This window comes from Aliiroseovarius crassostreae, from assembly GCF_025137635.1.
GTDB classification, from domain to species: Bacteria; Pseudomonadota; Alphaproteobacteria; order Rhodobacterales; family Rhodobacteraceae; genus Aliiroseovarius; species Aliiroseovarius crassostreae.
This window is the reverse complement of sequence record NZ_CP080772.1, coordinates 1307923-1423265: the sequence shown is the minus strand read 5'-3', so window position 1 is coordinate 1423265 and position 115343 is coordinate 1307923. Positions and strand designations below refer to the sequence as shown.

General features: G+C 57.5%; 96 protein-coding genes (2 of these 96 only partly in view). 47 read left to right on the top strand and 49 right to left on the bottom strand.

Annotation, left to right across the window (positions count from 1 at the left end; genetic code table 11):
* The 3 genes from trmFO to gyrA all read right to left on the bottom strand — a co-directional run.
* Nucleotides 1–261, bottom strand: partial view of a methylenetetrahydrofolate--tRNA-(uracil(54)-C(5))-methyltransferase (FADH(2)-oxidizing) TrmFO gene (trmFO, locus tag K3J57_RS06770; protein ID WP_259797625.1) — the beginning only. Its footprint begins 1086 nt before the window's first position; only the first 261 of its 1347 coding nucleotides appear in the window; it begins with the start codon at nucleotides 259–261; its stop codon lies off the left edge, out of view.
* A gap of 118 nt (nucleotides 262–379) precedes the next feature.
* On the bottom strand, nucleotides 380–1336 hold the full coding sequence (locus K3J57_RS06765; RefSeq protein ID WP_259797624.1) for a hypothetical protein: 957 nt from the start codon (nucleotides 1334–1336) through the stop codon (nucleotides 380–382).
* Nucleotides 1337–1644: 308 nt separating this feature from the next.
* Entirely contained in the window at nucleotides 1645–4416 is a 2772-nt protein-coding gene (gene gyrA, locus K3J57_RS06760) for a DNA gyrase subunit A (protein ID WP_259794615.1), read from the bottom strand.
* 242 nt (nucleotides 4417–4658) lie between these two features.
* Between gyrA and ctaA the strand changes: the two genes are divergently transcribed.
* From ctaA to K3J57_RS06745, 3 genes are all read left to right on the top strand, one after another.
* Entirely contained in the window at nucleotides 4659–5801 is a 1143-nt protein-coding gene (gene ctaA / locus K3J57_RS06755) for a heme A synthase (protein ID WP_259797623.1), read from the top strand.
* A gap of 1 nt (nucleotide 5802) precedes the next feature.
* On the top strand, nucleotides 5803–7281 hold the full coding sequence (locus K3J57_RS06750; protein WP_259797622.1) for a carboxypeptidase M32: 1479 nt from the start codon (nucleotides 5803–5805) through the stop codon (nucleotides 7279–7281).
* 231 nt (nucleotides 7282–7512) lie between these two features.
* Nucleotides 7513–8127 (top strand): transglutaminase-like cysteine peptidase, encoded by a 615-nt coding sequence (locus tag K3J57_RS06745; protein WP_259786835.1) that lies wholly within the window; start codon nucleotides 7513–7515, stop codon nucleotides 8125–8127.
* A 6-nt stretch (nucleotides 8128–8133) separates the two neighbouring features.
* Here the strand turns inward: K3J57_RS06745 and K3J57_RS06740 are convergent, their stop codons facing one another.
* The 3 genes from K3J57_RS06740 to K3J57_RS06730 form a co-directional block, all read right to left on the bottom strand.
* Entirely contained in the window at nucleotides 8134–8967 is an 834-nt protein-coding gene (locus K3J57_RS06740; protein WP_259797621.1) for a hypothetical protein, read from the bottom strand.
* 692 nt (nucleotides 8968–9659) lie between these two features.
* Nucleotides 9660–9902 carry a hypothetical protein gene (locus K3J57_RS06735; protein ID WP_055192117.1) on the bottom strand — a complete coding sequence of 81 codons (243 nt, stop codon included), beginning with the start codon at nucleotides 9900–9902 and terminating at the stop codon, nucleotides 9660–9662.
* A gap of 35 nt (nucleotides 9903–9937) precedes the next feature.
* Nucleotides 9938–10591 carry an alpha/beta hydrolase gene (locus tag K3J57_RS06730; RefSeq protein WP_055192119.1) on the bottom strand — a complete coding sequence of 218 codons (654 nt, stop codon included), beginning with the start codon at nucleotides 10589–10591 and terminating at the stop codon, nucleotides 9938–9940.
* A 188-nt stretch (nucleotides 10592–10779) separates the two neighbouring features.
* Here K3J57_RS06730 and iscR point away from each other — a divergent pair, with 188 nt between their 5' ends.
* The 12 genes from iscR to K3J57_RS06670 all read left to right on the top strand — a co-directional run bounded on the left by iscR (nucleotide 10780) and on the right by K3J57_RS06670 (nucleotide 20094).
* Nucleotides 10780–11241, top strand: a complete 462-nt coding sequence (gene iscR, locus K3J57_RS06725) for a Fe-S cluster assembly transcriptional regulator IscR (protein WP_173487124.1) — start codon at nucleotides 10780–10782, stop codon at nucleotides 11239–11241.
* Nucleotides 11238–11687, top strand: a complete 450-nt coding sequence (locus K3J57_RS06720; protein ID WP_259794603.1) for a hypothetical protein — start codon at nucleotides 11238–11240, stop codon at nucleotides 11685–11687. Before iscR ends, K3J57_RS06720 begins: the two co-directional genes overlap by 4 nt.
* Nucleotides 11684–12745, top strand: a complete 1062-nt coding sequence (locus tag K3J57_RS06715; RefSeq protein ID WP_055192123.1) for a cysteine desulfurase family protein — start codon at nucleotides 11684–11686, stop codon at nucleotides 12743–12745. The genes K3J57_RS06720 and K3J57_RS06715 overlap by 4 nt, the downstream gene beginning before the upstream one ends.
* Before the next feature lies 1 nt (nucleotide 12746).
* Complete coding sequence (sufB, locus tag K3J57_RS06710) at nucleotides 12747–14270, top strand: Fe-S cluster assembly protein SufB (protein ID WP_259797620.1); 1524 nt, start codon at nucleotides 12747–12749, stop codon at nucleotides 14268–14270.
* Entirely contained in the window at nucleotides 14271–14621 is a 351-nt protein-coding gene (locus tag K3J57_RS06705; protein WP_259797618.1) for a hypothetical protein, read from the top strand.
* The gene (locus K3J57_RS06700; RefSeq protein ID WP_259794596.1) at nucleotides 14618–14812 is read left to right on the top strand and encodes a hypothetical protein; all 195 of its coding nucleotides are present in this window, start codon (nucleotides 14618–14620) and stop codon (nucleotides 14810–14812) included. Before K3J57_RS06705 ends, K3J57_RS06700 begins: the two co-directional genes overlap by 4 nt.
* Nucleotides 14813–14822: 10 nt before the next feature.
* Nucleotides 14823–15641, top strand: coding sequence for a polysaccharide pyruvyl transferase family protein (locus tag K3J57_RS06695; RefSeq protein WP_259797616.1), 819 nt, complete (start codon nucleotides 14823–14825; stop codon nucleotides 15639–15641).
* A gap of 10 nt (nucleotides 15642–15651) precedes the next feature.
* The gene (sufC, locus tag K3J57_RS06690; protein ID WP_173487130.1) at nucleotides 15652–16410 is read left to right on the top strand and encodes a Fe-S cluster assembly ATPase SufC; all 759 of its coding nucleotides are present in this window, start codon (nucleotides 15652–15654) and stop codon (nucleotides 16408–16410) included.
* Nucleotides 16407–17696 carry a SufB/SufD family protein gene (locus K3J57_RS06685; RefSeq protein WP_055192133.1) on the top strand — a complete coding sequence of 430 codons (1290 nt, stop codon included), beginning with the start codon at nucleotides 16407–16409 and terminating at the stop codon, nucleotides 17694–17696. The genes sufC and K3J57_RS06685 overlap by 4 nt, the downstream gene beginning before the upstream one ends.
* An 88-nt stretch (nucleotides 17697–17784) precedes the next feature.
* Nucleotides 17785–18270 (top strand): YIP1 family protein, encoded by a 486-nt coding sequence (locus tag K3J57_RS06680; protein WP_173487132.1) that lies wholly within the window; start codon nucleotides 17785–17787, stop codon nucleotides 18268–18270.
* A 7-nt stretch (nucleotides 18271–18277) separates the two neighbouring features.
* Nucleotides 18278–18871 carry a Yip1 family protein gene (locus tag K3J57_RS06675; RefSeq protein ID WP_055192137.1) on the top strand — a complete coding sequence of 198 codons (594 nt, stop codon included), beginning with the start codon at nucleotides 18278–18280 and terminating at the stop codon, nucleotides 18869–18871.
* Between the two features lie 2 nt (nucleotides 18872–18873).
* Entirely contained in the window at nucleotides 18874–20094 is a 1221-nt protein-coding gene (locus K3J57_RS06670; RefSeq protein ID WP_259797613.1) for a cysteine desulfurase, read from the top strand.
* Nucleotides 20095–20379: 285 nt separating this feature from the next.
* On the opposite strand, the gene K3J57_RS06665 is transcribed toward K3J57_RS06670, so the two are convergent.
* From K3J57_RS06665 to guaA, 8 genes are all read right to left on the bottom strand, one after another.
* Nucleotides 20380–20997, bottom strand: coding sequence for a TetR/AcrR family transcriptional regulator (locus K3J57_RS06665; RefSeq protein ID WP_259777292.1), 618 nt, complete (start codon nucleotides 20995–20997; stop codon nucleotides 20380–20382).
* The gene (gene ppk2 / locus K3J57_RS06660) at nucleotides 20990–21874 is read right to left on the bottom strand and encodes a polyphosphate kinase 2 (RefSeq protein ID WP_259794587.1); all 885 of its coding nucleotides are present in this window, start codon (nucleotides 21872–21874) and stop codon (nucleotides 20990–20992) included. The genes K3J57_RS06665 and ppk2 overlap by 8 nt, the downstream gene beginning before the upstream one ends.
* A 173-nt stretch (nucleotides 21875–22047) precedes the next feature.
* The gene (metA, locus tag K3J57_RS06655; RefSeq protein ID WP_173487137.1) at nucleotides 22048–22986 is read right to left on the bottom strand and encodes a homoserine O-acetyltransferase MetA; all 939 of its coding nucleotides are present in this window, start codon (nucleotides 22984–22986) and stop codon (nucleotides 22048–22050) included.
* Nucleotides 22987–23053: 67 nt separating this feature from the next.
* On the bottom strand, nucleotides 23054–23914 hold the full coding sequence (locus K3J57_RS06650; protein WP_259797611.1) for an ATPase: 861 nt from the start codon (nucleotides 23912–23914) through the stop codon (nucleotides 23054–23056).
* A gap of 187 nt (nucleotides 23915–24101) precedes the next feature.
* A complete protein-coding gene (locus K3J57_RS06645) occupies nucleotides 24102–25226 on the bottom strand; it encodes an OmpP1/FadL family transporter (RefSeq protein WP_259797609.1) in 1125 nt (374 codons plus the stop codon).
* Between the two features lie 207 nt (nucleotides 25227–25433).
* Nucleotides 25434–26300, bottom strand: a complete 867-nt coding sequence (locus tag K3J57_RS06640) for a DMT family transporter (protein ID WP_259786822.1) — start codon at nucleotides 26298–26300, stop codon at nucleotides 25434–25436.
* Nucleotides 26297–26590: a putative quinol monooxygenase gene (locus K3J57_RS06635; RefSeq protein ID WP_259794583.1), complete on the bottom strand. Its 294-nt coding sequence runs from the start codon at nucleotides 26588–26590 to the stop codon at nucleotides 26297–26299. Before K3J57_RS06635 ends, K3J57_RS06640 begins: the two co-directional genes overlap by 4 nt.
* Before the next feature lie 164 nt (nucleotides 26591–26754).
* A complete protein-coding gene (gene guaA / locus K3J57_RS06630) occupies nucleotides 26755–28314 on the bottom strand; it encodes a glutamine-hydrolyzing GMP synthase (protein ID WP_259779076.1) in 1560 nt (519 codons plus the stop codon).
* 211 nt (nucleotides 28315–28525) lie between these two features.
* On the opposite strand from guaA, the gene K3J57_RS06625 reads away from it, so the two are divergent.
* Complete coding sequence (locus K3J57_RS06625) at nucleotides 28526–30070, top strand: trimethylamine methyltransferase family protein (RefSeq protein ID WP_259777285.1); 1545 nt, start codon at nucleotides 28526–28528, stop codon at nucleotides 30068–30070.
* Between the two features lie 264 nt (nucleotides 30071–30334).
* Here K3J57_RS06625 and K3J57_RS06620 read toward each other — a convergent pair whose 3' ends face one another.
* Complete coding sequence (locus K3J57_RS06620) at nucleotides 30335–30628, bottom strand: DUF6477 family protein (protein WP_055192159.1); 294 nt, start codon at nucleotides 30626–30628, stop codon at nucleotides 30335–30337.
* 244 nt (nucleotides 30629–30872) lie between these two features.
* Between K3J57_RS06620 and K3J57_RS06615 the strand changes: the two genes are divergently transcribed.
* Entirely contained in the window at nucleotides 30873–31976 is a 1104-nt protein-coding gene (locus tag K3J57_RS06615; RefSeq protein WP_259786820.1) for a DUF6456 domain-containing protein, read from the top strand.
* A gap of 98 nt (nucleotides 31977–32074) precedes the next feature.
* Here the strand turns inward: K3J57_RS06615 and K3J57_RS06610 are convergent, their stop codons facing one another.
* Nucleotides 32075–32422 carry a hypothetical protein gene (locus K3J57_RS06610; RefSeq protein WP_259794581.1) on the bottom strand — a complete coding sequence of 116 codons (348 nt, stop codon included), beginning with the start codon at nucleotides 32420–32422 and terminating at the stop codon, nucleotides 32075–32077.
* 220 nt (nucleotides 32423–32642) lie between these two features.
* On the opposite strand from K3J57_RS06610, the gene K3J57_RS06605 reads away from it, so the two are divergent.
* The 8 genes from K3J57_RS06605 (at nucleotide 32643) to phoB (ending at nucleotide 41226) form a co-directional block, all read left to right on the top strand.
* Nucleotides 32643–33671, top strand: a complete 1029-nt coding sequence (locus K3J57_RS06605; RefSeq protein ID WP_259797606.1) for an ATP-binding protein — start codon at nucleotides 32643–32645, stop codon at nucleotides 33669–33671.
* Nucleotides 33672–33824: 153 nt separating this feature from the next.
* Entirely contained in the window at nucleotides 33825–34856 is a 1032-nt protein-coding gene (locus tag K3J57_RS06600; RefSeq protein ID WP_259797604.1) for a GGDEF domain-containing protein, read from the top strand.
* A 139-nt stretch (nucleotides 34857–34995) separates the two neighbouring features.
* A complete protein-coding gene (locus K3J57_RS06595; RefSeq protein ID WP_259794575.1) occupies nucleotides 34996–36048 on the top strand; it encodes a substrate-binding domain-containing protein in 1053 nt (350 codons plus the stop codon).
* An 89-nt stretch (nucleotides 36049–36137) separates the two neighbouring features.
* On the top strand, nucleotides 36138–37604 hold the full coding sequence (gene pstC / locus K3J57_RS06590; RefSeq protein WP_259797603.1) for a phosphate ABC transporter permease subunit PstC: 1467 nt from the start codon (nucleotides 36138–36140) through the stop codon (nucleotides 37602–37604).
* On the top strand, nucleotides 37601–38977 hold the full coding sequence (gene pstA / locus K3J57_RS06585) for a phosphate ABC transporter permease PstA (RefSeq protein WP_259794572.1): 1377 nt from the start codon (nucleotides 37601–37603) through the stop codon (nucleotides 38975–38977). The genes pstC and pstA overlap by 4 nt, the downstream gene beginning before the upstream one ends.
* Before the next feature lie 16 nt (nucleotides 38978–38993).
* Nucleotides 38994–39791: a phosphate ABC transporter ATP-binding protein PstB gene (gene pstB / locus K3J57_RS06580; RefSeq protein WP_055192175.1), complete on the top strand. Its 798-nt coding sequence runs from the start codon at nucleotides 38994–38996 to the stop codon at nucleotides 39789–39791.
* Nucleotides 39792–39808: 17 nt separating this feature from the next.
* Nucleotides 39809–40540: a phosphate signaling complex protein PhoU gene (phoU, locus tag K3J57_RS06575; RefSeq protein WP_055192177.1), complete on the top strand. Its 732-nt coding sequence runs from the start codon at nucleotides 39809–39811 to the stop codon at nucleotides 40538–40540.
* The gene (phoB, locus tag K3J57_RS06570) at nucleotides 40537–41226 is read left to right on the top strand and encodes a phosphate regulon transcriptional regulator PhoB (protein WP_173487152.1); all 690 of its coding nucleotides are present in this window, start codon (nucleotides 40537–40539) and stop codon (nucleotides 41224–41226) included. The genes phoU and phoB overlap by 4 nt, the downstream gene beginning before the upstream one ends.
* Before the next feature lie 128 nt (nucleotides 41227–41354).
* Here phoB and K3J57_RS06565 read toward each other — a convergent pair whose 3' ends face one another.
* From K3J57_RS06565 to K3J57_RS06535, 7 genes are all read right to left on the bottom strand, one after another.
* Nucleotides 41355–43328, bottom strand: a complete 1974-nt coding sequence (locus K3J57_RS06565; RefSeq protein WP_259797600.1) for a hypothetical protein — start codon at nucleotides 43326–43328, stop codon at nucleotides 41355–41357.
* The gene (locus tag K3J57_RS06560) at nucleotides 43325–44452 is read right to left on the bottom strand and encodes a VWA domain-containing protein (RefSeq protein WP_259797598.1); all 1128 of its coding nucleotides are present in this window, start codon (nucleotides 44450–44452) and stop codon (nucleotides 43325–43327) included. The genes K3J57_RS06565 and K3J57_RS06560 overlap by 4 nt, the downstream gene beginning before the upstream one ends.
* Nucleotides 44449–46890 carry a DUF5682 family protein gene (locus K3J57_RS06555; RefSeq protein ID WP_259797597.1) on the bottom strand — a complete coding sequence of 814 codons (2442 nt, stop codon included), beginning with the start codon at nucleotides 46888–46890 and terminating at the stop codon, nucleotides 44449–44451. The genes K3J57_RS06560 and K3J57_RS06555 overlap by 4 nt, the downstream gene beginning before the upstream one ends.
* Nucleotides 46887–47981, bottom strand: coding sequence for an ATP-binding protein (locus K3J57_RS06550; RefSeq protein WP_259794561.1), 1095 nt, complete (start codon nucleotides 47979–47981; stop codon nucleotides 46887–46889). The genes K3J57_RS06555 and K3J57_RS06550 overlap by 4 nt, the downstream gene beginning before the upstream one ends.
* Nucleotides 47972–51685: a DUF4132 domain-containing protein gene (locus tag K3J57_RS06545; RefSeq protein ID WP_259797596.1), complete on the bottom strand. Its 3714-nt coding sequence runs from the start codon at nucleotides 51683–51685 to the stop codon at nucleotides 47972–47974. Before K3J57_RS06545 ends, K3J57_RS06550 begins: the two co-directional genes overlap by 10 nt.
* Nucleotides 51686–52084: 399 nt before the next feature.
* On the bottom strand, nucleotides 52085–52393 hold the full coding sequence (locus K3J57_RS06540; RefSeq protein ID WP_259794557.1) for a RidA family protein: 309 nt from the start codon (nucleotides 52391–52393) through the stop codon (nucleotides 52085–52087).
* Between the two features lie 474 nt (nucleotides 52394–52867).
* On the bottom strand, nucleotides 52868–53821 hold the full coding sequence (locus K3J57_RS06535) for a GlxA family transcriptional regulator (RefSeq protein ID WP_259797595.1): 954 nt from the start codon (nucleotides 53819–53821) through the stop codon (nucleotides 52868–52870).
* 178 nt (nucleotides 53822–53999) lie between these two features.
* On the opposite strand from K3J57_RS06535, the gene K3J57_RS06530 reads away from it, so the two are divergent.
* The 5 genes from K3J57_RS06530 to K3J57_RS06510 all read left to right on the top strand — a co-directional run bounded on the left by K3J57_RS06530 (nucleotide 54000) and on the right by K3J57_RS06510 (nucleotide 60894).
* Nucleotides 54000–55889, top strand: a complete 1890-nt coding sequence (locus tag K3J57_RS06530) for an acetoacetate--CoA ligase (RefSeq protein WP_259797594.1) — start codon at nucleotides 54000–54002, stop codon at nucleotides 55887–55889.
* A gap of 15 nt (nucleotides 55890–55904) precedes the next feature.
* Nucleotides 55905–56822 carry a 3-dehydrocarnitine:acetyl-CoA trimethylamine transferase BcoG gene (bcoG, locus tag K3J57_RS06525; RefSeq protein WP_259790660.1) on the top strand — a complete coding sequence of 306 codons (918 nt, stop codon included), beginning with the start codon at nucleotides 55905–55907 and terminating at the stop codon, nucleotides 56820–56822.
* Nucleotides 56819–57583, top strand: coding sequence for an SDR family oxidoreductase (locus K3J57_RS06520; RefSeq protein ID WP_259797593.1), 765 nt, complete (start codon nucleotides 56819–56821; stop codon nucleotides 57581–57583). Before bcoG ends, K3J57_RS06520 begins: the two co-directional genes overlap by 4 nt.
* Nucleotides 57580–59004 carry a carnitine 3-dehydrogenase gene (locus K3J57_RS06515; RefSeq protein ID WP_259797592.1) on the top strand — a complete coding sequence of 475 codons (1425 nt, stop codon included), beginning with the start codon at nucleotides 57580–57582 and terminating at the stop codon, nucleotides 59002–59004. The genes K3J57_RS06520 and K3J57_RS06515 overlap by 4 nt, the downstream gene beginning before the upstream one ends.
* Before the next feature lie 198 nt (nucleotides 59005–59202).
* Nucleotides 59203–60894 carry a BCCT family transporter gene (locus K3J57_RS06510; RefSeq protein ID WP_259794546.1) on the top strand — a complete coding sequence of 564 codons (1692 nt, stop codon included), beginning with the start codon at nucleotides 59203–59205 and terminating at the stop codon, nucleotides 60892–60894.
* Nucleotides 60895–61612: 718 nt separating this feature from the next.
* Here K3J57_RS06510 and K3J57_RS06505 read toward each other — a convergent pair.
* The 6 genes from K3J57_RS06505 to K3J57_RS06480 all read right to left on the bottom strand — a co-directional run bounded on the left by K3J57_RS06505 (nucleotide 61613) and on the right by K3J57_RS06480 (nucleotide 69291).
* Nucleotides 61613–63451: a BCCT family transporter gene (locus K3J57_RS06505; protein WP_259794544.1), complete on the bottom strand. Its 1839-nt coding sequence runs from the start codon at nucleotides 63449–63451 to the stop codon at nucleotides 61613–61615.
* An 83-nt stretch (nucleotides 63452–63534) separates the two neighbouring features.
* On the bottom strand, nucleotides 63535–64545 hold the full coding sequence (locus K3J57_RS06500) for an Ldh family oxidoreductase (protein WP_259794542.1): 1011 nt from the start codon (nucleotides 64543–64545) through the stop codon (nucleotides 63535–63537).
* A gap of 12 nt (nucleotides 64546–64557) precedes the next feature.
* Complete coding sequence (locus K3J57_RS06495) at nucleotides 64558–65187, bottom strand: DUF3726 domain-containing protein (protein ID WP_259794541.1); 630 nt, start codon at nucleotides 65185–65187, stop codon at nucleotides 64558–64560.
* Nucleotides 65184–66869: a hypothetical protein gene (locus K3J57_RS06490; RefSeq protein WP_259797591.1), complete on the bottom strand. Its 1686-nt coding sequence runs from the start codon at nucleotides 66867–66869 to the stop codon at nucleotides 65184–65186. The genes K3J57_RS06495 and K3J57_RS06490 overlap by 4 nt, the downstream gene beginning before the upstream one ends.
* Nucleotides 66866–67843 carry a membrane dipeptidase gene (locus K3J57_RS06485; RefSeq protein ID WP_259794535.1) on the bottom strand — a complete coding sequence of 326 codons (978 nt, stop codon included), beginning with the start codon at nucleotides 67841–67843 and terminating at the stop codon, nucleotides 66866–66868. The genes K3J57_RS06490 and K3J57_RS06485 overlap by 4 nt, the downstream gene beginning before the upstream one ends.
* Nucleotides 67843–69291 (bottom strand): aldehyde dehydrogenase family protein, encoded by a 1449-nt coding sequence (locus K3J57_RS06480; protein WP_259786794.1) that lies wholly within the window; start codon nucleotides 69289–69291, stop codon nucleotides 67843–67845. The genes K3J57_RS06485 and K3J57_RS06480 overlap by 1 nt, the downstream gene beginning before the upstream one ends.
* A 101-nt stretch (nucleotides 69292–69392) precedes the next feature.
* Here K3J57_RS06480 and K3J57_RS06475 point away from each other — a divergent pair, with 101 nt between their 5' ends.
* The gene (locus tag K3J57_RS06475; protein ID WP_259786793.1) at nucleotides 69393–70289 is read left to right on the top strand and encodes a LysR family transcriptional regulator; all 897 of its coding nucleotides are present in this window, start codon (nucleotides 69393–69395) and stop codon (nucleotides 70287–70289) included.
* Entirely contained in the window at nucleotides 70286–71302 is a 1017-nt protein-coding gene (locus tag K3J57_RS06470) for a GlxA family transcriptional regulator (protein ID WP_259786791.1), read from the top strand. The genes K3J57_RS06475 and K3J57_RS06470 overlap by 4 nt, the downstream gene beginning before the upstream one ends.
* Nucleotides 71303–71314: 12 nt before the next feature.
* Here K3J57_RS06470 and K3J57_RS06465 read toward each other — a convergent pair whose 3' ends face one another.
* From K3J57_RS06465 to K3J57_RS06450, 4 genes are read right to left on the bottom strand one after another with little or no spacing between them, the layout of a single operon-like run.
* A complete protein-coding gene (locus K3J57_RS06465; RefSeq protein ID WP_259797590.1) occupies nucleotides 71315–71881 on the bottom strand; it encodes a sarcosine oxidase subunit gamma in 567 nt (188 codons plus the stop codon).
* Entirely contained in the window at nucleotides 71874–74828 is a 2955-nt protein-coding gene (locus K3J57_RS06460; RefSeq protein WP_259797589.1) for a sarcosine oxidase subunit alpha family protein, read from the bottom strand. The genes K3J57_RS06465 and K3J57_RS06460 overlap by 8 nt, the downstream gene beginning before the upstream one ends.
* A complete protein-coding gene (locus K3J57_RS06455) occupies nucleotides 74825–75133 on the bottom strand; it encodes a sarcosine oxidase subunit delta (RefSeq protein ID WP_259797587.1) in 309 nt (102 codons plus the stop codon). Before K3J57_RS06455 ends, K3J57_RS06460 begins: the two co-directional genes overlap by 4 nt.
* Before the next feature lie 28 nt (nucleotides 75134–75161).
* Complete coding sequence (locus K3J57_RS06450; protein WP_259797585.1) at nucleotides 75162–76412, bottom strand: sarcosine oxidase subunit beta family protein; 1251 nt, start codon at nucleotides 76410–76412, stop codon at nucleotides 75162–75164.
* 1159 nt (nucleotides 76413–77571) lie between these two features.
* Here K3J57_RS06450 and aroQ point away from each other — a divergent pair.
* Together aroQ and K3J57_RS06440 are read left to right on the top strand one after the other, a co-directional pair.
* The gene (gene aroQ / locus K3J57_RS06445; RefSeq protein ID WP_259794507.1) at nucleotides 77572–78012 is read left to right on the top strand and encodes a type II 3-dehydroquinate dehydratase; all 441 of its coding nucleotides are present in this window, start codon (nucleotides 77572–77574) and stop codon (nucleotides 78010–78012) included.
* Nucleotides 78013–78015: 3 nt separating this feature from the next.
* On the top strand, nucleotides 78016–78783 hold the full coding sequence (locus K3J57_RS06440) for a helix-turn-helix transcriptional regulator (protein WP_259777237.1): 768 nt from the start codon (nucleotides 78016–78018) through the stop codon (nucleotides 78781–78783).
* Between the two features lie 551 nt (nucleotides 78784–79334).
* Here K3J57_RS06440 and tsf read toward each other — a convergent pair.
* Nucleotides 79335–80210, bottom strand: a complete 876-nt coding sequence (gene tsf / locus K3J57_RS06435) for a translation elongation factor Ts (RefSeq protein ID WP_173487496.1) — start codon at nucleotides 80208–80210, stop codon at nucleotides 79335–79337.
* Between the two features lie 124 nt (nucleotides 80211–80334).
* Nucleotides 80335–81117 carry a 30S ribosomal protein S2 gene (rpsB, locus tag K3J57_RS06430; RefSeq protein WP_259774622.1) on the bottom strand — a complete coding sequence of 261 codons (783 nt, stop codon included), beginning with the start codon at nucleotides 81115–81117 and terminating at the stop codon, nucleotides 80335–80337.
* Nucleotides 81118–81453: 336 nt separating this feature from the next.
* Here rpsB and K3J57_RS06425 point away from each other — a divergent pair, with 336 nt between their 5' ends.
* The 4 genes from K3J57_RS06425 (at nucleotide 81454) to K3J57_RS06410 (ending at nucleotide 84710) form a co-directional block, all read left to right on the top strand.
* Nucleotides 81454–82341 (top strand): PfkB family carbohydrate kinase, encoded by an 888-nt coding sequence (locus K3J57_RS06425; RefSeq protein WP_259794506.1) that lies wholly within the window; start codon nucleotides 81454–81456, stop codon nucleotides 82339–82341.
* The gene (locus K3J57_RS06420; RefSeq protein WP_259794505.1) at nucleotides 82341–83252 is read left to right on the top strand and encodes a pseudouridine-5'-phosphate glycosidase; all 912 of its coding nucleotides are present in this window, start codon (nucleotides 82341–82343) and stop codon (nucleotides 83250–83252) included. The genes K3J57_RS06425 and K3J57_RS06420 overlap by 1 nt, the downstream gene beginning before the upstream one ends.
* 100 nt (nucleotides 83253–83352) lie before the next feature.
* Nucleotides 83353–84090, top strand: a complete 738-nt coding sequence (locus K3J57_RS06415; protein WP_055192236.1) for a DUF502 domain-containing protein — start codon at nucleotides 83353–83355, stop codon at nucleotides 84088–84090.
* Nucleotides 84087–84710: a LysE/ArgO family amino acid transporter gene (locus K3J57_RS06410; protein ID WP_259797584.1), complete on the top strand. Its 624-nt coding sequence runs from the start codon at nucleotides 84087–84089 to the stop codon at nucleotides 84708–84710. The genes K3J57_RS06415 and K3J57_RS06410 overlap by 4 nt, the downstream gene beginning before the upstream one ends.
* A 38-nt stretch (nucleotides 84711–84748) precedes the next feature.
* Here K3J57_RS06410 and K3J57_RS06405 read toward each other — a convergent pair whose 3' ends face one another.
* Nucleotides 84749–85534 carry a 3-hydroxybutyrate dehydrogenase gene (locus tag K3J57_RS06405; protein WP_259797583.1) on the bottom strand — a complete coding sequence of 262 codons (786 nt, stop codon included), beginning with the start codon at nucleotides 85532–85534 and terminating at the stop codon, nucleotides 84749–84751.
* 375 nt (nucleotides 85535–85909) lie between these two features.
* Here K3J57_RS06405 and K3J57_RS06400 point away from each other — a divergent pair, with 375 nt between their 5' ends.
* Nucleotides 85910–87727 (top strand): extracellular solute-binding protein, encoded by a 1818-nt coding sequence (locus K3J57_RS06400; protein WP_259794502.1) that lies wholly within the window; start codon nucleotides 85910–85912, stop codon nucleotides 87725–87727.
* A 226-nt stretch (nucleotides 87728–87953) separates the two neighbouring features.
* Here K3J57_RS06400 and K3J57_RS06395 read toward each other — a convergent pair whose 3' ends face one another.
* On the bottom strand, nucleotides 87954–88580 hold the full coding sequence (locus K3J57_RS06395) for a helix-turn-helix domain-containing protein (protein ID WP_055192243.1): 627 nt from the start codon (nucleotides 88578–88580) through the stop codon (nucleotides 87954–87956).
* A gap of 64 nt (nucleotides 88581–88644) precedes the next feature.
* On the opposite strand from K3J57_RS06395, the gene K3J57_RS06390 reads away from it, so the two are divergent.
* From K3J57_RS06390 to K3J57_RS06380, 3 genes are all read left to right on the top strand, one after another.
* On the top strand, nucleotides 88645–90192 hold the full coding sequence (locus K3J57_RS06390) for a class I adenylate-forming enzyme family protein (RefSeq protein ID WP_259797582.1): 1548 nt from the start codon (nucleotides 88645–88647) through the stop codon (nucleotides 90190–90192).
* Between the two features lie 90 nt (nucleotides 90193–90282).
* Nucleotides 90283–90939 carry a DsbA family oxidoreductase gene (locus K3J57_RS06385; RefSeq protein ID WP_259797581.1) on the top strand — a complete coding sequence of 219 codons (657 nt, stop codon included), beginning with the start codon at nucleotides 90283–90285 and terminating at the stop codon, nucleotides 90937–90939.
* Nucleotides 90936–92153: a multidrug effflux MFS transporter gene (locus K3J57_RS06380; RefSeq protein WP_173487485.1), complete on the top strand. Its 1218-nt coding sequence runs from the start codon at nucleotides 90936–90938 to the stop codon at nucleotides 92151–92153. Before K3J57_RS06385 ends, K3J57_RS06380 begins: the two co-directional genes overlap by 4 nt.
* Before the next feature lie 367 nt (nucleotides 92154–92520).
* On the opposite strand, the gene mfd is transcribed toward K3J57_RS06380, so the two are convergent.
* Nucleotides 92521–95967 carry a transcription-repair coupling factor gene (gene mfd, locus K3J57_RS06375; protein ID WP_259794495.1) on the bottom strand — a complete coding sequence of 1149 codons (3447 nt, stop codon included), beginning with the start codon at nucleotides 95965–95967 and terminating at the stop codon, nucleotides 92521–92523.
* Nucleotides 95968–96025: 58 nt separating this feature from the next.
* Nucleotides 96026–96550 (bottom strand): component of SufBCD complex, encoded by a 525-nt coding sequence (locus K3J57_RS06370; RefSeq protein WP_259777224.1) that lies wholly within the window; start codon nucleotides 96548–96550, stop codon nucleotides 96026–96028.
* Between the two features lie 266 nt (nucleotides 96551–96816).
* Here K3J57_RS06370 and hemB point away from each other — a divergent pair, with 266 nt between their 5' ends.
* Nucleotides 96817–97833, top strand: a complete 1017-nt coding sequence (hemB, locus tag K3J57_RS06365; RefSeq protein WP_259794494.1) for a porphobilinogen synthase — start codon at nucleotides 96817–96819, stop codon at nucleotides 97831–97833.
* A gap of 237 nt (nucleotides 97834–98070) precedes the next feature.
* Nucleotides 98071–98649 carry a lipid-binding SYLF domain-containing protein gene (locus tag K3J57_RS06360; protein ID WP_259797580.1) on the top strand — a complete coding sequence of 193 codons (579 nt, stop codon included), beginning with the start codon at nucleotides 98071–98073 and terminating at the stop codon, nucleotides 98647–98649.
* A gap of 136 nt (nucleotides 98650–98785) precedes the next feature.
* Here K3J57_RS06360 and K3J57_RS06355 read toward each other — a convergent pair whose 3' ends face one another.
* Nucleotides 98786–99658, bottom strand: a complete 873-nt coding sequence (locus K3J57_RS06355) for an NAD(P)-dependent oxidoreductase (RefSeq protein ID WP_055192259.1) — start codon at nucleotides 99656–99658, stop codon at nucleotides 98786–98788.
* 79 nt (nucleotides 99659–99737) lie between these two features.
* On the opposite strand from K3J57_RS06355, the gene K3J57_RS06350 reads away from it, so the two are divergent.
* The gene (locus K3J57_RS06350) at nucleotides 99738–102206 is read left to right on the top strand and encodes a penicillin acylase family protein (protein WP_259797579.1); all 2469 of its coding nucleotides are present in this window, start codon (nucleotides 99738–99740) and stop codon (nucleotides 102204–102206) included.
* Between the two features lie 69 nt (nucleotides 102207–102275).
* Here the strand turns inward: K3J57_RS06350 and hflX are convergent, their stop codons facing one another.
* From hflX to dusB, 9 genes are all read right to left on the bottom strand, one after another.
* Nucleotides 102276–103562 (bottom strand): GTPase HflX, encoded by a 1287-nt coding sequence (hflX, locus tag K3J57_RS06345; protein WP_259797742.1) that lies wholly within the window; start codon nucleotides 103560–103562, stop codon nucleotides 102276–102278.
* A complete protein-coding gene (gene hfq / locus K3J57_RS06340; protein WP_055192264.1) occupies nucleotides 103559–103795 on the bottom strand; it encodes an RNA chaperone Hfq in 237 nt (78 codons plus the stop codon). The genes hflX and hfq overlap by 4 nt, the downstream gene beginning before the upstream one ends.
* A 141-nt stretch (nucleotides 103796–103936) precedes the next feature.
* Nucleotides 103937–105493, bottom strand: coding sequence for a TrkH family potassium uptake protein (locus K3J57_RS06335; protein ID WP_259797578.1), 1557 nt, complete (start codon nucleotides 105491–105493; stop codon nucleotides 103937–103939).
* Entirely contained in the window at nucleotides 105493–106869 is a 1377-nt protein-coding gene (gene trkA, locus K3J57_RS06330; protein ID WP_173487477.1) for a Trk system potassium transporter TrkA, read from the bottom strand. The genes K3J57_RS06335 and trkA overlap by 1 nt, the downstream gene beginning before the upstream one ends.
* A 192-nt stretch (nucleotides 106870–107061) precedes the next feature.
* Nucleotides 107062–108501 carry a nitrogen assimilation response regulator NtrX gene (ntrX, locus tag K3J57_RS06325; protein WP_259774639.1) on the bottom strand — a complete coding sequence of 480 codons (1440 nt, stop codon included), beginning with the start codon at nucleotides 108499–108501 and terminating at the stop codon, nucleotides 107062–107064.
* A gap of 14 nt (nucleotides 108502–108515) precedes the next feature.
* Complete coding sequence (locus K3J57_RS06320; RefSeq protein WP_259797576.1) at nucleotides 108516–110762, bottom strand: sensor histidine kinase NtrY-like; 2247 nt, start codon at nucleotides 110760–110762, stop codon at nucleotides 108516–108518.
* Between the two features lie 169 nt (nucleotides 110763–110931).
* On the bottom strand, nucleotides 110932–112308 hold the full coding sequence (locus K3J57_RS06315; protein ID WP_259797574.1) for a response regulator: 1377 nt from the start codon (nucleotides 112306–112308) through the stop codon (nucleotides 110932–110934).
* A 12-nt stretch (nucleotides 112309–112320) separates the two neighbouring features.
* Nucleotides 112321–113373: a two-component system sensor histidine kinase NtrB gene (locus tag K3J57_RS06310; RefSeq protein WP_259786768.1), complete on the bottom strand. Its 1053-nt coding sequence runs from the start codon at nucleotides 113371–113373 to the stop codon at nucleotides 112321–112323.
* Nucleotides 113370–114347: a tRNA dihydrouridine synthase DusB gene (gene dusB, locus K3J57_RS06305; RefSeq protein ID WP_259797571.1), complete on the bottom strand. Its 978-nt coding sequence runs from the start codon at nucleotides 114345–114347 to the stop codon at nucleotides 113370–113372. Before dusB ends, K3J57_RS06310 begins: the two co-directional genes overlap by 4 nt.
* Before the next feature lie 250 nt (nucleotides 114348–114597).
* Between dusB and ispD the strand changes: the two genes are divergently transcribed.
* Complete coding sequence (ispD, locus tag K3J57_RS06300) at nucleotides 114598–115314, top strand: 2-C-methyl-D-erythritol 4-phosphate cytidylyltransferase (RefSeq protein ID WP_259797569.1); 717 nt, start codon at nucleotides 114598–114600, stop codon at nucleotides 115312–115314.
* Between the two features lie 11 nt (nucleotides 115315–115325).
* Nucleotides 115326–115343, top strand: partial view of a 2-C-methyl-D-erythritol 2,4-cyclodiphosphate synthase gene (ispF, locus tag K3J57_RS06295; protein ID WP_259797567.1) — the start only. The gene runs 462 nt beyond the window's last position; only the first 18 of its 480 coding nucleotides appear in the window; its start codon is at nucleotides 115326–115328; its stop codon lies off the right edge, out of view.

The window sequence follows — 115343 nt, the reverse complement described above, 5'->3', positions numbered from 1 at the left end:
TTTGTCGGCCGTGGACATGATCAGCCCGTCGGCCTGGCGCATTTCCCAATGCAGAAGACCAACAGCGTTTTGTTCATCATCGTCGGAACGGAACGAGTTGGAGCAAACCATTTCGGCAAAATCGCCCGTGCGATGGGCGAAGGTTTCCACCTTTGGGCGCATTTCGTGGATCACCACATCCACGCCCATTTGGGCTGCTTGCCAGGCGGCTTCGGACCCGGCCATGCCGCCACCCACGATATGAAGTGTTTTGTCAGTCATGTGGGGGGATATAGAGGCGTGATGGGGGGCGGGCAAGCCTTGCATCTTGTCCTGATGTAAAAACACCCGCCGAAGGACGCGGCGGGTGTTTGGAGTTTCGTTTTTCGTGTGGGGCCGATCAGACCGGGCCGAACAGAAACAGGCTGCCAAGAGCCGGACCTTCGATCTGGCTGATACCATTTGTTCCGAAATCCACACCGGATACGCCAAGGGCGCTTTTGTTCAGCTCAATCACCTGGTCGATCACGCGTTTGCGGGTGTCACCGGTCTGAACGACAAGCGCAAAGCCGAAGCTGTCTTCTTGAAACTCCGACAGGCCCTTGGCGTAATGGGCTTCCATGGCGACATGTTCGTTCAGGTCGAGAGCGGCGCCGAGATTAAAGAAACCGTAGTCAAACCAGTTGTCATTGGTGGTTTGAACCGAGGCAACCAGACCAATATTCGGACGGATCTGATAGGTGGCTGCAAGCGAGCTGAACCCGTATTCAAACTCTTCCCCCCAAGCGGTTGCGGCCGCAATCCCAAAGGAACCGTTGTCGAAACGGCCACCAACGGACTGGAAGTTGAAATCCTCAACCGATGTGACGGATCCAAAAACAGTTGTGTTGTCGTTGATATTGAAAAGGCCCGAGAAAATGTTCAGGTCGGTTTCGTTGATCGTGTTTTGCTGAAAGCTGATGCCAAAGCGATCATTCTGGTAATCCGCACCAAAACCTTTGACGGTTTCTCCGGCAAATTTGCTGCCATGAACATAGAGAGCGGCCCCCTCTACAACTTCGAAGGCCAGTTTGCCGGTCAGGATGGTTTCGCTGCCAAAACCGAAATTGAGCGTGCTGCCATCAATCGACGCCTCGATGCGACCGAAATCAAGATCCATTGCTCCCGTCAGTGAGGTCAGAGATCCTTCGTCGAAGATCGTTGTTTCGAATTTGAACTGGCCGTAGGTCAGCAGAGCTGTCTCTTCAAGCATAACGTCTACGGTCGGCTCGACTTCGACAGTCCCAAGGCTGCCCGCATGAGCAGCCCCCAATGTCCCGAAGGTGGCAAGGGCGGTGATTGCGATTGTGTGTTTCATATTATCCCCAATGTTTTCCAGCTTCCCTTAGGGAAGATTGGCGATGTGGAGAACCATCCAATTGGAAATGAACCATAAATCCTGCCCCGCGTGTGCGAAACGCAACAGGTTTCGTGCGTTACGCGCCGAACTCTTGTGGCAGGTTTTTCGCGAAACGCTTTGGAATAGGCGTGTCGCTCGGGAGACCGCGTGGAAAGGGCGGTGCTCCATAAGAAAAACCGGCATCAGGTGAAAACCTGTGCCGGTCTTGTTTTTGGGGCGAAACGGCTGCGTTTGGCGTGAAGGGCCGGGGCAACCCGGCCGGCTTCTTACGACAGATCGCTGGATTGTGCCTCATCAGGCTGCGTTTCGTGGGGCGCAGGCGCATCCACCTGGACCTCCTCGTCGTCGCTTTCCACAACCCGTGCCACTGATACGACGCTTTCGCCCTTGCCGGTGTTGAACACTTTCACGCCACCAGCGGCCCGCGAACGGAAGGAAATCCCGTTGACCGGGCAGCGGATGGACTGGCCTTTCGACGTGGCGAGCATGATCTGATCGCTGATCTCGACCGGGAAGCAGGCAACGATATTGCCACCTTTCATCGCGCCGACACCCTGGCCACCACGGCCGCTGACGCGGTAATCATGGGACGAGGTCAAATTGCCAGCCCCGCCTTCATTCAGCGTGACCAAAAGGTCATTGGCAGCCAGCATTTCCTGATACCGCTCTTCCGACAGGTCCCCCGAAAGCTCTTCTCCCGCATCGCTTTCATCTGCCCCCAGTTCAGTCCGGAACCGTTTGATAAAGGCGTTGCGCTCGTCCGGGGTGGCGTCAAAGTGACGGATCACCGACATCGAAACCACTTCGTCCCCTTCATTGACCAGCTTGATCCCCCGCACACCGGTTGAGCTGCGCGAATTGAAAACGCGCACATCCGTGACCGGGAACCGAATGGCGCGACTGGATGAGGTAACGAGCATAACGTCGTCATTCTCATCACAAATTCGCGCGTTGATCAGGCGGGTGCCTTCGTCGTCGCCTTCAAACTTCATCGCAATTTTGCCATTTGCTTTCACATTGGTGAAATCAGACAGGCGGTTGCGACGCACGGATCCTTTGGACGTGGCAAAGATCACCTGCAGGTCGTTCCATTCCTTTTCATCCCGATCCACCGGCATGATTGCGGCGATCGACACTCCGGTTGGGATTGGCAGGATGTTGACCAGCGGTTTGCCTTTCGCCGTGCGGCCGCCTTGCGGCAAACGCCAGGTCTTCAGCTTGTAGGCCATGCCATCATCGGTGAAAAACAGAAGCTGCGTATGGGTGTTGGCAACGAAGAGGTTGGTGATCACGTCCTCGTCTTTGGTCTGCATGCCGGACAGACCTTTGCCGCCCCGCTTTTGAGCGCGGAAGTCGGCAAGAGGGGTGCGTTTGGCCCAGCCGGAAGCGGTGATCGTGACCACCATGTCTTCGCGTTCAATCAGGTCCTCGTCGTCCATATCGCCCGACCAGTCGACAATCTCGGTGCGGCGCGGCACCGCAAACTGGTTGCGCACCTCGGTCAATTCACCGGAAATAATCGACATGATCCGTTCACGAGACCGCAGAATATCCAAATAATCCCGGATCTTTGCAGCAAGTTCCTGAAGTTCGTCCGTCACCTCTTTCACACCCATGGCCGTCAGGCGTTGCAGGCGCAGCTCCAGAATGGCGCGGGCCTGCGTTTCCGACAGGTTATAGGTGCCGTCCTCGTTCATCTTGTGGGTTGGATCGTCGATCAGCTGGATATATTCCGCGATGTCATGGGCGGGCCAGCGGCGGGTCATCAGTTTTTCGCGGGCATCTGCGGGATCCTGCGAGGCGCGGATAGTGGCGACAACTTCGTCCACATTGGAAACTGCAACGGCCAGACCGCAGAGGATATGGCTGCGCTCGCGCGCTTTGCGCAGTTCAAAAGCGGTGCGTCGGGTGACAACTTCCTCGCGGAAAGTAATGAAATGGCTCAAGAAATCGCGCAGGGTGAGCTGTTCCGGGCGCCCCCCGTTCAGCGCGAGCATATTGCACCCGAACGAGGTTTGCATCTGCGTGTAACGGAATAGCTGATTCAGCACCACTTCGGGGGTCGCGTCGCGTTTCAGCTCTACCACAACGCGCACACCAATCCGGTCTGACTCATCCTGGACCGAGGAAATGCCTTCAAGCCGCTTGTCGCGCACGCCTTCGGCAATTTTCTCAATCAGTGTCGCCTTGTTCACCTGATATGGAATCTCATCCAGAACAATGGCGTAGCGATCTTTCCTGATCTCCTCGATGCGCGATTTCGCCCGGACAATCACGCTCCCGCGCCCTTCGGTATAGGCTTTGCGGGCGCCGGAACGGCCCAGCATGATGCCGCCGGTTGGGAAATCCGGTCCGGGGATATATTCCATCAACCCTTCGGAAGAAAGATCGGGGTTCTCGATCAGCGCCAGAGTGCCGTCGATCACTTCGCCCAGGTTATGTGGGGGGATATTGGTGGCCATACCGACCGCAATCCCGCCAGCACCATTGACCAGCATGTTTGGAAAACGTGCAGGTAAAACAGTGGGTTCCAGGTCTTTGCCGTCATAGTTATCGGTGAAATCCACCGTATCTTTTTCAATATCGGCCAGCAGTGAAGCCGAGGGCTTGTCCATCCGCACTTCGGTATAGCGCATTGCCGCCGGGTTATCGCCGTCCATCGACCCGAAGTTGCCCTGACCATCCAGAAGCGGCAGAGACATGGAGAACGGCTGCGCCATTCGCACCAATGCGTCATAGATGGCTGAATCCCCATGCGGGTGGTATTTCCCCATCGTATCGCCAACCGGGCGGGCCGATTTGCGATATGGCTTGTCATGGCTGTTGCCGGTTTCATGCATTGCATAAAGAATGCGCCGATGAACCGGCTTCAACCCATCGCGCAGATCCGGGATCGCCCGGCTGACAATGACCGACATCGCATAGTCGAGATAGGAGGTTTTCATCTCCTCTTCGATTGAGATTTGCGGCCCGTCATAGATGGGGCGTTCAGGGGGCATTTCGCCTGTGTTTTCAGGATTTTCGGGAGTATCGCTCACGTTGTCCGCCGTTCTGGTGCGTTTCACACAATATCTTGATCGTCCCTCTATATCATCGGCGAGGTGCGGGGGGCAACCAAAAGCCCGGCTGTTGGCGGTGAAATGGGTGGAATTTCGAACAGGGCCAGATGACAGGGCCAGAGAACGCCGCCGTGCTTTCGCTCTTCACTTTCCGGTTTACATAAAGGAGTATCGCGCAAACTCGCGACCGGCCCCAATCGCCAGATCAAGGAGAGCTCAACATGCCCAAGCCCCGCAGCATATTCGAAGACGTGAGCGAACAGGGCGCCAAGCCCGAAGCCCGAACCGGCGGCATTGATCGTGGCGGTGCTTCGGGCGGAAATCGTCGTCTGGTTCGGATCTGGTTGGCGATGCTGTTTGTCCTGGTGGCGGCAATGGTTGTGGTCGGCGGGCTGACCCGGCTGACGGATTCGGGGCTTTCGATCACCGAATGGGCGCCGATCACCGGCGCCTTCCCCCCGATGTCCGAGGCCGCATGGAGTGCGGAGTTCGAGAAATACCAGAAGATCCCGGAGTTCAAACTACAAAACAGCCATATGGATCTGGCCGCATTCAAAGAGATCTACTGGTGGGAATGGGGGCACCGTCAGCTGGGCCGTTTTATTGGTCTGGTCTGGGCTGTCGGTTTCCTGCTTTTGCTGGTTACGAAATCCATTCCCACCGGCTGGGGGCCCCGTTTCCTTGGGCTTGGTGCCCTTGGCGGGCTGCAGGGGGCAATCGGCTGGTGGATGGTGTCCTCGGGGCTGACAGGGGAGCGGGTGGATGTGGCGGCTTACCGTCTGGCGATCCATCTCGGGCTTGCCTTTCTGATCCTTGGGCTGATTTCATGGTATCTTCTTTCCCTTGGGCGCGATGCTGCCAAGCTGATGACGGCGCGTCGTGCGCGTGAGGGGAAGCTCTGGGGCCTGTCCACCGGGCTGTTACACCTCGCGTTCCTGCAAATCCTGCTGGGCGCGCTGGTGGCGGGTATTGATGCTGGCCGCAGCTTTGTGGACTGGCCCTGGATGGCGGGACAGATTTTTCCGCCTGATGCGTTTGAAATCTCTCCGATCTGGCGAAATTTCTTTGAAAATGCCGGGTTGGTTCAGTTCATGCACCGGATGGTGGGCTATCTGGTGGTGGTGTTTGTCCTGATCGTCTGGCGCGCATCACGCCGGTCCCCCAATGCGGATACGCGACTGGCGTTTTCTCTGGTCGCAGTCATGGTGCTGGCACAGGCCGTTCTTGGCATTACCACCGTGTTGCAGGCAGCCCAGCTTCATGTGGCCATCACCCATCAGATTGGTGCCATCCTGTCCTTTGTTCTGATCCTGAATGCCCGGTTCATGTCCGGCTATCCCAACGAGCAATCCGTAAGAGGTTGATATGAAAAACTACAATGATTTGATGAGCTTTCAGCGAGATACAAATGCGCTGGGTGAGGTCGCGGGGCGCCAGGGCTGGGATCAGGAAACGATGATGCCTGATGGTGCGGGCAATCAGCGGGCCGAGGAAATGGCCGTGCTTGAGAAGATCCTGCATCAACGCCGAACGGATCCGCGAATTGGCGAATGGTTGGCGGCCATTGATGAAGAGGAATTGAATGAAACTCAGCGCGCGAACCTGCGCCATATCCGCCGGGATTTTACCCGCAGATCCCGCGTGCCCGAGGCGCTCGCAACCGAAATTGCCCGCGTGACGTCCGGGGCTCAACGGCATTGGGCAGACGCTCGAGCGTCAAATGATTTCAAAGCCTTCCGTCCTGTTCTTGAACAAGTTGTCAAGCTGGAGAGAGAGCGCGCCGCGGCTCTTGCGGATGGCGGAGATCTCTATGACGCGCTTCTGGAGGGCTATGAACCGGGCACGTCAGGGACAGAGATCCAGGCCCTGTTTGATGCCATGCGTCCGCGCCTCGTGGCGTTGCGCGATGCCGCCCTTGGCGCCGATCGGCAGCCGGAAGCCCTCATCGGCACTTACGCGGCCAAGAAGCAAATGAAACTGGCGCGCAAACTGGCCAGGAAGTTTGGGTATGACTTCGATCACGGCCGGTTGGACAAGGCGGTTCATCCGTTTTCGTCCGGCTCGGGGCAAGATGTTCGCATTACCACCCGCACGGCAGAAGAAGATCCGTTCAACTGTTTCTATTCGACCATACACGAGGTGGGCCACGCCTGTTACGAACTGGGCATCGACAAAACGCATCTCTTCACGCCTCTGGGCACAGGCGTGTCAATGGGGGTGCATGAAAGCCAGTCGAGGATTTACGAAAACCAGATCGGCCGGTCGCGTGCGTTTACGGGCTACCTGTTTGGGCAGATGGAAAAGGCATTTGGTAAGGCCCCTGCGTCATCCGCTGAGGCGTTTTACGGAACCGTCAACCGGATCAACAAAGGCTTTATCCGAACCGAGGCGGATGAGGTTCAGTATAACCTGCATGTGATGTTGCGCTTTGATCTTGAGCGCCGGTTGATCACCGGGCATCTCGATGTTGCCGATCTGGAAGATGCCTGGAATGCGCGCTTTGCAACGGACTTCGGATACGAGGTCGACAAAGCTTCAAATGGAGTGTTGCAGGACGTGCATTGGGCCGTCGGGTTGTTTGGCTATTTTCCAACTTATGCCTTGGGCAATATTTACGCGGGATGTCTTTACCAGGCCCTGTGTGCGGATCTGCCCGATCTGGAGGCCCAGCTAGCAAAAGGTCATGCCACATATGCGACAGGGTGGTTGAGGGAAAAGCTTCAGAAATACGGCGGCCTTCGTGAACCGGTTGCGACCATCACGCATGCAACCGGATCTTCCATAACGGTTGAGCCGTTGTTGAGCTATCTGGAAAGCAAGTTTTATGAGATCTACCAGCTGTGAGCCATTCCGATTGCATGTGTGATTGCATGTTTAAATCGGCAACAATCCGCGCTTAGGAAAAAGTATTGTAGCCAGAAACGCACAAATGCAGCTATCTGGCCGCATACAGGCCCATTTTTGGACAAATTTACACTCTATCTTAACTCCTGACAGGGGAACTTGTCATGAAATGAACCCTTTGACGCCAAGCCATTTAAGTATGAGGTGCAAGGCAAGGAGCGGGATAGAGACATGAAGCAGTATGTAATGCCGGGGGGCAGATTGCGCGTGGCAAGCGCTGTTAAATCCATGATTTTCGTGGCCGTTGGTGCGGTTATGCTCGGCGGGGCCGAGGTCGCAACCGCAGCTGGTGGCTATTTTGTCCCGAACAAGGGGCAGGTTGCGGCCCCTCCGGGCGCCAGAACTCTGTGTCAAACATATCGATGGGCCTGCTCCACCGGCTCGGCGGATCGCGCCGTTAGCCCTGGTGAGATGAAGGTGGTCCGACAGATCAATTCGCATGTCAATCGGACCATCCGCCCAGTGGATGATCAGAAGCAATATGGTGTTGCGGAGCGCTGGACCATGCCTTCCCGGCTTGGTGGCGACTGTGAGGATTATGCGCTTGCAAAGAAACACGCGCTGATCGGGCAGGGGATTTCGCCGCAACGCCTTTTGATCGCAACGGTTCTTGACCGAAAACGCAATTCTCATGCGGTTCTTGTGTATCGTTCGGCCAAAGGGGATCTGATCCTGGACAATGTGACGAATAAGATTCGAAGCTGGCAGGATACCCGTTATGTGTTTTTGCGGATGCAGGATCCGAACAATCCTGCTCGCTGGGTCAATGTCTTCGCAGGTGGTTAAGACCTTTCAATAGTCTTCACACCCAAAAAACGGTTCAGACAGAAAACGGGCGTAGCATTTGCTACGCCCGTTTTGTTTGTTTGACTTAGCAGTTGTTTTTGCCTTGGTTTCCACCGCTCGTGCAGCCACCGTTCCCGCTGGAATTGCCTGAGTTCCCGTTTGTGGAATCCGAGTTGCCGTTGCCGCCGCCGCCGTTGCCGCCGCCGCCGCCGCCGTTGCCGCCGCCATTGCCGCCGCCATTGCCGCCGCCGTTGCCGCCGCCATTGCCGCCGCCATTGCCGCCGCCGTTGCCGCCGCCATTGCCGCCGCCATCACCGCCGCCATCACCGCCGCCGTCACCGCCGCCGTCACCGCCGCCGTCACCGCCGCCATCACCGCCGCCGTCACCGCCGCCGTCACCGCCGCCATCACCGCCGCCGTCACCGCCGCCGTCACCGCCGCCGTCACCGCCGCCGTCACCGCCGCCGTCACCGCCGCCATCACCGCCGCCGTCACCGCCGCCGTCACCGCCGCCGTCACCGCCGCCATCACCGCCGCCGTCACCGCCGCCATCACCGCCGCCATCACCGCCGCCGTCACCGCCGCCATCACCGCCGCCATCACCGCCGCCGTCACCGCCGCCATCACCGCCGCCATCACCGCCGCCGTCACCGCCGCCATCACCGCCGCCATCACCGCCGCCATCACCGCCGCCGTCACCGCCGCCGTCACCGCCGCCATCACCGCCGCCGTCACCGCCGCCATCACCGCCGCCATCACCGCCGCCGTCACCGCCGCCGTCACCGCCGCCGTCACCGCCGCCGCTACCGCCGCCGCCAGGCTTTTGGTTGGGTTCATCATCGTAGTCGGGCAATGCAGATGGAATCGTTGCCGTTGGCAATGCGTTCAACGCATTCGCAAAGGCGGGACATTGCGCGCTTGTTTTTTCAAGAATAGTGAGAAAGTCGTCACTTCTCTGAATGTGCCGCAGCAGCTTTGTCGTCACACTTGTGCAGCCGCACAAGATATCTGCATCAAGGGATGCCCGATGCGTTTTAAACGTACATTCAGTTGCAAAGCTGCTTTGTGCAGATCCAATAAGCATGATGCCAGCAGCGAGCATGCTTAGCGTGGATGTTCTGGTTCTAAACATTCTACCCCCCGTAAAAAGAAAGTTATTTCAAAAAAACTTCGGAGCTCGGAAGCTGACCGGAGAAGGAAGTGCCGTGAAAAATCGGCTCCCAATTACAGTCAAAATTCTGCCACAATCATGACAAAGTTACGTCTACCTATCTGGTTAGTTTGGGGTATCTTTGGGTTATTGTGATTTAATCTAAAGTTTTATCTAGCCCCGAAATCTCACGAGAATTTGAGAACCGGCATCGGCTTGTAACGGGCCTGAGGGGGGACGGGAATTAGGGCAAAATGGCCATATTTCCGCGTCGATCGTCAAACAGAAACCGCATTTGATCAGGATTTTGCAACCGCTAAAAGTTTAAAACCCGCGCGCCATCCTATGGCCCGCGGGTTCTTCACTTTTCCGATGTCCGGATTTATTCCTCGGTTGGAGTTTCGCGTTCAGACAGGGCGTCATTTGCGATTTCCCGCAAGAGGGCGCGGCCGCGCACTTCCGCACGGCGCACCCTGACTGCGGTCATGAACGCCTCTTCCAGAGTGGTTGAGGAGATTCCGACTTCTTTCTTGATCCGGGTGATAATGCTTTCATCACCGGTTGCGTCCACAACTTTCAAAACATCTGTTGCCAGCTCGTCAGCAACCTGTTCCAGAAAATCCATGTTCCGACCCCTTTAATTTTGGAATCTGTCCGCGTTCAGCGCGTGTTTTCGGTCAGGCGACGGCGCACATATTCGTCCACGCAGGTGATCATGGTGTCCATGTGCGGCTCTTCAAAGAAATGGCCCGAGCCTTCGATTTCCGTGTGGGTGATGGTGATGCCCTTTTGCTCGTGCAGTTTGTCGACAAGCGCATGGGTGTCCGCCGGTGGGGCCACGCGGTCATTGGTGCCATTCAGGATCAGGCCCGAACTGGGGCAGGGGGCCAGGAAGCTGAAATCATACATGTTTGCAGGAGGGGACACGGAAACGAAACCAGTTATTTCCGGTCGGCGCATCAGCAATTGCATGCCGATCCAGGCCCCAAAGGAAAATCCGGCCACCCAGCAATGTTTGGCGTTCGGGTTCATGGACTGAAGGTAATCCAGCGCCGAGGCCGCATCTGACAGTTCGCCAACGCCCTGATCATATTCCCCCTGCGAACGCCCCACGCCGCGGAAGTTGAACCGCAGGACGTTGAAGCCCATTTTGTGGAAGGCATAGTGGAGGTTGTAGACCACCTTGTTGTTCATCGTGCCGCCAAATTGTGGATGCGGGTGCAAGACAATGGCAATCGGGGCATCTTTTGTTTTTTGCGGGTGGTAGCGGCCTTCGAGCCGGCCTTCGGGGCCGGGAAAAATCACTTCGGGCATTCGTTTTGCTCTCTCCTGTCCGCAGGCCCCTTTGCAATCCTTGACGGGTTGGGGCGCGCGCCATAATACGGGGTGCGCAAGTCTCGGGTGCAAAGCCCTGAGCAAGCACGTCTTTAGTGACCTAGTGGCCCACGCGGTCAAGGTCAATGTTTTTGGCGCGGATTGACGGCGACAGATAGGGGGCAGTGATGAAACTTTCGACCAAAGGCCGGTATGCCATGGTGGCGCTGGCAGATCTGGCGATGATGCCTGCGGGTGAGCTGATGTCGCTGACAGATCTGTCAAAACGTCAGGATATCTCGCTACCTTATCTCGAACAGCTTTTTGTGAAGCTGCGTCGGGCGGAGCTGGTGGAAAGTGTGCGGGGGCCGGGCGGCGGGTATCGTCTGGCGCGCTCTGCCAGCGATATTCGCGTGGCCGAAATCCTGGCTGCGGTTGATGAAACTGTTTCAGCGCTGCACAAGGGGGCTGGGGCGTCGGGGGCCTCGTCCGGGTCGCGTGCGCAATCTATGACCAACCGTCTTTGGGAAGGTCTGTCCGCCCATGTCTATGTGTTCCTGCACCAGACCCGGTTGTCTGATGTCGTGAAGAACGAACTGACCCCATGCCCCGCAGTTCCCACGCTGTTTGCCGTGGTGGATGACGAATGACCACTTTTGTGGGGTTAAGTGGTCTGCCGCGTATTCGTCTCAGTGCGACCAGCCAGGCGCCGGGGCTTGCAAGACAAGCGACAGAGGCGGCCCGCAATATGTCACCTCTGCTTCGATTTGGTGCGCGGTTCAGTGACGCGGCCGACAAATGTTATATGTCAAAGGAATTGTCGCTTATCCACCTTGCGCGGCGCGTTGGCTATGGTCTGGAAGCGCATCGTCGGAAAACATGGGTAGGAGGTCGGTTGATCAACTGGATGACCAAGATGGATCCTGACTTTGTTCCGTTAAGCGGTGCTGTAATTCGCAGCGCCATAAACGCTGTTGGGGATGATGTTCCGGACAATCTGGACGCTGGTGCGAATTACGAGCTTCGTCTTGATTTTGCTTTGGATCTGCTGGAGCGCATGAAATCGCGTGCAGTTACCGAGGAATGGAGCCTATGACCCGAACCTATCTGGACTGGAACGCAACCACGCCTTTACGTCCCGAGGCGAGTGAGGCGATGCTTCGGGCCATGGATCTTGTCGGCAATCCCTCGTCTGTTCACAGCGAAGGGCGCGCCGCCAAGGGAATGATGGAACGCGCGCGGAAAGATCTGGCAGCTGCCCTTGGGGCGGAAGGCGCCGATATCATCTTTACATCCTCGGCGACCGAGGCCGCGGCTTTGGCGCTTTCGGGAAAGGGGCTGCATTGCGCGGGGGTGGAGCATGATGCGGTGCGGTCCTGGTGCAGCGAAGATCTGGACGTGTCTGAAAATGGTTCAGTAACGGTGACCGACCCGGCGAAATCTGCCTTGCAACTGGCCAATTCGGAAACGGGTGTGATCCAGACCTTGCCGGACGGGCTGTTGTTGACCGATGCGACGCAGGCATTTGGTAAAATCCCCTTTGCGTTCAATTGGTGTGGGGCGGATATGGCGATTGTCTCGGCCCATAAGTTGGGTGGGCCAAAGGGGATCGGGGCGTTGATTGTGAAACGTGGCACCGATATCGCGGCGCAGATCAAGGGCGGCGGGCAAGAGATGGGGCGCCGCTCTGGAACGGAAAACCTGATTGGGATCAGTGGGTTTGCGGCGGCTGCTAAAGCGGCTCAGCTTGATCTGGAGAATGGTGTTTGCGAACGAGTCGCAGAACTTAGAAAGATTCTAGAAAACGCCATTGCGGAATCGGAAAAAGACACTATTTTTGTCGGGAAAGCCGAAAACAGGCTTCCCAACACCTCCTGTTTCATCACGCCCGGCTGGAAGGGCGAGACGCAGGTGATGGTGATGGACTTGGCGGGTTTTGCCATTTCGGCCGGATCTGCCTGCTCGTCTGGGAAAGTGAAATCGAGCGCAGTTCTGCGGGCGATGGGCTATGATGAAGGGTTGGCGTCTTGCGCGGTTCGCGTGTCGATTGGCCCTGATACAAGTGAGGAACAGATCCTTGCATTTGCAGATGCATGGGGTCGGGAATATGGAAAATTCCGCGCCCGCAAGGGCTCAGGCGGATCGAAAGGGTGAGATGTCCGGTATTGATGAACTGAACGTCAAGGAAGGCGTGGAAGAGGAAACCGTCGAGGCGGTCAAATCACTTGCCGGAAAGTATAAGTACGGTTGGGAAACCGAGATCGAGATGGAGTATGCGCCCAAGGGCGTGAACCCCGATATCGTGCGCCTGATTTCCGAAAAGAACGAAGAACCCGAATGGATGACCGAATGGCGTCTTGCCGCGTTCCAGCGTTGGGAAAAGATGGCGGAACCCAGCTGGGCGTTGCTGAATTATCCGGAAATCGATTTTCAGGACCAGTATTACTATGCCCGGCCGAAATCGATGGAAGAAAAGCCGAAATCGCTGGATGACGTGGATCCCAAGCTGCTGGAGACCTACAAGAAGCTGGGAATTCCGCTGAAAGAACAGATGATCCTTGCCGGTGTTGAAGGCGCTGAGGACATGCCTGCCGAAGGGCGTAAGGTTGCGGTGGATGCTGTGTTTGACTCCGTGTCCGTTGGTACGACTTTTCAGGCAGAGCTTAAAAAAGCGGGCGTGATCTTCTGCTCGATTTCAGAAGCGATCAAAGAGCATCCCGAGCTGGTGAAGAAATATCTGGGCTCGGTGGTCCCGGTGTCGGACAACTATTATGCGACGCTGAACTCGGCCGTGTTCTCGGACGGGTCGTTCGTCTACATCCCGCCCAACACCCGCTGCCCGATGGAGCTCAGCACATATTTCCGCATCAACGCGGAAAACACCGGCCAGTTCGAGCGCACGCTGATCATTGCCGATAAAGGCAGCTATGTCAGCTATTTGGAAGGCTGTACAGCGCCACAACGCGACACCGCACAGCTGCACGCCGCGGTGGTGGAAATCATCGTCGAAGAAGATGCCGAGGTGAAATACTCGACCGTTCAGAACTGGTTCCCCGGGGATGAAAACGGCAAGGGTGGCATCTATAACTTCGTGACCAAGCGGGCTGATTGCCGGGGTGACCGGTCAAAAGTGATGTGGACCCAGGTGGAAACCGGTTCCGCAGTGACCTGGAAATACCCGTCTTGCATCCTGCGCGGTGCTGAAAGCCAGGGCGAGTTCTATTCGATCGCGATCACCAACAACTACCAGCAGGCCGATACCGGCACCAAAATGGTGCATCTGGGCCGCGACACCAAATCGCGCATCGTGTCGAAAGGGATTTCGGCAGGCAAAGCACAGAACACCTATCGGGGTCTGGTGTCGATGCACCCGAAAGCCAAAAACTCGCGCAACTATACCCAGTGCGACAGCTTGCTGATTGGTGACAAATGTGGGGCGCATACGGTGCCTTATATCGAGGTGAAGAACAACTCGTCGCGGGTCGAGCATGAGGCGACAACTTCGAAGGTGGACGAAGAACAGATGTTCTATTGCCGCCAGCGGGGGATGGACGAAGAAGAGGCCGTGGCGCTGATCGTAAACGGGTTTGCCAAGGAAGTTCTGCAGGCGCTGCCGATGGAATTTGCCATGGAAGCCCAACAACTTGTGGCGATTTCACTGGAAGGATCGGTGGGGTAAATGCGCAACCGCAATGGCACAAATGGGCATCAGGAAACTGCTTTAAGCCGCCATCATGGCTTTGAAACAGCAGGTCCCATTGCTGTCACGTTGGCGGTTTGGCTGGCCTTGCGCTTCTTCCTTGGGGGATTGGGCGTGGCTCATACCCCTATTTTGGCAATTGTTGGAGCTGCTGTTTTTGCTGTTTTGTGGGTGATTGTCCGTGTGCGGATCAACAAAAGAAAGATGGCGAAAGCGTCAGCGTTGCGAAAAGAGTTGAGCGAGCTCGAACAAAAGGAATTCGCCCTGAGATACGAGGAGGCTCAGCTGAATGGGCACCTTGATCGGTGGGACAGAGAGGAAAGATCATGAGTAATCTGCGTGATGGGCTTGAAAGCATCATTCATTTCGGTTTCCCCGCCCTTGGCGGGCTGATTGCGGTGGTCATCATCAACCTCAACCCCGAGGCGCTGATGAACCCGATGATCTGGATCCCGCTGGGGATTTTCCTAGGCTGGGCTGTCGCTCGGGTCGCGCTGAAATACATGAGCAAGTTTCACTGAGATCACCCCGATGTCTGCAACGCCTCTCAAACTTTACTGGTGGAAGGATGAACCGAATTTCGGCGACGACCTGTCGCGCGAGGTGGTTTCGTTCGTGTCCGGACGAGAGGTAAGCTGGGCCCCCAAGGATGCCGCCGACATGGTGGCCCTGGGGTCGGTGCTGCAAGGGGTGCGCAATCGGTTCAAGGATGGATCTCCCAAGGGGAACCGGCCGGTGATCTGGGGCACGGGTTTGATGTTCCCGGTGCCAAAAGACTTTCTGCCATATGTTGAGACCCGTCTTGTGCGCGGGCCTTTGACCGCCACATTTCTTGGCCTCAAACATAACCAGTTTGGGGATCCGGGCCTTTTGGCGCAAGAGGCGCTGGGGGCGCAGGGGGAACGGATCGACCGCATCGGGATCATTCCCCATATGAAACATGTGGACAGCCCGGAACTGGCGGCTGTTTTGGCTGCGGAACCTGCGCTGTTTTTGATTGATCCGCGCCGCAGTGCCCGTGAGGCCGTTGCCGAGATCGCGCGCTGTGCCCATGTGATTTCTTCCAGCCTGCACGGGCTGGTGGTTGCGGATAGTTTTGGCATTCCCAACACCTGGTTGGAGCCCGTGGCCATCCATGCCATGCCCAAACTGAAATTCTATGACTATGCCACCGGGATCGAGCGACCGCTTGCCTGCCCGGTGAAACTGACCGACATCCCGGCGTGGGTCACCACGCTGAAAGACCAAACACTCTCATATCAAGATGGTATCGAGGCGTCCAAAGCCAGTTTGCTGGCTGCGTTCCCCGCATCACTGCGTGCGCAAGACTTGGCTGCCTTGGATCTCTGAAAGGATAAACATGCTTAAAATCAAAAACCTGCAGGTTAAACTTGAAGAAGAGGATAAGCAGATCCTCAAGGGCGTTGATCTGGAAGTGCCCGCAGGTAGCGTTCATGCGATCATGGGCCCGAACGGCTCGGGCAAGTCGACCTTGTCTTATGTGCTTTCGGGGCGTGACGGTTATGAAGTGACCGGGGGCGAGGCCAGCCTGGACGGAGAAGACCTGCTGGAGCTGGAACCGGAAGAACGCGCCGCTGCCGGCCTGTTCCTGGCCTTCCAATACCCGGTTGAGATCCCGGGTGTGGGCAACATGACCTTCCTGCGCACCGCGGTGAATGCCCAGCGCAAAGCACGCGGGGAAGAGGAAATGTCTGCCGCAGATTTCCTGAAATTCGTGCGCGCCAAGGCGAAGGATCTGAAGATCGATGCCGACATGCTGAAACGCCCGGTGAACGTGGGCTTCTCGGGTGGGGAAAAGAAGCGCAACGAGATTTTGCAGATGGCCATGCTTGCGCCGAAGATGTGCATCCTTGATGAAACCGATTCCGGTCTCGATGTGGACGCGATGAAGCTGGTGTCCGAGGGCGTGAATGCGCTGCGCGACGAAGGTCGCTCCTTCCTGGTGATCACCCATTATCAGCGCCTGCTGGATCACATCAAACCGGATGTGGTGCATATCATGGCGCGTGGCCGCATTGTGAAAACCGGCGGGCCGGAGCTGGCCCTTGAGGTTGAAAACAACGGATACGCAGACATTCTGGCGGAGCTGGACGCATGAGCACGGCCCCGGCACAGAAAGACGGTCTGTTGACCGTGGAAAACCGCCCCGCCTCTGGCGCCTGGGCCCGCAAAGCCCGCGACGAGGCCGCCCAACGTTTGGCAGAAATGGGGTTGCCCGGTCGTCGTGACGAATACTGGAAATGGACCCGCCCGGATGGGCTGATCTCCGGCGAAGCCGCCAGAGCTTCTGTCTTTGATTACGAAGGCGAAGCGCCGGTTTATGACGCGATTGACCGCCTGAAAATCGTCTTTGTCGACGGTGTATTTGATGCAGAGGCCTCAGATGACCTGACCCAGGATGGGTTAGAAATTGAGCGTCTGGCAACAGCGCAAGAGGCCGACCTTCATTGGGCCGGACAGCTCTTTGGCGTGCTTGAAGCGCGCGGGCATACCCCCGTTCAGCGCCCGTTGGCTGCCCATAACACCGCCATGGCCACCGATGGTGTTCTGATCCGCGTCACCTCTCAGGTGTCGCGTCCGGTCAGTCTGGTCTATCGCCACAAGTCAGAGACTTCTGACGCGGTTCTGCACCATGTCATCAAGCTGGAAGAGGGCGCCAAGCTGACCCTTCTGGAGAATGGCACCGCGGCCTCGCGCCTGTCACAGGTGACCGAGGTGGATGTGGCGGCCAAAGCCGAATTCCATCATGTTCGCGCCCAAGGCCGCGATCATGAGCGCCAGCTTTCCACCCATCTTTTTGCCCGTTTGCAGGCGGAAAGCGTGTTCAAGAGCTTTACCATGTCTGTTAATGGCGCACTCACCCGCAATGAGGCGGTGATCGAGTTGCTGGGTGATGATGCGGTGGCGCATATCGCCGGGGCCGCTCTTGGCGATGGCAATGACGGGGCGTTTCATCACGATGACACCGTCTTCATCACCCATGACGCGGTAAATTGCGAAAGCCGTCAGGTGTTCAAGAAGGTGCTGAAAAACGGCGCCACCGGTGTGTTCCAGGGCAAGATCCTGGTCAAACCGGACGCTCAGAAAACGGATGGATACCAGAAATCCCAATCTCTTCTTCTGGATGAGGACAGTCAGTTCCTTGCCAAGCCCGAGCTTGAGATTTATGCCGATGACGTGGCCTGTTCGCACGGCTCCACCTCTGGGGCAATCGACGAAGAGGCTTTGTTTTATCTGCGCTCTCGCGGGGTGCCTGAAAAGATCGCCACCGACCTTCTGGTTCTGGCCTTTCTGGCGGATGCCATCGACGAGATCGAGGATGAGGCGATTGCCGACGATATCGTGTCGCGGCTTGAGGCCTGGCTGGAACGGCACCGCAGCTGATCTGATGGGTCTGCGGCTCTGATCCGATCAATGGGCCGCAGCCATCACGGACGGAGAGGTCCGGCTGACAGTTAGGAAAGGGCCGGATATGTCGGTCATAAAAGACGTGCTGAAAAGCTATCGCAGCCCCCGGTCGGTGTTTCAGCACCGAATGCAACAAGGTGTGCGCGAGGACCGGTCTCTGGCGATCCTGATGGCGGCCTGTGTTTTGGTTTTCGTGTCGCAATGGCCCATGCAGGCCCGGATTGCCCATGAAACAGGGCAGGAACTGAACATGCTGCTTGGGTCCGTGCTTCTGGCCTGGGTGTTCATCATGCCCTTGGTGCTTTATGCGATCGGGTCAATCAGCCATGGCATTGCGCGTTTGTTCAAGGCGCGTGGCACGGCGTTTGGCGCCCGATTTGCGCTGTTCTGGTCCCTCCTTTGTGCCACCCCCCTGTGGCTTTTATGGGGGCTGGTCGGCGGTTTCATCGGTCCGGGCATCCAGATGCAACTGACCGGCATCATCGCTTTTCTGACTTTCCTGATATTCTGGTCGGTGAATTTCCGTCAGGCGGAATGGCCCAAAGAGTGAAAATGCCATGAGATTTGAACCTGGTTACCTGTTTGGCATGATCCTGCAAACCGTGCCCGAGCCACGCAAGGTGGCGCGCGATCTGTTTGATCTTCCGGTTTCCCGGAAGGCGCGCTGGCTGAGTTTGTGGCTGCTTTTGGTGTTTGCGGCCGCCGCAGGGGTGGTCAGCCATTTGCTCTATCCGGTCGACGCAGCCGTGTTCGGACCTGTTTTGTCGGACCCGATGGTTCTGGGCGCAATTGAAGCGGCCTTTCTGGTTTCAGGCGTTTTCATGATTTATCTGATTGGTCGCCTGGCCGGCGGGCAGGGCAGCTTTGATGACGCTTTGACCATTGCCATCTGGCTTGAATTTGTCCTGTTGGTTTTCCAGCTGGCATCCTTGGTATTTTCGCTGTTTGCCCCTGCACTTGCAGGCATCCTCATGGTGATGAGTTCCGTCCTCTTTTTCTGGATCCTGAGCCACTTCATTGCAGAGAGTCACGGCTTTCGCTCGGCTGGGCTGGTATTTGCCGGGATCGCCTCCACCATGGTTCTGGCGGTGTTTGCCTTGTCTTTCCTACTTGTCCTTCTGGGCGTAGAACCCATTCAGTTCGGAGAATGATCATGTATGACGTCACCAAGATCCGTGAAGATTTCCCGATCCTGTCCCGAGAGGTGAACGGAAAACCTTTGACCTATCTGGACAATGGGGCCTCGGCGCAGAAACCACAGGTGGTGATTGATGCGATCACGCGCGGATATGCCGAGGAATATTCCAATGTTCACCGTGGTCTGCATTATCTTTCAAACCTCTCGACCGAACGCTATGAGGCGGTTCGGGCCATTGTGCAGCGGTTTTTGAATGCCGCCCATGAAGATGAGATTATCTTCAATTCCGGAACCACCGAAGGGATCAATATGATCTCCTACGCCTGGGCAGCCCCAAGGATGGAGGCCGGGGATGAGATTATCCTCTCGACCATGGAACACCACGCCAATATCGTGCCCTGGCACTTCCTGCGGGAACGTCTGGGGGTTGTTCTGAAATGGGTTGATCCGGAACTGGATGGGTCACTTGATCCGCAAAAAGTGCTGGGCGCAATCTCGGATAAGACCCGGCTGATCGCCGTGACCCAGTGCTCCAACGTATTGGGCACGGTTGTGGACGTGAAAGCCATCTGTTCCGGCGCGCGCGCGAAAGGCGTTCCGGTGTTGGTGGATGGATCGCAAGGGGCGGTGCATATGCCGGTCGATGTGCAGGATCTCGGATGTGATTTCTATGCGATCACCGGTCACAAACTCTATGGGCCCTCGGGATCCGGGGCAATTTATGTGCGCCGGGATCGCGCCCTTGAAATGCAGCCCTTCATGGGCGGCGGTGACATGATTGACGAGGTAACCAAAGATCATGTGACCTATGCCAGCGCCCCGTTGAAGTTCGAAGCCGGGACGCCAGGCATCGTGCAGACAATCGGCCTGGGGGCTGCGCTGGACTATCTCATGGGGCTGGGAATGGAGAATGTTGCCGCCCATGAGGCTGATCTGGCCAAATATGCCCAGGAACGCCTGTCAGGCCTCAACTGGGTCAATGTGCAGGGCACTGCTCCGGGCAAAGCCGCAATTTTCTCGTTGACCATGGAAGGCGCGGCCCATGCCCATGACATTTCCACCATTCTCGACAAAAAGGGGATTGCGGTGCGCGCAGGCCATCATTGTGCCAAACCGCTGATGGAGCATCTTGGCGTTGCGGCGACCGCGCGCGCGTCCTTTGGTCTTTATAACACGCGTGACGACGTAGATACGTTGATCAACGGGTTGGAGCTCTGTCACAAGCTGTTGGCGTAAGTTGTTAAAGCGTTTCGAGATTAGATTGAGTCACAAGTTGATTTCGAAACGCCCGCAACATCAGTAGGTTTCGAGCGTTTCGCCTCATTATTGTGTCTCAATAATAAGTCGAAACACTTTAGAGGGGTGAGGGGCGCTGCCCCTCGCGAGGCAAGCTCGCTCACCCCGGGATATTTCTGACCAGAAAATAAGGGGCGGAAAAAATCAGGGCAGGGCGCCGTCGGAGATCTCAATGGCGCGGGCATTTCGGCATGAACATATGTCTCGAATTTGTCCCGAAACGTTTTACTCGTCTGGTTTGATCAGACCAAGGCCACGCAGGTAAACGCCTATGCCTGTTTCCAGAAGTTCTTCTGGTGGGAAGGGGCTTTTCTGCCCGGGGCTTCCGCGCCCGAACAGTTCCACAACCCCATGGCTCATGGCCCAGATATGGGCGCTGACCATTTTTGCGGGTGGGCGTTTTTCTTGCGGGATGTGCTCAGCAAGAGCGCCCGCGGCTTTTTCGAGCACGCCCATGGCGCGATTGGCGACCATTGCCAGTTCGGGGGAGTGGTTTACCGAGACGCCGCTTTCAAACATTGAGATGTAGTGGCCGGGATATTTGCGGGCGAAGGCCAGATAGGCGCGACCGGTTGCCTCGAAACTGGCTAGCGCAGAGGGCTGCCCCTTGGAATAGGCAAACTCCATCAAATCGGCAAAAATTTCATAGCCTTGGCGCGCAGCTTCGGCGATCAGGTCTTCACGGCCCTTGAAGTGGCGATACACTGCGGCTGGGGTGACACCCGCCTGCTTTGCAGCTTCGGACAGGGTGAAGCCGGTCGGGCCTTTTTCCTCGATCAATGCAAGCGCCGCTTCGACCAGGGCCTGCCGCAGGTTTCCATGGTGATAGCCGCGTTTAGACATGCCAAACCTCTGGGCCGCCACAGATTTCCGTATCAGGTGCACAGGCCACTTCTGGGTTCTTGCCTGAATAGTCGATCCCCTGCAGCACCGCCCGCAAGGCCGCAAGTCGGGCGCGGCGTTTGTCATCGGAGCGGATGATGGTCCAGGGCGTGACAGAGCGATGAGTTTTATCGAAGGTTTCACCGATGGCCTGCGAATAGTCGTCCCATCGGTTCAGGCCTTCGACATCAATCCAGCTGAGTTTCCATTGTTTTAGAGGATCCTTTTCGCGGGCGAGGAAGCGGCGCAATTGTTCGGAGCGTCCGACATTCAGCCAGAGTTTCACGAAATGGATCCCCTCGTCTGCGATCATGTCCTCAAACTCTGGCAATTGTCGGAAAAAGGCGTCGCGCTGGGTGTCTGTGCAAAAGCCAAATACCTTTTCGACCACTGCGCGATTATACCAGCTCCGGTCAAAGAGGGTGATTTCACCGGCGGTGGGCAAGTGTTTGATATACCGCTGGAAATACCATTCCCCCTGTTCGCGCTCAGTGGGCTTTGACAAGGCCACCACCTTGGCAACCCTGGGGTTGAGGTTCTCGCGGATGCGTTTGATCGTGCCCCCTTTGCCAGCAGCATCACGCCCTTCGAACACGACAATCACACGTTTGCCAGTTGCCTTTACATCCGCCTGAAGTTTGACCAGCTCCAATTGCAACGCCTTGATTTCGGCTTCATATGTGTTGCGATCCATGAGCCGGTCATAGGGATAGCTTGGGTCCAGAATGTCTTTTTTACCTGCCTCCTGCAGTGCCTTGCGCAAATCAGCGGGGAAGGTGTCGTGAAAATATTTGGAAATGGCACCCTCGAACGGCAGGGTTTCGGGGGAATGGGACATGCTGCAACCTCCTGATTTCACGCCATTATGAGGGCAGAGCACCCGCATGTAAATGCGATTAACTCACGCGTCACCTGTTGGGGATCACACAATAACAGGCGTCGTGTGCAGTTTGTTAAGCTACGGCAGAATGAGCCCCCCCGTTGCAGGGGGGGCTCAAAGCCCTCTCCCCCTTAACGGCGGCGATCCTTGATGGATTTTCCGATTTCGTTCATGTCAAACGGTGTCGTCATATACATTTCCGAAATCCAGTTGGCATAAAGCAAATGCGCATGGCTGCGCCACCGATTTTCAGGCGTCCGGGTCGGATCATTGGCCGGATAATAGTTTATCGGGACGTTGATGGGCGCGCCCTTGGCCACATCCCGATCATACTCGCCCTTGAGGGTGAAACTGTCATATTCGAAGTGGTTGAATACATAGAGGGCCCGATGGGCTTTATCTTCGATCAGACAAGGGCCAACCTCATCCGAGCCGAGCAAGGTTTTCAACCCGGGAGCAGCGTCTACCTCATCCTGGCGCATTTCAGTCCAGCGGCTGACCGGAACCACGCAGCTATCTGAAAATCCACGCAAATAGGGCGAGGTCGTATCCAGGTTCTGTTGCGGAAAGCACCCGAATGCCTTGGCGTCGAGAATGTGTTTCTTGACCCCATGGAAATGGTAGATCATCGCCATCGCCCCCCAGCAGACACCAAAGGTGGAATGCACATTGGTCTGGGTCCAGTCAAAGATCTGACTGATTTCATCCCAATAGGTCACCTCCTCAAAAGGAAGATGTTCAATTGGCGCACCGGTGATGATCAGACCGTCAAACTTCTGATCCTTCACGTCTTCCCAGGTCTGATAGAACGCACCGATATGAGCTTCGGACGTGTTTTTCGAGATATGTTCCGATGGGCGAAGCAATGTCAGTTCGATCTGAAGCGGATGCGCGCCGATCAGGCGTGCAAACTGCGTTTCGGTCTCGATCTTTTTTGGCATCAGGTTGAGGAGGGCGATCCGCATGGGCCGGATATCCTGCTTGGCGGCCTGATCTTCCGACATGACCATCACGCCCTCATCCGTCAGCACGTCGATGGCCGGAAGGTTGGTCGGGATTTTGATGGGCATGGTTTGCTCCTGTGGGTAACGATTACGGGTAAGATGGGGTGTGCAGATGAACTGTCAAGAAAGTGGATCAGGCCGCGTCCAGCGCGGCGCCGATCATTCGGTCAAAATCATCAGGAGATTTAATCTGCGCCACATCTTCGGCACAAAGGGTGACGCCGAACTGCGCCATGTGCTGATAAAGCGGCTGGCGATGGGCAAGGGCCTGGGCATAGGTCCAGCGAATGAAGCTGTCAGGGTCAACGTCACTCTCTAACGAATTGGAATCAATTAGATATTCATTCCATGCTTTGGTAAGGAATTCCGGTTGATAGGCCATCGGTTTCGGGGCCTTGTCAAACCGGCGCACCAGTTCGGCCGTATGGCGGTCATCCCCGCGCAGCCAGACAAGGAGGCAATCTTCACTCAGCGCCTTCAGGATGGGATCATCAGCGCCAAGGGCCGGGTCAATCCACTCGCAGATCGACCCGCCGCTATCGCAAATGAAATGCGGATAGCCATAGATGCGGTCCGCCCGATCAATGAAGCTGCGCGTATCCAGAAGCGCCGAGATTTCGGCCTGTTTGAATTGCTGTTGTCTGCGACAATACTCCTCATAGGGCAGGCCGCCCTTGGCGGTGTCTCCGGGTTTGCCCAGATAGGTCGCCATGGGTTTGAGGTTCTCGAAGGTGATCTTCGACGAGATTCGAATACTGTCCGACAACAAAAGTTCACGCAGAAACGGCACTTTCATCGCTTCGGCTTTGAAGTTGTCGGCGATGTGTTCGCCCATGTATCGGGTGCCGATACGATAGTCGATCGAATAATGGAACCAGTCACCATGATCTCGCAACATGTTGGAAAGATATGTTTTTCCAAGTCCGGACATGCCAAAGAACAGCACCCGTTTGTGCGTGGCGGATTGCCAGTCCTGAGACGATTGATAAAGCATGCCTGATAGTCCCTGCTGTGCCTTGCGATTTTGTCTTTGGTAAGCTGTGGCGCGGCGGGGGTCAAATGCTTCTCGTGCGTGCGCCCCAGAAGTGACGCAGCGATGATGACAAAGCCATCACATTGTGAACAAAGAAAAAACCCCGCGCTTTCGGGCGCGGGGTTTGCATTTTGAAGGGGCGTGACGCTCAGAACGTAAAGTCGAGCGACAGGCCTGCAGCCAGAGCATCACCTTCGAAGGTCGAGCTCAGACCAGAAGATGAGGTCACGGTTTTCTTGTCAAAGGTCACATATTTCAAGCCACCCGAGATCTTATAGCCATCCCCGGTATAGCTTGCGCCCAGGCCATAAGATTTGCTGGTCCCGGTCGGAGCAAGGAACGTGGTGCCGGTATCCGAGCCTTCTTCATACCCGATTGTCGCGGCAATCGACCATCTGTCGTTCAGTTTCCGGCCGAGGCCAAGTTCATACGAGGTCGAGTCTTCGGTGAATTCCACCCAGTCGATATCGCCAAAAGCAGAGGACGTCTGCAGTTTGGTACCTGCCCAGGCCACATGGCGGATCTTACCAAACAACAGCGTGTTCTGCGCAATGCCGGTCTGGAAGTTCAGGTTGTAACTCTCCGGAACGCGCACTTTACCGGTTGCAGGGGCAAGGTTATGGGTGCCGGCCAGATCATGATCAATTGCCGAGTTATAGGTCAGGTCGACCCGCAGCGCGATGTCCGGGCGTTCATAAGCCACACCGGCCGAATAACCGAAGTCAAACGAGCTGCTCGCCTGCAAAAGCCCGTCACCGGACAGGATTTCACCGCTCACGCGTTGCGCGCGCAGGCCACCATGAACGCTGAAACCGTTCCCGAATTCGTAACGCAACAACGTGCGGATTGCTTTGCTGTCAACCAGCGCACGCCCCTGTGGGTCTGATGTCAGAGCGGTGTGAATGGGATGACCAACCGGCAGGCTGGCGCCCGCGGCCAGAAGATTGCCCAGCTGGCTCAGGGCACCGTCCTTATAACGAATATCCGCGCCATAAGGTTCATCCATCTTGATCGCAAAGCTCAGGTTTTCATTGATCTGCTTTTTGACCCCAAAGGAAAAGGTCTTGTAGTCAACTGCCGACTGCGAGAAGTCAGCAGGTCCTGCAACTGCGGTGCCTTCCACATTGGGGCTGACAGATGCGAAGGTCAGTTGAACGTGGTTGCCTTTTTCAAACAGGATAGAGATATCCTGACCCGAGCGGTCGATCCCGCCTGCAATCCCCGTGGTGGCCGTCAAAGCAACAGATGCGGCCGTTAACGCAAAACTCTTCATGTTTCCTCCCTGAGAGCAATTTGCCACTTCACCGCCAGCCAGAGTGGTGAATGGCCATCGGCGGAAAAAGGCTTATCCTGTTTTTTGTCATTGCAACGAAAACTAGAAGTTGGGCAAGGGGGCGGTCAATTATTACCTTGGGTCAGTTGCGGGCTTGCACCGAATGGCGGGTGCCAATTTACCACACTGCCTTGTTAGACACTGATTTCATTTAAAAAACAACCTATTGGAGAAACTTCCTAGGTTGATGAGATTCCCCAATACAATCAGAACGGATCCTGCCAGAAGTCCAAACCCAACGGGTTCGCCATAAAACAAGGCACCAACTGCGGCAATCAGCGGCAGCCGGACGAAATCCATCGGGATGACGAGACTTGCAGGCGCAAGCGACAGGGCACTGGTCAGGCAGAGATGGGCCAGAAGCCCAGCCAGTCCGATCAATATGAACCATGGAATGTTGGGCAAAACAGGCAGGGTGATATTGCCATCCCATCCGGCGCAGACCAAACCAAAGACGAGCTGCATGGCGGTCAACCAAAACAAGATGGTCAGGCGATTGGCAGACTGGGTTAGCTTTCGTGTCAGAATAGCGGTCAGTGCAAAGGCAATGGCAGCCAGAGCACCAACCATGGTTCCCAGCGACAGGCCGCTGTCCGGGCGGGCGATCAGCAATATTCCCAGAAATCCAACCCCGGCGGCGAGCGCCTTTCGTCCGGTCAATCGTTCCTGCAACAGAAACGGTGCGAGGATCACAACCCATAGCGGTGAGGTGAACTCCAACGCAAAGACCTGTGCCAGAGGGATCAGGGTCAAAGCGTAGAACCACAGGTTTTGCCCGGTGAAATGCGCGAGATTGCGCAGGACATGTCGCGGCAGATGGTCCCGCCCGATATGTGAGAGGCGCCCCGACAGGGTCGCATAGCCAAGCACGACGACAAAACCGACAATTGACCGATAGAGCATCAGCTCGAACGTGTCATGCTGGGCGCTGACCATTCGGCCTGCAACGGCCATTGCCGAGAAGGAGAGGATTGCGCCGCTCATCCAGATTGCCGCGCGCGTGGTTGCGGTCATCCGGGGGTCTCGGTGATTTGGTAGTGGCGGGGAATGCCTGCGGTGATCTCGGCCCAGGGTGATGCGCGCATCCGCTGCTGGTGGGCCTCAAAATCGGCACGGCTGGAAAAGCGTTCCGTAACAGTAAACCGGCCGGGAATATCTTCGTCCATGGAGACATCAAACGCCAGGCATCCCGGTTCCGCACGGGTCAGGGCAATATGCGCGGGCAGGGCGGCGGTCACCGCTGCCAGCCGGTCCTCGGGCACATCTAAATACCCGGTGAGAGATATCTGAATTTGTTCCGTCATGGTTCAGGGCTAACAAAGCCCGGATCGAAAAGCGAGTTGCAAATGAAAACGCCACCCGGTCGGGGCGGCGTTTTAACGGTCTTCTGACCTTCAGGCAGAGCCTTCAGGTGTTCGCACCTAAAATCAGGCCGCTGGACGACTGATTTTCCCCTATGGGTCGGTGCTCACTCCCACTCGATGGTGCCCGGAGGCTTCGAGGTGATGTCATAGGTGCAGCGGTTGATGCCCTTGACCTCATTGATGATCCGCGTGGCGGTTTCGCCAAGGAATTCATGGCTGAACGGGTAGTAATCCGCGGTCATCCCATCGACCGAGGTCACAGCCCGCAGCGCACAGGCATAATCATAAGTTCGCCCGTCGCCCATCACACCTACGGTGCGCACAGGCAGGATCGCCACAAAGGCCTGCCAGATCTCATCATAGAGGCCGTGTTTGCGGATCTGGTCGATGTACACCGCATCCGCTTCGCGCAGAATATCCAGTTTCTCACGGGTAATCTCGCCCGGGCAGCGAATGGCCAGGCCCGGCCCAGGGAAGGGGTGGCGACCAATAAAGCTTTGCGGCAGGCCCAGTTCGCGTCCAAGTGCGCGCACTTCGTCTTTGAAGAGTTCGCGCAGGGGTTCCACCAGTTTCAGGCCCATCTTCTCGGGCAGGCCACCCACATTGTGGTGCGACTTGATCGTGACCGAGGGACCACCGGAGAAGCTGACCGACTCGATCACATCCGGGTAAAGGGTGCCCTGTGCCAGGAATTCAGCGCCATCAATCGTATCGGCGTGTTTCTGGAACACATCAATGAACAGCTTGCCGATGATCTTGCGCTTGGTTTCCGGGTCCGACTGGCCTTCCAGTTCCCCCAGGAAAAGCTCCTGCTCATCCGCGTGAATCAGTGCCATATTATAATTGTCACGGAACATGGTGACGACTTCTTCAGCCTCACCTTTGCGCAACAGGCCATGGTCCACAAACACGCAGGTCAGCTGATCGCCAATGGCTTCGTGGATCAGCACCGCCGCGACCGAGCTGTCAACGCCGCCGGACAATCCGCAGATGACCTTCTTGTCACCAACCTGTTCGCGGATCTTGCGGATCATTTCTTCGCGATAGGCCCCCATGGTCCAGTCGCCCTTGAAGCCCGCCAGTTTCACAAACTGTTCGTAAAGCTTTGCACCGTTCGGCGTGTGGTGCACTTCGGGATGGAACTGCACCGCGTAGAAGTGACGCTCCTGATCGGCCGTGATGGCGTAAGGCGCGTTGGGTGAGGTGCCATAAACTTCGAAACCCGGTGCGATTTCAGAGACATGGTCGCCATGGCTCATCCAAACCTGTTCGTCACCTTCCGCATACCAGCCTTCCAAAAGGTCCAGTTTCTGCGTTTCCTTGACATAGGCGCGGCCAAACTCGGCGGTGCCATGGCCGCTTTCGACACGGCCTCCAAGCTGGTGCATCATCACCTGCTGCCCATAGCAGATGCCCAGAATGGGAACCCCATAGTCAAAAATCTCCTGTGGGGCGCGCGGCGACCCCTCGCGGGTCACGCTGTCGGGCCCACCGGACAAGATCACCGCTTTGGGCGCCATGTCGCGCACAAAGTCCATGGTGACATTCTGATAAGGGTGGATTTCGCAATAGACATTCAGCTCACGCAGGCGACGCGCGATAAGCTGCGTGACCTGGCTGCCGAAGTCGATGATGAGAAGGCGGTCGTGGCTCTGATCTGTCATGTCATGCCCTTATTCCAGAGGACAGTTTTTCGCAAGTCCCGAGCGCGCGGTGTTGTGAGATTCTCGGTCGATTTTCTTAACAGGTTTATAGTGCCATTCCGCCAATATGTCGTTTTTGCCCCCTACGCGCCGTTTCAGGCGGGATTTGCCGGGGCGTGCGGTATAAATCCTATGAAAACAGGATTTACACCGACATATCGGAGGAGTTGACATGACCGAAGCTCGCGCACGCAGACGGGGTCGTGGGGGCGGGGGCGCCGCCCGCCGCGCAGAACGCAGTGCAGTTTCATTCGAAACCGCCAAATATATCGAGCGCAACATTCCGAATCTCGAGATTCTGAATGATGAGGCGATTGAGATCATCGAATACAACGCCGAAACCGTTCTGGAAGAGGTCGGCGTCAATTTCGTGGAAAATCCCGCGGCTCTGGCCCGTTGGAAAGAGGCCGGGGCAGATGTCGAAGGCGAGCGCGTGCGCATCCCTCGTGGTCTGGCGCGTGAGCTGTGCAAGACCGCTCCGAGCCAGTTCACCCAACATGCCCGCAACCCGGACCGCAATGTGGTCATTGGTGGCAATAACCTGGTTCTGGCCCCGGTCTATGGCCCGCCCTTCGTGCGCGATATCGATGGCGGTCGCCGCTATGCCACGATGGAAGATTTCCGCAAATTCGTGAAGCTTGGCTATATGTCGAAATGGCTGCACCATTCGGGTGGCACGGTCTGTGAACCCACGGATGTGGCTGTGAACAAACGCCACCTCGACATGCTGATGGCGCATATGGAGCTTAGCGACAAACCGTTCATGGGGTCGGTGACCGCGCCGGAACGTGCGCAAGATACCGTCGACATGTGTGGCATCCTGTTCGGCAAGGAGTTCGTCCAGCAAAACACCGTCACCACGTCGCTGATCAACATCAACTCGCCGATGCAGTTTGATGATGTGATGATGGGCGCGCTGGAAGTGTTTGCCGAGAACAACCAGGCCGCCATTATTTCACCCTTCATCGTTGGCGGGGCCATGGCGCCTGTGTCGGTGACCGGGACGCTGACCCAGGTGCTGGCAGAAGTGATGGCCGGTGTGGCCTATTCGCAGCTGATCCGCAAAGGTGCTCCGGTGATTGCCGGTACGTTTGTATCCTCGATCGACATGAACTCGGGCGCGCCCACCTTCGGCACCCCGGAAGCGTCGAAAGTGACCTATGGCTGCGGCCAGCTGTTCCGTCGTCTGGGGCTGCCCTATCGGTCTGCCGGATCGTTCAACGGCTCAAAGCTGCCCGATGCACAGGCGGCTTATGAAACTGCCAACTCGCTGAATGCCGGTCTTCTGTCGGGCGTGAACTTCATGCTGCACTCCTGTGGCTGGCTGGAAGGCGGCCTGGTGTCGTCCTTTGAGAAGTTCGTGATGGATGCCGATCAACTGGGTGTGCTGCATGGTATTGCCAGCGGTGTGACCTCGGATGAGAACGCGCAGGCGATGGACGCCATTCGTGAGGTGGGGCCGGGCGGCCATTACCTTGGATGTGCCCACACGCAGGCCAATTTCCAGTCGGCGTTCTGGCGGTCGGATGTTCTGGACTACAAACCGTTCGAAACCTGGGAAGAGGAAGGTGGCAAGGACACCTATCAATTGGCCGCGGAAAAGGTTCAGAAAATGCTGGCGGACTATCAGCAACCGGCAATGGATCCTGCAATCCATGAGGGGCTGACCGATTTCATCGCGCAGAAAAAAGCGTCGATGCCTGACGCCTTCTCATAAGGAAAAAGCCCCGGCAAGGTTGGACTTGGCGGGGCAAGTTTCGATTTCCCTGACTGGGTTTCAGTGGCTTGGGAATGTTCTGTCTGGTTAAAGCGTTTCGGGATAAACTTGAGGCACATGTTTCTTCCGAAACGCCCACGACATTTATATCTCTTGCCGCGTTTCGGTTTTGTCCTGAGCTTTTGCTCTGTGTCAGGTTAAAACCGAAACGCTTTAGCAGGCTGGTAAGGGGTCTTAACAAAGGCCCCTTTCACTATTTCAACATTATACCCCTTTAAGCTTTCGTGGCAGCAGGCGCGCCTCGGCCATCAAGGCAATCAACACTTCCACATGTCGTCCAACCGAGTAAGAGGCATCTCCGGCCTGGCGAGTCGCTTCGAGGCGGGCCTCTTCGACAATTAACCCGTCCACCGCGGAGGCGGGCGATGGGGTGCGGGGCGATTTCATCAATCGTTTCAGATCCCTATCGCGGTTGTAATCAATCATTCCAAAACGGGCTGCGCGGATCAGAAGACGGGGGCGGCGCAGCGATTTCAAGAGGTCCAAAGCATCGGTCATACTGTTTCCTTTCGTCCTGTTGATGACAACAATACTCAACCCTAAGGGGTGTTGCGTCGCGTGATCTTAGCGAACGCAGGTTTTAATAATTGTTTCACTTTTCGCAACAAAACTGGTCCCAGCCCTGAACAATTAAGAAATCAGTAACCAAACGCGTGCTAGCAAATATACCAGTTCTGCAACCGCTAGTAGAGCGTCAACCGGAGTGGATCACCGGTTCCCGAACCACTTCAAAGGGGGACATATGGAGTTTTCGAGCTCGAAACATTTGGATATCGCGATCGGGGACATGCTTCCCTGGCTGCCGGCTGCGGTGAAACTGTATCTTGAGCATACAGAGCGGGGGGAAACCATCCGCGCTCTGGCGCGCCAGAAGGGCGTGCATGCGTCGACCGTGCTGCGTCAGGTTCAGAAAACCGAAACGCGCCGCGACGATCCCTTGATTGACAATTTTCTGACCCAGATGGCCCTGAACTGGTGTGACCAGGTTGCCCCGGCAGGAGATCTTGAGGAAAGCGATGTGCCTGTCTCGGATCTCGAAGGGAACAATGGCGTGATCGGCAAACACGCGCTCCGGGTGTTGCGGGGGCTTATGAAAGAAGGCACGCTTCTTGCGATCACCAAAGGCGTGGATACGGCCGTCGTTCTGGATTTGCGCGAAGGTGAGAACCCGGTTCAACTGTGCAAAGCGCCGCGTGAGGTCGCAGAAATTCTTGCGCTGCGAGATTGGATCAGCGGCACTTCATCAGGGGCTGTGTCGCGCTATCGGATTACCCCTGCCGGCCGCTCAGCGCTGAACAAGATGATGGCGCAGGCGGAAGGAAAGGCGTCGGGGTGCACCTCCGAAAGCGGCGCATTTTTACGCCCGGAGCGCGCAGGAAAAAATGCCTCGGCCGCATCGCGCAAACGCCGCACCGTTGGTGCAGACACGCCGCTGCGTGTTCTGGCGCGCAGCCGCTCGAATGGACAACCTTACCTGTCCGAAGATCTGGTCCAGACCGGAGACCGCATTCAACGGGATTTTGCTCTGGCTCAGCTGGAGGCGTCTCCCCAATCCGGTTGGAGTGGTGTTATGGCCGGATTGCGTCAGATGCCAACAGGTAAGGGGTCACGCGCGGACAGGATGTTGGATGCCCGCAACCGGTTTGTTGCCGCAATGGATGCGCTTGGGCCGGAACTTGGGGAAATGGTGTTGGGTGTTTGCTGCCATGAAAAGGGTATGGAGCGGATGGAAGCAGAGCTGAACATGCCCGCAAGATCCGGAAAATTCATGCTGAGGGTGGCCCTGAAATATCTGAAACGGCATTTTGACCAGGTGGGCGGAGAAGACCACGATTTGATTTATTGAAGGAACAAACAGGGCTCAAATCTGGTCAAAAATTGGGCGAAGCTGGCGGGTGAAACTGGCAAGCAAAACCCGTGCGTTGCTTGGCCCGGATTGCGAAATCACAGTGTCTCGAGACCTGTCACAATATCGAAATCCACCCCCGGCGCCTGCGCTGATATCTCTGACTTGATGACTTTGGGATTGGTGATTTCGGGGGCCATAACCCGGTATTTTCCGTGAAAACCGATTGCCTGCAGTTGCAGGGCAAGGTCCAGGCAATCAAAGCTTCGGCTCATCAGAAACGAGATCACCAATCCCGGATTGAGATGATGGATCAACTCTTCGGTAACATCGGAAAACTCGACAAAGCTGACACGGTCCCGATCCGGAAGGGGCAGGGTTTCAACATCCCCCGCTACAAGATCTCCGACTGCAAGAATATGTGACGTGTCGATCTGTGCAATCATCTCTGGTCCAGTTTTGTTGTTATGCCGCTGTGGTTTCGCGGTCTGGGGTCATATGCTGCCTTGCCGGAGACATGTCGCTATTTATAGAGGGTGTTGTGGAGGTTTCAATTCTCCTTTCAGGTGAAATTTGACCGGGTGCCAATTCCCCCTCTTTACAGGTCGTCAAATTCGGGCGCAAAACTTGGCGAAACATGGCAACACCAAACTGAGGAGTGTGGATTTGGCCAGTGCGGGAAAATATAACGCCATCCCCATTCCGATCATGGAAATTGCAGCGGATGGGCAGATTTGCGAATTGAACGGCGCAGGGCAGGACCTGTTCGGTGCACGGGCGCTTGGCAGATTATATGCTGCGGTGCTGCGCCAGCCGGTTTTATTGGCGCGGATTGAAAATGCACTGACAGGAGAGCTGGCATCGCCAGTTCGCTATCTGACAAATGAAGCCACGCGCGACGTGATATATGAAACCCACGTGACGCCCGGTCTTCAGGGAAGTGTTGTGCTCAGTTTTCTGGATATCACCCATAAGGAAGAGGCCGGGCAGATGCGGGCTGATTTCGTGGCAAATGTCAGCCACGAACTGCGCACGCCCCTGACGGCCCTGTCCGGTTTCATTGAAACCTTGCGTGGACCGGCACGAGATGATGCCGAGGCCCGTCTTCGTTTTCTGGACATTATGGAACAGGAAGCTGGCCGGATGAACCGGCTGGTTGGCGATTTGCTGTCTCTCAGTCGGGTGGAAGATATGGAGCGGGTGCGTCCGACCGATCCGCAGCCCATTCGTGAAATCCTTGCGGCGGCTGTCAGCATGTTGAAGCCGCAGGTTGACGAACAGGACGTGACGTTGAACCTGTCACTTCCACAGGATGTTGACGATAAGGTTCCCGGGGACCGCGATCAGCTTCTTCAGGTTTTTACCAATCTGATCGAGAACGCGGTGAAATACGGGCGCAAAGGCGGGATTGTGGAGATCCTCCTGGAAACCCGTATGGACCAGCCGGGCATGAAAGGTCCGGTTCTTTCCGTCACGGTTGCCGACCAGGGGGAAGGCATCGCCGCCCATCATATCGGGCGATTGACCGAGCGTTTTTACCGGGTAGATGGGCACAGATCCCGTGAAATGGGCGGCACTGGTCTTGGTCTGGCAATCGTCAAGCATATCCTGAACAGGCATCGTGGTCGGCTCAGGATTGAAAGTGACGTGGGGAAAGGCAGCCGCTTTATCGTGACATTGCCGCGCATAGGTTGAGTTTTATATGGACAAAGCACACCAATAAATTGTTAGATCCTGCAAAATTTAAATTAACCAGTAATTTTGCGGTGGCAAAAACACATGGATATACACCAGTCCGACGCCGTATCTCTTCCTTCACCGACCAAAGGTTCTCTTGGTCAACGGGGCATGCCGGACCTGCACGATACCAAACAGCTCGCACAATGGGTTGCGTTGGTGGCCGAGGTGATGATGCTGGCGGTCTGCCTGCGGTATCTGATGATCGGGGCATATCTGCCGGCTTTCGTTTCAGCCGTTCCAGTTGGTTTGATCATTTTGGATCAGATCGCTTTTCTGAAATCCAGAAGCTTGCCCATTGCCCCTAATGTGATTCTTCTTGTTATTGCCGTGGCCCAGTTGAGCGTGGCCAACCTGATGACAAGTTCGACCCTGATCTGGACCTTTCCCACCCTTGTCGGGTCCTTCCTGATCGCAAGAACGGGGGTTGTGAACCTTTATGCCGGCATCATGCTGACCTGCGGAACTGCCATCATCTATATCGAGGGGGATTTGAGCTTTGCTTTGCGGTTTGCACCCGCTTTTGCCGGAACATGGGGGTTTTTGCTTATTCTCGTTCAGGTGATGAACGGATTGCGGTTTCGGGCCTGGCAGCAAAGCATCACGGACCCGCTGACAGGGTGTTACAATCGGCGCTATCTTGATCAGTATCTTGATGTTCATATCAAAACCGGACGGGTTGCTATGCTGGTGATTGATATGGATAATTTCAAGCAGCTCAATGATGCGAAAGGGCATGTGGCCGGGGATAAAGCCCTGTGCCGTCTCGTTGAGATCGTGCATTCCAGCTGGGCAAGCGAGGCGATTTGCTTTCGTCTTGGCGGCGATGAATTCGTTCTGTTGCTACAGCTTCCGGCGCGCAGCAGGGAGCATATGAGCCTGCGGGAACAGGATCGCCACCTGACCCAGCTGGGCCAGAAAATTACAGATGTTTTAAATCAGGAAACCAGCTTTTCGGTATCAAGTGGTTTGACGCATTTCAACTGGCCTTGTGATCTGGAAGCGGTGTATCGACGGGCGGATACCGCGCTTTATGCTTCGAAAGACCAAGGGCGGCGGCAAATGTCCGTGGCGGATGCGTTGCCCTCGGCCCCTGAACACACGGTTTCCGTGCCTGCCAGGGTTCAAGACGCTCTTTCCTGAACGGATCCGTGGGCTGAAGTTCATAAAAATGTCACCTGTCATACTCCTGTTACACAAGCGTCACAAAAGCTTTGTCCAAGCGCATTAGCACGGCGCCAGGTCACCAAGGCTGGTGACATGATGAAAACAGGAGAAGACAATGTCTTTCGTGAAACTGACCGCTTCCGCACTGGCCATTTCGGCCGCAACCGCAACCGTTGCTACCGCTCGTGATCAGGTGCAGGTTGCTGGGTCGTCCACTGTTCTGCCCTATGCGTCGATTGTGGCCGAGGCGTTTGGTGAAAACTTCGATTTCCCGACCCCGGTTGTTGAATCAGGTGGGTCGTCGGCTGGCCTGAAACGCTTCTGCGAAGGTGTTGGTGAAAACACCATCGACGTGGCCAACGCCTCGCGCAAGATCAAGGATAAAGAGATCGCTAAATGCGCCGAAGCAGGTGTGAAAGACATCATCGAAGTGCGCATCGGTTATGATGGCATCGTGTTTGCCTCGCAACTGACCGGCCCGGACTTCTCGGCCTTTGAACCGGCTGACATCTACAATGCGCTTGGTGCGCAGGTGATGGTGGATGGCAAGCTGGTTGATAACAGCTTTGCCACCTGGAACGCGTTCAACGCAAGCCTTCCCGCCGTTGATATTGCCGCTTTCATTCCCGGCACGAAGCACGGCACCCGCGAAGTGTTCGAAGTGAAGGTGATGGAAGCAGGGTGCAAGGCCACCGGTGCGTATGACGCGTTCCTGGCGATGGCCGAAGGTGACAGCGATAAGGCGAAAGCCAAAGCTGCCAAGAAAATGTGCTACAAGGTGCGCACCGACGGCAAATCGGTGGATATCGACGGCGACTATACCGAAACCCTCGCTTCGATCGATGCCAACAAAGACGGCATCGGCATCTTCGGCCTGGCGTTTTACGAAAACAACACCGATACGCTGCAAGTGGCGACCATGTCTGGTGTGACCCCGTCGACCGACACAATTGCAACCGGCGAATACCCGGTGTCGCGCCCGCTTTATTTCTACATCAAGAAAGCCCATATCGGCGTGATCCCGGGCCTGAAGGAATATGCCGAATTCTTCGTCTCGGACGAGATTGCCGGCCCGGATGGTCCGCTGTCGGAATACGGTCTGGTGGCCGACCCGGAACTGGCTGCAACCCAGGAAGCTGTCGCCTCAGAAACTGCTCTGACCCACTAAATCTCTCTGGTGGCGCGGGGGCCTTCCCTGCGTCACCACCCCCCACCGGATCGGGGTAAGGTCCGCTTTTTCCATATGAGACAGGTCCAATGTCTGCTTTCACCCTTCTCCTGATCATACTGGCCTTGGCTGTCATCGGATTTGCCATTGGCCGGGGCAGGGCGCTCAAATCGGTTCAGGGGGATCGTCGGCGCCTGCATTCTCTGCCCAACTATTATGGTTTCAATGTCGCCATGCTGGCCTTTGTGCCAGCGGTTCTGGTTCTGGCCTTGTGGGTCGTCGCGCAACCGCTGGTCATAAACGGGGCTGTGTCCTCGATGATCCCTGAAAGCGCGTATGACGATGCGGGGGCTCTCAACCTGATCATGAGTGATGTGAAACGCGTCTCCGAAGGGTTGGAGGTCGCACTGGATCAGGGCGTGCTGGCGCGGGACGGGGTGCAAACCCTGTCGACGACAACAACTGACATCCGCGCTTTGCTGGCTGAGGTCGGTGTCGCCCTTGGATCGGATGTCAGCGAAGAGGTTCTCATCGCTGCCCGTGCCTACCGAGAGAAAACACAGACAGGAAATTGGGTGATGACGGGGGGTGTCCTCGTGATTGCTCTGGCCGGGTTCCTGGCAGCCTTGCTCAAAACCCATGGGGATCTGCGCGCCCGCAACCTGGTTGAACGCGGTATTCTTGCCGTTCTGGTTGGTGCGGCATCGATTGCAATCCTGACCACGCTGGGCATTGTTTTGTCGTTGATTTTCAACACGATCAGCTTTTTTGGCATGTTTCCGATTTCGGATTTCCTGTTCGGCCTGACCTGGTCCCCCGAAGGGCGGGGCGGTTCTGAACATCTGGGCATCCTGCCGCTTCTTTGGGGCACCATTTACATCTCGATCGTGGCCCTTGCGGTGGCAGTTCCGATCGGATTGTTCGCCGCAATTTACCTGTCGGAATATGCAAATGCCAAAACCCGCGCGGTTGCCAAACCATTGCTTGAGGTTCTGGCAGGCATTCCAACCATTGTTTACGGTCTGTTTGCCCTGACCGTGGTGGGGCCCCTGCTGGTTGAAGTGTTTGGCCGGGATGGGCTGAGCTGGATGCAGGGTGCGCGCTCGGTGATGACGGCGGGGCTTGTGATGGGCATCATGCTGATCCCCTTCGTGTCATCCCTGTCCGATGACATCATCAATGCTGTGCCACAGGCCATGCGTGACGGGTCTTACGGGTTGGGTGCAACCCAGTCGGAAACCGTGCGCCAGGTGGTTCTGCCCGCGGCCCTTCCTGGCATTGTCGGCGCCATCCTTCTTGCCGCAAGCCGGGCGATTGGCGAAACCATGATTGTGGTGATGGGGGCAGGGGCGGCCGCCCGCCTGTCGATGAACCCATTTGAAGCAATGACCACGGTGACCGCCAAAATCGTTTCGCAATTGACGGGGGATGCGGATTTCGCCTCGCCCGAGGCGCTGGTGGCCTTTGCCCTGGGCATGACCCTTTTCATTCTCACACTCGGGCTGAATGTGGTGGCACTGATGATCGTGCGCAAATATCGGGAGCAATATGAATGACCGACTTTACCGCAACTGGCCTGTCTGGAAAGGACCTGCCGGAACAGGCCAGACAGGGTTCGTCTTCGCTTCTTGAACAAGATGAACGCACCCGCAAACGTAATGCGTCAGAGCGCCGTTTCCGAGCCTATGGTATCAGTGCCATCGCAATCGGCCTTGTCTTCCTGATTGTCCTGATCTCGTCGATTTTTTTCAAAGGGGTCGGCGCGTTCCAGCAGACCACCATCACCTTGCAGGTCGAACTGCTGGAAGCCAAGCTGGACAAGTCCGGTCAAAGGGACATCGAAAAGATCAAGAAGGTCACGACCTTTGGCTACAACCCGCTGATTGACGCAGCGATCAAACGGGCGCTGGATGCGGCCGGGGTCGAAAGCCCGTTCAAGAAGGGCAAGGAACTTCGCAAGCTCCTGTCCTCTGGCGCTGCGGCACAGATCCGTGATTTTGTCATCGCCAACCCGGACCGCATTGGGGACACGGTGGAATTCAAGCTGCTGGCCTCGTCGCGGGTGGATGGATACCTGAAGGACCGAGTGAGCCGGGACAGCCTTGCACGCGACAAGAACCTGACCCCGGATCACCTGGATCTGGTGGATGGGCTGCGCGCCGCGGGGTCGCTGCGCAAAAGCTTCAATCTTGGTTTCATAACCGGGGCGGATGCCTCTGAAAGCCGTCCTGAACAGGCCGGGATCGGGGTGTCGATGTTGGGCAGCTTCTACATGATGCTTGTCGTGTTGGCTGCGGCGTTGCCGATTGGTGTTGCCGCGTCGATTTACCTTGAGGAGTTCGCACGGCAAAACTGGTTTACCGACCTGATCGAGGTAAATATCTCAAACCTCGCCGCTGTTCCGTCAATTGTGTTTGGTATCCTTGGTCTGGCGGTGTTCATTCAATTTGCCCATCTGCCGCAATCTGCGCCGCTGGTCGGGGGATTGGTGCTTACGCTGATGACCCTGCCGACGATCATCATTTCGACCCGGGCATCGTTGAAAGCGGTGCCGCCCTCGATCCGCGAGGCCGCCTTGGGCATCGGGGCGTCCAAGATGCAGACGGTGTTTCACCATGTTCTGCCACTGGCCATGCCCGGCATTCTGACCGGCACGATCATTGGTCTGGCGCAGGCGCTTGGTGAAACGGCCCCGCTGCTTCTGATCGGCATGGTTGGCTATATTGCCTCAAACCGCCCGGATGGGATCATTGAGGGGTTCCTCAGCCCCAACTCGGCCATGCCAGCGCAGATCTATGAATGGGCAAAACGGGCGGACCCGGCCTATTACGAACGCGCCTGGGGTGGGATCATCATCTTGCTCGCGTTCCTGATGAGCATGAATATCATCGCAATCCTTCTGCGCCGCCGGTTCGAGCGCCGCTGGTAAGAGAGGGGATAAACACATGAACGATATGACGAAAATCGAAAGCACCGTGGATATGAAAACCACCAAGATCTCGGCCCGCGACGTGCAGGTCCATTACGGTGACACCCATGCGATCAAGGACGTGAATGTCGAGATCGAGGACAAGACCGTGACCGCCTTTATCGGGCCGTCGGGCTGCGGGAAATCGACCTTCCTGCGCTGTCTGAACCGGATGAATGACACGATCGACATCTGTCGCGTGTCCGGTGACATCCTGCTTGATGGCGAGGATATTTATGACAAACGCGTCGATCCGGTGCAGCTGCGCGCCAAGGTTGGCATGGTGTTTCAGAAGCCCAACCCGTTCCCCAAGTCGATCTATGACAATATCGCCTATGGGCCGCGCATTCATGGCCTTGCCAGGAACAAAGCGGAACTGGATGAAATTGTTGAGAAATCCTTGCGTCGCGGCGCAATCTGGGACGAGGTGAAGGATCGGCTTCATGCGCCTGGCACCGGCCTGTCGGGGGGGCAGCAGCAGCGTCTGTGCATTGCCCGCGCCGTGGCCACGGAGCCCGAGGTTCTGCTGATGGATGAGCCCTGCTCGGCGCTGGATCCGATTGCCACCGCTCAGGTGGAAGAACTGATTGACGAGTTGCGCGAGAAATTTGCAGTGGTGATCGTTACCCACTCAATGCAACAAGCCGCGCGGGTCAGCCAGAAAACCGCCTTCTTCCATCTGGGCAACCTGGTGGAATATGATGACACGACCAAGATTTTTACCAATCCCGAGGACAGCCGCACCGAAGCGTATATCACGGGCCGGATCGGATAAGGGCAGGGGACCAGACAATGATTGATCAACATATCGCTTCCGCGTTTGACCGTGACCTTGAAGAAATTCAGGCGCATGTGATGAAAATGGGCGGGCTGGTCGAAGACAGCATCCGCGAAGGGGCCAGATCGCTGAAAATGCGTGATGAGGAACTGGCGGAAAAGGTTCGCAAGGCAGACAAGCAGATTGATGCGCTTGACACCAAGATTCAGGAAGAATGCGCACGCCTTCTGGCCCTACGTCAGCCGATTGCCTCGGATCTGCGGACCGTTCTCACCGTGATGCGGGTGGCCGCGAACCTTGAGCGTGTTGGCGATTATGCCAAGAACATGGCCAAGCGCACCACGGTTCTGGTGCATATGCAACCGATTGACGGGGCATCTGGGGCGATCAAGCGGATGGCGAAGGAAGTGCGGCTTATGCTGTCGGATGTTCTTGATGCCTATATCCGTCGTGATGTGGATCTGGCACAGGATGTGCGCCACCGGGATATTGAAGTGGACCAGATGTATAACGCTCTGTTTCGTGAATTCCTGACCTTCATGATGGAGGATCCACGCAATATTTCCTCCTGTATGCATCTGCATTTCATCGCTAAGAATATCGAACGGATGGGGGATCACGTGACCTCAATCGCTGATCAGGTGATCTATCTTGTGACGGGTGAAATGCCGGAAGAGGCCCGACCAAAGGGAAATTCGGTCAACTATAACCTGGAGGCACAAATGGGGTTGGAGCGCGAAACATGAGCACGTCCAAACCCTGTATCCTTTTGGTCGAAGACGAACCCGCCCAACGCGAAATCCTGCGCTACAATCTGACCTCAGAGGGATATGAGGTGATGATGGCGAGCAATGGGGATGATGCGCTGGTCATGGTGGATGAGGTCATGCCCGACCTGATCTTGCTGGACTGGATGCTGCCCGGAGTATCAGGGATCGAGATCTGTCGTCAGATCAAAGCCCGGAAGGAAACACGCACGATCCCGGTGATCATGCTGTCGGCGCGATCCGAGGAGATGGACCGGGTGCGCGGGCTGGAAACCGGGGCTGACGACTATATGGTCAAACCTTTTTCGGTGTCTGAATTGATGGCGCGCATTCGGACCCAGCTGCGCCGCACCCGCCCGGCGGCCATTGGTCAACAGCTTGAGTTCGAAGGGATTGTGCTGGATGGGGACAGTCATCGCGTAACCCGTGATGGCGAACCGATTAAACTTGGTCCCACCGAATTTCGCCTGTTATCAACCCTGATTGAAAAACCGGGGCGGGTCTGGAGCCGCGAGCAGCTGCTCGACCGGGTCTGGGGCCGGGATGTCTATGTCGACACCCGCACGGTGGATGTGCATGTGGGACGGTTGCGCAAGGCGCTGTGCAAACATGGGGGCGAAGATCCCCTCCGCACGGTTCGAGGAACCGGGTATTCCCTTGGTTGAGGGGTAGAACTGATTTCATCGGGGCAGGAGGGATCCTGCCCCTTTTGCTTTTATACGTCAGATTGGCGCGGATTTTCGGTGTCGTGACCTTTCACAATTCCAACGGGTCTGGTTCCGTGCAGGATTGCTCATTGCCCCAACGCGGTCATCACAATCATCTCATGGCACAGATAGGCGGTGGCGAGGATCTGCGCGGGGGGCTGATCCCGTCGCAACCGCTCCAGTGCATCCGCCAATAGCAGAAACTGGCGTGCCTCAGCCCCGCGGGCCAGATCGGCCAGATGATCGGGCTGCAGATGCCTGCATTGTTCGGCCAGATGGCTGAGCACCTGGGCCGCAAACCCGCTGTCATGGGTCGCAAGCTCGGTTCCACGGAAATGTTTCAACCCGCGCAGCAGGCCACCTTTGGCGCGTGTCAGGATCCCGCCCTCAGGTGCCGGTTGAAAATCGAGATTGGTGGCCGTCAGCCCCGAACCATCCGGTCGCAGCAGCGCCACCGGTTCATGCAGCAGCTCGTCCCCGATAAGAGTGGTCACAATCAACAGCGCCACCGCACCGGGAAACTGCAGATGCAGATGGGTCAGGTGATCCATGTCCTGCGGGCGGGCCGAAAGCTCGATTACATCGCCGGACAGATCCTGTGCCCGCCAGCGATAGCGCTGGCTGATATCATCAAAATACGGCTCTTCAATGCGTGAAGGGGCGATCAGTGCAGGCAGGGGGGAGGCGCCCCGTCGTAGCCCCTGTCCGACCTGGCTGCGCAGGGTTGCACGCAATGCGCCCCAGTCCTTTATGCAGGTGTCATGATCTTGTAGGCGGGCCGGGGACAGGGGACCATTGATCTGCGCTGTTATCTTATCCGCCGTTGACAGCTGCCCGTCCGGGGACAGATGCGGATGTTCCAGCGTGACTGCATTCCCGGTCAGGCCCGGCACAGAGGCCCCCCCCCAGAACGGGTTGGCATAGGCGCGGGCTGGTGTGAAACCGGCATCCACTCCCGCGCCGCGCGCAACGGTGGCGGGGTGGAACTTACCTGTCTTGGGGTCCAGAAGATACAGGGTCAGGCCGCGTGCGCCATTGGGGTTTGTCCACCCTTTTGCCCCCAAGGCCCAAAGCTCCATCGGTGGGGCAGGGGAATAGCTTCGGCGCACCACGCCCAGAAGCGCAGGATCGTCGGGGGTTTGCGCCAGTGCCTTGACCAGAGCGTAGGCCTGCGCCAATGCCGCCAGGAACCGCCCGCCTTCAAAGCGGATATCACCTGCCTCTGCCCAGCCCGACAGGGTCGACAGGGTCAAAAGCTGCCCGGTCAAACGCGGGGCGGCCTGCACCTTGGCGGATATCGCCAGATCCAAAAACCGTTCCTGCGTCAGTTGCGCAGACCCATGAAATACCTGCGAAATCGCGGTCTCAAGTGCCGTGGCGATCTCGGTCAGCATAGGCTGATCAGGTCCGGTCAAATCCGGTTTGGAGGGCGGTGTGTCGCTCCCCCTTCTTGCCACCCCGGCCCTATCGCGTATGGCAATGGCCCCTGCGGCCACCACCAAACGTTTGCGGGTGGCAGGCCCCTTGTAAAGCGCGGCAGAGAGCGGTTGCCCGGCCACAAATGTCACCGAAGCCTCTGGTGTGGCGAAACTGACCTGCGCATTTTGCCCGCGGTCTTCGATCTGGGCGGATCCGGCCAACATCATTGCCCCGTCCAGATCGGCCCCCGCAAATTTCTGCAGGACACCCGATTTCAGCGCCGCCAGCGCTTCCGTAGCTGTGGCGGCAGGCGGTATTTCGGGTGTGGGGATCTTCTTCTCTTGGTCCTCTTCTGAGGGTGCCGGGGCAAGGGCGTCTAAAGGTGCATTCCGCAACACCAGCATGGCCGTCAGAATATGGCTGCACATGCCGGGGGCCGGGCAGTCACATGTGGCGGATTGCGGCCCCGCCGCAGGGATCGTCACGCTCTGCCCGCTGATGGTCAGATCCGCGCCATCTGCATCATAGCGCAGCACCTCTGCCTCGCCGGTGGCCTTGGTTGCACGGCGCAAAAGCCCTTTATTGGCCAGCGCAATCAGTGCGGCATCATCAAAAGAGGCAATCAGATCTGGCAGGCTCATTGCATCACCTCTGCCAACCACACCGCCAGCCGGTCCGGGGTCATTGCGCCGATTTTCATGCCAAGCCCTGCCAGACGCCCGGCAATCTGATTGTCCATATAGGGATCCCCCAGATCATCCAGAGCCGACAGGCCAATCATCCGCACCTTTGCCTCGTTCATCCGCGCCACGGAACGATAGAGCCGGCGCGGGCTGGCCCCTTCCGCAAAGTCGGAGATCAGAACAAAAACGGTGCGCTCGGGTGTGTCCACGAAGCGGTCGCAATATTCCACAGCACGGCCGATATCAGTGCCGCCCCCCAGTTGCACCGACAAAAGCGTTTCCAGCGGATCAGTCAGCCGGTCGGTGACATCAAGGATCGAGGTGTCAAACAGCACCATCGACACGTTCACACCGGGCAGGCCGGACAGGATTGCTGCCATGACCGCGGAATGGATGATGCTGTCGGTCATCGAACCCGACTGGTCCACGCACAGCACCACCGACCAGGGAAGGTGTCGTCGCTCTCGCGCGATGAAACGCAGATCATCGGCAATGATCCGGCCGCTTTCCGGGTCGTAATTTTTCAGGTTGCGCCGCAGGGTGCCGCGCCAGTCAAAATTCGCAGCCGAGGCCACATGGGACCGTTTGAACGGGTTGCGCCGCCCGGAAAAGGCACGTTGCACATCCGATTTCAACCGGCGCAGGATGTCTTGAATGACCGCATCTGCCACCTGCCGCAGCTTGTCTTTCATCTCGGGTTTGGCGCGGCCATGGAAACTGAGCAGAGTTTTCAGAAGATCCTGATTGGGTTCCAGACTGTCCAGCGTCGTTGGGTCGTCCAGCAGATCGGACAATCCGTAGCGGTCCAGCGCGTGGTCTTGCATCACCTCAAACACCGACTGCGGAAAGAGTTTGCGCGCCTCCCCCAGCCAGTCCAGCGCCTTCATCTGGGTCGGATCAAGTGAACCCGGTCCGGACGGGCGGTGCAAGCCGCGTTTCTCATATTCGCGGCCATAAAGATAATCGAGCGCCCGGTCCGCGCGTATGTCAGATCCAGACAGGCCTCCCATCTGCCGTTCGGCGTAACGGCCAAGGGCAAGGCGCCAGCGGCGTTTGGCGTGGTTGGGATCGCGCTCGCTCATGCCGCCCCCCCGATGATCCAATCCATCAACCCATCTTTCCGAAGCGCCGCGCGCAGGGCGGTATCAATCTGTGCCCCCGTTGCGGCCTCGCGCGCGTCCACATCGTGATGATGCGCGGTGAACTCTCCCACTGTGCCGCCATGGCGACGGGTCAGGGCGGCGGCCACCTGATCTGCTTCACGCGGAGAAAGCGCGGACAGGGCCAGTCGCAGATGGGGCAGAACCTCCAGAAATCCGTCATCTTCCAGGCCGGTCAGAAAATCATCCAACGCGCCCAACATGCCTTCGACGGTCCACAGCAGCGATGGAGCCACCGCCAGAACGCCCCGCAACCCGGCAAGCCGCGTGGGTAGATCAGGGGCGCTGCCGGTCAATTGAGCGACGATAAGATCGGGCAGGGTATGATCCGGTTTGCGCCCGCTTTCCACCGCAATGGCGGTGATGGCACCCAAAAGCTCCGGGGCGGGGTCCGCTTCTGCCACCCGGTCCAGCGCATCTTCAAACCGTTCGGCGCCAAAGTGTTTGCCCCCCGGACCGCGCATCAGTTCGGACAACAGGCGCAGCGCGTCCAGACAGGGCGGGATCGCCTCTTCGCGCATCTTTGGCAGGTCGTCACACAGATAGATCATGCGCGCAAAAGCCTGTTGCATGGTGGGGGCAATCGCCAGCCCCTCAGGCAGTGACAGTGGCCCGCGAGAGGCTTGGATTGCGTGCAGCTCCACCATTGCACTGGCTGTATCGGGAAAATCTGCCGACCGGGTGATCGCCCCGGATATTTCGCTCAGAAACCCGGTCAGATCCGTGCCTAGCCCTGCCAGAAGCCCTTTCTTGAACAGCGTGATCAACGCCGACAGATCATCGGCCCGTCCTTCATCCGCCAGCGCAACGCGAAGGGCATTGAGCTTGCCCAGGCAGGCGGCAGGCAATGTGTCACCATGGAGTGCAGCCTCGATCAACTGCCCTTCGACACGGGGCGACCAGGCGTAGTCCCAATGTTCAAACAACAGCCCGGTCTGCACGGCGTTCAGGAAGTCCGGCCCGCCCTGCCGTGTGGCAAATCCCGTGTCCAGCAGCGCCATCGCATGGGCAAAACGCGAGGCGGCGAGATGGGCGGGTTTGCGGCGAATATCCATGCTACGCTCGCGCCGTTGCCCGTCGGTGACGTCAAAGCGGTGACGCCGGGCGCGGGTGCGGGCATCTGCCACAATCGGTGGCTGGCCCGCGGCATCGCTGACCTCACCCAGGGCATGGCCACGCAGGAAAAGGGTAAATCGTTCGCGCCAGACATCTGCCCCGCTGGCCTCACCTTTCAAAAGTGAGGAGGTCAGCCCGTCGAAGAGGTCGTGCCGCAATGCGCCGGGGCGGCCCCGTAACCGGGCCAGCGTTTCTGCCGTGCGCAGAAGCTCGACCTGGGCGGGCACCGCGATGCCATACCCTGCCGACCGCATGTCGGACGCAAAATCCGCGACGATCTCATGGGCGAGGTCAGGCCAGTTGGGAGTTGTTCCGCAGGCCTCAGCGTGATCCCACAGCGTCTGATAATAGGCGGGTTGGGGCAGGCCCGCGCCATATCCCATCAGCGCGTCGAGCTCCTTATACCCATAGCGGATCAGGTAAGAGGCCGCATCGGATTTGCCACCCGTCTTGGTCTTGCCAGCCGTTTCGGACGGAGACAGAAGAGGTCCAGCGTGAAACCCGCCGATCACGCAGACAACCGGGCCGTTTGTGATCCCTTCAGCAAGAGCATCACGCAGGCAGGCAGCCATATGGGCCTCGCGTGCCGGGTCTTCTCCGCTTGCAATTTCCTTTTCCGGGGTAGCGGCGCGCAAGGCGGCGCAATAAGCCCCCACATCCCCTAGGAACTTGCGCCAGTTGGCTTCGCCCAGCCGGGTTTCAAACAGGTGGTCCCAAAGTTCATACCCATCGCGACAACCAAGCCGATCACAGAGCGCGCGCACGTAGTCACCGCTGTCAAACCCCTGTTCACGCACAAGCGCGCGCGGGCCGGTCTGATCGTCTGCCTCCCCGGCCATCTTGACGTCTGACCCAAGGTCGATGAACTGTAAATCCGCGCCAACCGCCGCCCCTTCGCGCAGGGCCACCCATTCGGGGGAGTGGGCGCAGAACGGGTAATACGCAGCCAGCCGGGGGCCGTTTTTTTGATCCAGCAAACTGGCCACCGCCACGGGGGGCACCGTGTCCGGATCCAGCAGATGCGGGATCAGATGGGGCAGATCATGGGGGGCTTCGATCAGCACACGCGATGGTTTCAGCTCGCGGATCATGGTCCGCACGGCCCAGGCGCAGGCGGGCGAATGGTGACGGATCGGGGCCAGATACAGCCCCGTCTCCGGTTGAAACAGCCGGTCATGCACCTGATGGATCAGCGCCTCATCCCGCATGCTCACCCCGCGCGGCCGCCGTGGATCGTCCGTCAATCATCATCCTTGGCGGCCTTGTGAAACGCAGCCCATGCGCGGCTTTTGCGGCCCCGTGCGCGGGCAATGGTATCGACATAGGCGCGCAGTTTGCGGGCATCGTCAGCATCATCCTTGAACACCACGCCCCGCAATTGCCGCGCCACATGGGCACCGGTTGGGGCCTCCCCTGACAGGTAACTGGCGTCGAGCAGCGCGCCATGGGCCACGTTCACCGCCTCTGCCGTCGACATGACGGATTTGGGTTGCGCCACCACCGCGCCATCGTCGGCCCGCCCGGTGCGCAGGTCCCGAAAGACCGACACCACCACGTCGAGCACATCTTCTGGCAGATCCGCCTTCAGGTCATATTCCGCCATTCGTTCGCCCACCTGCCGGGCAATCAGCTCTTTTTCAAAGGCGGCATCGGCGATCGGGGCCACGGTTTCAAAGTTGAACCGACGTTTGAGCGCGCTAGACATTTCGTTCACGCCGAGGTCTCGCAGGTTGGCGGTGGCGATCACGTTGAAGCCGCGTTCTGCCCGCACTTCGCGCCCTGCACCCAGTTCGGGCATGGCCACGGTTTTTTCCGACAGGAGCGAGATCATCGCATCCTGTACTTCGGGGGCGCAACGGGTCAGTTCCTCGATCCGGGCGATCTGGCCGCCCTGCATGGCGGTCAACACGGGCGAGGGGATCAGGGCACGGTCGCTAGGCCCTTCGGCCAGCAGCAGCGCATAATTCCAGCCATAACGCAGGTGGTCTTCGATCACCCCGGCGCTGCCCTGCACCACCAGTCGTGAATTGCCGCTGATGGCGGCGGCGAGGAGTTCGGACAAAAGCGATTTGGCAGTGCCCGGTTCCCCCACCAGCATCAGCCCCTGATGCCCCATCAGGGCCACAATGCAACGGTCCACCAACGGGTCGTCGCCGTAAAACTTGCGGCTGACCTCCAGCCCCTTGTCGCCCAGGATAAACCGCCGCACCGCGCGGGGGGACAGCGCCCATCCTGCGGGTTTCGGATCCTGATCGGCCGCGCGCAGGCGGGTAAGCTCTGCCTCGTATCGCGTTTCGGCAGGAAGTTTCTGAGCGGTGTCTGCGGTTACATCCATGGCATTTTCTTTTCCCAGTTGGGATCAAAACTGCCCTTGGCAACCATATCCCGGTAATCATTCCAACATTCCGATAAAAGCACCGGGGGCACCTCGGATAAGGGCACTGCGCGCCCGCGGCGCCCGGCACCGTGCAGCTTGGCAAACTCCAGGTGGATCTGCGCGGCGGCGACGTTTTCTTCCGGCAGGCAGTTGCCGGAAAATTCGATCACCGCACAAAGGCCCGCGCTGCGGAAGGTTTTGATATATTCGTTGAAATAGCCGCCATCCAGTGCCTCGCCGCGTTCATATCCCAGCTTGGTGCTGGCGCCCCGGAAGCTGAACGTGTCGGTGATCCAGCCTTTGCGATCCTCGATCCGGGTCTCCTTGCCCATCTCGCCGTCCAGCGCCAGAAGCGGGCGGCCAAACTGGGCGAAGAGCGGTTTGACCTCGTAATCGTCCAGATGAGTGGCCCAGGCCTGTGCCGCGTCATCAGACAGAAGCGCGCCATGGGCGAGGCGGATGGTGGTGAAGCTGTCGGGCGTCACCTCGTTGTCATCCGCATCCACATAATCGCCCTCGGCGGTGGGGCGGAAGGCGATGATGATTTTGCCGTCGGCATCTTCACCCAGCCAGATCACCCGTTCGGTCAACCGCCCCATCAGGGGATGATCACGGAAATCGCGTATCCAATCCGCCACCGGCCAGCGACGTTCGGCGCAAAGGGCTTCGTAAAGCCGTTCCCCTTGCAGGGTGATCACCTGTTTCAACTCACGTTTTGAGGCCGAAAGCTGTTTCTTGCTGGCCTTTGTGTTGTCATCATCCCCGGCTGGCAGGCCTTTGATCTGCTTGCCATCCGGGTTCAGCACCACCAGCTTGAAATCCTCATCCAACCGGGCGGAATAGGGTTTTTCCTCTTCCCCGATTGGCAGCTCCAGCACGCCGTCATCATTCAGCCCAGCGGTGGGAATGGTGCGGTCGGCCAGTTCGTCCATCGACCAGTCGCGCGCTTCTGCGACCGCTTCGATCAGCTTGCCTGCATGAGCCTGCACACCTTTTTGCTTCAATCGCGTGGCGGCGGAAATCACGATCTGCAGAGAGAGCGGATCGCCCTTCGCGGCCAGAACCTCCAGCAGGGACGAGGCCTGAGATGTGCGTGACCCATGCTGTTTGAGGTAATTGCGCACCGAAGCGGCAGCATGGGCCGGATCCACATGTTTGGTCAGCGCCAGCACGCCTTTGGTGGCCGCGCCTGAGTTCAGATACTGGGTTTTGATACTGTTATAAAGACCGCGATAGGCCTGTTCGCGGGTATAGCTCTTGTCCCAGCGCAGATAGGTTTTCCAGTTCTGATCCGCATGTTGTTCGGCATAGGCGTTGGCTTCGTCATCGCCCGGGCGCACCGTGTCATAGTTGATCCAGGCGTCAAAAATCCAGGTGGAGAGCGTCTTGGCGCTGTCGGGGGCAAGCTGCGCCAGATAGATGTCAAAAAGCGTGTTGCCGCCAGGTTGCTTGAGCTTGTTGGCGAGGAAGATCCAAGCCTTGATCACCTCTGCCGGCACCTTTTGCCCACCTTTGTATTTCAAGGCGGGCAGGTGGTCGCTGACCAACCAGTCGAGCTTGTCGAACTTGGCTTTTTTCAGGATCACTTCTGCCTCGGTCATCAGCGCCTTGGGGCCGACATAATCGGACAGTTCCACCCCCAGACGGGAGAGCGCGGTGAGGATTGCCGCTTTGGCCAGATCAGATTTTTCCTTTTTCAGGCGCGCTTTGAGGGGTTTCACCGCCTCTTTGACGCCAAGATCCGCCAGCCATTCAGCGGCCCCGGCGCGCACGTCCTGCCTTGTGTCGTTGAGCAGCGCAATGGCGCGTTCTTCCAAACCCGGCGCCCCTTCCAGCATCGCGCGGGCCTCGGCCCGGCCGGATTTGGTGGTGCCGGTTGCGACCTCCAGCAGCGGGCCGTAATAGCGTTGTGGCGTCTTTGGCAAAAGCTGCAGGAACTGGATCGCGCGCAACTTGCGCGGTGCGGGTTCACCGGCGGCGCGCAGGCCAAATGCCTCGTCAAACACGTCGAAACTTTCTGCCAGCAGCGGCCAGAGCGCGTCGCGGTTGAGGTCCATCACATCATAATTGCCCCATTCGCGCCCCAGCTCACCCCGGATCAGATCGCCGGGCACTGCCTTGCGGGTCTTGCGATTGTTCCACGGGCCGGACTGGATTTGGCCCATTTCCACATTCAGGGTTTCGAGATTGCGATAGTCCGCCTCCTCGCTGTTTACGTAACGCACCAGCCCGCTTTGAACGGCGCCCCATTCATTCAGGTGGAAGGCCGCATAGAAATCCCGTTCGGTGGCGGTGAAAAACCGCAAAGCACGGTCGGGTGACATGCGCGAGAGGGCGTCGAGCGTCCATTTGTCCCGCGCGGTGAAATTCAGAAACTGCCACAGCCTTGTGTGCCCCTTGCGATCCAGATCTGCGCCTGTGCCGTTGAACAGTTTGACAATCTGTGCGGCCATGGCGGGCTTCAGGCGCGGTTCAACAAAGTTGTATTTGCCCTTGCGCGCCTCGTTGCGGCGATCAATCTCGATATTTTCCTTGGTGATGATGTCCAGAAGTTTCTTTTCATCCTCGGCGCCAAAGGTGACATCCGGTTCCTTGGAAAGCGGGGTCAGGGGGGGGATCTCGACCCGGCTTCCATCCAGTGCCAGATAGGACGTGCGGTCGCCCTCATCCTCCTCATCTGCCTGCGAGACCTCCTCGACCGTCAGCGCGCTTTCAATCGCGGCTTTGATCCGGGCGGTTTTTTCGGATTTCAGGTGGTCGCGCAACAGGGCAAACCCCGCGTCGGACCGTAGACCCGCCAGCAGATCAACCATGGCGGCGCGGATGGTGGCGGCCCCTGTGTCAAGCTTGTCTTTGGCGATGGGGAGGATTTGATCCTGGGGCAGGGTCATCATGGCCTGCACGGCTTCGTGGCGCACGGATTTTGCGCTGTCGGCGCTCATGTCGACCAGAAATGCGCCTGCCTCCGGGTCGGAGAACATCTCCCATTGGCGCATCTGCGCAATCAAGAGCACCTTGCCACCCGCGCCCATGCGGCGGCCCGCCGCCAGCAGATCCCGTTGATGGCTGCGGGCCAGTGGGGCAAAGTCGAAAACCTCGGTCAATCGGCGAATGTCATCACTGCTGCGCCAGCGCCCGTCGTCATTATAGAGGATATCAAACAGATCTTCTGCGCTGCCTCCGGCGGCCTCGCAAATTTCGACACAAAACTCTGGGGTGAGCACACAGAGCGTGGCGTCAATCATTTTGCGTGGCCAAGAATTGGTGGCCTTCACCAGACCCAGCCCGGCCTTGGTGAACAGGATGCGCAAGGGCAGGGGGGCGTGTTTCGACCCGGCCAGATAGTCCTTCGCGCCACCACTTGCAGCGGCCAGCACTTCACCATAGCGGGCCAGAACCGTTGCGTTCTGTGCCTGACGTGCCAGAAAACGCCTGCGGGCCTTGTCGCCGGGTTCGTCGGAATAATTGCTATCAAGCCCAAGGATTTTGGAGGCATCTACATTGGCGAGCGTCGACAGGACACTGCCACCTTTGTCCTTGAGCACATAGGCGATCGCCTTGTCCCCCAACCCGCGCTCAACCGCATGCAATCGCTGCAGGTCTTTGGAAATTGCATTGGAAACTTTTGGGATATTAAAAAGATTGGAGATAATTCCACGCACCGGCTTTCCTCACAAACGACTAATCAACTCTTAAATCGTTAACGCAATGACGGGCACAACCCAAGATTAATTTGGAACCGGAGATGGGCTTCTGCCGGGGAGATTTGTGGCTTTTTTGAACCGTTTGTTGTTTTGATGGGGCTGATGCAGGAAGCCTAAAATTCTGTCTCACAGTCTTTTGCCCGCAGTGACATCGGACCCGGACCAGAGAGGTCAGTTGTCTGGTCACTTGATGGTAAATATTATAACCGACACAAAAACAGTAACTTAGGTCATGATCTTTCTGGGTTTAAGGTTGTGCCAAATTGTCCAGATATCAGATACCGAATGTTCGGCTAATACGCAGCGAAGACACGGGAAGTGTGCATCCTGTGAATTCGTTTTGGTCGCGAAGGTCAGTCAACAGGCCGCGGTCACGATGATCTCGACTTTCAGCTGCGGGCGGGCCAGCTTTGCCTCTCCGCAGGCGCGGGCGGGCGCGTGACCGGTCGGAACCCATGCATCCCAGACTGTGTTCATCTCGGCGACATCTGCCATGTCAGACAGCCAGATGACGGCCTGTAGCATCTGTTCGCGGGATGACCCGCCCTTGTCCAACAGCGCGTCGATGCGCGAAAGGCAGTCGCGGGTCTGCTCGGTGACAGTCGCCCCATCCCCGACTTGACCGCACAGATAGGTGACACCGTTGTGCTTGACGATCTTGCTCATACATTGGCCGGTTTCGATCCGTTCAATCCTGTCATTGTCCTATTCGGTCGCATTTTGCACCGCGTCATCCATTGCCGCGAGTTTGCCCAGTGTGACGGGCTTGAGGGGGGGCGGATGCGGTAGTAGCCTGTCTCATCCGGGGACAGGCCATTGGCATCAGCCAGCAGCGCCGTAACCGTCAGCCCGCAATAGCGACCCTGGCAGGGACGTTTCAGCAGACCAGAGGGAGGCGGTGATTGAAGGCGTGAACAAGGATCCCGGTTGCGGGGGACGCCCGGTGAAGCTGATACGTGAGAACTTGCCTGAGTTGTTTGAATCCGTGATCCTTGTTGCAGCGCGAGGGTGGGCACGTAGACCACAAACGCCCACACCGACTTTAGTCTGAAGAACGTTTGTCTATTCTTTTCGGCCCGTCGAATTAGCGTGGCATTTCTGGGGAATCACCTCAAAAGGGAAGATCAAGATCTTGCTGGTTCAAGGTCGCTTCGGTTTGCGAATTTCCTTAATGCTTTGACCAAATGCGTCTTGAAAAGATCGCACCAATGAGGCCGCAGAAGAGTAGCCGCATCGCAAGGCAATCTGTTCTGCGCTGAGATTGGTTTCCTCGGCCAGATTGCGGGCTCGCTGTAGGCGGAACATCTGAAAGTATTTGCCTGGGGTAATGCCGATTTCACGGCTGAATGCCCGGTTCAGCGAGCGCTCTGAAAGGCCAACCTGTTTGGCAATCTCAAACGTGGTCAGCGGAGTTTCAACATTCTCTGCCATCACGTTTAAGGCCATCAGGATCTGTGGGGACCCGTTTTCGCGCAGTTTGCGCGCGCCTCGGCCCTGTTCGGACTGTCTGGCCAAATCATAAACAAACATTGAAGATGCGTCGAAGGCCGCCGCTGCACCATAGGTTTCGCCAATGAGATCGAGGATCATGTCCAGCGCGGTGCTTGCCCCACCACAGGTTATGAATTTACCTGATCTGACATAGCGTGCCTTATCTGCTTTCACTCTTGGAAAGTGATCCTTCAGGGCATCCAGCTCTTGCCAGTGTATTGTTGCCAAATGTCCGTCCAGAACACCCGCAGACGCCAACAGCCAGGTCGCTGTGTCGAGTGCAAGCACCTTGTCAGCATTGCGGCAGGCTTGGCGAAGGTTGGCCAATAGGGTCGAATTGGTCAGATCGCGGAAACGATAGCCTGAGACCAGGACAAGTGTTCTGTTCTCAACTGCGGGATCAAAGGCATGATCGGGTGTTACATTGATCCCGCTGGAGCTGCGCACCGATTGCCCGTCCAATGTGGAAATAGACCAGCTTAAAGTGGCGGATAGGGCCCTTAAGCCCACATCGCGCAGAGGCTCCATGGCGCTGGCAAGCACCATGTTTGAATATCCGTCAAACAGAAGAAACTCGAAGTTGGAAACCTGCGTTGGCGACATATGTATATTAATTGGCGAGAAATGATGTAATCGCAAGGAAATTTCTCGCGTAGCGTTGCAGGACATGAGGGCAGGGCCTTGGGCCTGACCCCAGAAAAAGAAACTGTACGAACAGATCATGACCAACCAGAACCAGCCCCTTTGGCGGCCGTGTGATGCGGCGCGCCCCGATCTCCTTATGTCCGACTTTGCGGCCCGCGCCAGTGAGTTGGCTGGTCACGACCTGTCTGATTTCGAGGCCTTGCATCGCTGGTCGATTGCTGATCCGGCCGCGTTTTGGTCCCTCGCCTGGGAGGCTTGCGGTTTGTTGGGCGCGCCGGGAGGCATTGCCTATCAGCACGATGCAGATCCAATGCGGGCACAGTTTTTCCCCGAAGCACAGCTAAACGTGGTTGAGACTTTCCTGAAAAACGCAGATGGGCGGGAAGCAATTGTCTTTCTAGGTGAGGATGGAACCCGTCTCACCTGGTCGCGTGCTGAACTGAAGCAAGAGGTCTCACAGCTTGCGGCCGCACTGAAAGCCGAAGGAATCGGGGCTGGCGATCATGTGGTAGGCTATGTGCCCAACATGCCGCAGACTGTCGCAGCCATGTTGGCCACGGCTTCGCTTGGAGCGGTCTGGTCTTCCTGCGCGCCAGAAAGCGGGCCGGATATTGTGGTGGATCGGTTTGGTCAGGTCGAACCGAAACTGATGTTCGCAGCTGATGGCTATTTCTACGGAGGCAAGCAATTTGACACCCGCACCGCCCTAGCCGAGGTGGCCGCGCGGTTGCCAAGCCTGTCGAAGGTTGTGGTTTGGCCCTATGCGGGGGATGCCGAAGAGCTACCGAACGGGCAATCTACCTATGCGGATTTCAAACGCGATGATGCCCCCGAGCTGGTCTGCCATCCGCTGGGGTTTCGCGATCCGCTTTACGTGATGTTTTCGTCGGGCACGACGGGCAAGCCGAAATGCATCGAGCACAGCGGCGGGGGTACTTTGCTTCGTCTGATGGTGGAACACCAACTGCATTGTGATGTCCGCCCCGGCGACCGGCTGTTTTATTACACCACCTGCAACTGGATGATGTGGAATTGGCAGGTGGCGGCGTTGGCGTCTGAAGCGACCATCGTCCTTTACGACGGCAATCCGATGTTTCCGGATGGGGATCGACTGTTTGATCTGGCCCAATCCGAGCGGGTCAGTCATTTCGGTGTTTCCGCAAAATTTATAGAGTCCTCGCGTAAGCGAGGGAGCAGGCCGGTCGACAGCCACGAATTTCCTTACTTGCGCGTGGTCCTGTCGACCGGTTCTCCGCTGTCGCCTGACGGATTTGACCATATCTATCGTGACTGGAAGTCCGATATTCAACTGGCCTCGATCTGTGGCGGCACGGATATTCTTGGTGCCTTTATCGGCGGCTCACCCCTTCTCCCGGTCCATCGTGGTGAGATCCCTTGTGCAATGCTTGGGCTAGATGTGGAGGCGCTTGGCCCGGATGGTGAGCCGATCCGTGACGGTGCAGGTGAACTGGTCTGTCGCAATGCCCACCCCTCAATGCCCACCCGGTTTCTGAATGATCCGGGAAATGTGCGCTATCGCGCCTCATACTTCGACAGCTATCCGAATATCTGGCGGCAGGGGGATTTCACGCGACGAACCGAAAGCGGTGGCTTTGTGATTCTTGGGCGCTCAGATGCCACTCTCAATCCCGGTGGAGTGCGGATCGGCACCGCCGAGATTTATCGCCAGTTGGACCCGATCCCGGATATCGCGGAAGCGGTCGTTGTCGGGCAAAACACCGATAATGATGTGCAGGTTGTGCTTTTTCTGCGCCTGTCTGAGGGATGTTATCTGGACGAGGGGCTGATCTCCCGGATCAAGGGGGACATTCGTCGCAATGCCTCTCCCCGCCATGTGCCAGGCAAAATCCTCGCGGTGCCAGAAATTCCACACACCAAATCCGGCAAGATTGCCGAGTTGGCGGTGCGCGATGTGGTGAATGGGCAACCTGTTCGCAATCTCTCCGGCCTCGCCAACCCATCGGCTCTGGATCACTTCTCTTCTCTTTTCACAACAGAGCTCTAAGTAAAGGACCTCCCCATGCCGCTTCAAATGAACCGTGAAGTTTTCATCACCGCTGCTGTGACCGGATCAGGCGGCACGCAGGACCGCAGCCCGCATGTTCCGCGCAGCCCTGCGCAGATTGCGGCGTCTGCAATTGATGCGGCAAAGGCCGGGGCGGCGATTGTGCATTGCCATGTGCGTGACCCGGACACGGGCGCCCCGTCGCGCGACCTCGCGCTTTACCGCGAAGTGACCGACCGCATTCGTGGCGCCGAGGTGGATGTGGTTCTGAACCTGACCGCCGGGATGGGGGGCGACATCGTGTTCGGCAATCCCGAAAGTCCGTTTCCGGTCAATCCCGAGGCCACCGACATGATCGGTGCCACCGAACGCATGGCCCATGTTGCCGAATGCCTGCCCGAGATCTGCACCCTTGATTGTGGCACAATGAATTTTGCCGAGGCCGATTACGTGATGACCAACACGCCCGGCATGTTGGAAGCCATGGGGCGGATGATGACCGATCTGGGGGTGAAACCCGAGATCGAAGCCTTTGATACTGGTCATCTGTGGCATGCAAAAACTCTTGTAGAACAAGGGGTTCTGGACAGTCCGGCACTGGTGCAGCTGTGCATGGGGGTGCCGTGGGGCGCGCCCAATGACATGAACACCTTCCTCGCGATGGTCAACAATGTTCCCTCTGACTGGACCTGGTCGGCCTTCTCGCTGGGGCGTGATCAGATGGCCTATGCGGCGGCGGCCACGCTGGCCGGGGGCAATGTGCGCGTTGGTCTTGAAGACAACCTCTGGCTGGAAAAAGGTGTGCTGGCCACCAATGCCCAACTGGTCGATCGCGCCGCCACCATCATCACCAACATGGGCGCCCGCGTCATCGGCCCTGAAGAGGTGCGCAAAAAGCTGGGGCTTGTGAAACGTCCCCCGGTTGCCGCATGAGCCGACGCATTCTCATAACCGGGGGCGCGTCCGGTATCGGGCGCGCCATTGCGGAGCGTTTCCTGGCCGATGGGGATCAGGTGGCAATATGTGATGCCGACCCTGTCGCCGTGGCTGCCTTTGCTGCGGATCATCCATCTGCCATTTCATCCGTGGCCGATGTGACATCCGAAGCTGAAATAGACGTGTTTCTGGGTAACTTGCAGATCCATTGGGGCGGAGTGGACGTGGTCTGCGCAAATGCAGGCACCGGTGGACCGGTGGGCCCGATCGAGACGCTTGGTTTTGACGATTGGCGCAGATGCGTTGCGACCAACGTACATGGATCTTTCCTGACCTGCCGCTGGGCGGCGCGGGTGATGAAGGCCCAGAAACACGGCCTGATTGTCATGACCTCTTCAACGGCTGGCATCATGGGATATCCTCTGCGCTCACCTTATGCAGCGGCAAAATGGGCTGTGGTTGGCATGACCAAAACCCTTGCCATGGAGCTTGGCCCACATGGGATCCGCGTCAATGCAATCTGTCCCGGTGCGGTGGAGGGACCGCGTATGGACCGGGTGATTGCCAAAGAGGCAGCCGCCCGAGGTGTCAGCGAAGACCAAGTGCGCGCCTCCTATGTGGAGGGCGTATCCATGAAAACCTGGGTCGAAGCCGAGGATATCGCGAACAGTATTCACTTCCTGGCCTCGGAAGCCGGGAGCAAGATTTCCGGGCAGATCCTGTCCGTTGATGGTCATACGGAGACATTGGCACCATGATAAAGAAAGCGACAATTATTGGCGGTGGTGTGATTGGCGGGGGCTGGGTGGCGCGGTTCCTTCTGAACGGCTGGAATGTCTCGGTCTTTGACCCCGACCCGGATGCAGAGCGCAAGATTGGTGAGGTGTTGGACAATGCCCGCCGATCTCTGCCGGCTCTTTACGACAAATCCCTGCCAGCCGAGGGTGTGCTCACCTTCCATGACGACATGGGCGATGCGCTGGCGGACACGTCCTGGGTGCAGGAAAGCGTGCCGGAGCGGTTGGAGCTCAAGCACAAGATCCACGGGCAGATCACCGAACTGGCCCCGTCGAACGCAATAATCGGATCCTCCACATCGGGGTTCAAACCCTCCGAGCTTAACGAAAATGGCGCCCGTGCCGTGGTGGCGCACCCATTTAATCCGGTCTACCTGTTGCCACTGGTGGAATTGGTGGGCGATACGGATGCCTGTGCCAAGGCGTCAGATATCCTGCGTTCGATCGGCATGTATCCCTTAATCGTGCGTAAAGAGATTGACGCCCATATCGCGGACCGCCTGCTTGAGGCGGTCTGGCGAGAGGGGCTGTGGCTGATCAAGGATGGGGTTTGCACCACCGAAGAACTCGACGAGGCGATCCGCATGGGATTTGGCTTGCGTTGGGCACAGATGGGCCTGTTTGAGACCTATCGCATTGCCGGTGGCGAAGCAGGCATGAAGCATTTCATGGCGCAGTTCGGCCCGGCGTTGGAATGGCCCTGGACCAAGCTGATGAATGTGCCGGAATTCACCGACGAACTGGTGAACCTGATTGCGGACCAGTCAGATGCGCAATCCGGCCATATGTCGATCCGTGAGTTGGAGCGCCTGCGCGACGACAACCTGGTGGGTATGATGCGGGCTCTGAAGAAAACCGGCAGCGGGGCAGGGGGCACAATCATCGCTCATGAAGCGAGTTTGCCTCGTCCTGAAGCTGACGATTTGCCAATCACCGTGGATCGTCAAATCCCAGCAAGTTGGACGGATTACAACGGCCATATGAACGAGGCTCACTACATTGAAGCTTCGGCCCAGGCCACGGATCGTTTCATGGAAATGATCGGCGCTGATGCGGCTTACGTGGCCGCAGGCAGCAGCTATTTCACAGTGGAAAACCACATTCAGTACATCGATGAGCTGCACCAAGGTGAGCGGCTGCGCATCACAACCCAGTTGTTGAAGGGGGAGGGCAAGGTGTTGCACCTGTTCCACCGGCTGTGGGGGGCTGATGACACGCTGGCCGCGACGGTCGAGACGCTGCTTCTGCACATGGATTTGAACGCACGCAAAACAGCGCTGCCCTCTGATGGTGTGGCGACAAAACTCGAAGCCTTTTCTCAGGCTCATGGAGCATTGCCAACCCCTGAAGGTGCGGGTCGATTTGTCGGCCAACGGGGTTAGGCAAGCATGCCTGCCGGATACCAGCCAGCTGTCTATGGCCTGGCAGGCAAAATGGTGTGAGAGGGCAGGTGGCACCCCTGTTCCATCTTACCTCTCACACCAAACAATTTGATCTGCTTTGCGATGCAAATATTGCCCGCACCTGGCAGCCAATCACATATGAGCCGGGAAACCTGGCTCACCGAAGGGAGGAAAGAAATGAGTGACAGCAATCCAAACCACCATCTGGTGGCAAAATCCGGGTTCTTCACCGGTCTGCATCCGGGGATGAGCATTGCCGCCAAAGGCATGATTGCCGCCTTCGTGATCTTCACGGTCATGAATGTGGAGTTCGCCGGGGGGCTCTATAAATCGATCCGAAGCTGGATCGAAAACGGGTTGAGCTTTTACTACATCACCCTGTTTTCCGTTGGCTTGTTTGTCTGTTTCTGGCTGATGTTTTCCAAACACGGAAAAATTCGGCTGGGAGACGATGACTCGCGCCCGGAATTCAGCAATTTCAGCTGGTTTGCCATGCTGTTTTCAGCGGGTATCGGCATCGGCATCCTGTTCTTCGGGGTGGCTGAACCGATATTCTATTTCGACAATTCCGAGGTTTGGGGGTATCCCAACAACCCCCATGCCGACCTGCGCGGACACGCCGAAATGGACATGCAGCGTGCGGTTGATGCGATGCGCGTGACCTTCTTTCACTGGGGCTTCCATGGGTGGGCTTTCTATGTGCTGGTTGGTCTGAGCTTGGCCTATTTCGGGTTCCGCAAGAAACTGCCGCTGACTCTGCGTTCGGCACTTTACCCGCTGATTGGGGATCGCATCTATGGCCCCTGGGGACATGCTGTGGACTTGCTGGCCGTATTTGGCACCGTGTTTGGTGTGGCGACATCTCTGGGTCTTGGCGTAAGCCAGATGGCTGCTGGTCTGAACTATCTCTTCGGAATTGATCCGGGGATTATGACCAAGCTGGTGTTGATTGCCATCGTGTCGGTCATCGCCACCGCTTCTGCCGTATCGGGTGTGGGCAAGGGGATCCGCATCCTGTCGGAATGGAACATCTGGCTGTCGATCATTCTGCTGGCCGGCTTTGTGGCGATCGGTCCGTTCCAATGGCTTATGGGTTTCTTTGTCACTTCAATCGGCGATTACATCTCCAGCTTCGTCTCGATGGGCTTCTGGACCGCAACCGAAGGGGACGAGATCGCCTGGCAGGGTGGTTGGACCATCTTCTATTGGGGTTGGTGGATTTCCTGGTCGCCGTTTGTTGGCGTTTTCATTGCCCGTATTTCTCGCGGGCGCACCATTCGCGAATTCATGGTTGGTGTGATGTTCGTGCCGACGACCATTGCCTTCTTCTGGCTCTGCATGTTCGGCGGAAATGCGATCTGGCAGGAACTGCATATGGGCGCAGGTGTGGCCTCTGTTGATGGCGCGGGGATCATCCAGACCGTGCGCGACTGGAACCTGCCAAGCGCGCTTTACGGCACGATTGACAACATTGGCAGAACCAGCTGGATGGGCGACATGAGCTGGGTGAGCTGGCCGATGTCCTTCCTGGCCACGTTCCTGCTGTTTTCCTGGTTCATCACCTCGTCTGATTCCGGTACTTTGGTGATCACCACGATGCTGTCGATGGGGGATGAAAACCCACCCAACAAGTTCCGCATCATCTGGGGATTGGGTGAAGGTGTGGTCGCCGGGGCACTGCTCTTGGCCGGCGGTCTGGGTGCATTGCAAACCGCGTCTATTGCCGCAGCTTTCCCGATCTCTTTTGTGCTGATTGCAATGATCTGGGGGCTTGTGAAATCTCTGAATGAAGATCCCTCAGCCGTTTCCAACTCCGCCTATCAAGTCGCACCCGATGGGACGAAAGTCAGTCAGGAACTGCGGGCATAAGTGACAATTTTCAAATCGAGAAGATTAAACCGGGTCCATGTGGCCCGGTTTAATGCTGTTCAGTTGGGAGCCTCAGCGCTGCGACTTGTCGGTCGGTCCGAGTTTGCAAACCGGATGAAGGTTGGCGCACAACGTGGGACATGTTGCCGGGTTGAATGACATTTCTTCAACATCGCCAGACTCGCGCTTCCAATCTGACAGGGCAGTGTTCGAAAACGTCTCTGCAAATCGAGTCTCATTACTGGAGTCTCAATATTAAGGGCATTTAACACACAGTGTCGGATCTCCTAGTTGTTGAATTAGATGCTTCAACTAAATCAGCTGCTTAGGGCTTTGACCTTCTGAGGTTTTAGAGGTTTCAATTCTTTCGCTGAGCTATCGAAAAGCCGCCTTTCATCAAACCTGCAGAAGACTGGTCGCAACGAGCACATCGCCCCCTTACAGAGATGGCGCAGCGTTGAATAGCACATCCGCAGAGTGTATCGCCGCAATTGCTTGGCAATCGAAATAGGGCTGGGACCAGGGCGGACCGATGATCTACGAGGTTCAGAAGAAAGCGTTCCCAAATATGAGACTGCATTGATATCGACAGAACACATCTACGAAAACTGAGCGGTGTCGCCTCTGTGGCTTCAACTTAGTCCAAGTTTTCGTTGGGACTTCAAACTGGTCAAACCAGGCAGCCTTTGAGGGCTGCCTGGTTTCGTTCTTATTTGGTTTACTCAGCTGCCGATGTTTGCTCGGCCGCATTTGATTTATCACGCAAACCGTCGCGATAGAGCGCTTTGGCCAGTGCAATACACATCAGTCCCATGACCATGGTGAACGGCAAGGCTCCGATAATCATCGCACTTTTGAGCGCCTCCATCGGGTCCGCGCCTCCGTTGGTTTTACCCGCGATCAGCAATGTCGCAATCACGAGTGTCAGGATAACGCCCCACACAATCTTGTGTTTGTTGCCAATGTTCTGATCGCCGCCTGACATGATGGTGTTCATCACCAGGATACCCGAGTCCGCTGACGTCACCAGGAAAGTCATGATCAAGACAACACACATCACGGTAATGGCTGACAGAAGACCGCCCGAGATGATTTGCTCGAGTGTAACGAACAGCTTGGCAGTGTTTGAGGCGCCAATGATGGCACCTTCTGCAGCGCCGCTCAGCTCCATATCAATTGCAGTGCCACCCAAAACTGTCATCCACGCAAAGCAGACAAGGGCAGGGGCCAACACACAGCCGACGATGAACTCGCGGACCGAACGCCCCCGAGAGATACGCGCAAGGAACAACCCGACGAAGGGCGAGAACGCGATCCACCAGGCCCAATAGAAGGTGGTCCAGCCTGCTTGCCAACCAAACTGACGGCCGGGTTCCCCTGCCGCATAAACGGCGGTCAGAACGTCGTCGGACAACGCCGCAGCTTCGCCTTCAAGACCTGACTTGAAGCCTTCGAAAGAGCCCCAAGCGTTGGTCGCGCCACCGCGCAGCGCATCGGCAAACGGAACTGCTTCTTTCGGAAGCGCGGTCACGAACGCGTCCGAAGATTGCGGTCCGAACGCCCCAAAGCTCAGCGATACGTAATGCAGGATGTAGTCTGCAAACGCGGTTGCATATGTGGTCATGGCAAACATGAACGATCCGAAGATGACAAAGGTCAACAGCAGGATGATCGACAAAACCAGGTTCAGGTTCGACAGGTATTTCACCCCGCGTCCTACCCCGGATACAGCCGATATGATGGAAAGCCCCATGATCACCAACAATCCAGCCACAAGGCCAACTGTACCGGGTGCAGGAGCATCGCCGCTCATATCCATCATCCATTCCATACCGGTGATCGCATACATACCGTCGATGAACTGCGATACGCCAAATCCGATAGTAACCGATACGCCAAGAATGGTTGCCACAACGCCAAGCACGTCCACGATGTGACCCAGCACACCGTTCATGAGCTTGCCAAAAAGCGGCGTCAGTGCCGAACGGATTGTCAGCGGCATGTCACGCGTATAGGCGTAATATGCCAGCGAAAGCCCTGTGGCGACGTAGATTGCCCAGGCGTGGAACCCATAGTGCAGGAACGTGTAACGAAAGCCGGACTGAACAGCTTCTGCGGTGTTTGGCTGGACTTCGCCGGCCAATACAACGGGGTTTGACCCCCACAGCCCCATAGGTTCTGCGGTTGCGAAGACCATCAGGCCAACGCCCAGACCCGCACCGAACATCATCGAGAACCAGGAAAAGTTGGAAAACTCTGGGGCTTCACCCTCGCGTCCCATGATCCTACGTCCTGTTTGGGGCAGCAAAGCCACCACCAACAAGAAGAACGAGAACAGTCCGACGATGATGATGTAGAACGCGTTGAAACCCTCGAGGAGTTTCCAGTTGAGGCTGCCAAGAACACCATTGGCGTTGGCAGGCCATACCAAGGCCCAGATCACAAGGCCGACCATGATGGCTTTACTGAGAAGTGCGATTTCGACGCTGTGCCCCTCGTAAAACCCGCTTGCAGCCCTACGGACCTGCAAGTCGGTGAATGGTTGCTTTAAAGACATGCGTTTCCTCCCTATTCGCACATGTACGTATTGTCGGGTTAGTTTTCTTCCGGTGGCGGTTCCCGATCAGTTCCCGCCCGGTTTTAGCTCAAGATCGCTTCAATCCTGGCAAGCGTCGCCTTGTTTACGGCAACGCCTTTTTCCTGTGCAGACAGCCTTTTGTTACGTCGGCCATCGCCAGGTAAGTGTGCGCCTTCTTGTTGGTGAATAGATTGGGCCAAAGCGACAACACCGGTCGAGTAAGCGTCACCCGCTGTGGCTGCTGGGTCTATTGCGATAAAGAACTGCCCTGTTTTTGGGGGGCCTCCTGCCGTGCCCGAGAAGGGCGACGCGTCAATTCCAAGGGTTGCGCCGGTCATGGCGGCGGCCATGATCTCGGTCAGCAATGCAACGCCGACGCCTTTGTAGCCACCCGAAGGCGCCATCGAACCTTTCAGCCCCACATTTGGATCGGTTGTCGGGTTGCCATCGGCGTCCAAAGCCCATCCAACGGGGATGGGTTTGCCTTCGCGCGCATGTTTCATCACCTCGCTTTTGGCGATGGTGCTGGCACTTTGGTCAATCAGGATCGCGGGCTGACCATCCACTCCGGGGGCCGCAATTGAAAACGGGTTTGTCCCGACGACCGGCTTGGCTCCGCCGGACGGCGCAATAGAAGCCGGTGCGTTGGTAAAGCCGATGCCGAGCAGCCCCTGCTGCGCCAACCGATAGGTGTGATACCCCAGAACGCCGCAATTATAGCTGTTGCGGATCGACAAAACGGCAACCCCTTGTTCGCGGGCGGCGGGGATCAAGGCTTCAAAGCCAAGATCAATTGCTGAATGCGCAAATCCCGTCGCGGCATCGACGGCCACAACGCTTGGGCGTGGGCGTGTCACGACTGGCTTGGCTTGACCATCCACCTTCCCGCATTGCACGTGCTCGCAATAGATCGGGATATAGGCAAGCCCGTGACTGGCCACACCGTCTGCCTCGGTCGCGGCGGTGGCGACCGCCAGGGGGCGGGCGTTGTCTTCAGACGTTCCCGCAGCCACAAGCGCACGGAAAGACAGGTCTTCGATCTCTGCCAGGGTCAGGGTTTGCATTTCTACCATGTTGATGCTTTCTCAGTCATTGTCAGACAGTCCCGCTCCGGCGCCCAATGTGCGGGATTCTTCGGTTGCGGGGGCGTATGTTTTATGGGCAAAGCGGTTCAGAACATCCCAGCTTTGTGCGGAAGGATGAGAGCGGGTCAGCAAGCGGTTGGGTTTCACCGTTTCAGCGCATTGGGATACCACCACGCGCTGGACCAGCCCGGGCAACTCGCCTTGCAATTCGAGGTGTGTGCCATCTGTCATGGCCACCACATCATCAAAGGTGACACGGACAGAGCCACCCAGACGTTTTGCCGCGCTGGCCGCAAAGGGCAGCAGAACCGATGGGACCACCACGTGCCGCATCTCGATCGGCGCAGCTTTCAAGGTCTGCGCGCAATCAGACAGCAATGCGCCCGCGGAAATGGGGCACAGGTCGCCTTCAGCCCGCCACACGCCCTCATGCGAGTGTGGCCTGTGTTTCGCAGGGTGTTCTGCAAATCTACGCTCCAGAACTTGTGCCATTTCGGCGCTGCCATCCAGGCCCTGAGCACACAGCCAGCGGGCCGCTTTAGCAGCGTCCTCGGCCAGGCCCCAGGGGTATCCCGCACCACGCGTTGCACGCTTGGTTGTCGCTTCCATTTCATTCAACGAGTAGCTCATTGCGTGACCTCCGGGTAAACCCAAAGGTCCGCGTTTTCGTCTGTCAGATCTTCAGGGTAGGGGGCGCCGGCATACATGCAGATGCGAACCCAGCGATCAGAGCGTGGGTCGAAATGTGTCGCGCCGAAGAAAGACAGTTTGGCGCGCAACATGTCGATGGGAAGAACCGTGGCGCAGATCGTGTTGTCATGAATTTCGCCATAGGGCGCGATGCCGCTCATCTGTGCCCGCCGGATTGTGTGGCGATGTTCGGGATGCTGCAACAGAAACGCAGCAATCGGTTGATCATCGTCAAACGAGGCAAGATCCAAGTGGGCGGCAACCGCGTCACGCGCTGGTGCAAGGGGCTGCTCGTAATCCTCGATCGGTTCGTCAAACCGTTCGCCAAGGCGCGGTTCAAGCTTCTCTTCCGAAACATACCAAGCGCGCGCCCGGTTTTCCTTTGCATTCCAATCAATATCGAACGCCCAGCCGAAACTTTTTTCGATCAACGCCCGACATTGCGAGACTGACATGGCGCCATTGATTGCGAACGCATCCGCGTTGCTGTCCGCCATGCAGACCGCCAGTCCATCGACGAGGTCGCCATAAGGTTCAAGTATAAGCGAGGCGACAAATTCTTGCCCTTCTATGCTGAGTTCCTTGCCTGCCCACTGCATCAGCTTGTCCCATGGGTAATCGTCGCGCAGAACGCCCCCCTCGAGATAAGCCCCCAGGGTCACAAAATCCGCCCGCAGCTGCTTGAGCTTCTCAATCTGGATCGGATGTTCGGAATGCCATCGGTCAACTGATGCTTCGCTTCGTTGCAGTATGTTTGTGAAGGTCTTCCGTTCAGCCTCCGTCGCAGCTTTTTGTGATCGAACGCGGGCAATCGCCTCTTCGCGGGCAATGATCCAGTTGTTGAACAGAATAGGGTGATTGATGATGAAGGGCGCCATGCCCAGCCCGGTCGAATTTCCGATCCCAAGCTGGCGCGCGATATTGGGGGCAAGTTGCACCGCATCGGGGCCACCCTTGGCATTTGCCATATGCTGGACCAGATCACGCACGAAGGCACGGGTCAGAAAGACCGACAACATCTCGGCCTGAAATGGGACAACCATTTCGTCGCGGCCCGCAATGCCTTCTCGGTCCATCGCTCCAAGCTTGCCTGATCCATAAACTGCAGTTGTTCGCATCAGATATCCGACAGCGTCGATCTTGTCCTGATCAGGCTGCTGACCCGACGCGAGTGCATCGACAAAATGGGCCCAGAGGCGCACAGATCGGTTGGCGCGCGAAACCGAGATTTCCTTTTCGCTGACGCGCCCTGCTTCTTGTAGCGGTACGTTTTCGGACAGGCGTTGAATGTCATCTGCATCCGGCACCCCGTCAAAAAGCGTGAATGTGGCATCCCATGCGGTTGCGATCACGCGATCTGAGCGCATGTCTGGTGGCAGATCATGTGCAAAGGCCACCAGTGAATACGTATGTTTCGGCCCTTGCGCCGTATAGACTGCATGCCCAACGCCATTGACATCAATGTCAAATACGGGGCGCGAGAACTGCCAGTTTTCTTGCGCCAGGCGGCGGGTAAGGACACGCATGAAGCTCAGACGGCATTGATGCAGCGACCCAAGGCGCTGTAGGCGCATGACGATGGCGGGGTCTCGGCGCGCAATATGTAGGTTTGATGTGTTCATTTGATCTGAGGTCCAAAGTTTTCGCCAAAGAAACGATACCAGTTTCCACCCATGATCCCGGCAACCTCGTCAGCGGACATGCCAGTGGCTTTCAAGCCCGCTTCGATGTTTCCGAAATGGCGGTTGTCTTTGAACCAGCTGGGCATGGCGGGGAAGCCGGGCGCGGATTTTGACCCTTCGCCATAGTCGATTTCCTTGGTCCAGCGGCCTACGCGCATCCATTCAACGATGCTGTCGGGCTGGTCCTGACAAAGATCGGTGCCGATCCCCAGATGCTCGATCCCATAGCTGTCCGCCGTGCGGGCTATCATCTCGCAAAAGCTTTCCAGCGTGCAATCGGACTTGCCTTTCAGGTGGTGCGGATAGATCGAGAAGCCAAACATGCCGCCGTTCCCGGTCACGGCTCGGATCACCGCGTCTTTCTTGTTGCGCAGCGCAGGCGACCAGTCATGCGGGTTGGCGTGCGTGATCGCAATTGGGCGTTCCGACAGCTCTGCCGCCTCGATGGTCGAGCGGTCCGCCGAATGGCTCATGTCAATCACAAGGCCCACGCGGTTCATCTCTTTGATGACCTGCTTGCCCATGCGGGTGATGCCGGTGTCCTCGGCCTCGTAACAGCCGGTCGCCAGCAGCGACTGGTTGTTATAGGTCAGCTGCATGAAGCGCGCGCCAAGGGTGTGCACGATCTCGACCAGACCGATGTCATCTTCGATCGGCGACGGGTTCTGGAAGCCAAAGAACACAGCCGTGCGCCTGGTTTCACGGGCCGTGTCGATGTCGCTGGCCCACTGACCTTTCATGATCAGGTCGGGATAGGTTTCGAACCAGCGGTTCCATTTTTCAAAATTCAGGACGGTCTCACGAAAGTTTTCGTGATACGAGATGGTGACGTGGATCGCATCCACGCCCCCCTCGCGAAGCTGGCGGAAGATCTTCTCCGACCAGTTGGCGTATTGAAGACCGTCGATACGCATCAGACAGGTCCTGCACTGATATATGCTGTCTTGACGGTGGTGTAGAATTCCGCCGCCGCCTTGCCCTGTTCGCGCGGACCATAGGAGCTGTCGCCGCGGCCACCAAACGGCACGTGATAATCGGTGCCGGCGGTGGGCAGGTTCACAGTCACAACACCAGTGCGCGCATTGCGCCGGAAATGCGTGGCGCGGGCCAGCGAGGTTGTCACGATGCCCGAGGTCAGGCCAAAGTTGGTGTCATTCACGGTTGCAAGTGCTTCGTCGTAGCTTCCCACCTTGATGACAGACGTCAACGGCGCGAACATTTCCTCGCGGTTGATGCGCATGTCGTTGGTGGTGTTCAGGAATACGCCCGGCGACATGTAGTAACCCTCGGTCGGCATATCCAATCGGACACCGCCACAGGCCAGTTCCGCGCCTTCAGCTTTGCCCAGTTCGACATAAGCCAGGTTTTCATTCAGTTGCTGCTCGCTGACAACCGGCCCCATCTGGGTGCCTTCTTCCAGCGCGTGGCCCACTTTCATTGCCTGCGCACCGGCCACCAGTTTTTCAACAAAGGCATCGTGCACAGCTTCGTGGACCACGAGCCGGGAGGAAGCGGTGCATTTCTGACCCGTGCCACCAAAGGCGCCGCCAAGCGCAAGCGTCGCTGCCAGATCCAGATCGGCATCGTCCATCACGGCCAGAGCGTTTTTCGATCCCATCTCCATCTGCACCTTGGTCAGGTTCTGGATGGCAGCGGAAGCGATACCCTTACCAACCGGGACCGAGCCGGTGAAAGAAATCGCGTTTACTTTCGGGCTTTCAACCAGACGCTGACCAACAGAACGGCCTGCGCCCATAACAAGGCTGAACAGCCCCTTGGGAATGTCTTGCCGGTTAATGATCTCTGCCAGGGCAACCGCCGAGGCGGGCGTGACGTTGGCGGGTTTCCAGACCACGGCGTTGCCATAGCACAGTGCGGGCGCGATCTTCCACGACGCAGTCGCTGTCGGGAAGTTCCAGGGCGAGATGATCGCGACGGTGCCAACAGCTTCGCGGCGAACGTCAATCTCGACGCCCGGGCGCACACTGTCTGCATTCTCGCCCAGCTGGCGCAGGCATTCGGCTGCGTAGTAGGTGAAGAACTGACCGGCGCGGTAAACCTCTCCTTTGCCTTCTGCAAATGGCTTTCCTTCTTCGCGGGACAACAAAGCACCCAGCTCTTCGCAACGCGCGATCAGCTCGTTCCCAATAGCCATCAGAACCGCTTGTTTGCGTTCCATACCGTAAGCTTCCCACTCACGCTGCGCGACACGCGCCTGATCAAGGGTGGCTTCCAGTTGATCACCGCTGGCCTGAGCGAAGATGCCCACCAGATCACTCAGGTCCGACGGGTTGCGATTTTCGATCTCGCCTTCGCCAGTCAGCCATTCGCCAGCAATCAAGTTCTTTTGGATGTCGGTCATGTAAGTGTCGCCTTGCGCAAAAGTCAGTTTTGACCAGTATGGACTTTTGCAGTAACTTCAATCAAACTAAAATTATTGAATGATATTTCAGGAATATTGAAATGAGTATCAAAATCGAAATGTTACGGGGGTTTGCGGCGGTGGCACGCAGCGGAAATCTCAGTGATGGGGCGCTTAGCCTTGGGCGCACACCCTCTGCCGTGTCAATGATGCTCAAACAGTTGGAAACCCATCTTGGTGAACCCTTGTTCGAGACGGATCGTAAGAATCGTCTAACCGCGCTTGGAGCATTCGTCCTGGAACAAGCCGAACGGGAATTGCAGCAGTTCGATAGTACGGTGAAAGCCATCGAAGGCTTTGCGAAAGCGTCACACGGCTATGTCAGTATTGCAGTCGTTCCATCTGTTGCGGGCACAGTGATCCCGGACGTCTTTTCGCGCTTCATTGATGAGTTTGAGAACATCGATATTGAACTGCGCGACATGGATTCGACTTCGATCCAACGAGAGCTTGCCCGCGGAAGGGTTGATATTGGAATTGCGACACTAAGTGAAAATGCCATCGGGTTGCACAGCCAATATCTGATGTCCGACCGCTTTGGGGTAATCGCTTCGCCAGACCACAAAGTTGCGCAAGTGCGCGGGCCGATTGATTGGGCTGAACTTGAGGATGTCCGGTTGATCGCCAACAGTCTATCTGCGGGCATCACCGCCCCTCAGTCGCGTGATCTGCACGCAAAGGCAATGCTGTCCGCGCATAACCTGACCTCGATCATGTCGATGGTACGGGCCAATATCGGCGTAACGATCATACCGGCAATGGCGTCACTTGCGTTGCAGCCAAATGACCTTGTTTTTCGCCCGTTGGCGGATGACACGATCCGGCGACAAATCCATTTGTTACGCAATGCCGCTTCCCCCCAATCACCAGCCGCACGTCTGCTTGAACGGCGGATCAGGGAAACCGCTGCCGACTTAGCCGTGAGATTTCCAGCATGACGAAAGCTAACGAACAAATAGATGCGATTCATCTAGGCATCTTGGTGTTTCCGGGGTTTCCAATGGCGTGTCTGACATCATGCATCGAGCCGTTGCGCGCAGCTAACGAAATCTCGGGAAAAGACGTGTTTCAGTGGAGGGTGGTGGCAGAACAGAACGCACCCGTTACCTCATCCGCAGCGGTTGCATTCGCACCGGATACGACCTTGTCCGAGGTCGCTGGGCTTGACTATCTGTTCTTTGTTTCCAGCCCGGATGGGGGTTTTGAGAACCCGTCGCGCGCCGGTGCCGCGCTTCAGCGCCACATTCGATCCGGTGGCGTATTGGGCGCTTTCAGTGGTGGTGTTTTCCCATTGACCCGGACGGGTTTGACCCGTGGCGATCCGATGTCCGTCCATTGGTGCTATTCCGCTGCCTTTCAGGCGGAATTTCCAGACGTACCGATAGAAACCACTGTGATTTGTGACGCGCCAAGTATCAAATCGGTTTCAGGCGCCTCGGCTGTTTTCGACTATATGCTTAACCTGATTGAGGCCCGATTGGGAGGCGATATCATGGCAGAGGTCGCCTGCTGGTTTCAGCATCCGCTTATTCGAAGCGCGACCGTTTCGCAAAAGACCCCGGCCATCCAACGCGAACAGAGCGAAGACATGCTGCCAAAACCGGTTGCCCGCGCGATCCAGCTGTTTTCTGAACATATCGATAGCCCGCTTCAGATCAGTGAAGTTGCGCAAACGCTGGGTGTGTCGACCCGCAGCCTTGAGCGCAGTTTCAAGGATGCCACAGGGCAAAGCCCGCTGAAATACTACCGCGCGGTGCGAATGAAACAGGCGCGCCAGCTTGTTCTTTACACGAACGAACCCGTGACCGACATTGCCTATATGGTTGGGTATTCAACCCCAGTAACGTTCCTGAGGCACTATCGCGAAAGCCACGGGATCACCCCGATTTCGGACCGACGTAAAAGGAACTCGCTTCGGGTCTCTGAAGGAGATTGCCTGCCGTCAGGCTGAGCAGAAATAACTTCAGGCAACCGACGTCGCAGCAGCACGCAATCCGTGATGCAAAGAGGCGGCTGAGGACCGAGGAGCGATCACCGCAAAGCGCCTGCCTTGATCAATGCACCAGACAAAAGCGCCGCTGTGTTCAACGATCGAGCGTGTCACGGCCCCGGTCTTCATCGTGCGGACGGGCAGGGCACAAAGCCGCTCAAGCATGTCGCAAACGGTTTTTCCACACAGGTCGAACCTGCACCATCCGTCGGTCTGCTCCACTACTGATGCAATCCGTCCAACGGTCTGTTTCAGCTCTACAGCGAGCATCTCCTGACTGTCATGTGGTGCAACAACCATCCATTGCTCTGGCCCCATCCAGAAGGCTGAGAAGTCATTCGCGAATGACGACTGTCCGACACAGGGCAAGGTCAGATCATGGTGCTTCAAAAGCGCCTTGCGCAGCGCGCTTTCCTGACCGTTTCGGGCGGCAACTGATGCCAGGGCGCGATCCACAATTTCGGTGATCTCTATGTCACCGATGATATCGACACGTGGCACCTCGGCCCCTAATGGCGTGATGGGCTTCAACTTATGCACGGAGCTTCTCCCCCTCCGGATCGACGAAATGCGGGCTGGTGATTACGACTAACATTTCTTGGTTTTCCAGAGGGTTTACCAAGCGCAATTGCTCGCCCATGCGATCAAACCCACCTTTGACGAAGCCCAATCCGATTGAGCTTTTCAGGATGGGTGAATAGGCTGCCGAGGTCACATAGCCCTGATCGTGCAAAGCATCCACGGGGCCAGAAACGGCCATCAAGTGCCCACCAGCTGGCACGGTCTGGCGACTATCCACAGGGCGCAGCCCCACAAGGTTCAGCGCGTCCTCGGTGTTCATCCCGTCACGGCGGCTGAGCACATTGCCGATGCAGTCTTTTTGGGTTGAGACCATGCGCCCCAGACCAAGGTTCAGCGCGGTGGTGGTGCCGTTCAGCTCATTGCCGGCTGCGTGACCCTTCTCGATGCGCATAACGCCCAGTGCCTCGGTGCCGTAAGGTGTCACGTCGAATTCTTTGCCTGCCGCCATCAACTCGCGCATGAGCGCGTCGCCATAGCGGGTTGGCACGGCAATTTCATACGCCAGCTCGCCCGAGAAAGAGATGCGAAACAGCCGTGCGGCACACCCGCCGCAGACGGTGATTTCACCGCAGGCCATGAAAGGGAACGCCTCGTTCGAGATGTCGAACTCCGGGTCCACGATCTTTTGCAAAAGCTTGCGCGCGTTGGGACCTGCGACCGCGTATTGTGCCCAGGCTTCGGTGGTGGAAATCAACTGCACGTCCAGATCCGGCCACAGGCATTGGCGGGCAAATTCCATGTTGCGATAGACAAGAACCGCGTTGGCGGTGGTGGTGGTCACGACGAAATGATCCTCGGCCAAACGGGCCGCCGTGCCATCGTCATAGGCCACGCCATCTTCGCGCAGCATCAGGCCATAGCGCACTTTGCCAATGGGGAGTTTTGCAAAACCGTTGGCGTAGATCTTGTTCAGAAATTCCGCCGCATCAGCGCCTTGCACGTCGATCTTGCCCAGTGTTGTGACATCGCAGATGCCGACCGAGCTACGCGTGGCCAGAACTTCGCGGTCCACCGATTGCCGCCAATGCGTTTCACCTTTTTGCGGGAACCATTGCGCGCGCAGCCAGTTGCCGACCTCGACAAACACGGCGCCCCGTTCCTCGGCCCATTTATGGCTTGGGGGCAGGCGGGTCGGGTGAAACTCTTTCCCCACAGCGCGGCCTGCCAGTGCACCCATCGAAACGGGTGTATAGGGCGGGCGAAAAATGGTGGTGCCCGTCTGCGAAATTGATTTTCCAGTCAGCTCGGCCATCACGGCCAGCGCGCCAACGTTCGAGGTTTTACCCTGATCGGTCGCCATGCCCAGCGTGGTGTAGCGTTTCAGGTGCTCGACAGACGTGAAGTTTTCCTGATGCGCCAGTTTCACGTCCTTGACCGTCACATCGTTCTGGAAATCCAGCCAGGCGCGTTTCGCACCCGCGACATGCCAGAACGGGGTGAGCGAGACGGGGGCGTCTTCAGCTTTGGGCAAGTCCACAGAGGACACGGAGATGCCCAGATCGGACAATGCGTCCGAAGCCTTTGCAGCACCTGAGCTCAGGGCTGCATGGGTCGACATCTCACCAATGGCGGCCCCGGCGACGTTTTGGCCCGGCGGCAGACCCTGTCCCGGCACAAAGGCGTGGAGTTCGTCATTCCAGACCGGTCGTCCGCGCTGGTGGCAGGTTAGGCCAAGGTTCGGGTTCCAGCCACCTGACATGGCGAGCGCACCACATTGGATCACGCGGGTCTGGCCATTTGCCAAGCGCACGGTGACAGCGGTCAGGCCCAGACGGCCCTTAGTGTCCACGATCTGCGCTCCGGCCAGAACTTCGGTCCCGCCAATGCTGGGCGCATCCGGACGGATATCCACCACGGCGGGCACCTCGACCCCTTTGGCGATCAAGTCACGGGCGGTCTGATGGGCGTCGTCGTTGTTGGCAAAGATCACAACTGACTGTGCAGGTGTCGTGGCAAATCGATTGGCGTAGGCGCGTGTGGCCCCGGCCAGCATCACGCCGGGACGGTCGTTGTTTTCAAACGCTATCGGGCGTTCAATCGCGCCGGTCGCAACCAGCGCGCGTCTGGAATAAATCCGCCAGAGCGTCTGGCGCGGTTTGCCTGCCGCAGGGGCGATCAGGTGATCAGCGTTGCGCTCAACCGCACCATAGACGCCGTGATCATAGGCACCGAACACTGTGGTGCGCGGCATCACGCGAACATTGGGCAGCGAAACCAACTCGGCCTGCGCCTGTTCAACCCAATCCACGCTGGACTGGTCAGACAGAGACCCGGTGTCCGACAACAGGCGCCCGCCCAGACGGAAATCTTCGTCAGCGATGATCACTTGCGCGCCAGCACGGCCCGCGGTGAGTGCAGCGGCCAGACCCGCAGGTCCGGCGCCGATGACCAGAAGATCGCAATGCAGAAAGCCCTTGTCATAAACGTCGGGATCAGCCTCGCCTGTCAGGCTTCCCAACCCGGCAGCCCTTCGAATGACCGGCTCGTAGAGCTTTTCCCAGAACGCCTTTGGCCACATGAAGGTTTTGTAGTAAAATCCCGCGCTCAGAAAACTCGAGAAGCGATCATTGATCGCCATAAAATCACGTTCCAGCGACGGCCAGCGGTTTTGTGAGTTGGCTGTAAGACCGTCATAGATCTCGGCCACGGTGGCGCGGGTGTTGGGTTCTTGACGACCGTCTGTGCGCAGTTCGACCAGCGCGTTGGGTTCCTCGGATCCGGCGGTCAGCACACCACGCGGGCGATGATATTTGAACGACCGCCCCATCAGACGCACGCCATTGGCCAAAAGCGCGGAGGCCAGCGTGTCGCCCGCATAGCCTTGATAGCTTTTGCCATCAAAACTGAAATTCAGCGTGGCGGACCGGTTGATCAGCCCGCCAGAAAGGCGGTTTGCCTGCGTCATTGCACTACCTCGGCGTTGCGGCTGGCACGGGCAACATCACGGGCAACATCACGGGCCAGCTCGACCTTGGTGATCTCATGTGTGATGGTGTTACGGGTCACGACCAACCACGAGCGGTCGCCCTGTTCGTGGAACCAAAGCTCGCGGTGCAGACCTGCTGGGTTATCGCGCAGATGCAGGTAGTCGTGAAACTCTTGCAGAGCGTTTTCCGACAACCAGTAGGGCCGGTTGATCAGGTTTGCGTCGCCCAGGTAGGTGAACTCCTGCGCGTCGCGCGGTCCCAGAAGCGGATGGTTGATGATCATCGGTTCAGTTCCTCAAATCGCAGCTGCGTCAATGCAGGTTCGGTTGGGCGCCCTGGCCCTTTTCGTCGATCATGTGCCCGGTCATGAACCGGTCCAGCCGATAGGCTTTCGCGGTCTCGTGCGGACGGTCGGTTTTCAGAAGATGGGCAAAGCAGAAGCCCGCGGCAGGCGTGGCTTTGAAGCCGCCATAGCACCAGCCACCGTTGAAATAGAGACCCTCGATCTGGGTCTTGTCGATGAAGGGAGAGCCGTCCATCGACATGTCCATGATGCCGCCCCAACTACGCAGGAGCCGCGCCCGTCCAAGGCCGGGGATCAGTGACATACCGCTTTCGACCACATCCTCGACCACGGGCAGGTTGCCCCGTTGGGCGTAGGAATTATAGCCGTCGATATCGCCGCCAAAGACCAGCCCCCCCTTGTCGGACTGGCTGCAATAGAAGTGCCCTGCGCCATAGGTGATTACACCCGGAATAAAGGGCTTTAGCCCCTCGGACACGAAGGCCTGCAGCACATGACTTTCAATGGGCAGACGCATCCCGGCCATTGCCATCACGCGGCTGGAACTGCCCGCGACCGAGACGCCGACCTTGCCCGCGCCGATAAACCCGCGTGAGGTTTCAACCCCCAAAACCTTCCCGCCTTCGATGCGAAATCCGGTCACTTCGCAGTTCTGAATGATGTCCACACCACGCTGATCCGCGCCACGCGCATATCCCCAGGCGACCGCGTCATGGCGCACAGTGCCACCACGTCTGTGCAACAGCCCGCCCTTGATCGGGAACCGAGCGTTGTCGAAATTGAGGAACGGGTACATCGCACGCATGCCGTCCGTATCCAAAAGCTCGGCGTCCGATCCATTCAGGATCATCGCATTCCCGCGCCGCCGCGCCGCATCCCGCTGCGCATCGGTGTGCACAAGGTTCAGAATGCCGCGCTGACTGACCATCGCGTTATAGTTCAGATCCTGCTCGAGGTTCTCCCACAGCTTCAGTGAAAACTCGTAGAACGGCTCGTTCCCATCCAGCAGATAGTTCGAACGGATGATCGTCGTGTTCCGCCCCACATTTCCGCCGCCAATCCAACCCTTTTCCAGCACCGCGATCCGCGTGCCGTGGAACTCCTTCGCCAAATAATATGCGGTTGCCAAGCCATGTCCGCCCCCGCCTATGATCACATAGTCATAGGTATCCCTGGGATCAGGATCACGCCATTGCGGCCCCCAACCCTTGTGGCCAGTCAGGGCTTCCTTGATCAGTCTCAATGCAGAATATTTCATGGCGCATCCTGATAGTTCAATACCTACTAGGATATATTCGCGACCACTTTGCCTGCATTGTTTCTGCCAAAACTACACGCAAAATCGACAATCTGGGCTTTAGCCAACGTGTTGGATCATTCCCTTTCAGCGTGCTGTCAGGCGCGCTGAGCGATGAAATCGCGCTTCTCTTGAGCGCTCCCTGTCTGGTGATGGTCTCGGGAAACGGCCGTGCTATAATGGCCCTTCATGGTCATTATTTGAACAGCAGTTTCGTCCGCATCTTGTGATTGCGCCCAAAGCGAGACGAATGGCGGGCTTCGGTTAAGGTGGGGTGAAAAGGATCCTTTTTTCAGAACGCTTTATGATCCAGATAAGTCATCGTTTCCAAAAGTGCTGGTCCGCTGCAACGGAGGCCGAAAGCCGCGGCGGAATCTCTAAAGCAATGATGCCGTTAGGAGAGGGCGATCTTCTTGTGGTCTGGAAGCTCGACAGGGTAGGGTGGTCGATCGCTGACCTCATCCTTCTTCCGAGGTTCTTGGGAGATTGCGGGTTCGAATGTCAGATCGTGACCTGCTTGAACTGTCAGAGTTGTGTAAGACGAGGCTTTGATAAGTGATCGTTTGCGTGGCAGATTTCTCAGGGAGATTGATCATCTGAGTTTGGCTGGTCTCGAAATTGAGCTGGCACAAGCCCGATCCTGGCACGGCGTTTCTCGGTTCCGTGTGAGTTTAGGGGAATATCGTTGTGTCGCTCTTGCTGGCTTCATGGCCGAACTCTCAATCAACGACAGCGGCTCCGGTATTATTTTTGATGATCGGTATCATCGCTGAACCCAGTGGAACCAACGCTGGATGACATAGATCGGGAATTTGATGTCTTGCAGAGCTGGTTCAACGCGCTTGCCCAACGCCAAAAGAGTATCCAGGTCGGATGAGCTGGCGAAAAACGCGGAAATACGATGCAGTTGACTTCAAGGGGGAGACGAGACCCAAAGAGATAGTCTCATTAATCACATACTCCGAGACACTGCATCGTTGGGATACGTTACACGTATAATCAATATTATGTAAAATATATGGTTGTGTTGAGTGTAAAAAAGGACTGGCTTGCTCCTAACTGACTCTCGACAAAGCAATATAGAGGTGACTAAGTTGGCATGGAACAAGGGATATGAAAAATGCCATCTATTTTGGTGCTTAACGGGCCTAACCTGAACTTGCTGGGTACGCGGCAGCCGGAGATTTACGGGTCGGAAACGCTTGCGGATATCGAAGCGAAGTGCCTGAGCCATGCAAATACGCGTGGCGCCGAATGTTGTTGCCTGCAATCCAATCATGAAGGTGCCTTGATTGACGCCATCCATGCCGCCAAAGGTGTCCATGATGGGATCGTGTTGAATGCTGGCGCCTACACCCATAGTTCGATCGCGCTGATGGATGCCATTTTCTCTACCGAAATGCCGGTGATCGAATTGCACCTGTCCAATGTGCATGCACGCGAGGAATTTCGTCATGTTTCCTATATCGCCAAGGCCGCGATCGGGGTGATTTGCGGGTTTGGGTCCGATGGCTATCCCCTTGCGATTGATGCACTTTTGGCACATCTGAAAAAGAGCTGACCCATGAGGTTTTCGGATCTCCTTCATGATGTCTGCAATAGCGTTTCGCTGCAGGATGTCTGGCAGATTCAAAGAGAAACCTTTGCGTCATATGGGTTCGATCGGATCATTTACGGCTATTCTCGGTTTTTCTCTCCGAAAAATTTCGGGCCACGAGAAGACATCCTTCTGCTGTCCAACCACGATCCTGAGTATCTCAAAGCCTATACCGATGATGAGATGTATCTGCATTCTCCCATGGCTCTCTGGGCGTCTAACAATACAGGCGCCTGTTCCTGGCGCTGGATTGCAGAACATTCGGATTTGATGGGAGAACGGCAGCAAAAGGTGCTTGATGTCAATCGCCGTATGGACATAACCGCCGGATACACCCTGTCATTTCCAACCGCCTTTTCGCGGACGCGCGGGGTTATTGCCGCCACTGCAAAAGCTGGCCTGACGCAGGATGATGCAGATAAAATCTGGGCGGAACATGGTCGGAATATTGAGGTTTTCGCCAATGTAACCCACCTTAAGATCATATCGTTACCCATTGAAACTCAACGGCAACCTCTGACAGCGCGTCAACGGGAAGCCTTGGAATGGGTGTCGGATGGCAAGACAAATGTTGAAATTGCAATCATCATGAATGTGTCACCTGCCACCATTGAAAAACATCTTCGTATTGCCCGTGAAAAACTTGGCGTGGACACAACGGCACAGGCGGTCGCCAAAGCGTCATTTTTCAATCAGATCTATGTTGTCGCTGGTGGGGAAGAAAACTCAAAATAGATCCGAAAGCGTTTTGAGATTAGGTTGAATCACAGCATGTTCTCAAAACGCACGAAACATTGAGAAGGCATGGGCGTTTTTACAGGTTGATGTGATCCAACGATAAGTAAAAACGCTTTATTGTTTCTTATACGTAAAATTACGGTAAGGAATACCGGACTTTTAAAATAATCCTAAAATTCCGATACTGAACACGTTCCGTGAGTGGTGGCTTTAGCCTTTGGAACATAGAGGGGTGGACGCGCTGTAATTTCAGCAACCGTTTCATTCTTTCGGGAAACCGAGGGCTGGTGTCGAAGGAGGATTTTTACCGGAGGCACCAGACGCCCTCTTACCCAGAATAGCATCACCGCTGTCCCGCGGTATGTTTGCGGCGCTGACATTCCCCGTCAGCGCCGCGTTTCTTTTCCACCAAAGCGTTCTGGGAAACGGGAAAACATGTCTACTCCAAAACGCTTTATTGGCCGGATCTTCCGCCAACACGAAAAAAAGGGGCCGGACGACCGACCCCTTTTCTATTTTCTTAGCAGATACCCTGCCCTTGCGCCGGCTTAGCCCTTTACGGCAGCAGCAACCTCAGCAGCAAAGTCGGTTTCTTCTTTTTCGATACCGTCGCCAACTTCCATACGGACATAACCGACGATTTCAGCACCGGCATCCTTGGCAGCCTGCTCAACAGTGACGTCGGGGTTCAGAACGAAGTCCTGGCCCACCAGGGTCACCTCGGCGAGGAATTTCTTCATCCGACCCTTGATCATGTTTTCAATGATGTTTTCGGGCTTGCCGCTTTCACGGGCTTGCTCGGTCAGGATGGTGCGTTCTTTTTCAACAACAGCAGCGTCCAGCTCAGCTTCGTTCAGCGCCTGCGGGTTGGCGGCCGCAATGTGCATGGCAACCTGCTTGCCGAATGCTTCGTCGCCACCTTTCAGCGCAACCAGAACGCCAATTTTGCCCATGCCGTCCGCAGCAGCGTTGTGGACATACGAGGCCACGACATCACCTTCGACCGATGCCATACGACGCAGCGACATGTTTTCACCGATGGTGGCGATCTTGTCGGTGATGATATCAGCAACAGATTTGCCACCCAGATCAGCAGCTTTCAGCGCTTCCAGGTCTGCAACGTTCAGCGCAGCACCTGCAATGCCGGAAACCATGGTTTGGAATTCGGCGTTCTTGGCCACAAAGTCGGTTTCCGAGTTCACTTCAACGGCAACACCTTTGCCACCGTCAACAGCCACGGCCACCAGGCCTTCAGCAGCGGTCCGGTCGGCCTTCTTGGCAGCTTTGGCCAGACCCTTGGTGCGCAGCCAGTCCTGAGCGGCTTCCATGTCACCGTCGTTTTCGACCAGGGCTTTTTTCGCGTCCATCATGCCAACGCCGGTGGATTCGCGCAGTTCTTTTACGAGTGCAGCAGTGATTGCCATCTTAACTCTCCTTGAGGATCTTCGGCCGGGTCCTAGCCCAAGCCGGTATCAATTCTGTGACATCAGTCTTGGATGCCAAACGATGAGACAGGCAGGGTGTCCCCTGCCCGTCTTCCAATCGTGCTTAGGCGTCAGCGGCCTCGGCGGTGGCTTCTTCAGCCACGGCTTCTTCGGTCATGCCGTCTTCCAGCTCGCCCAGGTCGATACCTGCTGCACCCATCTGGGCCGACATGCCGTCCAGAGCTGCGCGGGCAGCCAGGTCGGTGTAAAGAGCGATCGCGCGGGCTGCGTCGTCATTGCCCGGGATGATGTAATCCACACCTTCCGGCGGGCAGTTGGTGTCGACCACGGCCACAACCGGGATGCCCAGCTTGTTGGCTTCGGCAATCGCCAGCGATTCTTTTTTCACGTCGATGACAAACAAAAGATCCGGAACACCGCCCATTTCGCGGATGCCGCCCAGCGAAGCCTGCAGTTTGGCCTGCTCGCGTTCCATGCCCAGACGTTCCTTTTTGGTCAGGCCTTCAGCGCCCGAAGCCAGCTTCTCGTCGAATTCTTTCAGACGCTGGATCGATTTGGAAACGGTCTGCCAGTTGGTCAGCGTGCCACCGAGCCAGCGGTGGTTCATGTAATACTGTGCCGAACGCTCAGCTGCTTCTGCAACCGCTTTCGACGCCTGACGCTTGGTGCCGACGAACAGAACCCGGCCACCTTTGGCAACGGTTTCACGCACGGCGTTCAGTGCGGCGTCCAGCATCGGGACGGTTTGGGTCAGGTCGAGGATGTGGATCCCGTTGCGCTCACCATAGATGAACGGGCCCATACGGGGGTTCCAACGCTGAGTTTGGTGACCAAAGTGTACGCCAGCTTCGAGCAGCTGACGGAGAGTGAAATCAGGCAGTGCCATGTTCTTTTCCTTTTCCGGTTTCAACCTCGGCGAAATGTTTCGAAGGTCCGTTGGTTTTCGGAGCCCTCAACCGGTGGACGTTATGGGGATGTCTCCCCCATAGGCCCGCATTCCGCCTGTGGATTAACAGGCGCGCGTATATAGGGGGAATGGACAGGTGGCAACCCCCTTGATCCGGAATGGGGCCTATTTCGGAGAGAAAACCAGAATACTAGTTTTCTAGTTTTCTAGTTTTCTAGGAAATGTCTTCGGACGATACTTTGCACAAGGTCATTTCCGCCCCCCTTCGCCGGTTCCCATCTTGTCCTTTACCGCAAACATCGGCAGAGAGAGAATATGACACATGACATTCTTTGTATCGGATCCGTCCTTTGGGATGTGATCGGACGCACGACAATCGATATGCGGATCGGGTCCGATCAACCGGGGCGCATCTCGCGCCTGCCGGGGGGCGTGGCGATGAATATCGCCATGACCTTTGCCCGATTTGGCCTGACACCCGCGCTGATGACCGCAATTGGCCGGGATCATGAAGGGGATGATCTGCTGGCCCAGGCTGCAAATTTGGGTATGGTCACCGATTATATATTCCGGCCCGACGACCTGCCGACCGACCGGTATATGGCGATTGAGGGGCCCGCGGGCCTGGTGGCAGCCGTGGCTGATGCCCATTCTCTGGAGGCGGCTGGGGATGCAATACTGGCGCCATTGGAAAACGGTATCCTGGGGTCGGAAGACACACCTTATCAGGGGATCATCACGCTGGACGGCAACCTGACCGTTGATCTTTTGTCCGACATTGCCACACGGCCCAGTTTCGCACAGGCAGATCTCCGTGTGGCCCCGGCAAGCCCCGGAAAGGCCAAGCGTCTTCGCCCTTTGATGGCCCATCCCGGGGTCACGCTTTATGTCAACCGTGAAGAGGCGGGCCTATTGACTGATAGTGCGCCAGCAACCGCGTCGCAGGGCGCGCAGGCCCTGCTTGAGGCCGGGGCAACCCGTGCCATCGTCACCGATGGTGGCAATCTCGCGGCGGAAGGGCATATGGACCGTGGTGTGATCACCGCCCCCTGCCCCGCAATCCGGGTGCGCCGGATCACCGGGGCCGGCGACACTTTCATGGCCGCCCATATCGCCGCCGAGCGCGAAGGACACACCCCCGCAGCCGCCCTTGATGCCGCACAGAAAATCGCAGCCAAATATGTCTCAGGAGAAGACGTCTGATGTTTGATCTCACCTACGCACCCGACGTGGCGCAGGCCCTGACCCACGGAACCCCTGTGGTGGCGCTTGAAAGCACGATCATCACCCACGGGATGCCCTATCCGCAAAATGTCGAAACCGCGCGCGAGGTCGAAGCGGTGGTGCGGGCTGGTGGTGCCGTCCCGGCCACAATTGCGGTGATGAATGGCAAGTTGCATATCGGCCTGACCGATGATCAGCTGATGGAGCTGGCACAGGCCGACAACGTTGCCAAGGTCAGTCGCGCTGATATGCCGGTCTGTCTGGCCACGGGCGGTTACGGGGCGACCACCGTGGCGGCGACGATGATCGCAGCCCATCTTGCGGGCATTCGCGTGTTTGCCACCGGTGGCATTGGCGGCGTCCACCGCGGCGCTGAGGAGACCTTTGATATCTCCGCTGACCTGCGCGAGTTTTCCGCCACCCCTGTTACGGTGGTTGCGGCAGGGGCAAAGGCCATTCTTGACATTCCAAAGACGCTGGAAGTCCTTGAAACCCTTGGGGTTCCCGTCATCACCTATGGTCAGGACGAGTTTCCAGCCTTTTGGTCCCGTTCCTCCGGTCTGCCTTCGCCGCTGCGTCTGGATTGTGCAAAAGACATTGCCCGTGCGGGACAGACGCGCCGGGATCTGGGATTGCCGGGCGGGCAGTTGATTGCCAATCCGATCCCGCAGGAGGCCGAAATTCCGCGTGAGGAAATTCAGCCGGTGATCGAAGACGCGCTGGTCAGATCCGAAATTGAACGCGTCAGCGCAAAAGAGGTGACGCCCTTCCTGCTGAATGCGATGTTCAAAGCCACGGAAGGCCGGTCTCTTGAAGCCAATATTGCATTGGTCAAGAACAACGCTGCCCTGGCTGCCGAAATTGCCACGGCTTTTGCGAAACTGACATAAGGGCAGATCGCCCCCTCATTGGGGCGCAATCGCGCCCCTGCCCCATTGACCCGCGCCGAAAACACCCTAAGTTCCTCTGACGACACGTAAAGAGATCAGCATGACCGACCCCAACCACCGCAGCAAATGGCGCCTGTTCACCGGGCTTCGCAACAACTTCCTTGCGGGGCTGGTTGTCGTTGCACCGATTGCGGTGACGATGTGGCTGATCTGGACCTTCGTGGGCTGGATTGACAGCTGGGTGCTTCCCTTTGTGCCCGCAGCCTATCACCCGGACGCGCTGATCGACCGTTTTTTTGGCGATAGCGCATGGTTCCGCTGGGTGTTTGGTGAAGATGTCCGCGTGAATGTGCGCGGCCTTGGCGTTGTGGTTTTCCTGATCTTCACGGTGATTGTCGGCTGGATCACCAAGGGCTTGATTGGCCGGTCTTTTCTATCCTGGGGGGAGCGGATCGTTGACCGGATGCCCGTGGTCAGATCGCTCTATAACGGTTTGAAACAAATCGCAGAAACCGTGTTCAACCAGTCGACGGAGGCCAAGTTCGACAAGGCCTGTCTGGTTGAATATCCCCGCAAGGGGATCTGGGCGATTGCCTTCATCTCCACCAAGGCCAAAGGCGAAATTGACGCTCGTATCCCGGTGGATGAGGACATTATTTCGGTCTTTCTGCCCACCACGCCGAACCCGACCTCAGGGTTTCTTTTGTTCGTGCCACGCCATTCGGTGGTTGAGTTGGACATGACGGTGGAAGACAGCGCCAAGCTGGTCATTTCAGCGGGCCTTGTCTACCCGAACCCGAAGGACCCGTCGCAACCGCTTGAAATCACCGGAAAATGACGGCTGCAATTACCGGTTTTCTCACGGGATTCTCGTTGATCCTCGCAATTGGCGCGCAGAACGCTTTTGTCCTGCGGCAAGGGCTGCTGCGCAACCACGTGTTTCCTCTGGTTCTGTTTTGTGCATTGTCAGATGCACTGCTGATCGTTGCCGGAGTGTTGGGATTTGGGGCGCTCGTCTCTGCCGTGCCAATGTTACCGGTTCTGATGGCGGTGATGGGGGCTGTGTTTTTGATGGCCTATGGCGTCCTGCGCTTTGTCGCGGCCCTGAAAGGGCAGTATGAGATGGAACTGACGGGACGTGCCCGCTCGCTCAAGGCGACCTTGGCAATTGCTGCTGCCTTCACCTGGCTCAACCCGCATGTCTATCTGGATACGCTTGGCCTGATCGGCGCGATCTCAACCAGTTTCGACGATTGGAACGCGCGGATCTTGTTTGGACTGGGTGCAGTGAGTGCCAGTTTCGTCTTTTTCTTTTCGCTGGGATACGGCGCCCGCCTTCTGGCCCCGATCATGACGCGCCCGTCTTCCTGGCGCGTGCTCGACATTGCCATCGGCCTGACCATGTGGATGATTGCCGTTGGGCTGGTCCATGGTGTTTGGAGCGGTTCAATTTCCTGAAACCGCTCCAATTATGCGTGGGGCACGAGGCGCCCGCCTTAGAGGGCTGTCCAACCACCATCCACGGAAATGCTGGTGCCGGTAATCTGCGCCGCAGCATCGGAACAAAGGAATACCGCTGTGCCGCCCATCTGTTCCACCGTGGCAAATTCCTTTGACGGCTGACGGGCCAGCATCACCTCGCGCACAACCTGATCGCGGTCCATTCCATGTGTCTTCATCTGGTCAGGGATCTGGCTTTCCACCAGCGGGGTCAGCACATAACCAGGGCAGATCGCGTTACAGGTGATCGGGTCCTCTGCCGTTTCCAGCGCCACGGTTTTGGTCAGGCCCACCACCCCATGTTTGGCGGCGATATAGGCGGATTTATAGGGTGATGCGGTCAATCCATGGGCCGAGGCAATATTGACCACCCGCCCCCATCCGGCCTTACGCATCAGAGGAAGCGCGGCCGCAGTTGTGTGAAAGGCGGAGCTCAGGTTGATGGCGATGATCGCATCCCATTTCTCGGTCGGAAATGCCTCGACCGGGGCGACATGTTGAATACCCGCGTTGTTGATCAGGATATCGCAGGCCCCCGCTGTTTCGATCAGCGCGCGACATTCCTCTCCATTTGACATATCCGCTTTGATATAGCGCGCCATCACGCCAAATTTAGCAGCAATCTCCTCGGCGATTGCGTGGTCCTCATCGCGGTCGGTAAAGGAATTCAGCACCACATTGGCCCCGGCCCGGGCCAGTTCCTGCGCCACGCCCAGACCAATCCCGGAATTCGACCCGGTAATGACAGCGGTTTTGCCCTCAAGTGATGTGGTGATGGCCATGGGAATCCCTTTCACAATATCAGTATGCTTTGCAGTCGCAGCATAACCCGCCCTGATACCTGCACCATCCCTTTTTTACCCACCCCCCAAATTCGCGAATTGCCCATTTTCAACAATGTCTGGCCAAGGTGATTCTTCGGACCTCCACGTGAAATCCGTTGCGTAAGACCAGTGGAAAATAGCCATAAAAAAAACGCCCGCACGAGGCGGGCGTAAGTTATTGAGGCAGGTTTCATACAGGCAAGAAACCTATCGAGCAGTGATTACTTTATACCGCCTAACTCAGCGGGTTCCAAGCTAAAAGTTTGAAAAGACTATTTGACAGGGCTAGGGTTTTTCCAAGTTGAAACAGGTCGATCGAGGATTGTTGCTCATATGAAATCAGATTATTTCCGAAAACTGCGGCTTGCCTGCACGATGGGGGCCGTTGTTTGTTTGAGCGCAAATCAAATCCAGGCCGAGCCCCAACATGGCATAGCTATGTATGGCGCACCGGCTCTCCCACAGGATTTTGTGTCTCTCCCCCATGTTAATCCAGATGCGCCGAAAGGGGGAAAGATCATTTTTGCCGAGGCTGGCAGCTTTGATTCGCTGCACCCGCTGATTCGCAAAGGATCTGCCCCCTGGCAACTGCGCTTCATGCTGTTTGAAACCCTGATGGGACGCAGCTGGGATGAACCTTTCTCGCTTTACGGGCTGTTGGCCGAATCGATTGAGACCGACGAGGCCCGATCCTGGGTCGAATTTACCTTGCGGGAGGAGGCGCGGTTCTCTGACGGGACCCCGGTCACGGTCGAGGATGTGATCTGGTCGTTCGAAACCGTCGGGACCAAAGGGGATCCACGCTATCTTGGGGCCTGGAAAAAAATCAAAAGCTCCGAACAGACCGGGCCGCGAACGGTTCGGTTCACATTCCACGAGGCGGATCGTGAATTGCCGCTTCTGCTCGGGCTGCGTCCGGTTTTGAAAAAGGCCCAGTGGGAAGGGCGTGAATTTGATACTTCTGGCGTGGACCTGGTCCCAATTGGCTCCTCCCCCTATGTGATCGGAGAGTTTGAACCGGGGCGGTTCCTTACCCTCAGACGCAATCCGGACTACTGGGGCAAGGATGTGCCTTTCATGCGTGGTCAGGCCAATCTCGATGAAATCCGTTTCGACTATTATGGCGATGGCGATGTCACTTTCGAAGCGTTCAAGGCAGGTGAGGCCACTACCTATCGAGAAACCAATGCGCAAAGATGGGCCACCCAGTTCGATTTCCCAGCGGTGCAGTCGGGTGATATCGTTCTCTCCGATATCCCGCACCAGCGGCCGACCGGGATCAAAGGCTATGTCATGAACACCCGCCGCGCCGTATTTCAGGACATCCGCGTGCGCGAAGCCCTGATCCAGGCCTTCAATTATGAGTTCATCAACCAATCCCTCTATGGCGGGGGCAGAAAGCGCATCCAGTCCTATTTCCACAATTCCGTTCTGGGCATGTCGCCTGGTGTGCCCGCCGAAGGTCGTGTCAAAGAACTGCTGTCCCAGTTTGATGACCTGCCAGAGGGCGCGCTTGAGGGCTACACCCTACCTGTCTCAGATGGAACGGAACGCAATCGCAAAGGGCTGAGACGGGCCGTGGCGTTGCTGGAAGAGGCAGGCTGGACCGTTCAGGACGGGGTGATGAAAAATACGGAGGGAACGGCCTTCACCTTCGATATTCTTTTGAAAAACGGCGCAACCGAAACACGCCAGACCATTGATATCTTTGTCGAAGCCCTCAAACGGTTGGGGATCACGCCGTCCGTGACATCGGTTGACAGTGCCCAATACAAGGAACGCACCAACGCCTATGATTTTGATATGGCCTATTACTGGCGCGGCCTGTCTCTGAGCCCCGGCAATGAGCAGCGTCTGTATTGGGGAAGTGAAAGCGCCGACAAGCCGGGAACGCGCAATTGGATGGGGGCGAAAAGCCCCGCCATTGATGGTTTGATCGACGTGATGCTCACTTCCGAGAGCCGGGAAGATTTTCTTGCGGCGACAAAAGCCCTGGACCGGGTGCTGACAGCAAGCCGTTTCGTGATCCCGCTGGGCTATGACAACATGTCTCACATCGCACATGTGAAAGAGTTGAAGTTCCCGGACCGGATCCAGATGTATGGCGACTATCTCGGGTTCCAACCGGAAACCTGGTGGTACGAGGAATAGATACGCAGCTCTTTCGGAGCAGAAACACCAAAGGGGCCAGATCCGGCCCCTTTTTCTTGCCTAAAGCGTTTCGGTTTTAACCTGATACAGGGGGAAACCGAAACGCGGTAAGAGATCTCAATGTCGTGGGCGTTTCGGAATAAACATGTGTCTCAAGTTTATCCCGAAACGCTTTAAAATACCTCGGGGTGAGCGCGTAGCGCGAGGGGCAGCGCCCCTGCCCCGGCTAGGCCAGGGATGTCACCCAGAGAATTGTCGCATCTTCTTCACTGATGGAAATCACATTATGGCCCATCGAGGCGTCGTAATAGGCACTGTCGCCACGTTTCATCTGCACCGGTTCGTAAAACTCGGTCAGCAGCTGCACCGCCCCGGTCAGTACGTATAGAAACTCCTCGCCGTCATGGCGCACCCAGCCGTCAAATTCGTCAAAACTGCGGGCACGCACCCGGGCGCGGTAGGGCAACATGGTTTTCTTGGTCAATGCCCCGCCCAGCAGCTCGTGCTCATAGGTGGCGGTCGGATGGGCGGCCCCTTCCCCCGATTTGGTCACGGTCATACGACCTGACACATGGGCCGCCTTGGGCGCGGTGAACAATTGCGGCACGGAAATCTCTAGCCCAACCGCGAGTTTTTTCAACGCCTCATAGGTCGGTGACATCTGTCCGTTTTCGATCTTGGACAGGGTGGAACGGGCAAGTCCCGCCTGCCCGGCCGCCTGTTCCAGCGTCCAGCCGCGGGATTTGCGCAGATCGCGCACACGTTCACCCAGGTTAAGGGGGCTCAGGTCCTGGCTCTCTTCGCCGCTCTCACGGGCAAGCTGGATCAGGCTGGGGGTCGATTTGTCGCTCATTCTTTTCTATTGGCACCCCTTTGCGCCTATTGCAACCACCTGTAACCACTGTCAGATGTGGAACATGCTGTCACAACACCACCCGACCCGCCCGCTCGCGCCTGCCCCTTCGCCGTTCAATATGGCGGCCTATGTGTTGCGCCATGCGAAAGATATGGGGGACAAGGTTGCGCTGGCGGTTGTGTCAGCAGAGGGTGAAGATACGGTCTGGACCTATGCCCAATTGGCCCGGTCGGTCGAAGGGGTGGCTGCGGGGCTGTTGCGCAAAGGTCTGGTGCCCGGCGATCGTGTGCTTTTGCGACTTGGAAACACGGTGGATTTCCCGCTGGCCTATCTTGCTGCGATCCATGCCGGCCTTGTGCCTGTTCCCACCTCGTCCCAACTGACCGAGGTTGAGATCACCAAAATGGCAGCCCTGGTGACCCCCCGCCTTGTCATCGCATCCGAAGGGATCGCCCTGCCAGCAGAGGATCCGAAAACAGAGAGTTTGCCGGTTCTGACAGTGCAGGAATTGCATGATATGGCCAGGCTTGCCCCGGTGGATCCGCATATGGGGGACCCGAACCGCCCCGCTTATATCATCTTCACTTCCGGCACATCCGGTCAGGCCCGCGCCGTGGCCCATGCACATCGGGCGATCTGGGCCCGGCAGATGATGTGGGATGGCTGGTATGACATTTCTCAAGATGACCGAATGATGCATGCAGGCGCCTTCAACTGGACCTATACATTGGGCACCGGCTTGATGGATCCCTGGACGGTTGGTGCCACGTCGTTGATCCCGGCCCCTGGCAGCACACCAGAGCAGATTACCGCCCTTCTGGCCAGTCACGGGGCCACAATCTTTGCCGCCGCACCGGGGGTCTATCGCCAGATGATGAAACATGACCTGCCTGACCTGCCCGGGCTACGTCACAGCCTGTCTGCGGGCGAAAAACTTCCCTCGACCACCCGTGCGGACTGGAATGCGCGCACCGGCAAAAAGATTTATGAAGCATATGGCATGTCGGAATGCTCCACCTTTATTTCCGGAAGCCCCAGACACCCCGCCCCGAAAGGCACGCTTGGCTATCCGCAGGCCCGGCGGCATGTTGCGGTTCTTGGCGACGACGGCATGCCGGTGCCCCGTGGCGTTGCGGGCCTTATGGCGGTGCATGAAACGGATCCTGGTCTGATGTTGGGATATGTCGGCGCAGAAGAGGCCACGAAACTTCGGTTTCAGGGAGAGTGGTTTGTGACCGGTGACACGGTTGTCATGGAGCAAGACGGAGCGATCCGGTTCGAAGGGCGCTCAGATGATATCATGAATGCAGGTGGCTTTCGGGTCTCTCCGATTGAGGTCGAGGCCGCCATGGCGCTGCATCCCGGCGTGCATGAAGCGGCCTGTGCCGAGGTCGCCATCAAGGCAGATGCCACCCTGATCGCCTGTTTCTACCTGCCTGAGGACGGTGTGGTGGATGAAAAACTATTGTCAGATCATGCCCATGCGCGGCTGGCGCATTACAAATGCCCGCGCCTGTTCATCCCCGTTGATACCATCCCGCGCGGGGCCAACAACAAGATCCTTCGCGCCCGCCTGCGAGAGGGGTTTGAGGCGGGTAACAGGGGGTAACGTGGTAAGTCGTTTCACGACCGCCCCTTTCGGAAGCCTTTCCTTTGGTCGCTGCAGGGGATAAGTCCAACGGGTGAAAAGGAGAGTGCCATGATCCGCCTTGATGTTTTTTCAGACCCAATCTGTCCTTGGTGCTATATCGGCAAAACACGCCTGCAACGCGCCCTTGAGGCGCGCCCGGATCATCCGTTTCTGATCCAATGGCACCCGTTTCAACTGAACCCGGAGATGCCGAAAGCCGGCATGGATCGTCGCAGCTATCTTGAAGCGAAATTTGGCGGCAGGGACGGCGCGGTTCAGGCCTACCTGCCAGTGGTGAAAGAGGCAGAGGCAAGCGGTCTGTCGATCAATCTGGACGCCATCGAACGCACCCCCAACACGCTTGATGCCCACCGGATGATCCATTGGGCGGCGCTGGAAGAAAAGCAGAACGCCATGGTTGATCGCCTGTTCAAAGCCTATTTTGTCGAGGGGATGGACATTGGCGACCCCGAGGTTCTGGCCGATCTCGGCGCGGAAATCGGAATGGATCGCGATGTGATTGCCCGGCTGCTGGCCTCGGATGCGGATGCAGATGACATTTCGGCACGCGACGCGGATGCACGGCACAAAGGGGTGAACTCTGTCCCCACATTTGTCATCGCCAACCAGCATGTCGTGCCAGGTGCACAACCGGCTGAGCTGTGGATGCAGGTGATTGATGAGCTGATGGAACAGCTTTCCACCTCATCCGAGGGCAATCCGTGAGTATCCTCCCGACACCGCAAAAACCGCTGCCGATGGGGGAGTTCATCATCCTGCTTGCGGCGCTGTTTTCGATGGTGGCCTTTTCAATCGACTCGATCCTGCCCGCGCTGCCCGAGATTGCCGCCCATATGGTGCCGGACAATGTGAACCGGGCGCAGTTGGTGATTGTCGCCTTTGTCGTTGGCGCTGGCCTGGGGCAATTGTTCTTTGGCCCCCTGTCCGATGCCTATGGGCGGCGCCTTTCGATGGGATCCGGCTTTGTGCTTTACATGCTGGCCTCAGCCGCAGCCTATAGCGCGCAATCCATCGAGGCGCTGTTATTTTGGCGCTTTGTGCAGGGGCTGGGTGCGGCTGGTCCACGTACCAATGCGATGGCGCTCACACGCGACCTTTATGAAGGGCGCACCATGGCCAAGGTGAATTCAATGGCATTCACCTTTTTCGTGCTGGTGCCTGCCGTGGCGCCCATGCTGGGACAATGGATCATCCTCGGGTTTGGCTGGCGCCACCTGTTTACCACCTATGCGCTGGTGGCCTTCGTGATCCTTGGCTGGTTTTTGCTTCGCCAACCGGAAACGCACCCGGTTGAGAAACGACGCCCGCTGCGCCTGCGCCCGGTGCTGGAAGCATTTGTGATTGTTTTCAAAAGCAAGGTCACCCTGCTTTACATGACCGTGATCTTGCTGGCCTTTGCCCAGTTGATGGCCTATCTGAGCTCGGCGCAGCAGATCTTTGTCGATGTTTTGGGGACCGGCACGTCTTTTCCCTTTTATTTTGCCCTGGTGACCATTCTGTCGGCCGGATCCGGGGCGATTAACTCGGTCTTGGTTTTGCGGATCGGAATGCGGCGCCTTGCGCTGATCGGCTTTGCCGCCCAGGCCGTTCTGGCGGCTATGACGCTTGGATACTGGGCGATCATGGCGCCGGGCGGACCCGTGGCGCTTTGGCTGTTTGTCTGCTGGTCCACCACGCTGTTTTTTGTAAATGGGCTGAGCTTTGGCAATCTGAATGCGCTGGCCATGCAACCGCTGGGCCATGTTGCGGGAACGGCCGCTGCTGTGATCGGAGCTGTGCCGACAATGCTTTCCGTGCTGATTGCCGCACCGATCGGTCAGGCGTTCAACGGAACCCCCATTCCGCTTCTCATCGGCGTGGTGATCTGTTCCACGCTCAGCGCGATATTGATCCAGATCGACCGCCACAACCCGGATTAAAAAAGGGGCCAAGGCCCCTTTTTCTATTTCTTGAGAAACCAAAGTCCTGCAAAAACTATCGCGGTGAGGCACAAAACGAATATGGTTTCACGGTGCTCCACAACAATCTTGATTGCCCCCCACTTGGCAGAGAATGCGGGGGTCTTTTCATCGGGCATTTCGACCTCCTTTGTTTCAATCAGGCAAACAAATTGTTTCCGAATTGCTTGATTCTTTAAAGCGGTGAACAAAAGGCGAATCTTTGCGACTCATGATATTTTTTGATCAGTGACACCTATTTGCTGGCGGTATTTTGCAAAAATGCAAAACATGGTCTCGCTAACAATTTAACCATGAGAAAAAGTCATAACTGTTTTATCTCAATATATTACGCACTCTTCTGCGCCTCTTTCACCTTGATCGCCAGATCCTGCGCAATTGCAAACGCGCCTTTGATCTTGTCTGAGGTCTTGCGCCAGTCACGCCGCACCACGATCTTGTTGTCCTTGACCTTGGCCAACCCGTTCTGCGCCTGGATAAACTCGACCAGACCTTTCGGACTGGCAAACTTGTCATTGTGGAACTGAAGGGTTGCGCCTTTCGGTCCGCCGTCCAGCTTGGCAATCCCTGCCCGTTTGCACATACCCTTGATCCGCACCACCAGCATTAGCGTGTTCACTTCTTTCGGAAGCGGGCCAAATCGGTCGATCAGCTCCGCCGCAAATCCTTCCAGCTCGACCTTGGTCGACAGCGAAGACAGGCGCCGATAGAGGCCAAGGCGGACGTCAAGATCGGGCACATAATTGTCCGGGATAAGAACCGGCACCCCGAGGTTGATCTGCGGGGCCCAGGTGCCATCACTGTCCGAAAGCCCCTCAAGCTGGCCGGATTTGATCTTGGCAATCGCCTCTTCCAGCATCTGCTGGTAAAGCTCATAGCCCACTTCCCGCATCTGCCCCGACTGTTCTTCGCCAACAAGGTTCCCCGCGCCGCGAATATCCAGATCCTGTGAGGCCAGCGTGAACCCGGCCCCCAAAGTATCCAGCGATCCCAGCACCCTGAGACGTTTTTCCGCGGTGGCGGTCAACGGGCTGCGCGGTTTTGTGGTCAGATAAGCATAGGCGCGGGTTTTCGAACGCCCCACCCTGCCCCGGATCTGGTAAAGCTGGGCAAGTCCAAACATGTCGGCCCGGTGGATGATCATCGTGTTGGCGGTCGGAATATCAATGCCGCTCTCCACAATCGTTGTGGCCAGCAGGACATCATATTTCCCATCATAAAACGCATTCATCCGATCATCGAGCTCGCCCGAGGCCATCTGCCCATGCGCCACCACAAAGCTCACTTCCGGCACATGGTTTTGCAAGAATTGCTCGATCTCAGGAAGGTCCTTGATGCGCGGGACAACAAAGAAACTCTGCCCGCCCCTGTAATGTTCGCGCAGAAGGGCTTCGCGCAGGGTCACGCTGTCGAACTCAGACACATAGGTGCGGATCGACAGGCGATCCACGGGCGGGGTGCCGATAATCGACAGGTCCCGAACACCGGAAAGCGACATCTGCAAGGTGCGCGGGATCGGGGTCGCGCTGAGGGTCAGCACATGCACGTCCGAGCGCAACTCCTTCAGACGCTCTTTGTGGTTCACGCCAAAGCGCTGCTCTTCATCCACCACCAGCAGACCAAGGTTTTCAAACCGCACATCTTTGGCAAGCAGAGCATGGGTGCCCACGACGATGTCCATCGTGCCACGGGACATGCCTTCGCGGGTGCGCCTGGCCTCTGACGCACTGACAAAACGTGAAAGCTGCCCGACATTGATCGGGAAACCGCGGAACCGTTCGGAAAAGCTTTTGTAATGCTGACGGGCAAGCAGGGTTGTGGGGGCAATCACGGCCACCTGTTGCCCGGACATGGCGGCGACAAATGCGGCACGCATCGCCACCTCGGTTTTGCCAAACCCCACATCCCCACAGATCAGCCGGTCCATGGGGCGCCCCATCGCCATATCCTCGATCACATCCTCGATGGCGGCAAGCTGGTCTTCGGTCTCCTGATAGGGGAAACGGGCAGAAAATTCTTCCCAGGCATGGTGCGGGGCTTCCAGCACCGGCGCCTTGCGCAATTCGCGCTCTGCTGCCAGACGGATCAGCTTGTCGGCAATCTCCCGGATCCGTTCCTTGAGCTTGGCCTTTTTCGCCTGCCATGCGCCGCCGCCCAGCTTGTCCAGCAATCCTGTGTCCTGTCCGAATTTGGACAGAAGCTCGATATTTTCAACCGGCAGGAACAGACGGTCCCCCCCCGCATATTCGAGCAGCAGGCATTCATGAGGGGCGCCCATCGCGGTGATGGTTTCAAGCCCCTTGTAAAGGCCGACCCCGTGATCCACATGCACAACCAGATCCCCGGCAGACAGGGCATTTGCCTCGGTCAGAAAGTTTTCCGCCCGGCGCTTGCGTTTCGGGGCGCGGATCAGACGATCCCCCAGCACATCCTGTTCGGAGATCACCGTCAGATCGGGTGTTTCAAACCCATGTTCCAGCGGCCAGACCGCAAGGTAAACACCGGCACCGCTGTCTGGCACGTCCCGGAAATCGTCGATCAGCGTGGTGCCTGTCAGCTCCTCATCCGCCAAAAGCCCCTGAAGCCGCTCACGCGCGCCTTCGGAATAGCTGGCCACAACGGTTGGAGTGGTGGATTTCGCCCGGATATGTTTGGTCAATGCCTCAAACAGATTGACATTTTCCTGTTGGCGTTCCGGGGCGAAATTACGGCCGATCCGCCCGCTCCCATCCACGACACCCGGTCCTGTGGCCTGCGGAAGAGCGGCGAACTGCACCACCCGCCGGTCTTTGACGACCTCTTCCCAGGCTGGATCATCAAGATAAAGAAGCCCCGGCGGGCATGGCTTATAGACCGTATCCATCCGGTTTTTTGCAGACATTGCAATTTTGCGGGTTTCATACTGGTCGACGATCCCGTCCCACCGCGCCAGACGCGCCGGGGTCAACTGGTCATCCAGCATCACCGAGGCCTCTGGCAGGTAGTCAAACACGGTCTCAAGCCGCTCGTGAAAAAAGGGTAGCCAATGTTCGACACCCTGATGTTTGCGTCCGGCGCTGACCGCCTCGTAAAGGGGATCATCAGAGCCGGCTGCGCCGAACTCAATCCGGTAGTTTTGCCGAAACCGGGTGATCGAGGCCTCATCCATCAACACTTCGGACACAGGGGCAAGATCAATTCCGGTCAGTTTTTCGGTTGTGCGCTGGGTGGCCGGGTCAAAGCGGCGCACGCCATCCAGAACATCCCCAAACATATCCAGCCGCACCGGTCCGCTTTCCCCCGGAGGGAAAATGTCGATGATGCCGCCGCGCACGGCAAAATCCCCCGGCTCCATCACCGTGGGGCTCTGGGTGAAGCCCATGCGCACCAGAAAACGTCGAAGCTGGTCGATATCCAGCTGATAATCCACCCGTGCAGAAAAGCTCGCTCCGGCCAGCACGTCGCGGGCCGGCAGCCGTTGCATGGCTGCATTCAAAGTGGTGAGAAGCACGAACCGGCCCTGAAGGGCCCCTGTGGCCAGTGCAGCGAGGCTGGCCATCCGCGTGGCAGACACGTCTGCGTTGGGGGACACCCGATCAAAGGGCAGACAATCCCAACCGGGCAAGGTGAGCACCGTCACATCGGGGGCAAAAAAAGACAGCGCCGCCTGCATCGCCGCCATCCGCTTGTCATCGCGCGCCACATGCAGCACCGGTTTGCCCGAACGCTCCAGCTCTTTCAGCACCAATTGGGCGTCAAAGCCTTCGGGGGCCCCGGACAGAAGAACATGTGTCATGAAAACATCCTGCAATTCAATGCGTTTCAACCAGCAAGCTGGGCTCAGCCCCAAACATTCAGCCCCAAACATTCAGGGCGAGGTTTTGATACATGCCCCACATCGAGGTGATGAAAATCGACAGCATACCGATGAGCTGGACCTGAAACCGATGCCGGGACAGGCGTTTGCGCAGGGAGGGTCCCTCCAGCGCCTGTTCCGTGATGATCCGGGCCGTGTTGATCGTCAGCATTCCCACGATGCTCATCGGGAAGGCCATCAGGAACACGGCCTGGGCAAACTCGACCCCGTAGAAGAACCCTAAAAGCAACAGCATGGTCAGAAGACCACAGGCCAACCCAAGAAGCCAAAGCCCTGAAATCGCAGCGATATACAGGATCCGGTTGCAATAGATCCGCACCAGGACCTCAAGGTCAAGCTGCACCTGCCCTTCGTGCCGGTCAGCGCGCTGAACCATGTCAAAGGGCACGCCCAGCACCCAGTGGCTGGCGGTTGACCAGAGCACGGCGAGCGCAATCCAATACCAAAGATTGGAAAAGGAGCGCATGTCGATGATTTCAAAAAGGGTCGAATACCAGTCCAATGGTCTAACCTGCCTCGTGCCGGGTCTGCCTCATGCTGTCAGGGCCTCATGTCATGATGGGGCTTTGCGCGACCATACGCCCGCCGTTCGGTCTTGACCAGACCGGTTTTGCGATGGGTTTCCCGGTCTGGTCCCAAACAGGGGGTTGTGGCAGCGCAGCGCGCATGGCAAGGAAAACCATGTCTTTCGGGTTGGGGATCCGACCCGTTCAAGGCCTACATCGCCATCCCGCCGGGGCACCCCCGGTCCACTGACAGGAGAGCCAGATGAGCCGGCAGATCCCTTCGCGCACCGTCGCCCCCTTCCCCATGACCCGTCTGCGCCGCACCCGTTCGTCGCAGGCCTTGCGTGATCTGGTCAGCGAAAACTGCCTGACGGTCAATGATCTGATCTGGCCGGTGTTTGTGGTGGATGGCGACAATGTGGAGCAAGAGATCCCCTCGATGCCCGGCGTGACCCGCAAGTCAATTGATCTGCTGGTTGAAGCCGCCCATGAGGCAGCAGATCTGGGGATCCCCGCCATGTGCCTGTTTCCCTATACCGATCCGGCGCTGAAAACCGAAGGCTGTGAAGAGGCCTGGAACCCCGAAAACCTCTCAAACCGGGCCATTCGCGCAATCAAGGACGCGGTGCCGGATATTGCCATCATGACCGATGTGGCCCTGGACCCCTACAATGCCAACGGCCATGACGGCATTGTCAGGGAGGGAGAGATCCTCAATGACGAAACGGTTGAGGCGCTGGTGAAAATGTCGCTGGCCCAGGCCGAGGCCGGGGCCGATATTCTGGGCCCGTCGGACATGATGGATGGCCGCATTGGTGCAATGCGCGCGGCGATCGAGGCCGCAGGTTTCCGCAATCTGACCATCATGAGTTACACCGCCAAATATGCCTCGGCCTATTATGGGCCGTTCCGCGACGCGGTTGGCGCCTCCGGGGCATTGAAAGGCGACAAGAAAACCTACCAGATGGATCCTGCCAATTCCGACGAGGCGATGCGTCTGGTTGAACGGGACCTGATGGAAGGCGCAGATATGATCATGGTCAAACCGGGAATGCCCTATCTCGATATCTGTCGCCGTGTGAAATCCGAATTCGGTGTGCCGACCTTTGCCTATCAGGTGTCAGGTGAATACGCGATGCAGGAGGCTGCGGCGGCAAATGGCTGGCTGGATGGCGACAAGGTGATGGCGGAAAGCCTGATGGCATTCAAACGGGCGGGCTGTGATGGCATCCTGACCTATTATGCCCCCCGCATGGCACGCGCCCTGTCTGGGGAATGATCCCAGCGCCCTGCGCCGCGCCGTCAAGCCGTCTAAAATACGCATTTCGTGCAGTTTTCCGCCGCTCCCTACCCGGGCGGTGCCCTCTTTGCGTGACAGCCACGCATGGCTGGTCTATAGTTTTGAAAGAACAGGAATGACACGGAATAATTCCGGCACCAAACGAAAACAGGCAGGGGCGCTGGTGGTGTTGATCCGGCAGGTCAGCTCCCCGAATTTGGCGATACGAGGCTAAATATGAGCAAGTCAGAACAGAATTCAGAATTTTCCCGTCGTGGCTTTATCGTGGCGCTTGGCGGCACGGGGCTCGCGCTGGCGGGCTGTGCCAATGGCGTGGGGTCCAAGGGCGGCGCCGAGATTGACGCCCGCGTGACCCAGACCCTGAACTATCTCTACAACCGGTATCCGGGTATGCGGGATCTTGCCGCCAAAGCATCCGGGATGCTGGTGATGCCCCTGGTGACCGAGGCGGGGTTCATCGTTGGGGGCGCTTATGGGCGCGGGGCGCTGTTGATCAACGACGTCACGGTTGATTACTACTCGCAAACCCAGGCCAGCATCGGTTTCCAGATCGGCGCGCAGCAATATGCCCATGTGCTGTTTTTCATGACGCAAGAGGCGCTGCAGGATTTCCGCCGCTCTGCCGGCTGGGTGGCTTCTGCGGATATCAAATACGCCTTCCAGACCGAGGGCGATCGCTTCTCCGCCGACACGATCACCTCATCCGATCCGGTGGTTGCTGTTGTCTTTGGTCAGGCCGGGGCGCTGGCTGGCGCGTCGCTTGAGGGGGCAAAATACACCCGTATCATTCCCTGACCCAAACAGGTTGAACCAATGGAAAAGGGAGGCATGACGCCTCCCTTTTTTGTTTTGAACCGAAACGCCCACAACAGTGACAGCACTTCCCGCGTTTCGACTTCCCCTGTCTCAGGTTGAAGTCGAAACGCTTTAGTCAGTCCAGGGTCTTCAACCGCTTGAACAAGCTGGATGTGTCCCAGCGTCCGCCGCCCATTTTCTGGACGTCCTTATAGAACTGATCTACCAGCGCCGTAACCGGCAGGCTTGCGCCATTTTCATTTGCCGTGTCCAGGCAGATGCCCAGATCCTTGCGCATCCAGTCAACTGCAAAACCGTGTTCAAAGTGATCATCCGCCATGGTTTCATGCCGGTTGACCATCTGCCAGCTGCCTGCAGCCCCGCCCTGGATCACATCGACGACCTCTCGAATATCAAGACCGGCTTTCTCGGCAAAATGCAGCCCCTCGGACAAGCCCTGCACCAGACCGGCGATGCAGATCTGATTGACCATCTTTGTCAGCTGCCCGGCCCCACTTTCGCCCAAGCGTTTTACCGTGCGACCATAGGCCTGCATGATCGGTTCCGCAGCGCAATAGGCGGTGTCATCGCCCCCGCACATGATCGACAGAATACCGTTTTCCGCCCCGGCCTGCCCACCGGAAACGGGTGCGTCCAGAAAACTGACACCTGCAGACCGGGCAGCGGCATAAAGTTCGCGCGTCACTTTGGCGGATACCGTCGTGTGATCAACGAAAACCGCCCCGTCTGTCATGCCCGACAGCGCGCCATTTTCACCCAGCACCACCGCGCGCAGGTCGTCATCATTGCCCACACATGCCATGACAAAATCCGCGCCAAGTGCCGCTTCACGCGGGGTGGAGGCCCATTTCCCCCCATGTTCCTTGGCCCAGGCTTCGGCCTTGGCAGTGGTGCGATTGTAAACCGTCACCTGATGCCCCGCAGCAACGAGGTGCCCCGCCATCGGATAGCCCATCACGCCCAAGCCCAAAAATGCGCATTTTGCCATTGCAACGCCCTTTCGTTGTCTTTCCCTGTCAGGCACAGTAGTTACCGCTCAGACCCAAAACGTCAACAAGAGGCTCGGAATGGGAATAGTGTTTCGCTGGTTGATCCGGATCGTATCGGCAGCCCTTTTATTGGCAGTTCTGGGAACCGGGCTGGTCTATTACCTTGCGGCGCAATCCCTGCCTGATTACTCCGCCACGCGAGAAACCCCCGGCATTACCGCGCCGGTTGAGATTGTGCGCAACAACGCCAATATCCCCCATATTTTCGGTCAGAACGACAGTGATGTGTTCTTTGGGCTTGGCTATGCGCACGCTCAGGATCGGCTTTGGCAGATGATGCTGCTGCGCCGCACCGCACAGGGCCGCCTTTCGGAATTGTTCGGGGAGCGTACGTTCAAAACGGATGAATTGATGCGGCGGCTCGATATCTACCGCCTTGCCCAGCAGGATGTGGCAGAACAGGACCGTGACACCCAAAAGGCCCTGTCGGCCTATGCGTCGGGCGTGAACGCCTATCTGTCCCGGATCAACACCGAGGCGTTAGGAAGAGGGGCGCCCGAGTTTTTCCTGTTCCCTGCCGGAATTTCCCCCTGGCAACCTGCCGACAGCCTTGCGGTCCTGAAGCTCATGGGGGTGCAGCAGGGGGGGCAGCTTCAGGACGAGGTGCTGCGCGCGCGCGTTTCGCTTGCCCTACCTGAGGAGCGCCTGCGTGATGTGATGCCGGACATGCCCGGCACCGGTGTGGCTGCGCTCCCTGATTACGCGTCCCTCTTTAAGGGCACCCCGGACTTTGCCGCTTTGCGCCCGGTGGATCGATTGCCCGATTTCTGGCCCAGCCCCGCCCGCGGGCTGGAAGGTGCGTCAAACGCATGGGCCGCCGCGCCCAGCCGGTCCGCCGCCGGTGCCTCCCTTCTCGCCAATGATCCGCATCTCAGTTTTACCGCCCCCAGCCTTTGGTATCTTGCGCGGTTGGAGCTATCGACCGGAGGGGTGATCGGGGGCACCATTCCCGGCATGCCTATCGTGCTTGTGGGGCGCTCAAACGATTTTGCCTGGGGCATCACCTCCTCTTACATGGATGATCAGGATGTGTTCATGGAGGAGCTGAACCCCGAGAATGCGGAAGAGGTGCGCACGCCCGACGGGTTCGCAAAGCTTGTCACCCGTCCAACCATTGTCAAGGTCAAGGATCAGGCGCCGGTTACCCTGCAACTGCAATGGTCAGACAATGGCCCGGTTTTGCCGGGGAACATGTATGATCTGTCCTCGGTTACCCCACCGGGCCATGTGGCGGCACTGTCCTGGACGCTGCTGGCGCCACGTGACCGATCCATGAGCGCGGCAATCCGACTGATGCGCGCCATGACAATCAGTGAAGGCCTGTCGGCGGGCGCGGATTTTGTGGCCCCGAGCCTGAACCTGACCATGGCAGACAAAAGTCAGATCGCGATGAAGGTGATCGGGGCGATGCCCCGCCGGGATGCGGATCATCAAACCAAGGGACGTATGCCGAGCCTCGGGTGGAAGCCGGAAAACCGTTGGAACGGGGTGGAAACCTATTCGGCCAACCCGGAATTCGTGCAACCCAAAGGGGGCATTGTCGGCAACACCAACAATAAGGTGATCGAACGCCCCTTCCCGCTTCACATGAGCTACTCTTGGGGGGACAGCCAGCGCATCCAGCGCTGGACCCGCCTGATGCAGGCCCGTGCCGTGCATACGCGTGACAGTTTTATCGAAGCGCAGCTGGATACGGTTTCCCCCACCGCCCGGACCCTGTTGCCTTTGGTGGGGGCCGATCTGTGGTTTACCGGAGAGGCCGCCCCCGAGGGCACGCAGGATCGCAAGCGCCAGCGCGCGCTTGACCTGCTGGCCAGTTGGAACGGCGAGATGAACGAACATATGCCGGAGCCCCTGATCTATTCTGCCTGGATGCGGGCCCTGAAAAACAGGTTGATCCGCGATGAGCTTGGACCGTTGACCGAGGCTTTCCCCCATGCCGATCCCATTTTTATCGAGCGGGTTTTTCGGGACATCGAAGGGGCTTCTGTCTGGTGTGACGTGATCCAGTCTGCCCCGGTGGAAACCTGCACCGACATTGCCCGGGCCGCTTTGGATGACGCACTGCTTTGGCTGGAGGAAAACACGCGTGGCGAACAGGAAAGCCTGCGCTGGGGGGATTATCATATCGCCACGCAGGATCATCCGGTGTTGGGAAAAGTTCCGTTTCTGAAGTATTTTGTGAATATCCGGCAATCGACCTCAGGCGGGGACAATACCCTGATGCGCGGACAAACATCCGGTCGTGGCGATGATCCGTTTCAAAACGTGCACGGGGCTGGATATCGCGGCGTTTATGACCTAGCCGACCCCGACAGTTCGCTTTTTGTCACCGCCACCGGCCAATCCGGTCACCCGCTTTCGCGTCACTATGATGATCTGGGCGAGCTTTGGCGGCGCGGAGAATACACCCCGATGTCCCTTGATCCCGATCTGGCGCGGGCGGCGGCGGTTGGTATTACCCGCCTGCTGCCCAAGGAAAAGTGATCCGGGATTTGCAAAAAATGGTCTTGGGGGCCAGCCATCAGAGGATGGTCTGCCCCCCGAGAACCTCGTTCACAGCGCCGCGTATTCCGCTTTCTGCCGCTCGGTCCAGGTGACGGTCAGGGACCAGCCGGTTTCGGTCTGTTCTTCCGCGTCCACCACCCCTTGTGAGAACAACCACGCGCGCTGCTTGCCCTGGGAAAACGCCAGATCAACATCTGTGGTTTCGCGCGGTGATGCCAGCCGGGTTTCCACCGCCTCCAACAGGTCTTCGAACCCTTCGCCCGTTATGGCAGACAGGGTGAAAATATCGTCGTTGCGTGCAGCTTCGCGCCTGCGGGCATCTGCATCCTCGGGATCCAGAAGATCGGTTTTGTTCCAAACCTCCAGGCTGGGCGTGTTTTCATCCACCCCCAGATCTTCCATGATCTTTTCCACATCCGCCGCCTGCTCGTCAGTGTTCTCAGACGAAATATCGCGCACATGCAGGATCAAATCTGCGGCCAGAACCTCTTCCAACGTGGCGCGAAACGCAGCCACCAGCTGGGTCGGCAGGTCCGAGATGAACCCCACCGTGTCCGACAAAATGACCTTGCGCCCGCTGCCCGGCAGTTCGATATTGCGCATCGTCGGGTCGAGCGTGGCAAACAGCATATCTTTTGCCAGCACGTCCGCACCGGTCAGCCGATTGAAAAGCGTTGATTTCCCGGCATTGGTATAGCCCACAAGCGCCACGATGGGAAACGGCACCTTGGCCCGCGCCGCACGGTGCAATTCGCGGGTTTTCACAACTTTCTCAAGCTGCTTGCGCAGCCGGTTGAGCTGATCATCAATGGCACGGCGGTCGGCTTCGATCTGGGTTTCACCGGGGCCGCCAACAAATCCAAGCCCGCCACGTTGGCGCTCCAGGTGGGTCCATGCCCGCACCAGTCGGGTGCGCTGATAACTCAGCGCGGCCATTTCGACCTGCAACACCCCTTCCCGGGTCCGGGCGCGATCCGAGAAGATTTCAAGGATAAGTCCGGTGCGATCGAGGATTTTGACTTTCCAGAGCTTTTCAAGATTGCGCTGCTGCACCGGGCTGACGGGCCCATCAATCAGCACAAGCTCAACCTCGGCCGCCTGAAGGCGCGCCTTCAGCTCTTCGATCTTGCCCGACCCGAACAGGTGGCCGGGATGGGGGCGGGAAATACGCACGATTTCGGCCCCTTCAACCACCAGGTGTGGCAGGGCAGCGGCCAGAGAAACGGCCTCTTCCAGCGCAGGGCCAGCGGTCCGGCGGGCGCGGTCGGATGTCAGTTCGGGATGGAGAACCCAGGCCCGTGTGGGCAGGCTCTCCTGTTCAACGAGATCGGTCAGCTGTCTTCGCCATCATACAGGTTGATCGGAGCGCCCGGCATGATCGTCGAAATCGCGTGTTTGTAAACCAGTTGCGATTGACCGTCCCGGCGCAGAAGAACGCAGAAATTGTCGAACCAGGAAATAACGCCCTGAAGTTTGACGCCATTGATCAGGAAAATCGTGACGGGAACCTTCGATTTGCGCACATGGTTCAGAAAGGCGTCTTGCAGGTTTTGTTTGTCCGCAGCCATCGTTTTTTGTCCTTTTTATCTCGTGCTGCCGGGAAACGGCAGGAAAGTCCTATTCTTCTAATATGACCTGTGAATTTGAAGGTTTCCAGCCCCAAACGTATTGCAAAATGCACCTATAGCGACAAAATCGCTGGGAAAGCGTCAGCGGCGCCAGCTGTCAGGATTGAAAAGTGCAATAATCGCCAATGTCTCAAGCCGTCCAAGGACCATCGCCCCGGCCATGATGACCTTGGCGGGGTCGGACAGATCCGCATAAGAGAAAGGTGCGCTGGACGCCACTTGGGCCAGTGGCCCCGTGGTGGTAAGGGCGGAAATGGTCAGGATCATCGTGCTTTCAAAATCCAGACCGGTAAAGGATAGCGCCAGTGTCACAATGGCCAGCGACATTGCCAGAAGCATGAAAAACACCCAGGACATATAGGCACCACGCCCCCGCATATGGCGCGCGTCGGTTCCGCTGCCACCCACCGATGACGGGTGGACCAGTTTTTCCAACTCTCGTCGTCCATGCAGGTACAGCGCATAGACCCGCATGAGTTTCGCGCCCCCGGCCGTGGTGGCAACGCCGCCGCCAATCAGAGCAAGCCCAGTCAGGACCAGACCCGGCGTCTGCAAGCCCGACCAATCCCGGCTGGCGGCCCAGGCGCTGCTTTCAAACCCGGTTGTGGTCAGAAAGGACAGAACCGTGAAAACCGATCCCCACAGAGAGGTCAGGCCCGCAAGAATATTGGTTTCTTCATCCACTTCATACGCACCAATCCAATGGCGCAGGAAAAGGAAGGCCGGGACAATCAAAATAATCGCAAACGCCATGCGAATTTCCGCATCCCCAAGAAGGCTGCGCAGGTTTTCTGATTGCATGTCAGTGGCAAATGTCAGGCGTGAAATCGCAAAAATGAAAAACACCGCGATAATCGCTTCGCCCGCAAATCCGGCCCCGCTATTGGTCATGCCACCAACAGGAGAGATCCCGCTGGTGGCCATGGTCGACATGGCGTGGCAGGCGGCAACAAAGGCGGTATCACCGGCCAGGATCAGGCCAATCCAGAGGACCAAGGTCAACCCGGCATAGACCGGAAACAGCTTTAGCCCATAGGCGCGAATGCGCTGGGAAATATCTGCCACATTCGTGATCTGGCTCAATCCGCCGCCAATACCCCCAGCGTCCTGTCGGGCGCCAAACCGTGCGCGCACTTCGAAACCGCCAAGGGCCATGGGGGCAAGAATGGCAATGGCACTGACCCAGATGAACAGGCCGCCCATCCAACCGACCAGCGCGCGCCAGAGGTGGAGGGTCTCTGCAAGCCGGTCGGGGGTATCAAACAGGGTCGCCCCGGTGGTGGTCAGGGCCGAGACCATTTCGAAATAAGCGTTTAGAAAGCTGGTGTTGCGCAGGGCCTGGTGAAAAGGAACCGCAAGCATGATGGGCAAAAGCACAAACAGTCCCAGCAGCGCCATCAGGTGGCGCCGGGGCCGGTTGGAGCGCGGTCGATCCGCCATGGCAAGCGCCAGGAAGGACGTCAGAAATCCAAACAGGATGGCACCGTAAAAGAACACCCGGCTCTCAAAAAACTCGCCTGAGAACCACCCATATCCTGCCGGGACCAGCATTGAGGTCGACCCGATCCCCATCAGGATCACCAGCAAAGGCAGGTTCAGTATCCTGCCAACAAGAGAAGTGGACGGCAGGCGCGACATCAGAAATAATCAATCTGAACCTGCAACAGGCGTTCCACTTCGGGGACGTCTTCCGCCATTGCAAAAATCGTGACCACATCCCCTTCATCAAGGCGCATCTTACCAGTTGGCTTCAGGACGGTATCCCCCTTCAGCACCGCCCCGACCAGCACCCCTTCCGGAAAATCCACATCCCGGATCGCTTTGCCGGCCACGGGTGAGGTGGCCAGAACCTGCGCCTCGATTACCTCGGCCTCGGCGTCGCCAAGCGAATAGACCTCACGCACCTTGCCGTGCCGGATATGGCGCAGGATCGAGCTGACCGTCTGGGTGCGCGGGTTGATATAGGCGTCGATATTCAGCGGCTCCATCAACCCGGCAAGGGTAGGATCGTTGATCAGGCAGATCGACATCTGACACCCAACGGATTTGGCGCGCACCGAGGTCAGCAGATTGACCTTGTCATCATCCGTCACCGCGAGAATGGCATCCGCTTTGGGCACACCCGCCTCTTTCATGAGTTCCATATTCATGCCGTCGCCATAAAGCACGACGGTGCGCTCCAACGCATCCGCGGCCTTCTCTGCCACAACACGGTTAAGCTCAACCACCTTGGCCCTGATCCGGTCGGTCCGGGTTTCCAACGCTTTGGCGACCGCAAGCCCAACATTTCCCCCACCCAGAATGACCACACGGTTTTGGCGTTTTGAAGTCTTGCCAAAGACCTCCATCGTGCGATCCATATCTTCGGTACGGGTGAACACATAAACCTGATCGCCGCCGAAAAGCTGATCTCCCGGTTCAGGGGCGAACAAAGACCCCTCGCGCCGCACACCGACAACAATCACCGACAAGGTCGAAAACAAATCTGTCAGCTGGCGCAGCGGGGTGTTGAGCACGGGGCAATCGTCATCAAGCTGCACGCCCAGCAGCTGCACCTTACCGTCCAGAAAACTCTCGATATCAAACGCGGATGGTGCGGTCAGCCGTTTCAAAACCGCCTCGGCCACCTCGCGCTCCGGGCTGATCACCACATCAATCGGCAGGTGATCGCGCCGATACAGGTCGGAATAAATCGCATCGAGATAGGATTGGCTGCGCAGCCGGGCAATTTTTCGCGGCACTGCAAAAACCGAATGTGCCACCTGACAGGTGACCATGTTCACCTCATCCGAATGGGTGGCGGCGATGATCATATCCGCATCCGGTGCCCCGGCCCGTTCCAACACATCCGGATAGGAGGCAAACCCCGTAACACCTTGAACATCAAGAGTTTCCGTGGCTCGATTGACGAGGACCGGATTGTTGTCAACCACGGTGACGTCATTGTTTTCCGCCGACAGATGTCGCGCGATCTGCCACCCGACCTGCCCTGCTCCGCAAATGATCACTTTCATGGCCGACTGTTCCTTCAGCTCGTTTCGGCGGCGCAACCTCAGTCAACATGAGGCTGAACCGACTGTCTTTTGCCGAGTGCCATTGTCCGGCGCCCTGTCAGCAAAAGGTCTGCCATTGCAACCCAACAAGGTCAAGCACCCCCACGCCCAGGCTGCAACAGCCTGCGCGTGGCGACACTTTCTGTTTGGATCTCAGGCGGTTTCCTCTTCGCTTTCTCCGGCAATATATGCCACGCGTGCGCCTGCCTTGTTGCCGGTCACAACGCCAAGAGATTTCAGTTTGCGGTGCAGGGCGCTGCGCTCCATCCCGACAAAATTCGCAGTTTTCGAGATATTGCCGCCAAAACGGTTGATCTGGGTCAGTAGATATTCCCGCTCAAACGCTTCCCGTGCTTCGCGCAGTGGCAGGGTTGCCAGGGCCGACGGGAGCGCACGCGGAAGGCCACCATCTTCGCCCGCAGCTTCAGCCGGGTCATTTCCAGGAAGTTCATGCGGTTGAATGGGACCGGTGCCATCGCCCAGAATCAACACCCGCTCGATCACGTTTTTAAGCTGACGCACATTGCCCGGCCAGCTCATTGCCTGAAGCATTGCCTCGGCATCTTCGCTCAAACTGCGCAGGGCCAGCCCCTGCTCGGCATTGATCGTTTCCAGAAAATGCGCGGCAAGCTCTGGGATGTCTTCGCGGCGATCGGCCAGAGCAGGCACGGCAATCGGCACGACATTCAGTCGATGAAAGAGCTCTTCGCGGAAGTTTCCTTCATTAATTTCATGCTGTAAGTCTTTGTTAGAGCTGGAAATAACGCGAATATCTACGCTGACCTTATCATGTCCCCCGACCCGCTGAAAACGCTGATCGACCAGAACGCGAAGGATTTTGGACTGGGTGCCGAGCGGCATGTCGGCAACCTCATCGAAATAGATCACCCCGCCATTGGCTTCATCCAGAAGACCGGGTTCCACCCCGCGTTCCACTGTTTCGCGCCCGAACAACACCTCTTCCATCCGATCTGCGTCAATCGCTGCGGAATTGACCACGACAAACGGGGCTGCGGCGCGGTCTGAATGGGTGTGAATATAGCGCGCGGCCAGCTCTTTCCCCGACCCGGCCGGGCCGGACAGCAACACGCGGCCATTTGATTTAGTGACTTTATCTAGGTTGCTTTTCAATGCCTTGAAGGCTGAGCTTGATCCAATCATCTCTTTTGCGGACCCGTCACGCCGTTTCAGAGCGGTGTTTTCGCGTCGCAGGTTGCTGGCCTCCATCGCGCGAGAAATCACCACCATCAGCTGATCGATATTGAACGGCTTTTCGATAAAGTCATAAGCCCCCTGTTTGATCGCCGCGACGGCAATCTCGATATTGCCATGCCCGGAAATGATCACCACCGGCACTTCCGGGTGTTCGCGCTTGACCATTTTCAGGATGTCGATCCCGTCCATGTCGCTGTCTTTCAGCCAGATGTCGAGGATCATCAGCGCGGGAAGTTCGGACTTCACCTGCGCCACCGCTTCGTCCGAGGTGCCAGCAATGCGGGTGGAGAACCCCTCATCTTCAAGAATATCCGAGATCAACTCGCGGATGTCCCGCTCGTCATCGACAATCAGAATATCGCCCCTGGTGTCACTCATCTTATCCTCTTTCCTTAACTCACTGCGGCCGCCAGGGGGTCATCCACCGGCAACCAAATTACAGCCATGGCCCCGGGGCGCAGCTGCCCAGTGCCAGATTGATGTCCAAAGACGGGAGCATCTTCAAGATCAAGTGTCCCGCCATGTTCTTCGATGATTTTCTTGACGATTGGCAAACCCAACCCGGTCCCCTTGTCGCGTGTCGTGACATAGGGTTCAAAAAGCTTTGCACGGTCTTCGGGCAAGCCGATCCCATTGTCGGCAATGGTGATCCGCACGCCGTCCTCTTCTTTTTTCATCGCAATCCGGACCTGCGGATCATGCCCGTCAGGAGCGCCACGTTCCTGAAGGCTTTCAATGGCTTCGCCGGCATTTTTGATAAGATTTGTCAGAGCCTGACCAATCATGGTCGGATCAATATCCACGCAAAGCTCTTCTTCCGGCAGGTCAGCGTGTATCGAGATACCCTCTTGGCCAGTCTGCTGCAAAAGCACCGCATCCCGGGTCAAAGCCACAAGATCCGTGCGTCTACGCTCTGGTTCCGGCATCCTGGCGAATTTCGAAAACTCATCAACAATGCGCCGCAAGTCATTGGTTTGGCGAACAATCACATCCGTGTATTGTTCAAGGGCGTCAACATCCACCCCGTCAACACGAGAGAATTTGCGTTTGATCCGCTCCGCCGACAATTGAATTGGGGTGAGCGGGTTCTTGATCTCATGGGCAATCCGGCGGGCAACATCGCCCCAGGCGGCCATACGTTGCGCAGATACCAGATCGGTGACGTCATCAAAGGCAATCACATAGCCTTCCAGCTCACCATCCTGATTGCGCCGTTGGGCAATGCGCACCAGCAGGCTTTCCTGCTTTCCGCTACGGGTCAGGCGCACTTCTTTCTGCACGCTTTCGCGATTGCTGTTACGCAGCTCATCAAGCATGGGCTGGAACTCGGGCACAACCAGCTCCAACTGGTGTTCCTGTCCGCTTTCATCCTGCACATCCAGAAGCCGTTCGGCGGCGCGGTTGACAAAGGTGACCGACCCGTCGGCCGCAAGCCCCATCACCCCGCCGGTGATCGAACTCAGCACACTGTCAAACAAGCGCCGACGCTCATCAATTTGCTGCGTATTGTCCAAAAGCCGCTGGCGCTGCCCTTTCAATTGCCGGGTCATCTGGTTGAAAAACCGCGCGAGCATGGCAATTTCGTCATCTCCGCGCTCTTCCAGCACCTGAACATCCAGATCCCCGGCCCCAACCCGTTTTGCAGCCCCCGCAAGCCGCCCAACCGGGCGCGCCAGCCGTTCGGCAAACCACATTCCCATCCAGACCGCGGCAAGGATCAGGATCAGCGCAAAGCCAAGATAAATCAGACCAAATTGGAACAGGGTTTTCCCCCGCTGGCTTTCCAGTTGGGTATAAAGTCTGGCCGCTTCCTGTGTTTCATCGACCAGGTCCAGGATCTCTCCGTTCACCTCGCGCGTCAGGTAAAGAAAATGGTCAGAAAAGCCCGGCAGCAGAAGCAAAACGCGAAATTCATTCTGGCTCCAGTCTTCGATCACCACCGGTTGCCCTGCCATCGCCTGTTTGAAATCTTCTTCTTCGGGGCGGTCATAATTGAACAGGTAGGATTGATTGCCGCGCACCCGAATGTCGCCATCGGAATTGAGCACAAAGGCTTCGCTCAGCCCGCGCTGGATCCGCTCTTGGGCCGTTGTCAGAAGCTGGCCGAGTTCGCCCTCGGTCAAAAGGGTTTGTCTTTGTCTCTGGGTCACAAGGAAATTGCTGATCGCACGCGCATCCTGAACAAGCCCCTCGCGGCTTTCCCCCTTATAGGCCTCAGCAGCAGCGCGGGAATTCCCCACCACAAGGCGCACACGTTCAGAAAACCAGCCCTCGAGCCCCAAATTTAGCGTGAGCATGGCAAAGATCGCCACCAGCACCGTCGGGCTCAGCGCGATAACGGCAAAAACCGCGGTCAGGCGCAGGTGCAACCGTGACCCGGCGTTTTCCATCCGGCGCGCACCAACCATTCGAACGATACCTGCCAGAACAAGTCCGGCCACGACAATCACATAAAGAAGATCGGCCATCAGGATGAGACGCAGCGCAGAGCTTTCCCCGCCCTGACCAAAAGGCCCAAGCACAAGGAAGGTGCCCACCGCCAGAAGTGGTCCCATCATGATCAGGCCAAGGGCCGATATCGTGCGCAAGCGACGCCAGTTCCGCGCCGCGATATACCGCTCAAGGCTGGTTTTGCGCATCTTGCGCTCTGCCAACGTTTTTGCCCCCCAAAACCTGCAGGCTGCTCGTTACTGCCACTTTTGTGACACCGAGTTCAGCACCACGTCTGCGCCGGTTTGTCCGACCACTTCACGTCTCCTGCCCCGGATCGCAGCGACCCAGTGCCAATTTGCAACGCTTGTTGCTCTTTTACATCAACTTCCGGCGGCGTGTCACCTCTATTCCGAGGTCGGTGATCTTTTTGCGCAAGGTATTGCGGTTGATGCCAAGCAGATCGGCACATTTGGCCTGATTGCCGCTGGTGGCATCCAGCGCAATTTCCAGCAGGGGAAGCTCGATTTCACGTAAAATACGTTGATAAAGGCCGGGTGGCGGCAATGTCCCGCCGTGAAGATCGAAGTAATGCTTGAGGTGCCTAGCGACAGAGGCGGAAAGCCGCTCATCGGGGGCCTGACTGGGAGAGCGCACGGCCAGATCCCCGGACAGGGCATTCGTTATTTCGGTCAGAGAAATGTCTTCCTCGCCCCCGGTGACCAGCAGGCGGGTCATCAGGTTTTCCAACTGGCGCAGGTTTCCGGGCCAGGGATGCGCACGCAATGCCTCCAGAGCGTCGCTCGACAGCCGTCGTTCCAAAATCCCATCCTGTGCGGTGCGCTGAATGAAATGCGCCGCAAGGGCGGGGATATCTTCCAGCCGTTCACGCAGGGCCGGAACGGATATCACGACACCTGCCAGACGGTAATAAAGGTCTTCGCGAAACGCGCCTTGCCGAATGCGTTCTGACAGATTGCCCTGAGAGATGGCGATGACCCGGGGGCCTCCATTTCCGCTTGCGCCGAGCCCATCCAGAAAGCGCGACAGGCGCGCCTGAGCCTCGCCATCCAGATCCCCGATCCCATCAAAAAGAATGGTGCCGCCACCAACCCGGCGGGTCAGATCCGACAGGGCGTCCGCTGGCCGCAGATCATCCGGGGTTGCCACCACAAATGGGGCCTCACTGCGGGCTGAGAAATCATGTATGGCCTGCGCAATCAGCGACTTCCCGGTGCCGCTTTCCCCTGTAATCAATACAGGAAGATCAATATTCAGCACCCGCGCCACGAGGCGATAAAGGTCCTGCATCGCCGGGCTGCGCCCCACAAGCGGCAGGTCTGACCCGGCGGTAGAGGTCCCCTGAACCGGGCTTGCAGGCGCACGCAGGCGTTTTCGCTCCAACGCCTGCCCGACACGTTTCATCAGGTCCGGCAGGTCAAAGGGTTTGGGCAGATAATCGAATGCCTCTGCCTCTGCCGCCTGAATGGCCGTCATGATCGTGTTCTGGGCGGAAATCACGATCACCGGAAGGTCGGGACGCATTTCAGAGATCTTAGGCAGGTTTTCCAACCCGTTCCCGTCAGGCATGATCACGTCGGAGATCACGACGTCCCCGCGCCCCTCTTCGACCCATCGTAGCAGCGTCATCATTGATCCGGTGGCATGCACCCGGCAGCCTGCGCGGGTCAGCGCCTGGGTCAGCACGGTTCGGATCGTGCGGTCGTCATCGGCAATCAGAACGGTTCCGTCCATTGTCTCAGCTCCTTATTTCCTGGCCCGTCCGGGATCGGGCACCACCGGCAGCGACACCCGAAACACGGTTCGGCCCGGTTGACTGTTGACGGTGATCAGCCCGCCGTGATCGGTGAGGATCTTTGATACCAGCGCCAGCCCGAGGCCGGTGCCATTTTCCCGGCCAGACACAAAAGGATCGAACACATGATCGGCAATGTCCGGGGGCAGGCCCGGACCGTCATCAATCACCTCGACCTGAAGCGGAAGGGGCTCTCGCGTGCCATCCGGACCGCGCCGATGCAACCCGGCGTCGTAAAAGGTGCGCAACGTGATGGACCCGGCACTGCCTGCGGCCTCGGATGCATTCTTGATCAGGTTCAGAAAAACCTGCATCAGCTGGTCTTCATCCACAAAGGTCAGGGGCAGTGAGGGATCATACAGTTCATTGATGCTGCACCCATCGGCAAATCCCACCCGAGCCGTGGTCCGGGCGCGATCCAGCAGGTCGTGGATATTGACCGGGTGTTTTACCGGCGGGCGCAAATCGCCAAACTGTTCAACCTGATCCAGCAGCGCCACGATGCGGCGGCTTTCGGCCACAATCAGATCCGTCAGCTCCTGATCTTCCGGGCTGAGCCCCATGGACAAAAGCTGTGCTGACCCGGTGATGCCGGCAAGCGGGTTCTTGATCTCATGGGCGAGCATTTCCGCCATGCCAATCGCCTGACGCGCGGCCTTGCTGCCCTTTTCCTGCCCCAACTGTTCCGGCTGTCGCGGATGCAACAGCAGCAACGCCCCTTCACCGATTGGTGAGATCTGGATGTTCACCTCGCCGGGCGGGGTATTATGCGGCGTGAACTTGACCGCATCTGCATACATTGTTCCCTGCGATGCGCGCACCCTCTCGATGGCGTCCCCAAGTTCAGGGCCCAGTTGCAGCACCTCGACCATCCCACGTCCAAGCAGGGCCCGCTCAGATTGATTGAGCAGAGCTTCGCCTGCGGCATTGACCTGCTCAACCAGCCCATCTTTTGACAGGATCAGCGCGGGAATGGGCAATGCGGACCACAGAAGATCGCTCATGCGGGCACCTCTTGCAGCAAAGCGTCCGAAAGCAACCCGGTCACTTCGACCGGATCACGCGAGGACAGAATCCGGCGGCGCAGGTCCGCGGGCGTGCAGGCCGCATCCATATACCAGCCAAGATGCTTGCGGATCACCCGCGCGCCCAGTTCCTCGCCATAAAAGTCAAGGCTGGCACGATGATGGTCCTGAACCATGCGGACAAGTTCTTCGCCGTGCGGGATCACCGGGGCAGGCGCGCCAAACAGATCATGGGCCACCTGCTGCAGGAGCCAGGGCTTGCCCCCTGCCCCGCGCCCGATCATGACACCATCCGCACCAGATTTTTCAAGCGCCTCGCGTGCGGTTTTGCTGTCCACGATATCCCCATTGGCAATGACCGGTATCGATACCGCCTCTTTGACCCGCCTGATCGCCGACCAATCGGCCCGTCCTTTGTAAAACTGACATCGGGTCCGGCCGTGGATGGTGATCATCTGAATACCAGCCGCTTCGGCGCGTCCAGCAAGATCCGGCGCATTCAGCATCGTGTCATCCCACCCCAGACGTGTCTTGAGCGTGACCGGGATCTGCACCGCACCGACAATGGCCTCAATCAAGCGCAGCGCGTGATCGAGATCGCGCAAAAGCGCAGAGCCGGACATTCCGCCAACCACCTTTCGGGCTGGGCACCCCATATTGATGTCGATGATCCGGGCACCATTGGCCTCAACCATCCGTGCCGCTTCACCGGCCCAGTATACATCCCGGGCCGCAAGTTGCACCGCAGTGTCAGAGAGGCCAAACCCCAGCTCCGCCCGTTCCCGCACCCCCGGCTTGGCCTGCACCATTTCCTGACTGGCAACCATTTCGGACACAACCAGACCGGCCCCGAAACCGCCAACAAGCTGGCGAAACGGCAAGTCGGTGATTCCCGCCATTGGCGCCAGAATAACCGGCGACGGCAGCGTGATATGTCCGATAGAGAGAGGCATGCCTAATCCTTGAGCAATTGCGAAAATCATGCGCGTGTCCCTGCAACCAAACAAGAATTTGCCTGCGGGGATCGGCCCTCATTTATGAATTGCACATTTTTTAGGCGGTTTCCATGGCGCTCTATCGGCTTTTGATCTCTTTCGTGGCAGGTTCGCAAAACGCGCGGGATGTGGCGGCGAAGGTTTCGCTGGGCGTTCGTGTTGAAATCTTCGATACAGTTTTTCGCAGAAACATCTTAAACAGGGCGTCATGACACACCAGACACACTCCATTCCCCCGAAAGTGGCCGTGGTTATCGTTGCCGCAGGCCGGGGCACACGGGCCGGCGGCGGGCTGCCAAAACAATGGCGTCCACTGGGCGACGGTTCCGTGGCGGAGGCCACCATCCGAAGGTTCTGCAACCATCCCCGTATCTCGATGGTCGCGCTGGTTATTCACCCGGAAGATCGGAAACTCTGCGAAACCCTGATCTGGGATCGCCTTCCAAAAGGTCCCGATCTTCCCGAGATGGCGGAAGTTTTCGGCGGGGCCAACCGCGATGAATCGGTGCGGCGTGGGTTGGAAGCCCTGACCAGCGCCAACCCGGATTATGTGCTGATCCATGACGTGGCCCGGCCGCTTGTGTCGGACAGGGTGATTGACGCAGTGCTCGATGCGCTCGCCCTCAGCCCGGGGGCGGCCCCTGCCCTTCCTGTCACGGATGCGCTTTGGCGGGGAACGGATGGTAAGGTTTCCGGCACCCAGAACCGTGACGGGCTTTATCGCGCACAGACCCCGCAGGGGTTTCATTTCGACAAGATCCTGTCCGCACATCGCGCCCATCCGGGCGGGGCCGCCGATGATGTCGAAGTCGCGCGCCATGCAGGGCTTGACGTCACGATCGTGGCGGGCGAGGAGCAGAACCTGAAAATCACCACGCCCGAAGATTTCGCACGGGCCGAGTTATTGTTGCAAAACATCACGTAAGGGACAGCAAGATGGATATTCGGGTGGGT

What these genes read in the sequence shown, in the direction of transcription:
- K3J57_RS06765 (WP_259797624.1), bottom strand. Translation starts at nt 1,336, where the DNA reads ATGAAACACACAATCGCAATCACCGCCCTTGCCACCTTCGGGACATTG.
- ctaA (WP_259797623.1), top strand. Translation starts at nt 4,659, where the DNA reads ATGCCCAAGCCCCGCAGCATATTCGAAGACGTGAGCGAACAGGGCGCC.
- K3J57_RS06750 (WP_259797622.1), top strand. Translation starts at nt 5,803, where the DNA reads ATGAAAAACTACAATGATTTGATGAGCTTTCAGCGAGATACAAATGCG.
- K3J57_RS06745 (WP_259786835.1), top strand. Translation starts at nt 7,513, where the DNA reads ATGAAGCAGTATGTAATGCCGGGGGGCAGATTGCGCGTGGCAAGCGCT.
- K3J57_RS06740 (WP_259797621.1), bottom strand. Translation starts at nt 8,967, where the DNA reads ATGATGAACCCAACCAAAAGCCTGGCGGCGGCGGTAGCGGCGGCGGTG.
- K3J57_RS06735 (WP_055192117.1), bottom strand. Translation starts at nt 9,902, where the DNA reads ATGGATTTTCTGGAACAGGTTGCTGACGAGCTGGCAACAGATGTTTTG.
- K3J57_RS06730 (WP_055192119.1), bottom strand. Translation starts at nt 10,591, where the DNA reads ATGCCCGAAGTGATTTTTCCCGGCCCCGAAGGCCGGCTCGAAGGCCGC.
- iscR (WP_173487124.1), top strand. Translation starts at nt 10,780, where the DNA reads ATGAAACTTTCGACCAAAGGCCGGTATGCCATGGTGGCGCTGGCAGAT.
- K3J57_RS06720 (WP_259794603.1), top strand. Translation starts at nt 11,238, where the DNA reads ATGACCACTTTTGTGGGGTTAAGTGGTCTGCCGCGTATTCGTCTCAGT.
- K3J57_RS06715 (WP_055192123.1), top strand. Translation starts at nt 11,684, where the DNA reads ATGACCCGAACCTATCTGGACTGGAACGCAACCACGCCTTTACGTCCC.
- sufB (WP_259797620.1), top strand. Translation starts at nt 12,747, where the DNA reads ATGTCCGGTATTGATGAACTGAACGTCAAGGAAGGCGTGGAAGAGGAA.
- K3J57_RS06705 (WP_259797618.1), top strand. Translation starts at nt 14,271, where the DNA reads ATGCGCAACCGCAATGGCACAAATGGGCATCAGGAAACTGCTTTAAGC.
- K3J57_RS06700 (WP_259794596.1), top strand. Translation starts at nt 14,618, where the DNA reads ATGAGTAATCTGCGTGATGGGCTTGAAAGCATCATTCATTTCGGTTTC.
- K3J57_RS06695 (WP_259797616.1), top strand. Translation starts at nt 14,823, where the DNA reads ATGTCTGCAACGCCTCTCAAACTTTACTGGTGGAAGGATGAACCGAAT.
- sufC (WP_173487130.1), top strand. Translation starts at nt 15,652, where the DNA reads ATGCTTAAAATCAAAAACCTGCAGGTTAAACTTGAAGAAGAGGATAAG.
- K3J57_RS06685 (WP_055192133.1), top strand. Translation starts at nt 16,407, where the DNA reads ATGAGCACGGCCCCGGCACAGAAAGACGGTCTGTTGACCGTGGAAAAC.
- K3J57_RS06680 (WP_173487132.1), top strand. Translation starts at nt 17,785, where the DNA reads ATGTCGGTCATAAAAGACGTGCTGAAAAGCTATCGCAGCCCCCGGTCG.
- K3J57_RS06675 (WP_055192137.1), top strand. Translation starts at nt 18,278, where the DNA reads ATGAGATTTGAACCTGGTTACCTGTTTGGCATGATCCTGCAAACCGTG.
- K3J57_RS06670 (WP_259797613.1), top strand. Translation starts at nt 18,874, where the DNA reads ATGTATGACGTCACCAAGATCCGTGAAGATTTCCCGATCCTGTCCCGA.
- K3J57_RS06665 (WP_259777292.1), bottom strand. Translation starts at nt 20,997, where the DNA reads ATGTCTAAACGCGGCTATCACCATGGAAACCTGCGGCAGGCCCTGGTC.
- ppk2 (WP_259794587.1), bottom strand. Translation starts at nt 21,874, where the DNA reads ATGTCCCATTCCCCCGAAACCCTGCCGTTCGAGGGTGCCATTTCCAAA.
- metA (WP_173487137.1), bottom strand. Translation starts at nt 22,986, where the DNA reads ATGCCCATCAAAATCCCGACCAACCTTCCGGCCATCGACGTGCTGACG.
- K3J57_RS06650 (WP_259797611.1), bottom strand. Translation starts at nt 23,914, where the DNA reads ATGCTTTATCAATCGTCTCAGGACTGGCAATCCGCCACGCACAAACGG.
- K3J57_RS06645 (WP_259797609.1), bottom strand. Translation starts at nt 25,226, where the DNA reads ATGAAGAGTTTTGCGTTAACGGCCGCATCTGTTGCTTTGACGGCCACC.
- K3J57_RS06640 (WP_259786822.1), bottom strand. Translation starts at nt 26,300, where the DNA reads ATGACCGCAACCACGCGCGCGGCAATCTGGATGAGCGGCGCAATCCTC.
- K3J57_RS06635 (WP_259794583.1), bottom strand. Translation starts at nt 26,590, where the DNA reads ATGACGGAACAAATTCAGATATCTCTCACCGGGTATTTAGATGTGCCC.
- guaA (WP_259779076.1), bottom strand. Translation starts at nt 28,314, where the DNA reads ATGACAGATCAGAGCCACGACCGCCTTCTCATCATCGACTTCGGCAGC.
- K3J57_RS06625 (WP_259777285.1), top strand. Translation starts at nt 28,526, where the DNA reads ATGACCGAAGCTCGCGCACGCAGACGGGGTCGTGGGGGCGGGGGCGCC.
- K3J57_RS06620 (WP_055192159.1), bottom strand. Translation starts at nt 30,628, where the DNA reads ATGACCGATGCTTTGGACCTCTTGAAATCGCTGCGCCGCCCCCGTCTT.
- K3J57_RS06615 (WP_259786820.1), top strand. Translation starts at nt 30,873, where the DNA reads ATGGAGTTTTCGAGCTCGAAACATTTGGATATCGCGATCGGGGACATG.
- K3J57_RS06610 (WP_259794581.1), bottom strand. Translation starts at nt 32,422, where the DNA reads ATGATTGCACAGATCGACACGTCACATATTCTTGCAGTCGGAGATCTT.
- K3J57_RS06600 (WP_259797604.1), top strand. Translation starts at nt 33,825, where the DNA reads ATGCCGGACCTGCACGATACCAAACAGCTCGCACAATGGGTTGCGTTG.
- K3J57_RS06595 (WP_259794575.1), top strand. Translation starts at nt 34,996, where the DNA reads ATGTCTTTCGTGAAACTGACCGCTTCCGCACTGGCCATTTCGGCCGCA.
- pstC (WP_259797603.1), top strand. Translation starts at nt 36,138, where the DNA reads ATGTCTGCTTTCACCCTTCTCCTGATCATACTGGCCTTGGCTGTCATC.
- pstA (WP_259794572.1), top strand. Translation starts at nt 37,601, where the DNA reads ATGACCGACTTTACCGCAACTGGCCTGTCTGGAAAGGACCTGCCGGAA.
- pstB (WP_055192175.1), top strand. Translation starts at nt 38,994, where the DNA reads ATGAACGATATGACGAAAATCGAAAGCACCGTGGATATGAAAACCACC.
- phoU (WP_055192177.1), top strand. Translation starts at nt 39,809, where the DNA reads ATGATTGATCAACATATCGCTTCCGCGTTTGACCGTGACCTTGAAGAA.
- phoB (WP_173487152.1), top strand. Translation starts at nt 40,537, where the DNA reads ATGAGCACGTCCAAACCCTGTATCCTTTTGGTCGAAGACGAACCCGCC.
- K3J57_RS06565 (WP_259797600.1), bottom strand. Translation starts at nt 43,328, where the DNA reads ATGAGCCTGCCAGATCTGATTGCCTCTTTTGATGATGCCGCACTGATT.
- K3J57_RS06560 (WP_259797598.1), bottom strand. Translation starts at nt 44,452, where the DNA reads ATGAGCGAGCGCGATCCCAACCACGCCAAACGCCGCTGGCGCCTTGCC.
- K3J57_RS06550 (WP_259794561.1), bottom strand. Translation starts at nt 47,981, where the DNA reads ATGGATGTAACCGCAGACACCGCTCAGAAACTTCCTGCCGAAACGCGA.
- K3J57_RS06540 (WP_259794557.1), bottom strand. Translation starts at nt 52,393, where the DNA reads ATGAGCAAGATCGTCAAGCACAACGGTGTCACCTATCTGTGCGGTCAA.
- K3J57_RS06535 (WP_259797595.1), bottom strand. Translation starts at nt 53,821, where the DNA reads ATGTCGCCAACGCAGGTTTCCAACTTCGAGTTTCTTCTGTTTGACGGA.
- K3J57_RS06530 (WP_259797594.1), top strand. Translation starts at nt 54,000, where the DNA reads ATGTCCGACTTTGCGGCCCGCGCCAGTGAGTTGGCTGGTCACGACCTG.
- bcoG (WP_259790660.1), top strand. Translation starts at nt 55,905, where the DNA reads ATGCCGCTTCAAATGAACCGTGAAGTTTTCATCACCGCTGCTGTGACC.
- K3J57_RS06520 (WP_259797593.1), top strand. Translation starts at nt 56,819, where the DNA reads ATGAGCCGACGCATTCTCATAACCGGGGGCGCGTCCGGTATCGGGCGC.
- K3J57_RS06515 (WP_259797592.1), top strand. Translation starts at nt 57,580, where the DNA reads ATGATAAAGAAAGCGACAATTATTGGCGGTGGTGTGATTGGCGGGGGC.
- K3J57_RS06510 (WP_259794546.1), top strand. Translation starts at nt 59,203, where the DNA reads ATGAGTGACAGCAATCCAAACCACCATCTGGTGGCAAAATCCGGGTTC.
- K3J57_RS06505 (WP_259794544.1), bottom strand. Translation starts at nt 63,451, where the DNA reads ATGTCTTTAAAGCAACCATTCACCGACTTGCAGGTCCGTAGGGCTGCA.
- K3J57_RS06500 (WP_259794542.1), bottom strand. Translation starts at nt 64,545, where the DNA reads ATGGTAGAAATGCAAACCCTGACCCTGGCAGAGATCGAAGACCTGTCT.
- K3J57_RS06495 (WP_259794541.1), bottom strand. Translation starts at nt 65,187, where the DNA reads ATGAGCTACTCGTTGAATGAAATGGAAGCGACAACCAAGCGTGCAACG.
- K3J57_RS06490 (WP_259797591.1), bottom strand. Translation starts at nt 66,869, where the DNA reads ATGAACACATCAAACCTACATATTGCGCGCCGAGACCCCGCCATCGTC.
- K3J57_RS06485 (WP_259794535.1), bottom strand. Translation starts at nt 67,843, where the DNA reads ATGCGTATCGACGGTCTTCAATACGCCAACTGGTCGGAGAAGATCTTC.
- K3J57_RS06480 (WP_259786794.1), bottom strand. Translation starts at nt 69,291, where the DNA reads ATGACCGACATCCAAAAGAACTTGATTGCTGGCGAATGGCTGACTGGC.
- K3J57_RS06475 (WP_259786793.1), top strand. Translation starts at nt 69,393, where the DNA reads ATGAGTATCAAAATCGAAATGTTACGGGGGTTTGCGGCGGTGGCACGC.
- K3J57_RS06470 (WP_259786791.1), top strand. Translation starts at nt 70,286, where the DNA reads ATGACGAAAGCTAACGAACAAATAGATGCGATTCATCTAGGCATCTTG.
- K3J57_RS06460 (WP_259797589.1), bottom strand. Translation starts at nt 74,828, where the DNA reads ATGACGCAGGCAAACCGCCTTTCTGGCGGGCTGATCAACCGGTCCGCC.
- K3J57_RS06455 (WP_259797587.1), bottom strand. Translation starts at nt 75,133, where the DNA reads ATGATCATCAACCATCCGCTTCTGGGACCGCGCGACGCGCAGGAGTTC.
- K3J57_RS06450 (WP_259797585.1), bottom strand. Translation starts at nt 76,412, where the DNA reads ATGAAATATTCTGCATTGAGACTGATCAAGGAAGCCCTGACTGGCCAC.
- aroQ (WP_259794507.1), top strand. Translation starts at nt 77,572, where the DNA reads ATGCCATCTATTTTGGTGCTTAACGGGCCTAACCTGAACTTGCTGGGT.
- K3J57_RS06440 (WP_259777237.1), top strand. Translation starts at nt 78,016, where the DNA reads ATGAGGTTTTCGGATCTCCTTCATGATGTCTGCAATAGCGTTTCGCTG.
- tsf (WP_173487496.1), bottom strand. Translation starts at nt 80,210, where the DNA reads ATGGCAATCACTGCTGCACTCGTAAAAGAACTGCGCGAATCCACCGGC.
- rpsB (WP_259774622.1), bottom strand. Translation starts at nt 81,117, where the DNA reads ATGGCACTGCCTGATTTCACTCTCCGTCAGCTGCTCGAAGCTGGCGTA.
- K3J57_RS06425 (WP_259794506.1), top strand. Translation starts at nt 81,454, where the DNA reads ATGACACATGACATTCTTTGTATCGGATCCGTCCTTTGGGATGTGATC.
- K3J57_RS06420 (WP_259794505.1), top strand. Translation starts at nt 82,341, where the DNA reads ATGTTTGATCTCACCTACGCACCCGACGTGGCGCAGGCCCTGACCCAC.
- K3J57_RS06415 (WP_055192236.1), top strand. Translation starts at nt 83,353, where the DNA reads ATGACCGACCCCAACCACCGCAGCAAATGGCGCCTGTTCACCGGGCTT.
- K3J57_RS06410 (WP_259797584.1), top strand. Translation starts at nt 84,087, where the DNA reads ATGACGGCTGCAATTACCGGTTTTCTCACGGGATTCTCGTTGATCCTC.
- K3J57_RS06405 (WP_259797583.1), bottom strand. Translation starts at nt 85,534, where the DNA reads ATGGCCATCACCACATCACTTGAGGGCAAAACCGCTGTCATTACCGGG.
- K3J57_RS06400 (WP_259794502.1), top strand. Translation starts at nt 85,910, where the DNA reads ATGAAATCAGATTATTTCCGAAAACTGCGGCTTGCCTGCACGATGGGG.
- K3J57_RS06395 (WP_055192243.1), bottom strand. Translation starts at nt 88,580, where the DNA reads ATGAGCGACAAATCGACCCCCAGCCTGATCCAGCTTGCCCGTGAGAGC.
- K3J57_RS06390 (WP_259797582.1), top strand. Translation starts at nt 88,645, where the DNA reads ATGCTGTCACAACACCACCCGACCCGCCCGCTCGCGCCTGCCCCTTCG.
- K3J57_RS06385 (WP_259797581.1), top strand. Translation starts at nt 90,283, where the DNA reads ATGATCCGCCTTGATGTTTTTTCAGACCCAATCTGTCCTTGGTGCTAT.
- mfd (WP_259794495.1), bottom strand. Translation starts at nt 95,967, where the DNA reads ATGACACATGTTCTTCTGTCCGGGGCCCCCGAAGGCTTTGACGCCCAA.
- hemB (WP_259794494.1), top strand. Translation starts at nt 96,817, where the DNA reads ATGAGCCGGCAGATCCCTTCGCGCACCGTCGCCCCCTTCCCCATGACC.
- K3J57_RS06360 (WP_259797580.1), top strand. Translation starts at nt 98,071, where the DNA reads ATGAGCAAGTCAGAACAGAATTCAGAATTTTCCCGTCGTGGCTTTATC.
- K3J57_RS06355 (WP_055192259.1), bottom strand. Translation starts at nt 99,658, where the DNA reads ATGGCAAAATGCGCATTTTTGGGCTTGGGCGTGATGGGCTATCCGATG.
- K3J57_RS06350 (WP_259797579.1), top strand. Translation starts at nt 99,738, where the DNA reads ATGGGAATAGTGTTTCGCTGGTTGATCCGGATCGTATCGGCAGCCCTT.
- hfq (WP_055192264.1), bottom strand. Translation starts at nt 103,795, where the DNA reads ATGGCTGCGGACAAACAAAACCTGCAAGACGCCTTTCTGAACCATGTG.
- K3J57_RS06335 (WP_259797578.1), bottom strand. Translation starts at nt 105,493, where the DNA reads ATGTCGCGCCTGCCGTCCACTTCTCTTGTTGGCAGGATACTGAACCTG.
- trkA (WP_173487477.1), bottom strand. Translation starts at nt 106,869, where the DNA reads ATGAAAGTGATCATTTGCGGAGCAGGGCAGGTCGGGTGGCAGATCGCG.
- ntrX (WP_259774639.1), bottom strand. Translation starts at nt 108,501, where the DNA reads ATGAGTGACACCAGGGGCGATATTCTGATTGTCGATGACGAGCGGGAC.
- K3J57_RS06320 (WP_259797576.1), bottom strand. Translation starts at nt 110,762, where the DNA reads ATGCGCAAAACCAGCCTTGAGCGGTATATCGCGGCGCGGAACTGGCGT.
- K3J57_RS06315 (WP_259797574.1), bottom strand. Translation starts at nt 112,308, where the DNA reads ATGGACGGAACCGTTCTGATTGCCGATGACGACCGCACGATCCGAACC.
- K3J57_RS06310 (WP_259786768.1), bottom strand. Translation starts at nt 113,373, where the DNA reads ATGAGCGATCTTCTGTGGTCCGCATTGCCCATTCCCGCGCTGATCCTG.
- dusB (WP_259797571.1), bottom strand. Translation starts at nt 114,347, where the DNA reads ATGCCTCTCTCTATCGGACATATCACGCTGCCGTCGCCGGTTATTCTG.
- ispD (WP_259797569.1), top strand. Translation starts at nt 114,598, where the DNA reads ATGACACACCAGACACACTCCATTCCCCCGAAAGTGGCCGTGGTTATC.